The 115,343-nt window shown below is 29.4% G+C and carries 122 protein-coding genes, 1 tRNA gene, 1 other RNA gene, 1 pseudogene, 1 riboswitch and 2 other annotated features (2 of these 128 cut by a window edge); of the genes and pseudogenes, 93 read left to right on the top strand and 32 right to left on the bottom strand.

The annotated features are described in order from the left end of the window. The 6 genes from yqeK to rpmF form a co-directional block, all read left to right on the top strand. Positions 1-126: the 3' end of a bis(5'-nucleosyl)-tetraphosphatase (symmetrical) YqeK gene (gene yqeK / locus C7N44_RS00320; RefSeq protein ID WP_105955934.1), read on the top strand. It extends 486 nt beyond the left edge of the window; 126 of the gene's 612 nt are visible here — the last part of the coding sequence; its start codon lies off the left edge, out of view; the stop codon is at positions 124-126. A 17-nt stretch (positions 127-143) separates the two neighbouring features. Continuing rightward, positions 144-497, top strand: coding sequence for a ribosome silencing factor (gene rsfS / locus C7N44_RS00325; protein WP_105955935.1), 354 nt, complete (start codon positions 144-146; stop codon positions 495-497). Between the two features lies 1 nt (position 498). Further along, positions 499-1,230 (top strand): class I SAM-dependent DNA methyltransferase, encoded by a 732-nt coding sequence (locus tag C7N44_RS00330; protein ID WP_105955936.1) that lies wholly within the window; start codon positions 499-501, stop codon positions 1,228-1,230. Further along, positions 1,190-2,365 carry a nucleotidyltransferase gene (locus tag C7N44_RS00335; RefSeq protein ID WP_105955937.1) on the top strand — a complete coding sequence of 392 codons (1,176 nt, stop codon included), beginning with the start codon at positions 1,190-1,192 and terminating at the stop codon, positions 2,363-2,365. The genes C7N44_RS00330 and C7N44_RS00335 overlap by 41 nt, the downstream gene beginning before the upstream one ends. Positions 2,366-2,449: 84 nt before the next feature. Continuing rightward, positions 2,450-3,004: a DUF177 domain-containing protein gene (locus C7N44_RS00340; protein ID WP_105955938.1), complete on the top strand. Its 555-nt coding sequence runs from the start codon at positions 2,450-2,452 to the stop codon at positions 3,002-3,004. A 65-nt stretch (positions 3,005-3,069) separates the two neighbouring features. Continuing rightward, the gene (gene rpmF, locus C7N44_RS00345) at positions 3,070-3,249 is read left to right on the top strand and encodes a 50S ribosomal protein L32 (protein ID WP_105955939.1); all 180 of its coding nucleotides are present in this window, start codon (positions 3,070-3,072) and stop codon (positions 3,247-3,249) included. Between the two features lie 104 nt (positions 3,250-3,353). Here the strand turns inward: rpmF and adhP are convergent, their stop codons facing one another. Further along, the gene (gene adhP / locus C7N44_RS00350; RefSeq protein WP_105955940.1) at positions 3,354-4,370 is read right to left on the bottom strand and encodes an alcohol dehydrogenase AdhP; all 1,017 of its coding nucleotides are present in this window, start codon (positions 4,368-4,370) and stop codon (positions 3,354-3,356) included. Between the two features lie 226 nt (positions 4,371-4,596). Between adhP and C7N44_RS00355 the strand changes: the two genes are divergently transcribed. Both C7N44_RS00355 and C7N44_RS00360 read left to right on the top strand, forming a co-directional pair. Then, a complete protein-coding gene (locus C7N44_RS00355) occupies positions 4,597-5,283 on the top strand; it encodes a response regulator transcription factor (protein ID WP_105955941.1) in 687 nt (228 codons plus the stop codon). Then, positions 5,280-6,821: a HAMP domain-containing histidine kinase gene (locus C7N44_RS00360; RefSeq protein ID WP_105955942.1), complete on the top strand. Its 1,542-nt coding sequence runs from the start codon at positions 5,280-5,282 to the stop codon at positions 6,819-6,821. Before C7N44_RS00355 ends, C7N44_RS00360 begins: the two co-directional genes overlap by 4 nt. 46 nt (positions 6,822-6,867) lie before the next feature. Here C7N44_RS00360 and yidC read toward each other — a convergent pair whose 3' ends face one another. Together yidC and C7N44_RS00370 are read right to left on the bottom strand one after the other, a co-directional pair. Beyond that, on the bottom strand, positions 6,868-7,803 hold the full coding sequence (gene yidC / locus C7N44_RS00365) for a membrane protein insertase YidC (protein ID WP_105955943.1): 936 nt from the start codon (positions 7,801-7,803) through the stop codon (positions 6,868-6,870). 59 nt (positions 7,804-7,862) lie between these two features. Next, on the bottom strand, positions 7,863-8,132 hold the full coding sequence (locus C7N44_RS00370) for an acylphosphatase (RefSeq protein ID WP_157944999.1): 270 nt from the start codon (positions 8,130-8,132) through the stop codon (positions 7,863-7,865). Between the two features lie 96 nt (positions 8,133-8,228). On the opposite strand from C7N44_RS00370, the gene C7N44_RS00375 reads away from it, so the two are divergent. From C7N44_RS00375 to greA, 8 genes are all read left to right on the top strand, one after another. Next, positions 8,229-8,999, top strand: coding sequence for a TrmH family RNA methyltransferase (locus tag C7N44_RS00375; protein WP_105955945.1), 771 nt, complete (start codon positions 8,229-8,231; stop codon positions 8,997-8,999). Positions 9,000-9,022: 23 nt separating this feature from the next. Further along, entirely contained in the window at positions 9,023-9,514 is a 492-nt protein-coding gene (locus tag C7N44_RS00380) for an HD domain-containing protein (protein WP_105955946.1), read from the top strand. A 12-nt stretch (positions 9,515-9,526) separates the two neighbouring features. Continuing rightward, positions 9,527-9,868: a winged helix-turn-helix transcriptional regulator gene (locus C7N44_RS00385; RefSeq protein ID WP_167387273.1), complete on the top strand. Its 342-nt coding sequence runs from the start codon at positions 9,527-9,529 to the stop codon at positions 9,866-9,868. Between the two features lie 42 nt (positions 9,869-9,910). After that, positions 9,911-10,128 (top strand) — a binding site (T-box leader). Positions 10,129-10,164: 36 nt separating this feature from the next. Beyond that, positions 10,165-11,205 (top strand): phenylalanine--tRNA ligase subunit alpha, encoded by a 1,041-nt coding sequence (gene pheS / locus C7N44_RS00390; RefSeq protein WP_105955948.1) that lies wholly within the window; start codon positions 10,165-10,167, stop codon positions 11,203-11,205. 12 nt (positions 11,206-11,217) lie between these two features. Continuing rightward, a complete protein-coding gene (gene pheT / locus C7N44_RS00395) occupies positions 11,218-13,629 on the top strand; it encodes a phenylalanine--tRNA ligase subunit beta (RefSeq protein WP_105955949.1) in 2,412 nt (803 codons plus the stop codon). A 23-nt stretch (positions 13,630-13,652) separates the two neighbouring features. Beyond that, entirely contained in the window at positions 13,653-14,777 is a 1,125-nt protein-coding gene (mltG, locus tag C7N44_RS00400) for an endolytic transglycosylase MltG (RefSeq protein WP_157945000.1), read from the top strand. Between the two features lie 21 nt (positions 14,778-14,798). Beyond that, positions 14,799-15,473 carry a uridine kinase gene (udk, locus tag C7N44_RS00405; protein ID WP_105955951.1) on the top strand — a complete coding sequence of 225 codons (675 nt, stop codon included), beginning with the start codon at positions 14,799-14,801 and terminating at the stop codon, positions 15,471-15,473. A gap of 17 nt (positions 15,474-15,490) precedes the next feature. After that, positions 15,491-15,967, top strand: coding sequence for a transcription elongation factor GreA (gene greA, locus C7N44_RS00410; protein ID WP_105955952.1), 477 nt, complete (start codon positions 15,491-15,493; stop codon positions 15,965-15,967). 41 nt (positions 15,968-16,008) lie between these two features. On the opposite strand, the gene C7N44_RS00415 is transcribed toward greA, so the two are convergent. Beyond that, complete coding sequence (locus tag C7N44_RS00415) at positions 16,009-18,609, bottom strand: YfhO family protein (RefSeq protein ID WP_105955953.1); 2,601 nt, start codon at positions 18,607-18,609, stop codon at positions 16,009-16,011. Positions 18,610-18,698: 89 nt separating this feature from the next. Between C7N44_RS00415 and C7N44_RS00420 the strand changes: the two genes are divergently transcribed. From C7N44_RS00420 to C7N44_RS00450, 7 genes are all read left to right on the top strand, one after another. Beyond that, positions 18,699-20,738 (top strand): peptidoglycan D,D-transpeptidase FtsI family protein, encoded by a 2,040-nt coding sequence (locus C7N44_RS00420; protein WP_191983088.1) that lies wholly within the window; start codon positions 18,699-18,701, stop codon positions 20,736-20,738. A gap of 142 nt (positions 20,739-20,880) precedes the next feature. Beyond that, positions 20,881-21,030 (top strand): 50S ribosomal protein L33, encoded by a 150-nt coding sequence (gene rpmG / locus C7N44_RS00425; protein ID WP_034530852.1) that lies wholly within the window; start codon positions 20,881-20,883, stop codon positions 21,028-21,030. Positions 21,031-21,083: 53 nt separating this feature from the next. Next, positions 21,084-21,611, top strand: a complete 528-nt coding sequence (locus tag C7N44_RS00430; RefSeq protein ID WP_105955954.1) for a 5-formyltetrahydrofolate cyclo-ligase — start codon at positions 21,084-21,086, stop codon at positions 21,609-21,611. Continuing rightward, positions 21,580-22,287: a rhomboid family intramembrane serine protease gene (locus C7N44_RS00435; protein ID WP_225362912.1), complete on the top strand. Its 708-nt coding sequence runs from the start codon at positions 21,580-21,582 to the stop codon at positions 22,285-22,287. The genes C7N44_RS00430 and C7N44_RS00435 overlap by 32 nt, the downstream gene beginning before the upstream one ends. A gap of 26 nt (positions 22,288-22,313) precedes the next feature. After that, positions 22,314-22,529 (top strand): YqgQ family protein, encoded by a 216-nt coding sequence (locus C7N44_RS00440; RefSeq protein ID WP_105955955.1) that lies wholly within the window; start codon positions 22,314-22,316, stop codon positions 22,527-22,529. Positions 22,530-22,542: 13 nt separating this feature from the next. Beyond that, entirely contained in the window at positions 22,543-23,511 is a 969-nt protein-coding gene (locus C7N44_RS00445; protein WP_105955956.1) for an ROK family glucokinase, read from the top strand. Positions 23,512-23,536: 25 nt separating this feature from the next. Further along, entirely contained in the window at positions 23,537-23,917 is a 381-nt protein-coding gene (locus tag C7N44_RS00450) for a rhodanese-like domain-containing protein (protein WP_225362913.1), read from the top strand. Between the two features lie 69 nt (positions 23,918-23,986). On the opposite strand, the gene C7N44_RS00455 is transcribed toward C7N44_RS00450, so the two are convergent. Beyond that, on the bottom strand, positions 23,987-24,163 hold the full coding sequence (locus C7N44_RS00455; protein WP_105955957.1) for a DUF3042 family protein: 177 nt from the start codon (positions 24,161-24,163) through the stop codon (positions 23,987-23,989). A 149-nt stretch (positions 24,164-24,312) separates the two neighbouring features. Here C7N44_RS00455 and miaA point away from each other — a divergent pair, with 149 nt between their 5' ends. From miaA to C7N44_RS00595, 28 genes are all read left to right on the top strand, one after another. Then, positions 24,313-25,233 (top strand): tRNA (adenosine(37)-N6)-dimethylallyltransferase MiaA, encoded by a 921-nt coding sequence (gene miaA, locus C7N44_RS00460; protein ID WP_105955958.1) that lies wholly within the window; start codon positions 24,313-24,315, stop codon positions 25,231-25,233. 87 nt (positions 25,234-25,320) lie between these two features. Then, positions 25,321-25,695: a MerR family transcriptional regulator gene (locus C7N44_RS00465; protein WP_105955959.1), complete on the top strand. Its 375-nt coding sequence runs from the start codon at positions 25,321-25,323 to the stop codon at positions 25,693-25,695. A 34-nt stretch (positions 25,696-25,729) separates the two neighbouring features. Further along, entirely contained in the window at positions 25,730-27,073 is a 1,344-nt protein-coding gene (gene glnA, locus C7N44_RS00470) for a type I glutamate--ammonia ligase (RefSeq protein WP_105955960.1), read from the top strand. A gap of 107 nt (positions 27,074-27,180) precedes the next feature. Next, complete coding sequence (locus C7N44_RS00475) at positions 27,181-27,687, top strand: hypothetical protein (RefSeq protein ID WP_105955961.1); 507 nt, start codon at positions 27,181-27,183, stop codon at positions 27,685-27,687. 57 nt (positions 27,688-27,744) lie between these two features. Next, a tRNA-Arg gene (locus C7N44_RS00480) sits at positions 27,745-27,818 on the top strand. A 100-nt stretch (positions 27,819-27,918) separates the two neighbouring features. Next, positions 27,919-27,996 (top strand) — a sequence feature (ribosomal protein L21 leader region). A 19-nt stretch (positions 27,997-28,015) separates the two neighbouring features. Continuing rightward, entirely contained in the window at positions 28,016-28,324 is a 309-nt protein-coding gene (gene rplU / locus C7N44_RS00485; protein ID WP_105955962.1) for a 50S ribosomal protein L21, read from the top strand. A gap of 14 nt (positions 28,325-28,338) precedes the next feature. Then, positions 28,339-28,683, top strand: a complete 345-nt coding sequence (locus tag C7N44_RS00490; protein WP_105955963.1) for a ribosomal-processing cysteine protease Prp — start codon at positions 28,339-28,341, stop codon at positions 28,681-28,683. Positions 28,684-28,704: 21 nt separating this feature from the next. Further along, positions 28,705-29,001 carry a 50S ribosomal protein L27 gene (gene rpmA / locus C7N44_RS00495; protein ID WP_105955964.1) on the top strand — a complete coding sequence of 99 codons (297 nt, stop codon included), beginning with the start codon at positions 28,705-28,707 and terminating at the stop codon, positions 28,999-29,001. Positions 29,002-29,133: 132 nt separating this feature from the next. Further along, a complete protein-coding gene (gene efp / locus C7N44_RS00500) occupies positions 29,134-29,697 on the top strand; it encodes an elongation factor P (protein ID WP_105955965.1) in 564 nt (187 codons plus the stop codon). Positions 29,698-29,734: 37 nt separating this feature from the next. Beyond that, a complete protein-coding gene (locus tag C7N44_RS00505) occupies positions 29,735-30,175 on the top strand; it encodes an Asp23/Gls24 family envelope stress response protein (protein ID WP_105955966.1) in 441 nt (146 codons plus the stop codon). Next, a complete protein-coding gene (nusB, locus tag C7N44_RS00510) occupies positions 30,175-30,570 on the top strand; it encodes a transcription antitermination factor NusB (protein WP_105955967.1) in 396 nt (131 codons plus the stop codon). Before C7N44_RS00505 ends, nusB begins: the two co-directional genes overlap by 1 nt. Before the next feature lie 98 nt (positions 30,571-30,668). Beyond that, the gene (locus C7N44_RS00515; protein WP_105955968.1) at positions 30,669-31,523 is read left to right on the top strand and encodes a bifunctional 5,10-methylenetetrahydrofolate dehydrogenase/5,10-methenyltetrahydrofolate cyclohydrolase; all 855 of its coding nucleotides are present in this window, start codon (positions 30,669-30,671) and stop codon (positions 31,521-31,523) included. Further along, positions 31,520-32,863: an exodeoxyribonuclease VII large subunit gene (gene xseA, locus C7N44_RS00520; protein ID WP_318530494.1), complete on the top strand. Its 1,344-nt coding sequence runs from the start codon at positions 31,520-31,522 to the stop codon at positions 32,861-32,863. Before C7N44_RS00515 ends, xseA begins: the two co-directional genes overlap by 4 nt. Further along, positions 32,863-33,096 (top strand): exodeoxyribonuclease VII small subunit, encoded by a 234-nt coding sequence (locus C7N44_RS00525; RefSeq protein WP_105955970.1) that lies wholly within the window; start codon positions 32,863-32,865, stop codon positions 33,094-33,096. Before xseA ends, C7N44_RS00525 begins: the two co-directional genes overlap by 1 nt. Beyond that, positions 33,096-33,983 (top strand): polyprenyl synthetase family protein, encoded by an 888-nt coding sequence (locus tag C7N44_RS00530; RefSeq protein WP_105955971.1) that lies wholly within the window; start codon positions 33,096-33,098, stop codon positions 33,981-33,983. Before C7N44_RS00525 ends, C7N44_RS00530 begins: the two co-directional genes overlap by 1 nt. 16 nt (positions 33,984-33,999) lie before the next feature. After that, the gene (locus tag C7N44_RS00535; protein WP_105955972.1) at positions 34,000-34,806 is read left to right on the top strand and encodes a TlyA family RNA methyltransferase; all 807 of its coding nucleotides are present in this window, start codon (positions 34,000-34,002) and stop codon (positions 34,804-34,806) included. A 39-nt stretch (positions 34,807-34,845) separates the two neighbouring features. Next, positions 34,846-36,537 carry a DNA repair protein RecN gene (gene recN, locus C7N44_RS00540; protein ID WP_105955973.1) on the top strand — a complete coding sequence of 564 codons (1,692 nt, stop codon included), beginning with the start codon at positions 34,846-34,848 and terminating at the stop codon, positions 36,535-36,537. A 66-nt stretch (positions 36,538-36,603) separates the two neighbouring features. After that, the gene (gene gmk, locus C7N44_RS00545; RefSeq protein ID WP_105955974.1) at positions 36,604-37,221 is read left to right on the top strand and encodes a guanylate kinase; all 618 of its coding nucleotides are present in this window, start codon (positions 36,604-36,606) and stop codon (positions 37,219-37,221) included. After that, positions 37,221-37,424 carry a DNA-directed RNA polymerase subunit omega gene (rpoZ, locus tag C7N44_RS00550; protein WP_105955975.1) on the top strand — a complete coding sequence of 68 codons (204 nt, stop codon included), beginning with the start codon at positions 37,221-37,223 and terminating at the stop codon, positions 37,422-37,424. Before gmk ends, rpoZ begins: the two co-directional genes overlap by 1 nt. Positions 37,425-37,520: 96 nt before the next feature. Then, entirely contained in the window at positions 37,521-38,717 is a 1,197-nt protein-coding gene (gene coaBC, locus C7N44_RS00555) for a bifunctional phosphopantothenoylcysteine decarboxylase/phosphopantothenate--cysteine ligase CoaBC (protein WP_105955976.1), read from the top strand. Positions 38,718-38,726: 9 nt separating this feature from the next. Beyond that, entirely contained in the window at positions 38,727-41,141 is a 2,415-nt protein-coding gene (priA, locus tag C7N44_RS00560; protein WP_105955977.1) for a primosomal protein N', read from the top strand. 15 nt (positions 41,142-41,156) lie between these two features. Beyond that, positions 41,157-42,113: a methionyl-tRNA formyltransferase gene (gene fmt, locus C7N44_RS00565; RefSeq protein ID WP_105955978.1), complete on the top strand. Its 957-nt coding sequence runs from the start codon at positions 41,157-41,159 to the stop codon at positions 42,111-42,113. Continuing rightward, a complete protein-coding gene (rsmB, locus tag C7N44_RS00570) occupies positions 42,106-43,437 on the top strand; it encodes a 16S rRNA (cytosine(967)-C(5))-methyltransferase RsmB (RefSeq protein ID WP_105955979.1) in 1,332 nt (443 codons plus the stop codon). Before fmt ends, rsmB begins: the two co-directional genes overlap by 8 nt. 10 nt (positions 43,438-43,447) lie before the next feature. Continuing rightward, on the top strand, positions 43,448-44,194 hold the full coding sequence (locus C7N44_RS00575) for a Stp1/IreP family PP2C-type Ser/Thr phosphatase (protein ID WP_105955980.1): 747 nt from the start codon (positions 43,448-43,450) through the stop codon (positions 44,192-44,194). Next, positions 44,191-46,074, top strand: a complete 1,884-nt coding sequence (gene pknB / locus C7N44_RS00580) for a Stk1 family PASTA domain-containing Ser/Thr kinase (RefSeq protein ID WP_105955981.1) — start codon at positions 44,191-44,193, stop codon at positions 46,072-46,074. Before C7N44_RS00575 ends, pknB begins: the two co-directional genes overlap by 4 nt. 16 nt (positions 46,075-46,090) lie before the next feature. Next, entirely contained in the window at positions 46,091-46,987 is an 897-nt protein-coding gene (rsgA, locus tag C7N44_RS00585; RefSeq protein ID WP_105955982.1) for a ribosome small subunit-dependent GTPase A, read from the top strand. A 10-nt stretch (positions 46,988-46,997) separates the two neighbouring features. Further along, entirely contained in the window at positions 46,998-47,648 is a 651-nt protein-coding gene (gene rpe, locus C7N44_RS00590; RefSeq protein WP_105955983.1) for a ribulose-phosphate 3-epimerase, read from the top strand. A 2-nt stretch (positions 47,649-47,650) separates the two neighbouring features. Next, complete coding sequence (locus tag C7N44_RS00595) at positions 47,651-48,298, top strand: thiamine diphosphokinase (RefSeq protein WP_105955984.1); 648 nt, start codon at positions 47,651-47,653, stop codon at positions 48,296-48,298. A gap of 83 nt (positions 48,299-48,381) precedes the next feature. On the opposite strand, the gene rpmB is transcribed toward C7N44_RS00595, so the two are convergent. Continuing rightward, on the bottom strand, positions 48,382-48,567 hold the full coding sequence (gene rpmB / locus C7N44_RS00600) for a 50S ribosomal protein L28 (protein ID WP_105955985.1): 186 nt from the start codon (positions 48,565-48,567) through the stop codon (positions 48,382-48,384). Between the two features lie 225 nt (positions 48,568-48,792). Here rpmB and C7N44_RS00605 point away from each other — a divergent pair, with 225 nt between their 5' ends. The 18 genes from C7N44_RS00605 (at position 48,793) to rplS (ending at position 66,971) form a co-directional block, all read left to right on the top strand. Continuing rightward, positions 48,793-49,152, top strand: a complete 360-nt coding sequence (locus C7N44_RS00605) for an Asp23/Gls24 family envelope stress response protein (protein ID WP_105955986.1) — start codon at positions 48,793-48,795, stop codon at positions 49,150-49,152. Positions 49,153-49,193: 41 nt separating this feature from the next. Then, complete coding sequence (locus tag C7N44_RS00610; protein WP_105955987.1) at positions 49,194-50,864, top strand: DAK2 domain-containing protein; 1,671 nt, start codon at positions 49,194-49,196, stop codon at positions 50,862-50,864. A gap of 60 nt (positions 50,865-50,924) precedes the next feature. Next, positions 50,925-52,946: an ATP-dependent DNA helicase RecG gene (gene recG, locus C7N44_RS00615; RefSeq protein WP_105955988.1), complete on the top strand. Its 2,022-nt coding sequence runs from the start codon at positions 50,925-50,927 to the stop codon at positions 52,944-52,946. A 12-nt stretch (positions 52,947-52,958) separates the two neighbouring features. Continuing rightward, entirely contained in the window at positions 52,959-53,999 is a 1,041-nt protein-coding gene (gene plsX, locus C7N44_RS00620; protein ID WP_105955989.1) for a phosphate acyltransferase PlsX, read from the top strand. A 49-nt stretch (positions 54,000-54,048) separates the two neighbouring features. Continuing rightward, on the top strand, positions 54,049-54,297 hold the full coding sequence (acpP, locus tag C7N44_RS00625) for an acyl carrier protein (protein WP_105955990.1): 249 nt from the start codon (positions 54,049-54,051) through the stop codon (positions 54,295-54,297). Between the two features lie 73 nt (positions 54,298-54,370). Next, a complete protein-coding gene (gene rnc, locus C7N44_RS00630; RefSeq protein WP_105955991.1) occupies positions 54,371-55,063 on the top strand; it encodes a ribonuclease III in 693 nt (230 codons plus the stop codon). A gap of 27 nt (positions 55,064-55,090) precedes the next feature. Beyond that, positions 55,091-58,642 (top strand): chromosome segregation protein SMC, encoded by a 3,552-nt coding sequence (gene smc, locus C7N44_RS00635; RefSeq protein ID WP_105955992.1) that lies wholly within the window; start codon positions 55,091-55,093, stop codon positions 58,640-58,642. A 4-nt stretch (positions 58,643-58,646) separates the two neighbouring features. Continuing rightward, positions 58,647-59,885, top strand: coding sequence for a signal recognition particle-docking protein FtsY (gene ftsY, locus C7N44_RS00640; protein WP_105955993.1), 1,239 nt, complete (start codon positions 58,647-58,649; stop codon positions 59,883-59,885). A 21-nt stretch (positions 59,886-59,906) separates the two neighbouring features. After that, a complete protein-coding gene (locus C7N44_RS00645) occupies positions 59,907-60,248 on the top strand; it encodes a putative DNA-binding protein (RefSeq protein WP_105955994.1) in 342 nt (113 codons plus the stop codon). Between the two features lie 21 nt (positions 60,249-60,269). Then, positions 60,270-61,760 (top strand): signal recognition particle protein, encoded by a 1,491-nt coding sequence (gene ffh, locus C7N44_RS00650; protein WP_105955995.1) that lies wholly within the window; start codon positions 60,270-60,272, stop codon positions 61,758-61,760. 61 nt (positions 61,761-61,821) lie between these two features. Then, positions 61,822-62,979, top strand: coding sequence for a P-loop NTPase family protein (locus C7N44_RS00655; protein ID WP_225362914.1), 1,158 nt, complete (start codon positions 61,822-61,824; stop codon positions 62,977-62,979). Between the two features lie 5 nt (positions 62,980-62,984). Continuing rightward, positions 62,985-64,223, top strand: coding sequence for a VWA-like domain-containing protein (locus tag C7N44_RS00660; RefSeq protein ID WP_105955996.1), 1,239 nt, complete (start codon positions 62,985-62,987; stop codon positions 64,221-64,223). A 16-nt stretch (positions 64,224-64,239) separates the two neighbouring features. Further along, positions 64,240-64,536, top strand: coding sequence for a hypothetical protein (locus tag C7N44_RS00665; RefSeq protein ID WP_105955997.1), 297 nt, complete (start codon positions 64,240-64,242; stop codon positions 64,534-64,536). A 90-nt stretch (positions 64,537-64,626) separates the two neighbouring features. Further along, a complete protein-coding gene (rpsP, locus tag C7N44_RS00670; protein WP_105955998.1) occupies positions 64,627-64,902 on the top strand; it encodes a 30S ribosomal protein S16 in 276 nt (91 codons plus the stop codon). A 13-nt stretch (positions 64,903-64,915) separates the two neighbouring features. Beyond that, positions 64,916-65,173: a KH domain-containing protein gene (locus C7N44_RS00675; RefSeq protein ID WP_105955999.1), complete on the top strand. Its 258-nt coding sequence runs from the start codon at positions 64,916-64,918 to the stop codon at positions 65,171-65,173. A gap of 57 nt (positions 65,174-65,230) precedes the next feature. Continuing rightward, the gene (gene rimM, locus C7N44_RS00680; protein ID WP_105956000.1) at positions 65,231-65,755 is read left to right on the top strand and encodes a ribosome maturation factor RimM; all 525 of its coding nucleotides are present in this window, start codon (positions 65,231-65,233) and stop codon (positions 65,753-65,755) included. Further along, the gene (gene trmD / locus C7N44_RS00685) at positions 65,745-66,494 is read left to right on the top strand and encodes a tRNA (guanosine(37)-N1)-methyltransferase TrmD (protein ID WP_105956001.1); all 750 of its coding nucleotides are present in this window, start codon (positions 65,745-65,747) and stop codon (positions 66,492-66,494) included. Before rimM ends, trmD begins: the two co-directional genes overlap by 11 nt. 120 nt (positions 66,495-66,614) lie before the next feature. After that, the gene (gene rplS / locus C7N44_RS00690) at positions 66,615-66,971 is read left to right on the top strand and encodes a 50S ribosomal protein L19 (protein ID WP_105956002.1); all 357 of its coding nucleotides are present in this window, start codon (positions 66,615-66,617) and stop codon (positions 66,969-66,971) included. A 54-nt stretch (positions 66,972-67,025) separates the two neighbouring features. On the opposite strand, the gene C7N44_RS00695 is transcribed toward rplS, so the two are convergent. Then, positions 67,026-68,450: a C69 family dipeptidase gene (locus tag C7N44_RS00695; RefSeq protein ID WP_105956003.1), complete on the bottom strand. Its 1,425-nt coding sequence runs from the start codon at positions 68,448-68,450 to the stop codon at positions 67,026-67,028. A gap of 125 nt (positions 68,451-68,575) precedes the next feature. Here C7N44_RS00695 and C7N44_RS00700 point away from each other — a divergent pair, with 125 nt between their 5' ends. Together C7N44_RS00700 and glpK are read left to right on the top strand one after the other, a co-directional pair. Then, on the top strand, positions 68,576-68,764 hold the full coding sequence (locus C7N44_RS00700; protein WP_105956004.1) for a 2-hydroxymuconate tautomerase: 189 nt from the start codon (positions 68,576-68,578) through the stop codon (positions 68,762-68,764). Between the two features lie 17 nt (positions 68,765-68,781). Beyond that, the gene (glpK, locus tag C7N44_RS00705) at positions 68,782-70,293 is read left to right on the top strand and encodes a glycerol kinase GlpK (protein WP_105956005.1); all 1,512 of its coding nucleotides are present in this window, start codon (positions 68,782-68,784) and stop codon (positions 70,291-70,293) included. Positions 70,294-70,326: 33 nt separating this feature from the next. Here the strand turns inward: glpK and C7N44_RS00710 are convergent, their stop codons facing one another. Further along, entirely contained in the window at positions 70,327-71,133 is an 807-nt protein-coding gene (locus C7N44_RS00710; protein WP_105956006.1) for a Cof-type HAD-IIB family hydrolase, read from the bottom strand. 89 nt (positions 71,134-71,222) lie between these two features. Between C7N44_RS00710 and C7N44_RS00715 the strand changes: the two genes are divergently transcribed. Then, a complete protein-coding gene (locus tag C7N44_RS00715; RefSeq protein ID WP_105956007.1) occupies positions 71,223-72,566 on the top strand; it encodes an RsmF rRNA methyltransferase first C-terminal domain-containing protein in 1,344 nt (447 codons plus the stop codon). A gap of 87 nt (positions 72,567-72,653) precedes the next feature. On the opposite strand, the gene fni is transcribed toward C7N44_RS00715, so the two are convergent. Genes fni through mvk form a run of 4 tightly spaced genes read right to left on the bottom strand, consistent with a single transcriptional unit; the run spans position 72,654 to position 76,732 of the window. Then, positions 72,654-73,688 (bottom strand): type 2 isopentenyl-diphosphate Delta-isomerase, encoded by a 1,035-nt coding sequence (fni, locus tag C7N44_RS00720; protein WP_105956008.1) that lies wholly within the window; start codon positions 73,686-73,688, stop codon positions 72,654-72,656. 12 nt (positions 73,689-73,700) lie between these two features. Continuing rightward, a complete protein-coding gene (locus C7N44_RS00725; RefSeq protein WP_105956293.1) occupies positions 73,701-74,768 on the bottom strand; it encodes a phosphomevalonate kinase in 1,068 nt (355 codons plus the stop codon). Positions 74,769-74,799: 31 nt separating this feature from the next. Continuing rightward, positions 74,800-75,777, bottom strand: a complete 978-nt coding sequence (mvaD, locus tag C7N44_RS00730; protein ID WP_105956009.1) for a diphosphomevalonate decarboxylase — start codon at positions 75,775-75,777, stop codon at positions 74,800-74,802. 25 nt (positions 75,778-75,802) lie between these two features. Further along, the gene (gene mvk, locus C7N44_RS00735; RefSeq protein ID WP_225362915.1) at positions 75,803-76,732 is read right to left on the bottom strand and encodes a mevalonate kinase; all 930 of its coding nucleotides are present in this window, start codon (positions 76,730-76,732) and stop codon (positions 75,803-75,805) included. 160 nt (positions 76,733-76,892) lie between these two features. Here mvk and C7N44_RS00740 point away from each other — a divergent pair, with 160 nt between their 5' ends. Genes C7N44_RS00740 through C7N44_RS00750 form a run of 3 tightly spaced genes read left to right on the top strand, consistent with a single transcriptional unit; the run spans position 76,893 to position 80,797 of the window. Beyond that, positions 76,893-79,529 carry an exonuclease domain-containing protein gene (locus tag C7N44_RS00740; RefSeq protein ID WP_105956010.1) on the top strand — a complete coding sequence of 879 codons (2,637 nt, stop codon included), beginning with the start codon at positions 76,893-76,895 and terminating at the stop codon, positions 79,527-79,529. Positions 79,530-79,541: 12 nt separating this feature from the next. Next, positions 79,542-80,045: a PepSY domain-containing protein gene (locus C7N44_RS00745; protein WP_105956011.1), complete on the top strand. Its 504-nt coding sequence runs from the start codon at positions 79,542-79,544 to the stop codon at positions 80,043-80,045. Between the two features lie 23 nt (positions 80,046-80,068). Beyond that, positions 80,069-80,797: a DnaD domain-containing protein gene (locus tag C7N44_RS00750; RefSeq protein ID WP_105956012.1), complete on the top strand. Its 729-nt coding sequence runs from the start codon at positions 80,069-80,071 to the stop codon at positions 80,795-80,797. A 49-nt stretch (positions 80,798-80,846) separates the two neighbouring features. On the opposite strand, the gene C7N44_RS00755 is transcribed toward C7N44_RS00750, so the two are convergent. Together C7N44_RS00755 and recU are read right to left on the bottom strand one after the other, a co-directional pair. Beyond that, positions 80,847-82,919, bottom strand: coding sequence for a transglycosylase domain-containing protein (locus tag C7N44_RS00755; RefSeq protein WP_105956013.1), 2,073 nt, complete (start codon positions 82,917-82,919; stop codon positions 80,847-80,849). Continuing rightward, the gene (recU, locus tag C7N44_RS00760) at positions 82,894-83,556 is read right to left on the bottom strand and encodes a Holliday junction resolvase RecU (protein WP_105956014.1); all 663 of its coding nucleotides are present in this window, start codon (positions 83,554-83,556) and stop codon (positions 82,894-82,896) included. Before recU ends, C7N44_RS00755 begins: the two co-directional genes overlap by 26 nt. Positions 83,557-83,656: 100 nt before the next feature. Here recU and C7N44_RS00765 point away from each other — a divergent pair, with 100 nt between their 5' ends. The 5 genes from C7N44_RS00765 to C7N44_RS00785 all read left to right on the top strand — a co-directional run bounded on the left by C7N44_RS00765 (position 83,657) and on the right by C7N44_RS00785 (position 87,412). Next, a complete protein-coding gene (locus C7N44_RS00765; RefSeq protein ID WP_105956015.1) occupies positions 83,657-84,223 on the top strand; it encodes a DUF1273 domain-containing protein in 567 nt (188 codons plus the stop codon). 70 nt (positions 84,224-84,293) lie between these two features. Then, positions 84,294-84,647 carry a cell division regulator GpsB gene (gene gpsB, locus C7N44_RS00770; protein ID WP_105956016.1) on the top strand — a complete coding sequence of 118 codons (354 nt, stop codon included), beginning with the start codon at positions 84,294-84,296 and terminating at the stop codon, positions 84,645-84,647. Between the two features lie 31 nt (positions 84,648-84,678). Continuing rightward, positions 84,679-85,061: RNase P RNA component class B (rnpB, locus tag C7N44_RS00775), an RNA gene on the top strand. Between the two features lie 84 nt (positions 85,062-85,145). Further along, positions 85,146-86,279 carry a THUMP domain-containing class I SAM-dependent RNA methyltransferase gene (locus C7N44_RS00780; protein WP_105956017.1) on the top strand — a complete coding sequence of 378 codons (1,134 nt, stop codon included), beginning with the start codon at positions 85,146-85,148 and terminating at the stop codon, positions 86,277-86,279. A gap of 14 nt (positions 86,280-86,293) precedes the next feature. Beyond that, on the top strand, positions 86,294-87,412 hold the full coding sequence (locus tag C7N44_RS00785; RefSeq protein WP_105956018.1) for an NAD(P)/FAD-dependent oxidoreductase: 1,119 nt from the start codon (positions 86,294-86,296) through the stop codon (positions 87,410-87,412). 1 nt (position 87,413) lies between these two features. On the opposite strand, the gene C7N44_RS00790 is transcribed toward C7N44_RS00785, so the two are convergent. After that, complete coding sequence (locus tag C7N44_RS00790; RefSeq protein ID WP_105956019.1) at positions 87,414-87,803, bottom strand: ribonuclease HI family protein; 390 nt, start codon at positions 87,801-87,803, stop codon at positions 87,414-87,416. A gap of 37 nt (positions 87,804-87,840) precedes the next feature. Here C7N44_RS00790 and C7N44_RS00795 point away from each other — a divergent pair, with 37 nt between their 5' ends. Genes C7N44_RS00795 through C7N44_RS00825 form a run of 7 tightly spaced genes read left to right on the top strand, consistent with a single transcriptional unit; the run spans position 87,841 to position 95,414 of the window. Then, complete coding sequence (locus tag C7N44_RS00795) at positions 87,841-88,230, top strand: EbsA family protein (RefSeq protein WP_105956020.1); 390 nt, start codon at positions 87,841-87,843, stop codon at positions 88,228-88,230. 16 nt (positions 88,231-88,246) lie between these two features. Continuing rightward, positions 88,247-89,902: a formate--tetrahydrofolate ligase gene (locus tag C7N44_RS00800; protein WP_105956021.1), complete on the top strand. Its 1,656-nt coding sequence runs from the start codon at positions 88,247-88,249 to the stop codon at positions 89,900-89,902. 18 nt (positions 89,903-89,920) lie between these two features. Then, positions 89,921-90,367, top strand: a complete 447-nt coding sequence (gene lspA / locus C7N44_RS00805; protein ID WP_404799030.1) for a signal peptidase II — start codon at positions 89,921-89,923, stop codon at positions 90,365-90,367. Continuing rightward, positions 90,363-91,265 (top strand): RluA family pseudouridine synthase, encoded by a 903-nt coding sequence (locus C7N44_RS00810; protein WP_105956023.1) that lies wholly within the window; start codon positions 90,363-90,365, stop codon positions 91,263-91,265. Before lspA ends, C7N44_RS00810 begins: the two co-directional genes overlap by 5 nt. Before the next feature lie 13 nt (positions 91,266-91,278). Then, entirely contained in the window at positions 91,279-91,806 is a 528-nt protein-coding gene (gene pyrR, locus C7N44_RS00815) for a bifunctional pyr operon transcriptional regulator/uracil phosphoribosyltransferase PyrR (RefSeq protein WP_105956024.1), read from the top strand. A gap of 33 nt (positions 91,807-91,839) precedes the next feature. Then, entirely contained in the window at positions 91,840-92,913 is a 1,074-nt protein-coding gene (locus C7N44_RS00820) for a carbamoyl phosphate synthase small subunit (RefSeq protein ID WP_105956025.1), read from the top strand. A gap of 5 nt (positions 92,914-92,918) precedes the next feature. Next, positions 92,919-95,414: a carbamoyl phosphate synthase preATP-grasp domain-containing protein gene (locus C7N44_RS00825; protein WP_105956026.1), complete on the top strand. Its 2,496-nt coding sequence runs from the start codon at positions 92,919-92,921 to the stop codon at positions 95,412-95,414. 30 nt (positions 95,415-95,444) lie between these two features. Here the strand turns inward: C7N44_RS00825 and C7N44_RS00830 are convergent, their stop codons facing one another. Further along, the gene (locus C7N44_RS00830; protein ID WP_105956027.1) at positions 95,445-97,172 is read right to left on the bottom strand and encodes an NFACT RNA binding domain-containing protein; all 1,728 of its coding nucleotides are present in this window, start codon (positions 97,170-97,172) and stop codon (positions 95,445-95,447) included. A 176-nt stretch (positions 97,173-97,348) separates the two neighbouring features. Here C7N44_RS00830 and C7N44_RS00835 point away from each other — a divergent pair, with 176 nt between their 5' ends. The 5 genes from C7N44_RS00835 (at position 97,349) to C7N44_RS00855 (ending at position 101,793) form a co-directional block, all read left to right on the top strand. Further along, a complete protein-coding gene (locus tag C7N44_RS00835; RefSeq protein WP_105956028.1) occupies positions 97,349-98,212 on the top strand; it encodes a DegV family protein in 864 nt (287 codons plus the stop codon). A gap of 50 nt (positions 98,213-98,262) precedes the next feature. Beyond that, positions 98,263-98,355, top strand: a riboswitch (THF riboswitch). 64 nt (positions 98,356-98,419) lie between these two features. Next, positions 98,420-98,962 (top strand): folate family ECF transporter S component, encoded by a 543-nt coding sequence (locus C7N44_RS00840; protein WP_105956029.1) that lies wholly within the window; start codon positions 98,420-98,422, stop codon positions 98,960-98,962. 80 nt (positions 98,963-99,042) lie between these two features. After that, positions 99,043-99,519, top strand: coding sequence for a glutathione peroxidase (locus tag C7N44_RS00845; RefSeq protein ID WP_105956030.1), 477 nt, complete (start codon positions 99,043-99,045; stop codon positions 99,517-99,519). A gap of 24 nt (positions 99,520-99,543) precedes the next feature. After that, entirely contained in the window at positions 99,544-100,683 is a 1,140-nt protein-coding gene (locus tag C7N44_RS00850; protein WP_105956031.1) for a family 20 glycosylhydrolase, read from the top strand. A 384-nt stretch (positions 100,684-101,067) separates the two neighbouring features. After that, positions 101,068-101,793, top strand: a complete 726-nt coding sequence (locus C7N44_RS00855) for a hypothetical protein (RefSeq protein ID WP_105956032.1) — start codon at positions 101,068-101,070, stop codon at positions 101,791-101,793. Positions 101,794-101,904: 111 nt separating this feature from the next. On the opposite strand, the gene C7N44_RS00860 is transcribed toward C7N44_RS00855, so the two are convergent. The 9 genes and pseudogenes from C7N44_RS00860 to C7N44_RS00900 all read right to left on the bottom strand — a co-directional run bounded on the left by C7N44_RS00860 (position 101,905) and on the right by C7N44_RS00900 (position 107,678). Then, complete coding sequence (locus tag C7N44_RS00860; RefSeq protein ID WP_105956033.1) at positions 101,905-102,933, bottom strand: zinc-binding alcohol dehydrogenase family protein; 1,029 nt, start codon at positions 102,931-102,933, stop codon at positions 101,905-101,907. 98 nt (positions 102,934-103,031) lie between these two features. After that, complete coding sequence (locus tag C7N44_RS00865; RefSeq protein ID WP_105956034.1) at positions 103,032-103,394, bottom strand: winged helix-turn-helix transcriptional regulator; 363 nt, start codon at positions 103,392-103,394, stop codon at positions 103,032-103,034. 147 nt (positions 103,395-103,541) lie between these two features. Beyond that, on the bottom strand, positions 103,542-103,790 hold the full coding sequence (locus tag C7N44_RS00870) for a hypothetical protein (RefSeq protein ID WP_105956035.1): 249 nt from the start codon (positions 103,788-103,790) through the stop codon (positions 103,542-103,544). Between the two features lie 18 nt (positions 103,791-103,808). Then, a complete protein-coding gene (locus C7N44_RS00875; protein WP_105956036.1) occupies positions 103,809-104,027 on the bottom strand; it encodes a hypothetical protein in 219 nt (72 codons plus the stop codon). Between the two features lie 23 nt (positions 104,028-104,050). Beyond that, positions 104,051-104,296 (bottom strand): hypothetical protein, encoded by a 246-nt coding sequence (locus tag C7N44_RS00880; RefSeq protein ID WP_105956037.1) that lies wholly within the window; start codon positions 104,294-104,296, stop codon positions 104,051-104,053. Between the two features lie 17 nt (positions 104,297-104,313). Beyond that, on the bottom strand, positions 104,314-104,529 hold the full coding sequence (locus C7N44_RS00885; protein ID WP_105956038.1) for a hypothetical protein: 216 nt from the start codon (positions 104,527-104,529) through the stop codon (positions 104,314-104,316). Positions 104,530-104,817: 288 nt separating this feature from the next. Further along, the gene (gene hxlB, locus C7N44_RS00890) at positions 104,818-105,354 is read right to left on the bottom strand and encodes a 6-phospho-3-hexuloisomerase (protein WP_105956039.1); all 537 of its coding nucleotides are present in this window, start codon (positions 105,352-105,354) and stop codon (positions 104,818-104,820) included. Next, entirely contained in the window at positions 105,354-105,980 is a 627-nt protein-coding gene (hxlA, locus tag C7N44_RS00895) for a 3-hexulose-6-phosphate synthase (RefSeq protein WP_105956040.1), read from the bottom strand. Before hxlA ends, hxlB begins: the two co-directional genes overlap by 1 nt. Before the next feature lie 69 nt (positions 105,981-106,049). Beyond that, positions 106,050-107,678: pseudogene (locus tag C7N44_RS00900) on the bottom strand (peptide ABC transporter substrate-binding protein). Positions 107,679-108,063: 385 nt separating this feature from the next. On the opposite strand from C7N44_RS00900, the gene C7N44_RS00905 reads away from it, so the two are divergent. After that, the gene (locus tag C7N44_RS00905) at positions 108,064-108,429 is read left to right on the top strand and encodes a hypothetical protein (protein ID WP_157945001.1); all 366 of its coding nucleotides are present in this window, start codon (positions 108,064-108,066) and stop codon (positions 108,427-108,429) included. A gap of 7 nt (positions 108,430-108,436) precedes the next feature. On the opposite strand, the gene C7N44_RS07940 is transcribed toward C7N44_RS00905, so the two are convergent. From C7N44_RS07940 to purL, 7 genes are all read right to left on the bottom strand, one after another. Next, complete coding sequence (locus C7N44_RS07940; RefSeq protein ID WP_157945002.1) at positions 108,437-108,601, bottom strand: hypothetical protein; 165 nt, start codon at positions 108,599-108,601, stop codon at positions 108,437-108,439. A gap of 150 nt (positions 108,602-108,751) precedes the next feature. Further along, positions 108,752-110,002 carry a phosphoribosylamine--glycine ligase gene (gene purD / locus C7N44_RS00910; protein ID WP_105956042.1) on the bottom strand — a complete coding sequence of 417 codons (1,251 nt, stop codon included), beginning with the start codon at positions 110,000-110,002 and terminating at the stop codon, positions 108,752-108,754. 28 nt (positions 110,003-110,030) lie between these two features. Further along, complete coding sequence (gene purH, locus C7N44_RS00915; protein ID WP_105956043.1) at positions 110,031-111,563, bottom strand: bifunctional phosphoribosylaminoimidazolecarboxamide formyltransferase/IMP cyclohydrolase; 1,533 nt, start codon at positions 111,561-111,563, stop codon at positions 110,031-110,033. 1 nt (position 111,564) lies between these two features. After that, a complete protein-coding gene (gene purN / locus C7N44_RS00920; protein ID WP_105956044.1) occupies positions 111,565-112,158 on the bottom strand; it encodes a phosphoribosylglycinamide formyltransferase in 594 nt (197 codons plus the stop codon). Then, positions 112,133-113,167, bottom strand: a complete 1,035-nt coding sequence (gene purM / locus C7N44_RS00925) for a phosphoribosylformylglycinamidine cyclo-ligase (protein WP_167387275.1) — start codon at positions 113,165-113,167, stop codon at positions 112,133-112,135. The genes purN and purM overlap by 26 nt, the downstream gene beginning before the upstream one ends. Beyond that, positions 113,160-114,617 (bottom strand): amidophosphoribosyltransferase, encoded by a 1,458-nt coding sequence (gene purF, locus C7N44_RS00930; RefSeq protein ID WP_105956046.1) that lies wholly within the window; start codon positions 114,615-114,617, stop codon positions 113,160-113,162. Before purF ends, purM begins: the two co-directional genes overlap by 8 nt. Before the next feature lies 1 nt (position 114,618). Next, on the bottom strand, positions 114,619-115,343 hold the end of the coding sequence (purL, locus tag C7N44_RS00935; protein ID WP_105956047.1) for a phosphoribosylformylglycinamidine synthase subunit PurL. It continues 1,483 nt past the right edge of the window; 725 of the gene's 2,208 nt are visible here — the last part of the coding sequence; the start codon falls outside the window, past its right edge — the gene reads right to left on this strand; the stop codon is at positions 114,619-114,621.

The following is a 115,343-nucleotide window of genomic DNA, read 5'->3' on the forward strand; positions in this document are numbered from 1 at the left end:
TTAAAAAATGGGGTAGCATATCAAACTAAGCATACTCTTGAATATTTAATTTCGAATAATAAATCAGTTTATCCTAAAACTATTGATACTTATAACCAATGGGTTGTTAATTCAAACATAAAATAATAAGGAGTAATTTATAAATGAGTAGTAAAGATACTTTAGAAGTAGTAATAAAATCTGCAGATAGTAAGCGAGCAAATAATATTGTGGCTTTAAATGTACGTGAAATTAGTTTAATGTCAGATTACTTTGTAATTATGGATGTAAGTTCAAATCGTCAAGTTAAATCGATTGCTGATGAAATTGTAGATCAAGCAGAGGCATCAAATATTGAAGTTCAACAAGTTGAAGGTAAAAATACAGCAAAGTGGATTTTAGTTGATTTAGGTGACGTAATTGTGCATATATTTCAAAGTGATGAAAGAGAATATTATAATTTAGAAAAATTATGGTCAGATGCACCATCAGTAAATATTGATCAATGGGTAAAATAGGATGATTTATCAAGAATTCGCGGAATTATATGATGAATTATTTGATCCAACTATGTATGAAAAATGGTTGGATTTTGTTGAAAGTAATGTTAATAAAAATGATAATATTTTGGATGTTGCGTGTGGCACTGGTAGATTAATTTCATTAATGATAAATAAAAATTATAATGTTAGTGGACTTGATATGTCTTCGGATATGTTAACAATTGCTGATAATAATTTAAGAAAGAACAACCAGAATGCCAATTTAATTCAGGGCAATATGATGGATTTATCATCGTTTCCTGAATATCAAGTAATTACATGTTTTGATGATTCTCTTTGTTATTTAAATGATCTGCAAGAGTTAAAGCTTGCTTTTGAAAATGCATATCATCATCTTAGCAATAGTGGTAGATATTTATTTGATGTAATAACACCCTATCAGACTGATATTGTTTATCCTGGATATATGTATAATTTTCATGATGAAGATAGAGCCTTTATGTGGACCACTTATGTTGGGGATGAAGATCATTCTGTTGATCATGATTTATCATTCTTTAATTATAATAAAGAATTAGATGCTTATGATGAATTTAGTGAATTGCATCATGAACGTACGTATGATTTAGATAACTATATTGACCTATTAGAATCAGTTGGTTTTGCTAAAATTAGTGTTTCTAGTAATTTTGGCAAAGATAAAATAAATGAAACAACTACTAGATGGTTTTTTGTTTGTGAGAAGTGATGACATGTTAAAAGCAGTTGGAATAATTAGTGAGTACAATCCTTTTCACAATGGACATTTATATCAAATAAGAAAAGCAAAAGAAATTACTAATGCAGATTTATGTATTGTAGTAATGAGTGGTAATTGGGTTCAAAGAGGGCAACCATCAGCATTTGATAAGTGGAATCGTGCTAAAAGTGCCCTTGAAAATGGTGTTGACTTAGTTGTGGAGTTGCCGTTTCAATATTCTGTTCAACCTGCAAGCATATTTGCTAAAGCGGCTATTAATATATTAGGAGCCTTGAAATGTAGATGGCTATCATTTGGTAGTGAAAATCCAGAAATTAACTTTGATAAATTATCTACAATTAATTTAGATAATCCTGAATATTTTAAAAATTATAAAGAAACTTACACCGCTGCAATTCAAAAATTAATTTATGAAAATATTGGTATTTCAATAAACAAGCCTAATGATATTTTGTCTTTTAATTATGCTATTTATAATAAGCAACTATCTAATCCGATGAAATTAATCCCTATTAAACGTATACTCAGTAATCATAATGATTCGGAAATAATAAATTCTGATTTAAATATTTCTAGTGCAACATCTATTAGAAAAAATATTAATAACTTTTCTAAGCTTTCTAATGTAGTACCCAAGTCTACATTGGAAATGATTAGAACTAATTATTTTGTTGATTGGAATATTTTTTGGAAATATTTAAAATATAAAATATTGACTAATTCTGTTAAGGAATTAAGAAATATTTATCAAATGACAGAAGGACTAGAATATAGATTTAAAAAATACGCTAAAATGTCTACTAACTTTGATGATTTTTTAATAAAATTAAAAACTAAAAGATATACATTTGCAAGATTAAGAAGACTTTGTGTATATGTTTTAATTAATTTTAAATCTACTGATTTTGATGCTACTAACGAATATATTCGTGTATTAGGATTTAATAATTTAGGTAGGGCATATCTTAAACAGATAAAGAAAGTCATCGATATGATGATTATTTCTAAACCTAGCAAGAAATTGTTAGAAAAGGAACTTAAATTTGATTATTTATCAGGAAATATATATAGTATCGAAAGTGAAAAAAATGAAGATTTATATAAAGTTCCGTTAATATTTTAATAATTTTAGGTATCAAGGAAAACACCTTGACAAACTATCTTGTTAATATGTATAATTAACGTCGTTGCATTAGGAGGTAAACCTATGAAATGGGTATTAAGAGAATTATCAGATTATAAGAATAAACCACTTTCTGTTAGTGAAAAGATGGATTTATCTCAAGATATTATGAAAAGATATAGTAAATATGTCATTTCTGTTAACGATAAATTTACTGTGGATGCTTATGTATTCTATGACAATGGAAATGCCATTGTTAATGCTCATGTTCGTGGTAATATTGTGGTTCCTTCATCAAGATCATTAACTCCAGTTGACCTTCCTTTAGACTTCAAAATAGATGAAGTTTATGTGGACACAAGAGCTCAACTAAAGAAGTATGAAGAAGAAGATGAAGCTGCATTTTTGTTAGATGATGATGGGGTTATTGATTTTGACAAATCAGTGGCAGATAACGTCATTTTACAAATTCCAATGCATATTCTGTCTCCCGCTGAAAAAAATGGTAGTAAAATGCCTAAGGGTAACGATTGGGAAGTTATTTCTGAAGAAGAATATGACAATCAAAAGGCAGATAATAAAAAAGTAGATCCACGTCTTGCTAAATTAAAAGATCTATTTAACAATAGTGATAAGTAGTTGGTAAGGCTTAAAATTTTTCACTAGTGGATATTTTATTCTTAAAGAGTAAGGGGGTCTTTGCATTGGCTGTACCAAAGAGAAAAACTTCAAAAGCTAAAAAGGGTATGCGTCGTGGTCACATTAAGTTGGCTAACCCAGGTTTGAGTGCTTGCCCAAACTGTGGTGAATTACGTAAACCTCACATGGTTTGTCCTAGTTGTGGATACTATGATGGAAAACAAGTTGTTAAAACTAACGACTAATATTTTTTAAAGCTTTCAGATCACCATGGAATCTGATGGCTTTTTTATTTTATTCAATAAAAAAAGAGTCCTTTTTCAATTTTAAGAAAAAGGACTCTTTTTAACTATTTAGTAAAATCTACAACCATTCTACCAACAATCTTATTATTCTTCATATCATCAATCACTTTATTAACATCTTCTAATTTACATGTTTGAACAATAGGTTTAACTTTTCCTTCACTACCAAATTGGAAAGTTTCAGTTAAATCCTGTCTAGTTCCGACAAGTGAACCAGCAACTTGAATTCCATCAAGAACAGTTTTATCGATGTTTAAAGCCATGTCTCCTTTAGGCAATGCAACAGCTACTAATTTTCCGTCTGGTCTTAGAGCATTAATAGCAGTTGTAAATGCATCTTTGTTAACTGCGGTAACAACTGAACTATGAACACCGCCAACCTTTTCTTGAATGGTTTTTGATACATCTGAATCATGACGATTAATTAGTAATTCAGCACCGTTTTCTTTTGCTGCTTGTAATTTCTTTTCGTTTCCATCAACAGCAACTACATGTGCATTAAAAACATTATGAGCGAATTGAATTGCTAAATTACCTAATCCTCCAGCACCAACGACTTCACTCCATTGACCTGGTCTTAAATTACCCACTTTAAGTGCCTTATATGTAGTAACACCAGCACAAGTTAATGAGGTTGCTTCAACGGGGTCTAAATCTTCAGGAACTTTAACAGCGTAATCAGCATCAACAATAACTTGTTCTGCCATTGCACCGTCAACAGTAAAACCGGCATTTTTAACATTACGACATAAGGTTTCACGTCCAGTTAAACAATATTCACAGTGTCCACAACCTTTAAAGAACCAAGCAATTGATACACGATCACCAATTTTTAAATTAGTTACATCATCAGCAACTTGTGATACTCTACCAACACCTTCATGACCAATAATTCTACCCGGTTGTTCGCCAAAGTCTCCAGAAGCAACGTGTAAGTCTGTATGACAAAGTCCACAGTACTCTACGTCAACCAATGCTTCACCATTTTTGATAGGTCTTAAATTAACATCTTTGATATCTACATATCCATCTGAATTGTTTCTTACTACAGCAGCTTTCATAAAAAGTACCTCTATTCATTATTTTTAAACATTAGAAATTATAAAGAATTTTATTATTATAATCAACAAGAATTTATTTTTATAATATAAATGTTCATTTATATTATAAGATATTTTGATTAATTAAGTTAAAGTTTGTTTTTTAGTATCTACTATTAGATATTTTATTGTGATAAAATATATTAGTATATTAGAAATTTTAGAAAGTATTTAGGGGTGTACTCGTATGAGTCGAATCTTAATAGTAGAAGATGAAAAAAGTTTATCTAGATTTGTTGAACTAGAGCTTAAACATGAAGGTTATGAAACCAAGGTAGCAGTTAATGGTAGAGATGGATTAGATGATGCCATTAATGAAGATTTTGATATTATATTGCTTGATCTAATGTTACCTAAATTGAATGGAATGGAAGTAGCTAGAAGGTTAAGAGAAAAGAAAAATACTCCAATTATTATTATGACTGCCAGGGATTCAGTTATTGATAGAGTTTCTGGATTTGATCATGGTGCAGATGATTATATTGTAAAACCATTTGCTATTGAAGAATTATTAGCTCGCGTTCGTGCTTTATTACGTCGTATTAATATTGAAGGCGATGAAAAAACTGAAAATCAAAAAGTAGTTCATTTTAAAGATATTACTGTTGAAAAGGAAAGTCGTATTGTAAAACGTGGCGATGATATAATAGATTTGACTAAACGTGAATATGAACTTCTATTAACATTAATGGAAAATGTGAATGTGGTTTTAGCTAGAGATGTATTACTAAATCAAGTTTGGGGATATGATTCTAATGCTGAAACTAATGTAGTTGATGTATATGTTAGATACTTAAGAAACAAGATTGATCGTAGTGATCAAAAGAGCTATATTCAAACTGTTAGAGGTACTGGGTATGTGATGAGATCATGATTGTAAAAAAAGAAGATAAAGTTGATAACGTCAATGATAAAAATAAATGGATATCCCTTAAATGGAAATGGTCCATTGGTTCTGCCATCATAATTTTTTTGATTTTATCTATTTTTTCTTTCTTAATCTATAATCGATTCTCTGATGTCTTATTAAATCAAGAATCAATTCATACTAGTGAAACCTTAAGTGCATTGTCTGGTAAACTTACTGGTTTTAATAATAATCTTTCAGAAAAAGAAGTTATAAGTATACTCAGTCCTCGAAACGAAAATATTAATGAGTCTAAGAGTGAAGATGGTGTTCATTCTAATTCTCTATTTAGTAGTATTTCTAGAGATGATATAATAGTTAACGTTTTTGATAAAGATGCTAATCCTATCTTTTTTTCTAGACAGACTGAAAGAAAATTTATGAAAATTGGTCATATAAATACTAGAACTAATAATAATTCTAAGTATAATAATAGTTATTCATTAATTGAAGAATCACCAATTTATTCTAAAAGAACAGGTAAAAAAATTGGTTATTTAAGAGTTATTAATAATTTAACCGATTATCATGTTTATACTAAAAAACTAGTAATAATATTAATTGTAATACTTTTACTAGGAGTATTTTTTGCATCATTATTGTCATATATACTAGCTGCATATATGTTGAGACCTATTAAAATGATTTCTGATACAATAAGCAGTGTGAACGACTCACCAGAAACAGATGTTAGAGTACCTAGACTCAACCAAAACGATGAGTTAACAGACTTAGGGAACATTTTTAATGACATGCTGGATACCATGCAACGCTATATTGATCAACAACAACAATTTGTTGAGGATGTTTCTCACGAATTGAGAACTCCAGTGGCTGTTATTCAAGGCCATTTAAAAATGCTATCTAGATGGGGGAAAGATGATCCTGAAATCTTAGATGAATCTATTAAGTCTTCAATTGATGAAATTAATCGTATGAAGAGTTTAGTTCAAGAAATGTTGGACTTATCTAGAGCTGAACAAGTTGAAATTAATTATAACAATAAATTAACTGATGTTCAGGATATTGTTCATCAAGAGTTTAATGATTTTAAGATGATTCATCCAGACTATATTTTTAATTTAGATGATGATATTGATAAAGAAACTATTATTCAAATTTATCGTAATCACCTGGAACAAATTCTTATTATTTTGTTGGATAATGCGGTAAAGTACTCGAATAATCGCAAGGAAATTCATATTTCATTATCTAGAAAATATCGCTATGTTGACATTGCAGTTCAAGATTTTGGAGAAGGCATTAGTCAAGATAGTGTTAATAAAATTTTTAATCGATTTTATCGTGTAGATAAAGCTAGGAGTCGTAATCAAGGAGGTAATGGATTAGGATTATCTATTGCTAAAAGGTTGGTTGAAGTTTATCACGGTAAAATTTCAGTGGAAAGTTCTGCTGGATATGGTTCAATATTTACAATTTCGTTTCCTTTATTAAGTAAAGAAAAAATTGAACATATTAAAAATCTGGATGATAAAAAAGAATAGTAAAAAAAGGACCATCACTAATGTAATTAGTGATGGTCCTTTTTTATTAATGTTTATTATTTTGTTTTCCAGAATTTCTTCTTCTCAAATTATCTTCTTTTTTATTGTCAATTTTTGTTTCTTTAGAAGTATCTTTTACTGATGTGGATTCTTCTTCGGTAATATCATGAATTTCTTGTTTCTCTTGATTAGCTTGCTCTTTAGCTTGTGCGGCAACTTCTTTTTTAATTTTTGGACGATATAAATTAATTATTAAAGTTTGAATACATGCAAATATACCACTTACGAAGAAGTAAAATCCCAATCCTGCAGGAGCACTAAAAGTAACTAAAGCAATCATAACAGGAGTGATATAGGACATCATTTTCATTTGTTTCTTTTGATCTTCTGGTAGACCTAATGTCATTAGATATCCTTGAATAATATAAGCGATGAATGAAAGTGCAACTAATATTAAGCTTTTATCTCCTAATTTAATACCTAAAAACATTGTATGTGATACTTCTGGTGAAAAACGAATACCATTATATAATGCAATATAAATTGGCATCTGAATTAACAATGGTAAACATCCAATGCCTCCTGTCATGCTAATATTATTATTTCTGTACAGTTGCATCATTTCTTGTTGAATTTGCATCTGCTCTTCTTTAGTTTTAGCATTTCTTTGACGTTCTTGGATTTTTTTCATTTGTGGCCTAACAAAGCTCATTTTTTCTTGCATCATGGTAGACTTTTTCATCTGACTAATCATTGCAGGTAATAAAATCATTCTAACGATTATTGTTAGGAGAATAATTGCCCATCCATATCCGCCAACAAATTTTGCCATGAAATCTAAAATATGTTGCGCAGGCAAGGCCAAATATTCATATGTTAGTCCGTATGGCTTACCAGAACTATCTTGTCTGACACAACCAGTCAATGTTAAAGCTGCAAGACCAACAAATGACAGAACACTATATTTCTTCAAATTCTTCATTTATAAAAACCTTTCTTATTTTTTTCATTTACTAATAATACCAGAAAAATGTTACTAAATTAAATCTTAATTGAAAAAGTTTTATATTCTCTATAATTTAATAAAGTATAATTTATTTTTTTTATTCTAATAAAGGGATTATTTAAGGAATTTATTTCTTTTATGAATTCTTTTATATCTGTAATGTTAGCAATAATTTTTACAGACCCATCTGATAAGTTTTGAACATATCCTTTTATATTATTTTTCTCTGCCCAATTTTTTGTTGACCATCTAAACCCCACACCTTGAACTTTACCTTTTATTATAAATTTAATAGTTCTTTTCATTTTTATCTCCTTTTTTGCAATCATTTATATATTATTATAATATTGTGATAAAATAATATGAATAAGTTAGTATATTAAAAGGGGTTAGTCCTTACTATGGATAAAATAACTTCTGTTAAAAATGACAGAATAAAAACTTGGAAAAAATTAAGTAGTAAAAAGGGCAGAGAAAAGCAATCTGCTTACATTCTTGAAAGCTGGCATTTAGTAAATGAAGCATTAAATGCCAATCAAAATGTAAAAGTAATATTAACAACAAAAAAGCAATTTGATATTCATAAAAATGAACTTGTTAACTATATTGGTGAATTAATAGAAATTAATGATGAAATTGCTAAACATTTAGGCTCAACTATCACTCCTCAGGGTATTTTTGCAGTTGTAGATATTCCTAATAAGGATATTATTAATAAAGATAATTTAAATGGAGCTTGGTTATTGCTGGATAATATACAAGATCCGGGTAATATTGGAACGATGGTTAGAACTGCAGATGCTGCTGGGATGAATGGGGTTATTTTTGGTAATGGTACTTCTAATCAATTCAATCCTAAAGTTTTAAGAGCTATGCAAGGGAGTCAATTTCATTTAAAAATAATTGAAGGTAATTTACAATATTGGATAGATATACTAAAAAATAAAAATTATCCGGTATATGGTAGTGAGTTAAATGAAAATGCTGTCACTTATAGTAGCGTTGCTCCTACTGATAATTTTGCATTAATTATGGGAAATGAAGGAAATGGAATGCAAAATGAATTACTAAAAATAACTGATAAAAACTTATATATTCCTATTAAAGGAAATGCAGAATCATTAAATGTTGCAATTGCATCTGGAATTTTAATGTTTCATTTAAAAAAATAATTTTAATTAAGGAGATACTTTGCATGCATACAAAATCATGGAAAAACGATAAAGTTTATATGTCCTATGTTTCTGACTTATTAGATTCGTCAATGGTAAAAGAGTTATCTAATTATACTCAACATCATTCGTCTACTAGATTGAAACATTGTATTGATGTTTCTTATGAAAGCTATCAAATTGCAAAAAGTTTTAATTTAGATGCTAAGTCGACTGCTAGAGCTGGATTGTTACATGATTTATTTTATTATAATTGGAGAACCGATAAATTTAACCTAGGTTCACATGCATATATGCATCCAAGAATTGCTTTACGTAATGCGGAAAAAATAACTAAACTGAATGCTAAAGAAAAGGATATCATTATTAAGCATATGTGGGGACTTACATTAAGTAAGCCTAAGTATGCGGAAAGTGTTATTGTTTCTTTAGTTGATGATTATGATGCTATTAGGGAATATTTTGCACCTAAATATAGAAATATTAAGCAAATATTTAGTACTAAGAGTTTATAAGGAGTAATAATATTGGAATCAAAAGAAAAATTTCAATCAGAACTTGATTGTAATTTATGTCCAAAATTTGAAAAAACCTTTTCAATTTTAGGAAAAAAATGGAATGGATTAATTATAGAGACACTATTAGTTAATGGACCACAAAGATTTAAAACGATTGCTAAAACCATTGATAAATGTAGTGATCGTGTTTTGGTTGAAAGACTTAGAGAATTAGAGGAAGATAATATTATATCTAGAAATACTTTTGAAAATTCTTCTTTAATTCAATATGCATTAACAAAAAGAGGTAAAGAATTAGAACCCATTATGATAGAAATTCATAAATGGTCAGATAAATGGTATAATTTGTAAAACTCATCTTGACCAGAGATTTAAATTGCATTATTATTTTAAATAAGAGTGATGAAGAAAAATTAGTAGGCTAATATTAACAGGAAGATTGTTTATACTGAGATCAATCAATAGGTTAGTTGAATTCATTTTCTGAGCTGATATTGGGAGTTATTATTAACAAAAATTATCCGGTTAATTGCCGTTATGAAAATTGAGTGTGTGAAATTATTTTGTCAATTTCATAAACTAGGGTGGTACCGCGAAGCTTCGTCCCTTATGGGATGGAGCTTTTTTATGTATGAAGGGAGAAACTTATGAGTCTAAAAGACGATTTGACCAAATTACGTGATGATGGTCTAAAAAACATTGCAAATGCAACTGATGTTAAGAAAATGAACGATGAAATAAAAGTTCATTTATTGGGTAAAAAAGGCCTTATTACTAAGGCATTAAGAGGAATCAAAGACTTACCAGTTGAAGAACGTCCAAAAGTGGGTAGTTATTCTAATAAAATTCGTGATGATATTCAAACGGCTTTAGATAAAAAACAAGAAGAGTTAGAAACTATTGCTTTGAATAAAAAATTAGCATCAGAAAAGATTGATGTTACACTTCCAGGTGATTCTGTGGCTAAAGGACATCCACATGTTATTCAATCGATTATTGATGAGATCTCTGATATGTTTATGGGAATGGGCTACGAAGTGTTAAGTGGTCCAGAAGTTGAAGAAGATAAGTATAACTTTGAGATGATGAACTTACCTAAGAATCATCCCGCTAGAGATATGCAAGATACTTTCTATATTACTAAGGATATTTTGATGAGAACGCAAACATCTCCAATGCAAGCAAGAACTTTAGAAAAACACGATTTTTCTAAGGGACCTTTAAAAATGATTTCTCCTGGAGTGGTTTATCGTCGTGATACTGATGATCCTACTCATTCTCATCAATTCCATCAAGTTGAGGGAATTGTAATTGATAAGCATGTTACAATGGCAGATTTAAAGGGAACTTTAGAATACCTATTACATCAATTGTTTGGTGATAAATATGATATTAGACTAAGACCTAGTTATTTCCCATTTACTGAACCATCAGTTGAAGCTGATGTTACATGTTTTAAATGTAATGGTAAGGGTTGTGAAGTATGTAAACATACTGGATGGATTGAAGTGTTAGGAGCTGGGATGGTTCATCCTAATGTCCTAAAAATGGCTGGTGTTGATGCTGAATCTTATGGTGGCTTTGCATTTGGTTTAGGCCCAGATCGTTTCGCAATGTTGAAATACGGTGTTGATGATATCCGTGATTTCTATTTAAATGATGTACGTTTCCTATCACAATTTAATTAAGGAGAATTTTATATGCGAGTATCTTATAAATGGCTTAAGGAATATATTGATTTAGATATTCCGGTTGATGAATTAGCTGAAAAAATTGAACGTTCTTCTGTGGAAGTTGATTCAGTTATTAAACCTAGCGAAGGACTTAAAAAAATCATTGTCGGACAAATTTTGCAATTAGAAGACCATCCTGATTCTGATCATTTACACATTTGTCAAGTTGATGTAGGGGAAGATGAACCAATTCAAATTGTTTGTGGTGCGCCCAATGTTGCAAAAGACAAGAAGGTAATTGTTGCACTATCAGGTGCTCGTATTGCAGACAATATTAAAATTAAGAAGTCTAAGATGCGTGGTATTCAATCAAATGGAATGTTATGTGCATTGGATGAAATTGGATATCCAAAAGATGTTGTCCCTAAAGAATGGGCGGATGGAATTTACTTTTTACCTGAAGATGCCGAAGTGGGTGATGATGTTTATAAATATATTGGGATGGATGATGAATTAATAGATTTGGATGTTACACCTAATCGTGGTGACATGTTAAGTATATATGGTACCATACATGATTTATCAGCTATTTATAATAAGCCAGCTAATTTTGACAATGTTAAAGTTCAAAAAACTTCTGGTAAAAAGACTGCAAGTCAAATAACCAGTGATATTGATGATGAAATTGCTTTAACATATAAAAATCGTATTGTTAACAATGTTGAAATCAAGCCAAGTCCATTATGGTTACAAATTCGTTTATGGAATGCTGGCATCAAGCCAATCAATAATATTATTGATATTACTAATTATTTAATGCTTAAATTTGGACAACCTATGCATGCATATGATTTAGATAAATTACATGGCAATAATATTTCTGTTAGAAATGCTAAAAAAGGTGAAAAAATTACTACTTTAGCTGAAGATGAAGTTGACTTAGATGAAAATGATATTGTAGTTGCTGATGACCGCCCAGTTGCATTAGCTGGTGTTATTGGTGGAATGGATACTTCAATTACTAGTGATACGAAAAATGTATTATTTGAATGTGCAGTTTTTGATCCGATTAAAGTCAGAAAGATGGCTCGCAAACATGTCATTCACACTGAAGCTTCACAAAGATTTGAACGCGGCATTAATCGCGGTGGATTAGATGAAGTTATGGAAAATGCTTGTCAAATGAGTTATGAATTGGCTAATGGTGAAGTATGTGATGATACTTTAAATGGTAGTGAATTTAATGCTAAACCAGTTGTAGTAAATATTACTTTAGCCAAAATAAACCATGTTTTAGGAACAAATCTTTCAAATGAACAAGTAAAAGATATATTCGAAAGACTAGGCTTTGGCACTGAAACTGATAGTGATAATTTTGAAGTTACTGTCCCAACGCGTCGTTGGGACATTCATATTGATGCTGATTTAATTGAAGAAGTTGCTAGAATATATGGATATGATAATCTTCCTTCAACATTACCAACAACTACAATGACAACTGGGAAATTACAACCAAAACAACAATTAATTCGTAATAGTAGAAGTATATTAGAGGGTCTAGGATTAACTCATGCTATTTCTTATGCTTTAACTAGCCAAGACAAAGCTAAGATGTTTATGATGCAAAAATCATTTGAAACAAATTTAAGTTATCCTATGACTAATGATCATGAAACTTTAAGAATGAATTTAGTTACTGGATTATTAGACGATATTGCATATAATAAAGCTAGAAATGTTCATGATGTTGCCTTGTATGAACAAGGACGAGTATTTTATAAAGAAAGCAAAGATGAAGTTAGACCTTCAGAAATAGAACATATCTCTGGAGCAATTACTGGTTCATTGTTACGTGATACTTGGAATGAAAAGGAAAAAGAAGTTGATTTCTATCAAATTAAAGGGATTGTTGATAAATATTTAGAAACAATTGGTTTTTCTAAGCAAGTGGAATATATTGCAGACTCATCTTATCCAGAAATGCATCCTGGTAGAACTGCTAATATTATGATTCATGGACATTATATTGGGTTTATTGGTGAAGTTCATCCTAATATTTCTAAGAAATTTAAAATCGATACTACTTATGTATTTGATTTAAACTTACAATTATTAAATGATCTTCCTAAGACTGATCAAAGTTATGAAGCTATTTCTAAATATCCTTCCATTTCTAGAGATATTGCAATTTTGATTGATTATAATATTACTAATGATGATATTTTGAAGGTTATTAATAAACGTGGTGGAGCTTTCTTAAAAGATGTAAATCTATTTGATGTATATAATGGTAAACATGTTCCAAGTGGTAAAAAGTCAATGGCTTATAATTTAGTATTCCAAAATAAACGAGACACTTTAGTCGATGATGATGTAAATAAGGCAATGGATAAAATTCAAAGAAATCTTGAAAAAGAATTTGAGATTGAAGTTCGTTAATTTAAAAATATGGAGGAATAAAATTGGCTAATAAATTAAAATCCAATGATTCTCCCAAGAAGCATAAGAACTTAGGAAGAAAAATTAGTTTTACTATTATTGGAATTTTGATAATATTAGGATGTTTCATATTTTTCTTAGGTCATCAGTATTTGAATAGATCATTGCAACCACTTAACTCTCGTGACAAAAGTGTAGTACAGATTAATATTCCAATGGGTGCTTCTGATAAGAAAATTGGATCTATTTTACAAGATAAAAATATTGTCAAAAGTGGGATGGTTTTTGATTATTTTGTTAATAGTCATCATTATTCTAATTTAAAAGCAGGTTATTATGAATTTTCACCATCTATGAGCTTAAATTTAATTGCCAAAAAATTAGAAAAAGGTGGTTCAGCTCAACCTTTACAAGGTAATTACGGTCGCTTTCTTATCAGAGAAGGCGATAATGTAAATCAAATAGCTAAAAATATTAATAGTAATAGTAAATATTCCAGTTTAGAATTTATGAGATTGATGAATGATAAAAATTATTTATCGCAGATCAAAAATAAGTATCCAGAAATGCTTAAATCATCATTTAACTCTAAAAATACAAAATATAAATTAGAAGGATATCTTTATCCAGCTACTTATAATTCTCAAAATGATGTTTCTCTAAAAGATTTAATAGGGCAGATGCTGGATAAAACTAATAATGAACTAAAGCCTTATTATAGAAAAATAGCTAAAAAAGGTTTTTCAGTGCAACAAGTATTAAGTTTAGCTTCAATGGTTGAGTTGGAAAGATATAGTGAGAGTGATAGGCAACAAATTGCTGGAGTATTATTAAACCGTCTAAATAATGGATTACCACTTGAAATGAAGTCTTCTATTTTGTATGCTAGTGGGAAAAGTTTTAATCAAAAAATTGATAAAAAAGATTATAAGATTAAATCTCCTTATAATTTATTTAAACATACTGGATATGGACCTGGACCTATTAGTAATCCAAGTGTAAGTTCTGTTAAAGCAGTTTTGAATCCTAAAAATATGAATAAAAATTATTTACATTTTTATATTGATTCTAAAAAAAATAAAGTTGTATTTTCTAGTAATTTGGTGAACACTAGTTCAGTGGTTAAAAACAATAATTATATGAGATAAAATGGATTTGGAGAGATTACTATGGTAGAAAACAAAAAACGTCCTGTTGTTATTGGAGTAACTGGCGGTTCTGGTAGTGGAAAAACTACTGTAAGTCGTGCAATTTTTAATCAACTATTAGGGCATTCAATAATGATACTTCAACAAGATTCTTACTATAAAGATCAGTCTCATAAGACCTGGGCTGAAAGAGAAGAAACTAATTATGATCACCCATTAGCATTTGATACTGATTTGCTAATAGATGATATACACAAATTATTGAATTATGAATCCATTGAGAAGCCAGTGTATGACTATACAAAACTAAATCGTAGTGATAAAACTATTACTCAAGAACCTAGGGATGTTATTATCCTTGAAGGAATTTTGATTTTAGATGATAAGCGATTAAGAGATTTAATGGATATTAAAGTCTTTGTTGATACTGATGATGACATACGTATTTTGAGAAGAATTCAACGTGATACAAAAGAAAGAGGACGTACATTGGATGAAGTGGTTCAACAATATTTAGAAACTGTTAGACCAATGTATAATCAATTTGTAGAACCAAGTAAACGCTATGCTGATATAATTGTTCCAGAAGGTGGTAAAAATCAAGTTGCTATTGATTTATTAACTACAAAGATTCAATCAATTTTATTAAAGCATGGTAATAATAAAGTATTAAATAATATAGATACAACAATTTAATTTAAAGGAGATTTAGTATGGCGGAAGATAAAACATACCCAATGACTCTTGAAGGCAAAAAGAAACTTGAAGATGAATTGGAAGATTTAAGATTAAATCAAAGACCAAAAATTATTGAAAGAATTAAAATTGCTAGAAGTTATGGTGACTTATCTGAAAATTCTGAATATGAATCAGCTAAGAATGAACAAAGCATGCTAGAAAGTAGAATTACTACTGTAGAGCATATGTTGCAATATTCCCAAGTTGTTGATAATGAAGATGTTGATAAAGATCTTGTAAATGTTGGTAAAACAGTTACTTTTAAAGAGCTACCAGATGAAGATCCTGAAACATATCAAATTGTTGGTGCTGCCGAAGCTGATCCAATGTCTGGTAAAATTTCTAATGATTCACCAATTGCTAAGGGATTATTAGGTCATAAGACTAATGAAGAAGTTACCATTGAAATTCCTGCTGGTGATATGCAAGTTAAAATTATTGAAGTTAAATAATTCTTAAGATAAAAAGGATTAGGTCATTGGCCTAATCCTTTTTATTTTCTTTTTTTATGAACAATAGTTTTAATAAAAAAGAAAGCTATTGTTAAAAAGGTAATTATTATACCTAAATTAAGTCCCTTTGGATAATAATATAACTCAACATGGTGTTTGCCTTTCTTTATGTTTTTAATGCTTATAAATTCTCTTAACCAGGTTGACTTATTATATTCTTTATTATCAATTTTTACATGCCATCCATCTGAATATGGAATTGATGTTAATAAGTTTTTTCTTCTCTTTAAATTAATGTTTGTAGATATTATATTTTGATTATTAAATTTTATATTTTGATTCTTTATTTTTGAAATATCATGTTTAAATTTTCTGTAATTTAGATTGTATATGCCAAAATTGCTTGTAAAGATACTTTGTTTTTTGAATTTAATGTCTATGTTCCCATTCTTTTTGGGTAAACTATATACCAATGAATTTTGAAAATTCTTAGGTGATATTATTTTTTCTCCATCAACAAATACAGAGCAAATATTAGGTCCTAAATTATTTGGTAATACTATATAGGGAATATGTCCATTACTATAATGATACTTTATTTCTATTGATGCATTTTTTAAAGGATCTATTTTTTTTAAAATAGCTTGATTTAAGGAAGATGTATTATAAACATTATTAAAATTGACCTTGTAATTATTGTCTGCATTAAATATATTTTTATTTGATGATGATATCTGTTTTACTACTTCATTTTGGTATTCAATTGGATTTGTTGTTTTTATTGTATTTTTCACGTCCTTATTGGTGCTGAAAATTAAAGGTAATACAAGATTGTTCTTTTTTATATCGAAAGATTTACCTTTTTTTCTATTGTCTAATATGTCATATCTATTTTCTGATTTTTGAATCATTGGGTATTTTTTATAATTATTATTAAATGACAAAAAATATTTAAATCTCAATAATGAATCTGTAACTAAAGTCCCATTAGAATAATTTATAGAGCCAGTATTGTAAGGGTTACCAATCTTTGAATTAAAGTTTGCGTTATTTTTATTCATAGTTGATGAGAATATAGAACCACCACTAAATCCTAATTCCATTGGATCATCTTGAGTTCTGTAAAAGTTCTTATTAATTCTATAGAATGTTTTATCATTTCGCTTAATTTTATTTATGTTTTCATTTAAAACTTTATTATAAGAAATATAATCACTGTTATTTACATACGATATGCTATTTAAAGAATTAAAAGCATTAATTCCCATATCGCAACAAGTAATTATGAAAATACTAATTATATACCACTTAGGATTATTTATTTTTGAAGAAATTACTATTACAAACATTACAGCTATTATTAAAACTGAAATAACATATTTAGTTGATGATAAAAACGTAAAACTATTTATCCTTATTCCGACAATTAATAACATAATTATTACAATGATTGATATCTTTATTGTTATTTTGTTATCAATTTTATTAGGTAAGTTATTAAATCCAATGACACCTAAATAGGTAATTAAAAAGCAAAAAATAAATGAAAAACGATATGGATACCAAATAGGAAATTGAAATGCGTGCCAAATTAAATCTAATGGTTCAAAACACATAGATACTAGAAGTATAAAAGTAAGAGATAAATATAATAATCTGACTTTTAATTTAATTCTATGATTAAAGAAGAAAGTTAAAACTGATATTAACACAAGGCTACCTACAAAAATATTAGGATACCCACTTGGCATTTGTTCAAAGTTAAATGCTCCATTCATTAATTTTGATACCATATTTATGGGATTGTATTCTAATCTCCAATTAATTATATTATTAGTATACGATGCTTTACCATTTCTGAGTTCTATTATATTTGGAATTATGATCCATGCTGAAAGTAAGAGTGCTGTTAAACTAGCTCCAATATATTTTATTATAATTTTGTATTTACTTTTTATTTTACTTTTATAATAGACAACATAATTTGTAATAAAATATAGTAATGAGAAAATGCAAATCATATATGCCATATAGTAATTAACGATTATCATAATTGACAGTGATAATATATACAATTTATATTTATCGTTATTAATTATATTGTCTATTCCTAAAATAATAATTGGTAATAATATCATTGCATCTAGCCAAATTATATTTAACTGATTTGCAATAATCCATCCATTTAATGAATAAGCAGTTGCAAATGCTGTCATTACTAAATTTTTCTTGAAGCCTTTTTTATTTAGCATATAACCAAAACTTAGTCCTGATAGTCCATATTTTAATAAAGTTATTAATAGTAGACTGCCATTCATAAAACCCTTTGGTAAAATTGCAATTATCAAGTTTAGAGGACTCATTAAATAATATGACCAAATTCCAATCATTTCGCCGCCGTATCCATTAGAAAATGAGTAAAAAAAGTTATGTATATTTAAATTAAGAATGGTTCTTCTGTAAAATGCAAAAAAATCCACATATTGTTGTCCTAAATCTACTGTTAAAATGCTTCCATTACCAAAAGGAAACATATTGCGATAAGCAAAATAACATGCCATAATGATAAATGGAGTAAAAAAACTTAAGATTAACGGGAAGTTGTGTTTTGCAAGCTTTGTCATACGCTTGATTTTTATCATTCCTTTCACTAACTATGTTTATTTATATATATATTATATAATAACATTTAAAGACATTAAAAATTTTATAGTAAGGAGCTTTGAGAACCTTGAATAGTTTTCTTAAAAAAATATTTCATCATCAAAATAGAAATATAAATTCGAGAGTTCCTTTCCGATTAAATATTATTTTGTTTATCGTAGGAGCTTTATTTATTATTTTGGTGATTCAGTTAGCATATTTACAAGTTGTTAATGGAAATCAATATAAAGCAGAGGTTAATAGATCTGATAACTCTATTAAATATGGGAATGTGCAAAGAGGGATGATTTATGATTCATCCGGAAGAGTTTTAGTTGGTAACAAAGCTCATCAAGCCATTCAATATACCAAAGAACTAGGAGTTAAGAGTAATGATCTTTATAACATTGCAAATAAATTAAGTAAATATTTGCATGTTGATTCAAGTGCCTTAACTTCTAGACAGGCATCAGAATATTATTTAGCTAGCATTGATAATTTAAAATCAGTTGAAAGTCAGTTGAAGTTACCTGCTAATTCAACTCCAGATACTCAATACAATGCAGCCCTTGATAAAGTACAAGCTGATAAAATGTACAATACTATTAAAGATTACAAAAATGCAGCTACTATTTTTCAAAAAATGAGTGGAGCATATCAACTGTCCACCACTTACATTAAAACTACAGGAGTTACAAATAAAGAGTTATCTGAGGTTGGAGAACACCTAACAGATATGCCAGGTATTCAAATTGGTAACAGTTGGACCAGAGAATATCCTAATGGGAATGCTATTCAAAGTGTTGTAGGAACAGTTTCCTCTGAAAAAACTGGATTACCCGTTGATCGTATTAATACTTTGTTATCTGAAGGTTATTCAAGAAATGATAGCGTTGGCCAAAGTTACTTAGAACAAAAATACGAACCAGCATTAAGAGGCTCAAAATCTCAAACTTTGATTAAAAGTGGTAGTTTAGACAAAGCTGTTCAACAATATGGTGGACAAAAAGGAGATAATCTTCAATTAACGATTAATTCTCAATTTGAAAAGAAACTTCAATCAATAGTAGAAAATGCCCAAATGTCAGGTAATTCAACTGGTGCATATGCTGTTGTTATGAATCCTCAAAATGGATCAATCATAGGATTAGGAGGGGTTAATAGAAACCCTAAAACTGGTAAATTAACTCCTAATACGCTAGGTACAATTAATAGTGCTATTACAATGGGTTCTGTAGTTAAGGGTGCAACAGTTTCAGGCGCATTGATGGATAATGTGATTACTCCAACTAACTCAACATTAACAGATAAGCCTATTTTGACTGGTGGAATTAAGAAAAGTTCATGGTTTAACCATAATGGTACAGCTAATTTACCGGTTGATGCTTCAACTGCACTTGAAGTTTCATCTAACTCCTATATGATGCAGTTAGCTATGAAAGAAGCTAACTTCCATTACTTTTCTGGAGCACCATTGACTATGAATCCTAATGTCTTTGATATTGAAAGAGGTTACTTTAATCAATTTGGATTAGGAGTAAAGACAGGAATTGATTTACCAGGTGAAACTAAGGGTATACAAGGCCCTGGTGGATTTTCTAATATTGGGAAAGCACTGGATTTATCTTATGGTAACTATGATGGTTATACAACAATGCAAGTTGCCCAATATATTTCTACTATCGCTAATGGTGGATATCGAATAAAACCACATGTGGTACAAAATATTAGAGCTTCTAATAAAGATGGTAAATTAGGCAGAGTAAAATATTCAGTTACTCCTGACATTTTAAACAAGGTAGATATGACTCCAGCACAAAGAAAAGTTGTTACAGATGGTTTTTATAAGGTTGTTCATGGGACTAGTCAATATAGAACAGGAATTACCTTAAATCAATTGAAACCAGAAGTTTCTGCTAAAACTGGTACAGCTCAAACTTTTTATGATAAACAAAGTACAGTTACTTTAAGCTTAGGTTCCTTTGCTCCATCAAAAGATCCACAAGTTGTAGTTGCATTGGCTATTCCTAATTTGCCAGATGATGCGGAAAGTAATAATATTAATTTAGCTAAACAAATATATGCTGCTTATTGGAAATATGTCCAATCAGATAAAGGTTTAGAATAAAAGTATAACTGTTAAGTAATTTTCCTTAACAATATTTATATAAACTCTGGTCAAATCGTTAAAAAAATGATAATATATTAAAAGTTGACAGTTGTTTATATCTATAAATTATAAATAAAGTAAATTTGGAGGTGTAACACTAATGAGAGTACACATTACACTAGAATGTACAGAATGTCACGAACGTAATTACCTATCTACTAAGAGCCGTCGTAACAATCCTGACCGTTTGGAATTAAAGAAATATTGTCCACGTGAAAGAAAAGTTACATTACATCGTGAAACAAAATAAGGATTCGGGTTTAAAGGCCCAATCCTTTTTTTATATCTTGAGGTATTATATAAATGATTAAATCTGATATTAGAGAATCGATTATTAATAAATTAAAAAATAATAATCATAATAATTTAAAGCAAATATATGATAGATTATTTAGTACATCTGAATGGAAAAATAGTAATTCTATAGCTGTAACTATGAGTTTACCATTTGAATTTAATACAAAACCAATTATAAAAAGAGCGTTGAAAGAGCATAAGAATATTTTTATTCCTAAAGTCATTTCTAAAAATGTTATGATACTCATTGAATGTAATGAGAATACTGTTTTTACAAAAAGTGCTTTTGGTATATATGAACCTGTTGATGGAGAAGGTGTTTCTATAAATAGTATAGGATTAATTATTGTTCCAGGAATAGCTTTTTCAATTGAAACCGGAGATCGATTAGGATTTGGTGGAGGTTTCTATGATCGAATTTTAAAAGACTATGATGGTGCTACTATTTCTATAGGATTTCCTGAACAGATATATCGTCAACCAATTTGGAAAGTAGATGATTTTGATCAGAAAGTTAAAACAATTATATATTGAAATGAAGAATTCAAATGCTTATAAAAGTATTGATGAAAGACCTTTTTTTACTGAACTTATATTAATTATCTTGGCTTTTGTTTACCTGTTTGGTATTTTAACTAATACTAGTAAATTAATCATTATTAATGGTTCTATGTATAAACCGTTTATTTTATACGGTGGTGAATGGTGGAGGTTTATTACGCCAATCTTTATTCATCTTAGTCCCTTACACATAATTATGAATTGCATTAGTTTGTATTATATTGGTATTCAAATTGAAAAAATATTTGGTCATATAAGATTTTTAACTATTTTTATGTTTTCAGGTATAATAGGTAATATTGTAAGTTTTGCATTTTCTAGTAATTCAAGTGCTGGTGCAAGTACTGCTATCTTTGGATTATTTGGTGTATTTTTAATGTTAGGTGAAACTTTTCATGATAACTTTGCAGTTAGACAAATGTCACAAAGTTTTTTATTATTAATAGTTATAAATATTGCTTTTGATTTATTTAGTCCAGGAATTGATTTGGCTGGTCATTTAGGAGGCTTAATCGGTGGATTCTTTATACCATACTTTATAGGTGTTCCCAATTCTAAAATTAATAAATCCAAAAAAGCATTATCTTTTATAATATTAATAATAATATTAATTTTTTGTCTAAAGACTGGATATATGTCAAATAATTAGTGCATTTTTTTTTAGGATGTGGGACAATGAATACGTTGTATGATGTGCAGCAATTATTAAAAAGATTTGGTATCTATGTTTATGTAGGTAAAAGACTATGGGATATTGAAGTAATGGCATTAGAATTGGACCATTTACATGAATCAAAAGTAATAACTAAAGAAGAATTTATACAAGCTAAATTAGTCTTAAAACATGAACATAGAATCGAAGAGAATAAAACTAAGAACAACAATATTTAGGAGGAATCTACAAATGGTACGTAAGTTGATTGGAATTGATTTAGGAGGAACTACTACAAAGTTGGCTTTTTTAACTGATAGCGGTGAAATTTTAGATAAGTGGGCTATTACTACAGATGTAAGCGCTAACGGAAGTAAAATTGTTCCCAATATTATTAAATCTATTACTCAAAAAATGGAAAACTCTGATCATAAAATCGATGACTTTGTAGGAATTGGTATGGGAACTCCAGGTTCAGTAGATCTTGCAAATGGAACCGTTGTTGGTGCCTATAACTTAAATTGGAAGACTACTCAAAATATTAAAGATCAAATTGAACAAGCATTAGGACTTCCTTTCTCAGTAGATAATGATGCTAATGTTGCTTCTCTTGGTGAATATTGGCAAGGTGCTGGTAGCAAAGATTCTGACGTTGTATTTGTTACCTTAGGAACTGGTGTTGGTGGTGGTGTTATCATCAATGGAGAACTAGCACACGGAGTTAATGGTGGTGCTGGCGAAATTGGTCATATTACTGTTGAACCAGGAGGATTTATGTGTACTTGTGGTAAACGAGGTTGTTTAGAACAATATGCATCTGCTACTGGAGTTGTTAATGTTGCTAAAAGTTTATCAACCGAATTTACCGGTAACTCTAGACTTAAAGAAATGATTGTTAATGGGGAAGAAATTACTTCTAAGATTGTTTTCTTCTTAGCTGATAATGGTGATATTTTTGCAAATCAAGTTGTAGATCGTGTATGTTACTTCTTAGGTTTAGCATTGGCCAATGTTGGTAATACATTAAATCCAGGTAATATTGTTATTGGTGGTGGTGTATCAAATGCGGGTAATACATTATTACAACCAACCACTAAATATTTCCAAGAAAATGCATTTAGACCAGTACGTGATTCTACCAAAATTCGTTTAGCTCAATTAGGTAACGATGCTGGAGTAATTGGTGCTGGATCATTAGCTTTAAGAAACGCTAAAAACTAAAATAATTTAATTAGGGGGAAGCATAATGATTGCTCCACTTATGATAGCTTTATTAATTATTGTAGTGTTTTTTGCTATTAATCTTTCAACTAGGTTAAGAGCAAAAAATGCTGCTAAAATAGTTAGTGAAGATGAATTTCAAAAGGGTAGTCATCGTGGACAGATAATTGATCTTAGAGAGACAAGAGATTTTGATGCTGGACATGTTTTAGGTGCAAGAAGTATGCCATATTCAACGCTTAAAACTTTTTACAGAAATATTAGACCGGATTTGCCTGTGTATCTATACGATCAAGGAATGACTATTAGTATGCGAGCCGCTATTTTATTAAATAAAAAAGGTTATAAAAAACTTTATATTCTAAAAAGTGGTTATCGTAATTGGAATGGTAAGACTAAGAAATAAAATAAACCTATTTAAAGCTAATTAATATCTTTGCTTTAAATAGGTTTATTTTTTATCTTAAATTATTTATTAGTTTAAGTGAGCAGAACGTTGTTTACGCAAAACTCTTTTTCTATTTTCATCAAGCTTTTGTTCATGATTTTCAACAGGCTCAACAACTGTTTTCTTGAAAGAGAATAATGCACCTACAACAGCACTTAATGTTGCTAATACCCCAAGAAAGAATCCGTTTCCAAATTTTTTCATCATAATACCCTCCTTATTTGTATATGTATAAGTTCTATACAGTTCTATTATGCAAGATTTATGGTAATATATCCAGTTTTGTGTTTATTTTTATTCAATAATTTATTATGATTAATGTATTGATTAATTAAACGAAATGAAGTGATTTTATGTACAAAGTTCTAATAATAGCTGGACCAACGGCTGTTGGAAAAACTGATCTCTCCATTAAATTGGCTAAAAAATTTAATGGAGAGATTATTTCTGGAGATTCAATGCAAGTATATCGAGGACTAAATATAGGGACTGCTAAAGTAACTGAAAATGAAATGCAAGGAATTAAGCACCATCTTATTAATACTAAAAATGTTGATGATTCATATTCTGCATCTAATTTTGTATCAGATGCTAAGCATTTAATAAAAAGTATATATGATAAAGGTAAATTGCCAATTATAGTTGGTGGTACTGGATTTTATTTGCAATCACTTGTTGATGGGTTTAATTTTGGAAATAATTCTTCAATTGATTCTTCTTTTAGAAGTAGCATGCATAAAAAAGCCGTTGAAAAGGGAAAATATAATTTATGGAAAGATCTGGATGTAATTGATCATGCAGCTGCAATTAATATTCCTGTTAATAATGAAAGACGTATAATCAGAGCCTTAGAATTTTATAAAGAAAATGGTAAAAAGTTTTCTGATCAGTCTGATAGTCATAATAATAATATTGATAGTTATGTTATTGCTTTAAATACAAATCGTGCAGTTTTATATGATCGAATTAATAAACGAGTTGACATTATGTTTGATAATGGTCTTTTGCAAGAGAACAAGTGGCTCTATCAAAAAGGTGGTTTAGAATTACCAGCATGTAAAGGTATTGGTTATAAAGAATTTAATGGATATTTTAATGGTGATATGCAGCTTTCTGATGTAAAAGATTTGATTAAAAAGAATTCAAGACATTATGCTAAAAGACAACTTACTTGGTTTAGAAATAAAATGGATGTTACATGGTATGACATTTTATCTGATAAAAATCAAATAGATGCAATCATAAGAGATATTTTTAAATGGAAAAACAGTTAATTTTTAATCATATGTCATATTATATTACATATTAGCTTGACATGTTTAATTATAATGTTATTATAAAATTATTAGAGGGAGTTATTTATGAAAGAAAAAGACTTAAGACGTTCACTATCAGTTTTGCCAATAGGCACTGTTATGAAGCTTACTAATTTAACTGCTAGACAAATTAGATATTATGAAGAGCAAGGTTTGGTTTCTCCTGAAAGAAATGAAGGAAATCGTAGGATGTATTCTTTAAATGATATTGATCTAATCTTGGAAATTAAAGACTACATATCTGATGGTATGAATATTTCTAAGATTAAAAGTGTTTATGAGCAGAGAGAAAAAGAAGCTTTTAGCCGTGGATCTAACAATAAATTATCAGATCAAGAGGCAAGAAGATTGCTATCTGATGAATTGTTGAATGTTGGTGGACTAAACTCAAAAGACGTTAAGAGCAATAATTCTTTTTAATTAAATCTAATCAAAACGTTAGGGGTAGAGTTAAATGGCTACAAAACATGATTATTCAAAAGACGATATTCGTCGAATTGTAAAAGAAGAAGACGTTAAATTCCTAAGATTAATGTTTACGGATGTTTTAGGTACATTGAAAAATGTTGAAGTCCCAATTAGTCAATTAGATGATTTACTCGATAATAAATTAATGTTTGATGGTTCATCTATTGAAGGTTTCGTTCGAATTGAAGAAAGTGATATGTACTTGCATCCAGATCTTTCAACTTGGATGATTTTCCCATGGAGCTCAGAAAGAGGTAAAATTGCCAGAGTTATTTGTGAGGTCTACAAAACTAATGGTGAACCATTTGAGGGAGATCCTCGTAATAATTTGATTCGTGTTCTAAAAGACATGAAAGATGCTGGTTATACTTCATTTAATATTGGACCTGAACCAGAATTTTTCTTATTTAAAATGGATGAAAATGGTAAACCCACAACAAAGTTGAATGATCATGGAAGTTATTTTGATATGGCTCCGTTAGATTTAGGTGGAAATTGTCGTCGAGATATTGTTCTAACTCTTGAAGAGATGGGCTTTGATGTTGAAGCAGCTCATCATGAAGTAGCTCCTGGACAACATGAAATTGACTTTAAATACGCAGATGCTTTGAATGCTGCTGATAATATCCAAACTTTTAAGTTAGTTGTTAAAACAGTTGCTAGAAAGCATGGACTTTATGCTACATTTATGCCAAAACCTCTAAGTGGTATTAATGGATCTGGTATGCATTTGAATATGTCATTATTTAATAATGACGGTGATGCTTTTTATGATAAAAATGGTGAATTGCAATTATCTGAAACTGCTTATCATTTCTTAGGTGGATTAATGAAACATGCTAAGAGTTATACAGCTGTTTGCAATCCAATTGTTAATTCATATAAACGTTTAGTTCCTGGTTATGAAGCACCAGTTTATGTTGCTTGGTCTGGATCAAATCGTTCACCATTAATTAGAGTACCTAATGCTCGTGGATTAGCAACTAGATTGGAATTAAGGAGTGCTGATCCAACAGCTAACCCATATATGGCAATTGCTTCTGTATTGGAAGCTGGATTAGATGGATTAAGAAATGAAATTGTTCCACCAAAGAGTGTTGATAGAAATATTTACCACATGAATGCTCAAGAAAGAAAAGATAACCAAATTGTTAACTTGCCAGATGATTTATTGGATGGACTTAAAGAATTAGCTTCTGATAAGACTATGAAGCATGCATTGGGTGAGAAAATTTTCAATAGTTTCTTGGCAGCTAAGCATTTAGAATATGACGCATATCGTGCACAAGTTTCTGAATGGGAAAGAGACCAATACATGGAACAATACTAAAATATTGATTTTCTAAAGAGATTATATTAGCTTATAGTCTCTTTTTTTCTTGAAAATATTTTTATTAATGTTAGAATTTTAAATTGTCTTATAAGGAAGTGAGTAATTTGTTTAATTATGAAAAAATGTTAAAAAAGTCCATAGATAATTTTAGATTGTCTGAGCAAAATAGTAATTTTACAGTTAACAAAAATAATCGATTACAAAAAGCATACATTAATTTAGATGTTAGTTTAGCTCAATTTGCTAAAGACTCTAAAAGGTTTAATCTATTATCTGATTCTAATATGAATATTGATATTATTGATTATAAAAATATCATGATAAAAGACTTTACTGAAAGTATGAAACTTTTCTTTTTAGTAGCCAATTTAAAGAATTGGAATCATCTTATTATTATTTCTGAGGATGAACAGAAAAAAATATTTAAAAATAACGCTGATAATGAATTTAGTAATGTTTATTTAGTTATTAAAAAAATGTTAATCAATAGTCTATTCAATCATAGTGAAAAAGATTTTACATATGCTTGGAAGATCTTTAATAAATTTGGAATTGTTGATATGAACTTGAATATTAGGGATGTATCTAAAGATTTTTTTAATAAAAATTAAAAAAGTATTGACACTTATCTATATTTTTAATATAATTATTTTTGTTGGTTATTTGTTGTCGCAGTAGCTCAGCAGGATAGAGCAACGGTCTTCTAAACCGTAGGTCAAGAGTTCGAATCTCTTCTGCGACATTTATTTTTATTTTAAAACACATTACAATTTTGTAATGTGTTTTTTTGTTGACTAATTACTATAATGTGTGTATACTTATGTCGTTGTATTTGTGGACTTTCACAGCTACAACCGCACGGAATGAGTATTAAGATTCATATTAATGAACGCTTATTTTCGGCGAGTCTAAGCATATTATTTCAAGGAGGTGCACATTATGTACGCAATTATTTTAACAGGCGGAAAGCAATATAAGGTTGCTGAAGGTGAATCAATTTACGTTGAAAAATTAAACGCAAATGAAGGTGACAAGGTTAAATTTGACCAAGTTGTTTTCGTTGGTGGAGACTCAGCTAAAGTTGGTACTCCTCTAGTAAACGGTGCTTCAGTTGAAGGTACTGTTGAAAAGCACGGTCGTGGTAAGAAGATTACTATTCTTCGTTACAAACCTAAGAAGGGTGCTCGTTCAAAGAAGGGTCATAGACAACCATATACTAAGGTTACTATTGACTCAATCAATGCATAATTAAAGAGGATAAAATGATTAAAGTTACTATTTATCATAATAAATTAAATGATTTTGTAAATTCATTTAAAATAACTGGTCATGCTGATTCGGGAGATTATGGTAAGGACATAGTTTGTGCTGCAGCTTCAGTTTTGTCCATTTCGACTGTAAATGGATTGAATGAAGTTGCTAAGCTAGATCCTAAAGTAAAAAGCAATGATATTGATGGTGGCTTTATGGAAGTAACTATTCCTAACACTGAAAATCATGATAATATGATTGCTTCTCAAGCTATTTTACATAGCTTTGAGAATGGGATGATTGATATTTCTAAAAGTTATGCAAAATATATTAAATTAAATATAATAAACGATTAAATTGTACGGAGGTGTAATTCAATGTTAAAAATGAATCTACAATTCTTCTCTCACCATAAAGGGGGAGGTTCAACTGCTAACGGACGTGATTCTGCAGGTCGTCGTTTAGGTACTAAGGCTGCTGATGGATCAACTGTTACAACTGGTTCAATTATTTACCGTCAACGTGGTACACATATTTACCCTGGTAAAAATGTTAAACGTGCCGGTGACGATACTTTATTTGCTTTAGTTGACGGTGTTGTACGTTTTGAACGCATGGGCCGCAAAAAGCGCCAAGTTTCAGTATACCCTGTTTCTGAAGCAGTTGCTAAATAATTAAGTAAATAATGTATTAAAAGCCTGATTATCAGGCTTTTTTTATTATAAAATATAATGTTATAATATTAGTAAGTAATGGTGCTACAAATAACTATTTAATTAGTTAATATTAGGAGGATTATTTTAATTATGGCAGTAATTTCAACAGCTAAATTTAAAACTGGATTAACAATCAAGGTTGATAATGCTATCTGGCGTATTATTAGTTTTCAACACGTAAAGCCTGGTAAGGGTGGAGCATTTGTTCGCTCTAAGTTAAAGAACTTAAGAACTGGTGCTGTTCAAGATAAAACATTCCGTTCTGGTGCTAAAATGGAACAAGCACAAATTGATTCAAGAACTATGCAATACTTATATGAAGATGGCTCTGGTTATGTTTTCATGGATATGGAAACTTATGATCAACTTACTGTTCCTGGTGACAAAATTAAGGATGCTTTAAACTATTTACAAGAAAATATGGAAGTAAGTATTGTTCAATATGAAAATGAAGTGATTGGTATTGAAGTTCCAAATACTGTTACTCTTCAAGTTGCAGAAACTGAACCAAGTATTAAAGGTAATACTGCTTCTGGTGGAAGCAAGCCAGCTAAAATGACTACTGGATTAATTGTTCAAGTTCCATTCTTTGTTAATTCTGATGATAAATTAATTATTAACACTACTGATGGAAGCTATATTTCAAGAGCTTAATTTTTGAAACTTAATTACTCGATTGGGGGTAATCTTTATGGCAGAAGAAAATAACATTGCTTTAAAAAACTCAAGTGATCAAAATGGAGATGTTCAAATATCTCCAAGGGTATTAGAAATAATTGCCAGTATTGCTGCTGTTCAAGTGAAAGGTGTGAACAGCATGCGTGGTTCTTTAGCCACTAGTGTAAATGAACTGTTTGGTAGAAAAGAATTTGGTAAGGGAATTAAATTAAATTTTGACAATGATAAATTAATTGTTGATGTTTATGTTTACTTAAATTATGGTGTTTCCGTGCCTAAAGTGGCTTTAAATATCCAAGAACAAGTAAAACAACAACTCTTATTCATGACTGAATTAAACTTAGGTGAAGTTAATGTTCATGTAGAGGGAATTGTTCCTGAAAAAACGGACGATAAATTTGATTCAAATAATTTATTTGATGATAACGATAGTAATAATAAGGGTGAACAATAGTGAATTTTACAAGACACAAAATAAGAGAGTTTGCATTTCAAACTTTATTTGCGATAAATGCAAATGATACTACGGATAAAGAACTTTTCTTTCATGCTATTTCTAAAACACAAGACGAAATTCCATCATATTATCTTGAATTAGTTAATGGGGTTTTAGAACATAAAGAAGATTTAGATAATAAAATTAGTGAATATCTTATTTCCGGATGGTCAATTAATAGAATTGCTAAAACTGATTTAGCTGTCCTTAGAATGGCTTTTTTTGAAATTTATTATGTAGGTGATATTCCAAATAAGGTTGCGATTAATGAGGCCTTAGAGTTAACAAAAAAATATAGTGATGATCATTCACGTAAATTTGTAAATGGTGTTTTATCTAATGCTATTTCATAATTAAACAATAGGTTTGCTTAACTGCAAATCTATTTTTTTAATGCATAAATTAATTTTAATGTGCTAAAATAAGTATAAAATGAATGGGGTGTTTCTATATGGCAACTATTATTGATGGAAAATTATTGGCAAAAAAACTTAATGAAGATACTAAAACAAATGTAAATAAAATGAAAAAACAAGGAGTTATACCTTGTTTAGCGGTGATTATTGTAGGAAATGATCAAGCTAGTAAAAGATATGTCAGAAGTAAGCATAAAAAAGCTGAACAATTAGGTATAAAATCAATAGTAAAAGAATTGCCAGAAGAAACTACAGAAACAGAATTACTTAAAGTTTTAAACGAATATAATCATAATAATGATATAAATGCAATTTTAATTCAATCTCCACTTCCTAAACATATTAATGAAAAATATATTATGGGGCAAATTAACCCTAAGAAAGACGTTGATGGATTTCAAATTATTAATTCTGGTAAGTTATTTTTAAATGAAGCTGAAAACTATCCAGTTGCTTGTACTCCAAAAGGTATCATGAAAATGCTAAATGAATACAATATTGAGCTTGTAGGTAAAAAAGCAGTTGTAATTGGTAGAAGTACAATTGTTGGAAGACCAATGGCAGCGTTATTAATTAATGCTGGTGCTGAAGTTAGTGTAATAAATCATTATGCTAATGTTAGTGACTATACTAAAAATGCTGATATCATAGTTTCAGCAACTGGTAAATTACATACGGTTACTAAAAATGATGTGAAGCAAGGTGCCACAATTATTGATGTTGGCCAAAATTTAGATGAAACTGGTAAATTAGTTGGAGATGTAGACTACCAAGAAGTTTATGAAATTGCCGGCTATATTACTCCAGTACCAGGAGGAGTTGGACCTATGACAATTAGCACATTAATGACTCAAACCGTTGAACTTACAAAATGGAGTGACTCTTTATAATGAGTAATGATTATTTATCAGTTAGTGATTTAACTAGCTATATTAAGAAAAAATTTGATCGTGATCCTTATTTAGGAAAAATATATTTAACGGGTGAAATATCTAATTTTAGATTGAGACCAGTTCACCAATATTTTAGTCTTAAAGACGATAATTCAAAAATAAGTGCAATTATGTTTAAATCAGCATTTAATAAAGTTAAATTCACTCCTGAAGAGGGCATGAAGGTCTTAGTTACTGGTAGAGTGTCTTTGTATGAAAAGACTGGTAATTATCAAATATATATTGATCATATGGAACCAGATGGTGTTGGAGAACTTTATCAAGCATATGAACAATTAAAGAATAAACTTTCAAAAGAGGGCTTGTTTTCTGCTCCTAAAAAATCAATAACCAAGTTTCCTAAAAGAATTGCTGTTGTTACTTCACCTAGTGGTGCAGTTATTAGAGATATTATTACTACTACTAGAAGAAGATATCCAATTGCTCAAATTGTACTGTTTCCAGCTGTAGTTCAAGGAAGTGAAGCAGCTGCAGATATTTCTAATCAAATCAAAAAAGTAAATCAAATGGGAACATTCGACACTTTAATTATTGGACGTGGTGGAGGATCTATTGAAGATTTATGGCCATTTAATGAGGAAATCGTTGCTAGAGCTATTTTTGATAGTGATATTCCAGTTATTTCTTCTGTTGGGCATGAAACTGACACCACAATTGCTGATTTAGTGGCTGATGTAAGAGCTGCTACTCCAACCGCAGCTGCAGAGTTATCTGTACCTGTGTTAACAGATGTATTATCAGAATTGCAAAAATATGAGATTAGAATATTTAATGCATTTAAGAATATATTAAATGTGCTTGATCAAAGATTAAATAAAGCTAAGGAATCATATATATTTAAACAACCAGAAAGACTATATGATTCATATCTACAAAGCTTAGATACTTTACGTGAAAAGTTATTTAATAATATGAAGAATAAATTTAATTATTTTGATAAACAATTTAGTCAATTAAGTAATGGATTAAAACTTAATTCTCCAAAACAACAAGTTGAATCTAATATTCAATTGTTAAAAATTAAACAACAACAATTACAAAGAAACATTGAATTGATTATTAAAAATAAACAAAATAATTTAAGCAACATTATTGAATCATTAGATCATTTAAGTCCACTTAAAACAATGTCTAGAGGATTTAGTTATACAACTGATGAACAAAATAATGTAATTAAAAGTGTTAATGACTTAAAGCAAGATTCAACAATAAACCTTAACCTAATAGATGGATCTGCAAAAGCAACTGTTAATTCGATAGAAAGGAAGCAAAAATAATGGCTGAAAAAGTTACCTTTGAAGAAAATATGCAAAAACTAGAACAAATTGTAAATGAATTAGAGCAAGGAGATATTCCATTAGAAAAAGCTTTATCTGAGTTTCAAAATGGAGTTAGTTTGACAAAAGATCTTCAATCTACTTTAAAAAATGCTGAAAATACACTTGCTAAAGAAATGACAAGTGATGATGAAGAAGTTCCTTTTGAAAAAACAGAAAGTGATAAAAAATAATGTTAGAAAAAATGCTAAATGATTTTGAACATGAAAATGTACCTAAAATTAATAATTATTTAGAATCTAATTTAACAAAAGATATTAATCAAAATACTTTAGCCAATTCAATGTACTATTCATTGATGGCAGGTGGTAAGAGATTAAGGCCTCTATTGACATTAGCAACTATGAAAACTTTAAACCAAAATGTAAATGATGATAATTTAAGAGCTGTTTGTGCGATTGAATTATTGCATACATATTCATTAATTCATGATGACTTACCAGCTATGGATAATGATGATTTACGTCGAGGGATGCCTACTAATCATGTTAAATTTGGTGCTGGAATGGCCACTTTAGCTGGAGATGGGTTACTTTCATTGGCTTTCCAATGGGTTGCTGATAATAATTTATCTATTGATATTAAATCACAACTTATTTTAATGCTTTCAAAAGCAAGTGGTCCTAGTGGAATGGTTGCTGGCCAAGCATCAGATATTGAATTTGAAAATAAAACTTTAAGCTTAGCGTCTTTACAGAGGCTACATCGTGGTAAGACCGGTGCCTTAATTAATTATGCTGTTTCTGCTGGTGCGATTATGTCTAATGCTGATAAAAATTTACAAACTCTTTTATCTACTTATGCTGACGACTATGGTTTAGCTTTTCAGATATATGATGATATTTTAGATGTTATTGCAACTTCTAAGCAGCTTGGTAAGCCAGTGCATCAGGATAATAAAAAGAATACTTATCCTAATTTAATAGGGCTGAAGAATTCATATTTAGAACTAGAGAAAGTTTTAGATCATAGTCATAAGACGCTTAATCAAATAAAAGAAAATTATGGAATTGATACTGATTTATTAGCAGCATTTCTAACTTATTTTAAAATTAGTTAATAGGAGCAATTTATTAATGAAAAAGCAAAGAGTTGATGTACTTTTAGTTCAACAAGGACTTTTTGATACTAGGGAAAAAGCAAAAAGAGCTGTAATGGCCGGCGAAATTTTGGGAAAAAATGAAGAAAGGTTAGATAAGCCAGGAACTAAAATTTCTGATGAAACTAAACTTCATTTAAAAGGAAAACCGATGCCATATGTTAGTCGTGGAGGACTAAAATTAGCTAAGGCTTTAAAAGCTTTTAATATAGACGTTAACAACAAAGTTGTTTTAGATATAGGATCTTCAACTGGAGGATTTACTGATGTTATGTTGCAAAATGGGGCTAAATTAAGCTATGCACTTGATGTTGGAAGTAATCAATTAGTTTGGAAATTAAGGGAAAATCCACGTGTTAAGGTAATGGAGCATACTAATTTTAGATATAGTAAACTGGATGATTTTGATAATGGCCAGCCAGAATTTTCTTCAATTGATGTCTCTTTCATATCTTTACATTTAATTTTGCCACCATTGAAAAATATTCTTAAAAAAGGTGGACAGGTTGTTGCTTTAGTAAAACCACAATTTGAAGCTGGTAGAGATAAAATTGGTAAACATGGAATTATTAGAGATCATAAAGTTCATGCTGAAGTTTTAGATGATATCATTAATTTCTCAATTAAGGCTGGTTATTCAGTTGAAGGACTTGATTATTCTCCAATTAAAGGAGGAGAAGGAAATATTGAATTCTTATTACATCTAAGATCTGATGATAATCCATCAATTGATTCTAGTGTTTCAATTAGCAATACAATTGAAAGATCCGATAATTTAGGATGATTTGTTTTATTTAATAATTTTTGAAAGGAAGTTATTTAATTGCTAGAAAATTTATTAATAAGTAATTTAGCAATCATCGATAAATTAGAGATAGATTTTTCATCTGGCATGACGGTGCTTACTGGAGAAACAGGTGCTGGTAAATCTATTATTATTGATGCTGTCGGACTATTAGCTGGTAATCGTGGCTCACAAAAGTTTATTAGAAATGGTAGTAATAAACTGCTAATTCAAGGATTGTTTGTTTTTCCACAAGAAGGACTAACTTACAAGATCTTGGATGATCTTGGTATTGATCATAGTGATGGTAGTGTTATTTTGCAAAGAGAAATTTATCGCAATGGTAAAAATATTTGTCGTGTAAATGGTATTTTGGTGAATACTGCTACTTTAAAAAAGATTGGATCCACTGTTGTAGATATTCAAGGACAGAATGATAGCCAAGACTTAATGCAGCCAGATAAACATGTTCAATTATTAGATGAATTTGGACAGAATGATTTGAAACCACTTCTAAAAGAATATAATTATTATTATGAAAAATATAATCATCTAAATAAACTAATTAAAGAGAAGCGTAATAATGAAAAGGAATGGTCTCAAAGATTAGATATGTTACAATTCCAAGAAAATGAAATTGGCAATGCTAATTTAGCAAATGGAGAAGAAGAAAGATTATCTCAGGAACGTGATCATTTACAAAACTATCAAAAAATTGTAGATGCATTAAACCTATCATTTAGCTCAATTAATGGTGATGATGCAATTAGTCCCTTAGACATGATTGGTCAAGCGATGAATGCCATGCAATCAATCGAAGATGTTGATTCTAAATTTGATGAAATATCAGATAGTGTAAAAGATGCTTTTTATTTATTACAAGATGCATCCGATAATATTTCTGATCAAGTTGATCTACAAGAATTTGATGATAATCGATTAGAAGAAATTGAGGAAAGATTGAATGTTATTTATGAACTAAAACGTAAGTATGGTGATTCAATCGAACAAATATTACAACACTATGATAGTGTTAAAAATGAGTTATCCTCTATGCAATCTGATAAGGAAACCGGTGAGAATCTTACCGAAAAATATAATCATAATTATGATAAATTAGAGAACGCAGCACAAAAAATCAGTTCTATTAGACATAAAGTTTCTGTGGAATTAGAGAATGCAATTCATAAACAGTTATCTGATCTATATATGTCAAAAACTGAGTTTAAAGTAATTTTTAATAAATTACCTAATAAAACATTTAATCAGTTTGGCAATGAACATGTGGAATTTTATATGCGGACCAATCCAGGTGAAAGTCTATTACCGTTGAGTAAAGTAGCATCTGGTGGTGAAATTTCTAGGATTTTATTAGCCCTAAAAACAGTTTTTGCTAGTTCTCAAGGAATTACTTCTATTGTATTTGATGAAGTCGATACCGGTGTTTCTGGTAGAGTGGCACAAGCCATCGCTGATAAGATTTCTTCTATTTCTAGAAGATCACAAGTTTTATGTATTACTCACCTACCACAGGTAGCTGCAATGGCTGATCATCATTACTTCATTAAAAAAGAAGTTTCTAATAATCGAACTAATACTAATTTAGTTAAATTAAACAGCAACGATCGAGTAGAAGAACTCGCTAGGATGCTTTCCGGTTCTACCGTTACTAAACTGACGATTGAACATGCCAATGAGTTGCTTAATTTAGCATATGACGAGAAAAAATAAATTTGAAAATTTTACTTAAATAGACCATAATAGTAATAATATTATTTAATTGTAAGGGGTTTTATAATGGCAAAACGAGGAATGTTAATTGTCCTTTCTGGTCCTTCTGGTGTTGGTAAAGGTACTGTTAGAAAAGCGCTTTTTAATCAGCCCAATGTAGATTTTAAATATTCAATTTCAATGACTACTAGAAAGCCTCGTGAAGGCGAAGTTAATGGAAAAGATTATTTTTTTGTTTCTAAGGAACAATTTGAAAATCATATTAAGAATGGTGAAGTACTTGAATATGCTAAGTATGTTGACAATTATTATGGTACACCATTAAAATATGTAAATGAGACTTTAGATGCTGGTCATGACGTTTTCTTAGAAATTGAAGTTAATGGTGCAATGCAAGTTAGAGCTAATTGTCCTGAAGCGATATTTGTGTTCTTAACTCCACCTGACCTAGTAGTTTTAAAAAACCGTCTAATTGGTCGCGGTACTGATGATATGGAAGTTATTAATAAGCGAATCAAGAAGGCTGTTTTGGAAATTAAAATGATGCGTAACTACGATTATGCTGTTTTAAATGATAAAGTTGAAAATGCTGTTAATAGAATTCAAACAATTATTAGTAGTGAAAGACTTAAAGTAAATCGTGTTATGCCAGATTATTTATCATCGTTAGGAGACGAAGCTTAATGTTATTATACCCATCTGTAGATAAATTACTTGAAAGAGTCGATTCTAGATATTCATTAATTATGTTAGCTAGTAAAAGAGCTCATGAAATTGAATCCGGTTCTCCATTATTATTAGATAATTATAAGTCAAGAAAACCTGTTGGAAAAGCTTTTGAAGAAATTGCTGCTGGTAAGGTTGAACTTACAAGAATCGAAAAATAATTTTAAAAACCTTTGCATTGATTGCAAAGGTTTTTATTTTTAATTTGTTAACTAATTTTTGATACAATATTATTAAATAATGATCGGGGTGTAAAAATGTTTAAAAATCTAAACGTTGCATTATATGTATCTGGAAGTATTGCTGCTTATAAATCACTAACTTTGGCTAGAAACTTAATTAAGAAGGGTGCAAATGTAAGAGTTATAATGACTGATAGTGCACAACTATTTGTTACTCCGCTTGCATTTCAGACGCTTACTAAAAATAAAGTATTCACTAATATTAGTGAAGAACCAGATGAAAAGGAAATAACCCATATTAATATTGCAAAATGGGCTGATGTATCGCTTATTGCGCCAGCAACTGCTAATTTTATTGCTAAAATAGCTAACGGAAATGCTGATGATGCTGCTAGTACCACTTTATTAGCAACTAATGGCAAAAAAATTGTAGTACCAGCAATGAATGATAATATGTGGAATAATCCGGCTACTATAAGGAATATCAATACATTAAAGAATGATGGTATAACTATCTTTTCACCTACAAAAGGTTATCTAGCTGAAGGTTATTCCGGAAATGGTAGAATGATTGAGCCAGAACTAATTATAAAAAAGCTTGAAAATAAGTTAAGCAATAGTAATTTATTAAAAGGAAGAAGATTAATCGTTACTGCTGGTGGTACTAGAGAAGCTATTGATCCAGTTAGGTATATAAGTAATAAGTCATCTGGTAAAATGGGATATGCAATTGCAGATGCAGCTATTGATGCTGGTGCAGATGTTACATTAATTAGCGCTCCTTCTAAATTGTCTGCTAATAATAAAACAAAATTAATTTCTGTTAATTCTGCTGCAGATATGGAAAAAGCAGTTAGAAACAACTTTAATAAATCGGATATTCTTATAATGGCAGCTGCAGTTTCTGATTATAGGCCGCTTATTTATTCTAACCAAAAAATAAAGAAAAATGATGATAACTTGATTCTTAACCTATCCAAGACTAATGATATTTTAAAGGAAATCACAAAAACCAAATCTAATCAATTTGTAGTAGGGTTTGCTGCAGAAACGCAAAATCTGATTGAAAACGCTAAAAATAAATTAAAGCATAAAAATCTTGACATGTTAGTTGCCAATGATGTTACTGGAAATAATACTGGATTTAATAGTGATAATAATAAAGTTTATTTTATTGATCATACTGGGATAATTAGTGAGACTGATATTGAAAGCAAGAAAAACATTTCAAAAAAATTAATAAAACTTATTAGTGAAAGAATTGATAAATAGGGAAGAGATATATTGAATTTAGCAAAAATAATTGTTGATGTACCAACTATGCAGACTAATGAACCTTATACTTATCAAATTCCTAAATTCTTAAATGAACAATTAGAAACGGGAATGCGAGTGATTGTACCCTTTGGAAATGGTAGTCGTAAAGTTCAAGGAATTGTTTGGGAAATAATTCCTAATGGTAGTTTCAATGGTAATTTAAAAAATATTGACAGTGTTATGGATTTTGAGCCAGTCTTAAATGATGAACTATTATTGATGTCAAAATGGATGGCTAATAAAACTTTTTCTTTTCAAATTAGTTGTATTTTAACTATGTTACCTAGTGTGATGCGTGCTAAATATCAAAAGCAATTAAAATTAGTTGATGATGTTAATGATGAACAGATTGCTAAAATATTTAGTAAATCAAAAATTGTAGATTTTAATCCAGAGGAGTTTGATAAAGACATATTAAGGAAAATTTTAAATTTAAAGAAGAAAAATAAGATTGAAATTAAATATAATGTTAAAAATAAAGCGCATTCTAAAAAAATATTAGGCTTAAAGCCTAATATTTCAAATGAAGAAATTAATAAAAAAATTTCAGAATTACGTTCTAATGCTACTAAGCAAAAAAATATTTTGTATTATATTCGAGATTATCCTAATAATACGATTTCACAAAGAAAATTATGTAAAAATTATGATATATCTGAATCTGCTATTAAAACTGCTGTAAAAAAAGGATGGTTTAACCAGTTTCAAATGGAAGCTTATCGTAATCCATATAAACAACCAGTTAAAAAAAATTATCCTTTAAAACTTAATGTTGACCAAAAAAATGCAGTAGATCAAGTAGGAATCTCGATTAATGATAATAATAGTCAAGTCTTTCTATTAGAAGGCGTTACAGGTTCAGGCAAAACAGAAGTATATTTGCAGGCTATGCAAAAAGCATTAGCTATAGGTAAAACTGCATTGATGTTAGTCCCAGAAATAGCTTTAACTCCACAAATGGCTAATCGAGTGAAAGGTCGATTTGGTGATAGAGTTGCAATGTTTCATAGTGGGTTATCTAATGGAGAAAAATATGATGAATGGCGCCGAATAAATAATGGTAAAGCAGATGTTGTCGTTGGTGCACGATCTGCAATATTTGCACCATTAAAAAATATTGGATTAATTATTATGGATGAAGAACACGATTCTAGTTATAAACAGGATGATGTCCCGCGTTACCATACTAGGGATGTTGCTAAATGGCGTGCTAAATATTACAAATGTCCAGTGATTTTAGGTAGTGCAACACCTTCTTTAGAATCAAGAGCAAGAGCTACTAAAGGAGTTTATTCGCTAATAAGATTACCACATCGAATTAATAATCAATCACTACCAAATGTGAAAATTATTGATATGAAAAATGAATTAATTAACAATGGTGATGAGGACTTTTCTTCAGAATTACTAAATGCAATCAAAAATCGTATTAATAAAAGTGAACAAACGGTTTTAATGCTGAATCGCAGAGGGTATTCTTCATTTATAATGTGTAGAAATTGTGGCTTTGTATTAAAATGTCCTAATTGTGATATTTCATTAACTTTGCATATGGATACTAAAACAATGAAGTGCCATTACTGTGGCCATGAGGAACCTATACCATACCGCTGTCCTAATTGTCATGATAAAAAAATTAGGTATTATGGAACAGGAACACAAAAAGTACAAAAAAAATTACAAGAATTAATTCCTAATGCTCGTATCATTAGGATGGATGTTGACACTACCAGAAGAAAAGGTGCTCACGAGCAACTTTTACAAAAATTTGGGCATGGCAATGCTGATGTACTATTGGGTACACAAATGATTGCTAAAGGTTTAGATTTTCCTAATGTGACTTTGGTCGGGGTTTTAAATGCTGACACATCATTAGATTTACCCGACTTTCGTTCTAGTGAAAAAACATTTGAATTATTAACTCAAGTTAGTGGTCGTGCAGGTCGTGCAGAAAAAGAGGGATTAGTTTATATTCAAACATTTAATCCAGATAATTATGCTATTCAGTTGTCTAAACAACAAGACTACGAAAAGTTTTATCGAACTGAAATGAACATTAGGCATATAACTAACTATCCACCATATTATTTTACTGTTAAAATAACTGCTAGCGATATAAATGAATCCAAGGCTGCTGCAAAGATGTTTGAAATATCCAAAATATTAAAAGCTAAATTAAGTGATCAAACAATTATGCTAGGACCATCACCTAGTTCTATTTTGAGAATAAAGAATAAATATTATTATCAGATTATTCTTAAATATAAAAATGAGCCTAATTTACATGCTTGTTTAGATTATATTTTGCAGCATTATCAAAAAGATGCACAAAAAGGTCTGTATGTAAATATTGATCCTAATCCATTAAACTTTATGTAAGGAAGTATATAAAATATGAAAAAAATTGTTTTTATGGGAACACCTTCTTTTGCTGTTCCAATCTTAAAAGACTTATTAAATTCAGAAAGTTATGATGTTATAGCTGTTGTTACCCAACCTGATCGTCCATTTGGTCGTAAACGAGTTTTAAAAGCATCACCTGTTAAATTATTTGCTAAAGAAGCAAATATTGATGTATTTCAACCAGAAAAAATTAGTGGTAGTGAAGAAATGCAAAACATTATTAATTTACATCCAGACTTTATTATTACTGCTGCATTTGGTCAATTTTTACCTACAAAGCTATTAAATGCTGCCAAAATAGCTGCAGTAAACGTTCATGGTTCTTTATTGCCTAAGTATCGTGGTGGTGCTCCTGTTCAATACTCCATTATGAACGGTGATGATAAAACTGGCGTTTCTATTATGTATATGGTTAAAAAAATGGATGCAGGTGATATTTTATCTCAAGCATCTATTAAAATTGGAGAACAAGATGATACGGCTTCAATGTTTGATAAATTAAGTGTTTTGGGTAGTAAGTTATTATTAGAAACTTTACCTAAGATAGCTGATGGGACTGTTAAACCGGTAGCTCAAGATGAAAGCAAAGTTGTATTTTCACCTAACATTAAACGTTCTGAAGAAAAACTTGATTTTACTAAAACTGCATTTTTAGTTGATCGTAAAGTTAGAGCTCTAAGACCAGACCCTAGCGCATTTACTTTTCTTAAAGGTAAACGTACAAAAATTTGGAAAACTAAAATTATTAATGATGAAAAGACTGATTTAGAACCAGGTAAAGTAGTTGCTAAAACTAAAAAATCTTTAAAAATTGCTTGTGGTGGTGGTACCATAATTGAAATTTTAGAATTGCAGCCAGCTGGTAAACCTAAACAAAATATTAAAGCATATTTAAATGGAGCTGGTCAAAGTATTAAAGAAAAGGAACAGGTAATTACTAATGAGTAAAGATAACCCCAGACTTTTAGCAGTAAAAACACTTAATAAAATATCTAATGGATCATATTCTAATTTACAGTTAAATCAGGTAATTGAACATAGCGATTTAGATAGCCGTGATATAAGTTTATTAACTAATATTGTCTATGGTGTAATTCAACATCGATTAACTTTAGAATATTATCTAAGTTCATTTGTAAAAAATCCTAAAAAAACTGATGCTTGGGTAAAGGAATTATTGTATAGTGCCATTTATCAAATGTATTATTTAGATAAGATTCCTGAACGTGCTATCTTTAATGAATCTATAAAAATTGCGAAAAAACTAGGCCATGATGGAATAAGAAGAATGGTGACTGGAACATTACACCAAATAAAAAGAAATGGGTTACCATCTTTTAATGATATTCAGGATCCAATAAAAAAGTTATCAATTGAATATAGCGTTGCACCATGGATTATTCAGGAGCTAAATCAACAAGTTGGAAATAAAAAAGCTATTTCTATTTTAGAAAGTATTAATAAACCTTCTAAACAATCAGTAAGATTTAATTCAAAACTAATTGATAAATTAACTTTATCAGAAGCATTAAAATCTGAAGGCTATGGTGTAAAAAATAGCTCATTAGTAAAATCTGGTTTGATTCTAACTGATAAATCTGCTAGTTATAGTGATTTGTTTAAGACAGGTAAAATGACTATTCAAGATGAAAGCGCTATGTTACCTGTTGAGTCAATGGATATTAAACCTAATTATCAGATTTTAGATGCTTGTTCTGCTCCGGGAGGAAAAACTACTCAAATTGCTGAAAAACTAGATTATAATCAAGGTGGTCATGTCTTTGCGCTTGATTTACATGAAAAACGTTTAAAACAAGTCGAAAAAAATGCACAACGTTTAAGGGTATCTGATGTACTAAGTACTGAAACTTGTGATGCTAGGAAAATAGACTCATTATATAAAGATGAACAATTTGATCAAATATTGATTGACGCACCATGTTCTGGAATTGGTCTAATTAGAAGAAAACCTGAAATAAGATATGAAAAACGATTATCTGATGTTAATCATCTATCAGATATACAACTTGATATATTGAATTCTGTCGCTTCAAAATTAAAGAGTGGTGGCAAACTTGTTTATAGTACTTGCACTATTTTAAATCAGGAAAATAGTGATGTTATTGATAAATTCCTAGCTTTAAATGAAAATTTTGAACTAGTACCTACAAAAACATTATTAAATTTAAAAAAAAATAATAAATATTTAAAAATTTATCCTGATGATTATGAATCAGATGGATTCTTTGTATGTAATTTGATTAAAAAATAATGGAGATATTATGCAAATAATTGCTAAATCATCAATTGGTAAAGTTAGAGATAAAAATGAAGATTGTGTAGGCTATTTTTATAACCATCAGGGTGCTTTACTTACGGTTTTAGCTGATGGAATTGGAGGAAATCGTGGTGGTGATGTAGCATCAAAAATGGCTGTTGATTTATTAGGAAATGCGTTTAAAAAATATACTATTAGTTCAATCAAAGCTGTTGAAAATTGGATTCAAAAACAATTTAAAATTATTAATAATCAGATAATGATCAAATCAGAAGAACATTTTTCTTTAGATAAAATGGGAACAACAATCGTAATTGCATTATTTTTTGGTAATCAATACTTGGTTGCTCATTTAGGCGATAGTAGGTGTTATGTTCTTCATAATAATGAGCTTAATCAAGTTACTGTAGACCATTCTTACGTCAATATTTTAATTAAAAATGGTGAATTATCTAAAAAAGATGCTAATGATTCTGCTTTAAAAAACATTATTGTTAAAGGCCTAGGAGTATCCAGTGATGCTGATACCAATATTTCTAAAATAAATTTATCAACAAACGATATTGTTCTATTATGCAGTGATGGTCTTACTAATATGGTTAATGATTTAGATATTTATTATAAGCTTAATCAAAATTCATCTGTTAATAAAATAGCCAATGATTTAATAAAAGAAGCCAATGATAATGGTGGTAATGATAATATATCTGTAGTCATTATTAAAAACACCCTAGGAAGTGATAATCTATGAAAAACGGTACTGTGCTAAATAATCGTTATAAGATTATCAACAAAATTGGTGAAGGTGGTATGGTTAACGTTTATTTAGCTAATGATAATAAGGCTAAACGTTTGGTTACCATTAAAATTATAAGACTTGATTTTCAACACAGTAAAAAAGCTCAACGACATTTTAAATATGAAAGATTAGCTATTAATAAATTGAACAGTAAATATATTGTTAAATTTTACGATGTTGGTAAATATAATGATATGCAGTATTTGGTTATGGAATATGTTTCAGGATCTGATTTAAAAAAATATATTCAAAATAATTATCCAATTGATTTAAAAACTGTTATTTATATTATGTGTCAAGTGCTTGATGCAGTTAATATAGCACATGATCATGGTATTATTCATCGTGATTTAAAACCGCAGAATATTTTAATTAATAAAAATAAAAATATTAAAATAACTGATTTCGGAATTGCTGTTATTACTGATTTATTGCCATTAACTCGAACCAGCTCTATTGTTGGTTCGATTCATTATATCTCACCTGAACAAACACTAGGGAAGTCAATTACTAGGCAATCAGACATTTATTCTTTAGGAATCATTTTATATGAATTATTGGTAGGAAAAGTTCCTTTTAGTGGCGATTCTCCGGTTAACATTGCTATGCAACATTCTCGTAATAACATTCCCTCAATAATTGATAAAAATACTAAAGTTCCCCAATCATTAGAAAATGTTGTATTAAAGGCTACAGCAAAAAGGCCTGAAGACCGTTATAGTAGTGTGCTAGAAATGAAAAAAGATTTAGAGACCTCCTTGGATCCTAATAGAAAATATGAAGCCAAATTATTTTTTAAAGCTAATAATAAAAAATTAATCGATGATGATGAAACCAAAATATTAAATTTTGAAGCCTTAAAAAAAGATAGTTCTAAAATGAATGCTTTGAATAATAATAAAAATACAAAGCTATTCTTTTTGATTACAGTTTTTTTGTTATTTATTATTACGATTATAATTATATTGCACTTAACTTTGTTTTCTAGAGTGACTGTACCAAATGTTGTTAACATGCAAGTTGAAAATGCAAAACGAAATATTAAAAAATCGAAATTACTTTCAACAAAAATTATTTATCAAAATAACTACAAAGTCCCTTATAATCATGTTATTAAAACAGAGCCTAACGCTAAAACCAAATTATTAAATCATTCTGGTATTAAATTAATTGTTAGTAATGGCACAGGGGTAGTTAAAATGGACAATTATGTTGGTAAGAAATATGACAAAATTTATATAAAACTATCAAAGATGGGTTTTAAAGTAAAAAGCATTTATAATTACAATGATTATTTCATGCCTAATCATGTTTTAAATCAAAGCATTTTACCTAATACTAAGGTTAATCCTAAAAACAAAGTATTGAATTTAGTTGTATCAAAATATGGTGAATCATTTACAATGAAAAACTTAATAGGAATGAATGAAGAACAAGCCAAAAAATATGTAAATGATAAACATTTAAATGCTAAATTTCATTATGAGAATACTACAGATGATCCAGTTGGAGTTGTTTATCAACAAAATCCTATTGATGGTTTAAAAATTAAAAGTGGTTATAATGTTGAAATTTGGGTTTCAAAGGGAAACACAAGTGGTGTAAACTTAAATCATGGTTTTAAATTGTCATTAAGGATTCCATATAAAAGAACTAATAACTTAAATGGCAACAAAATTACTGTTTATTCTAATATTAACGGTAATGGACTTTCATTCTATGAAAGCATATATATTCATAAAGATACTAATATATATATCCCATATAATTTAAAATCAAATGAAAAATCAAGATATGAAATATATCGGGATGGTAAACTAATTATGAAATAAAAATTGAGGTGATTAATTGACAAAAGGAAAGATATTTCAATCCCTTAGTGGATTCTATGATATTATAAGTGATAATAAAATATATAGAACTCGTGCCCGCGGTAATTTTAGAAAACGTAAAATTACCCCATTAGTAGGTGATGAGGTAGAGTTTCAATCAGATTCTGCAACAGAGGGATATTTACTTAAGGTTTTTGAAAGAAAGAATTCATTGGTAAGACCGCCAATAGCTAATATCGATCAAGCTGTTGTAGTAACCTCGACTGTTAACCCAGAATTTTCTAGTAATTTATTGGATCGTCAATTAGTTGCTTTGGAAATTAGCAATATTAAACCAATCATTTATTTTACTAAGGTAGATTTATTAGATAATGATAGTTTAAATTACTTTAATAATATTAAGTTAACTTATCACAATATTGGTTATAATGTTATTATGTCTGACGGTGAAAATGACGGTGAAGCTTTAAATGACTTAAATAATTATTTCAAAAATAAAGTTAGCGTAATTATGGGACAGACAGGTTCTGGTAAATCTACATTGTTGAATAAGATTTCTCCCAGTTTAAGATTGCCAACTGGTAAAATATCTGCAGCTTTGAATCGTGGGAAACATACGACTAGGAAGGTTAGCTTTCTTAAAATTAATGGTGGTTTAGTGGCTGATACTCCTGGATTTTCATCTTATGATACGTTTGATATTAGATCTAATGAACTTAGAAATTATTTTCCTGAATTTAAAAGAAATGCTGATAAATGTAAATTTAGGGGATGCGTTCATATAAATGAACCTAATTGTGAAATAAAAAAATTATTAAATGATAATAAATTGTCTCACGAACGTTATAATAATTATTTACAGTTATATGGAATGTTAAAAAATAAAAAACCAGTTTATAATAAAAAGAAATGAGGAAATATTTATGATTAAAGTAGCTCCATCAATTTTAAGTGCTGACTATTTAAATTTAGAAAGAGATATTAATAAAGTTGAACAAAATTCTGAATATTTACATATTGATGTAATGGACGGGGACTTTGTACCTTCAATTTCATATGGACCAGGTTGGGTTAAACAAATTAGAAAAATTTCAAATTTGTTTTTAGATGTTCATATGATGGTAAGAAATCCTGAAAGATATGTAGATGAATTTGCTGACAATGGTGCAGATTTAATTGGTGTTCATGTGGAAGCTACTCCACATATTCATAGAGCTTTACAAATGATTAAAAATAAAGGTGTAAAAGCTGAAGTTGTTATTAATCCTGGAACACCAGTAGAAGCTATTAAGCCAGTACTATATATGGTTGATCAAGTATTAGTGATGACTGTTAATCCTGGATTTGGTGGCCAAAAATTTTTACCTGAAACTGTTAAAAAAATTAAGCAATTAAATGACTTGAAGAAGAGTGAAGGATACTCATTTGATATCGAAATTGATGGTGGAGTTAATAACGAAACTGTTAAAACTGCTTACGATGCTGGTGCCACTGTTGCCGTTGCTGGTTCATATGTATTTAATGATGAAAAACCTTCATCAAAAGTTCAGGCTATTAAGGATGCTACTAAATAATTATGAAAGTTGTTAATTTACTAGTAGGTGGTCCCACTTATTTATGGCCTAATAATTTAAAAGTAGGGAACATTAAAGAAAACTGGATTGGCGTAGACCGTGGGAGCTTTAGATTAATTGAAATGGGAATTAATCCAATTGTGTCTATTGGTGATTATGATTCAATGAATGATGCAGAGTTATCAATTGTTAAGAAAAATGTTAAGGATTTAAGAACCTTTAATCCAATCAAAGATGATACAGATACCCAATTAGCTCTGAAAATAGCTAATGAAGAGTTAAATGCTGATATAATTAACATATATGGAGCAACTGGTGGAAGACTAGATCATTTTTTATCTAACTTTTTAATGATTACTGAACCAAGATATAAAAATATTGTTGAAAAAATTAGAATTATAGATAATCAAAATACTATTTCTTATTTTTTACCGGGTAATCATACAATAAAAAAAGAATTAGACAAAAAATATTTAGCTTATTTACCATTAAATGAAATGAATCTAACTTTAAATGATGTTAAGTATACTTTGGATAATTATCATGTTTCTAGACCTATATCTTTTGCTAGTAATGAATTCATTGAATCAAGCGCAACTTTCTCTTTTGATAAGGGTATTTTAAGCGTTATTCAAAGTAAAGATTTATAAAATATAAAAAACGATGTCTATAATAAATAGACATCGTTTTTTTATATTAAAAAAGCTTGGCCAATGAGCCAAGCTGAATATAATTAGGCACGAGTAACTTTACCTGATTTTAATGTACGGGTACTAACCCAAACCTTTTTAGGTTTGCCATCTACAAGAATATTAACCTTTTGTAGGTTTGGCTTCCAGCTACGACGTGAAGAATTCAAAGCATGGGAACGTTTGTTACCATAATGAGTTCTTTTACCATTAATAAAATCTTTAGCCATTGGTAAATTCCTCCTTTTAATGATTTCTCAAAAGCGTTGCTTTTATTACATCTCACTCTAATAATTTAGCATATTAATCGCGTATTTGCAATGTTTTTCTTTCAAGGAATTATACTTGACAGTTTAAACCCTTTTATAATAACAACCCTTTAGCTTTTTTTAAACTTGTGGTAATATTATATATCGAATATATTAGAAAATTTATCTTCTAAGGAGGCTATGGTTATGGCCGTAAAAATTAAAACAAAACATGGATTAATTGATATTGATAATAATGTCATTGCTACTGTTGTTGGTGGAGCTGCTACTGATAACTTCGGAGTTGTTGGAATGGCTAGCAAAAATCAAATTAGAGATAATGTTAATGATATTTTAAAAAAAGATAATTATGCAAGAGGTGTTGTTGTTCGTCAAGATGATAATGGTATCTCTGTTGATGTAAATATAATTGTAAGTTTTGGAACAAAAATTTCAGAAGTTTGTAAAAATGTTCAGTCAAAAGTTAAGTACAATTTAGAAACTATGCTTGGCATTTCTGCCAATGCAGTCAATGTTATTGTTCAAGGGGTTCGAGTCTTAGACTAATAATTAATTGATTATGATTAATCGGAGGAGGTTTATTGTAGTTGTCTGTTTCAAATATAACAAGTGAAAAATTTAATCAGATGGTACAAGCAGCATCTATAACTTTAAATAATAATGCTAAATTTATTAATTCCTTAAATGTATTTCCGGTACCTGATGGTGATACTGGGACAAATATGAGTATGTCTTTTGCTAGTGGTGCCAAATATGTTAATCAAGATAATAGTGAATCTGTTGGTGATTTATCAAAGTCATTAGCTAAAGGATTATTAATGGGTGCTAGGGGTAACTCTGGAGTTATTCTTTCACAAATTTTTAGGGGATTTTCTAAATCTGTTGAAAATAAGAAAGAATTAAATGCTGATGATATTGTTAGTGCATTTATTAATAGTGCTAAAATTGCTTATGGCTCTGTAATGAAACCTACTGAAGGAACAATTTTGACTGTTATTAAAGGCGTTGCTCAAGCTGGAAAAGATTCTAATAAAAAAGATTTAGCAGAATTATTCGATGATTTAACTAATGGAGCCGATGTTGCTTTAAAATCAACTCCTGATTTATTAGATGTCTTAAAGCAGGTAGGCGTAGTTGATTCTGGTGGTCAAGGATTATTTTTTGTAATTAAAGCTTTTAGTGATGTATTGAATAACAGAAAAATAGAGGAAAGTCACCAACCTAATTCTGCTGAAATGAGTCAAATGATATATGCTAATCATGAACAAAGCGATGAAAGTGCACAGGGTAAGTTGAACCCTGAAGATATTAAGTATGGTTATTGTACACAAATAATGGTTAGAATTGGACGTGGGAAACAAGTTAAATATAATTTTGATTATGATAAATTTTATGAATATTTAGCTAAATTAGGTGATTCTTTATTAGTTATTAATGATGATGAAATTGTTAAGGTTCATGTTCATACAGAACATCCCGGTAAGGTGCTTGCTTGGGGGCAATTATTTGGAGATTTAGCTAATGTTAAAGTTGATAATATGCGTCTACAACAAGAAGATATTATTGAAAAAGATGAGAAAAAATCTGAAGATAATACACCTAAAGACACAGCAATTATTTCAATTGTTTCTGGAAATGGATTAGGAGAGCTATTCCGTAGCTTAGGTGTTACTAATATTATTAAGGGTGGACAGACAATGAATCCTAGTACTAAGGATATTGTTGATGCTATTAATAATAGTAACGCTAAAAAAGCTATTATATTGCCTAACAATGGGAATATATTTATGGCAGCTGAACAAGCAACCGAGGTGGCAGATATACCAACTAAAATTGTGCATACTAAGACTCTACAACAAGGCCTTACTTCTGTTTTGTCATTTAACCCCAATGCTTCATTAGATGAAAATATTGATGCAATGGAAGATATGCTAGATACAGTTAAAAGTGGAGAAGTTACTTATGCTGTTAGAGATACTAATATAAATGGTGTTGATATTAAAAAAGGTCATTTTATGGGGATTGTTGACGGTGATATTAAAATCACCGGGAAACATTCTGTTGATACTGCCGTCCAAATGGTTCAAAAAATGTTAGATGAAGATAGTGAAGTTATTACCATTATTTATGGTAATGATTCTAATGAAAAAGAAGCCAACAAAGTAAAGTCTGAGTTAGAAAAAATCGATTCTGATCTTGAAATTGAAGTTCATGAAGGAGATCAACCGGTTTATCCATTCTTAGTTTCAGTAGAATAAATCAATCGGAGTTTACTCCGGTTTTTTTATTTATTAATTTCTTGACTTGGAGTTGATTTTTTGAAAAGTTTAAAAGATAATGTTTCAGTGCTTAAGGGTGTTGGCCCTAAAAAACAAGCATCGTTATCGGAACTTAATATTAATAGTGTTTTTGATTTATTATCATACTATCCATTTAGATATGATGATTTTGAGGTTAAAAACATTAATAATATCGTTGATCAAGAAAAAGTAACTTTAAAAGGAACGATTGCATCTGAGCCAACAATTGTTCATTATGGTCGTAGAAGAAATATATTAAACATTAGATTTTTAATTGATAATGATATAGTAAAAATAACTTTTTTTAATCAGCCGTGGCTAAAAAAACAGCTATCTGTTGGTAGAGAAGTTTTAATATATGGTAGATTTGATAAAAATCGTTCATCGATGGCGGGGATTAAAATTTTGCAGTCCAATGATAGTAATCAAATGAGTTCTATTTACCCCACTAATAAGCATGTAAGGCAGAGTACAATTAAAGAAGTAGTGAAATTAGCATATGATGAATATAAAAATTATATTGTGGATATTATCCCCGATTCAATAAGATTGAAATATAGATTAGAAGATTTTAAAACAGTCATTCATGATATGCATTTTCCTAAAACAAAAAAAGAAGCTATTTTAGCTCGTCGAACTGCTAAATTTAATGAATTCTTTTTATTTCAGATGCGTTTACAAAACTTAAAGTCTATTAGTCAAAATAAAGGGCTATCGATTAAATTTAATCAAAACAAAGTTGATGAATTTATTAAAACATTACCATTTAAACTGACTGATGCACAAAAAAGAGTTATTAATGAAATTTTTATTGATTTGAAATCCAATCGTCAAATGAATCGATTATTACAAGGAGATGTTGGTTCCGGAAAAACTATTGTTGCCGTATTAGGAATATATGCCTGTATTGATGCTGGTTATCAAGCTGCATTGATGGCACCAACTGAAATTTTGGCTGAACAACACGCTAATAAATTAGCTAAATTGTTTGAAAATACTAGTGTTAATGTGTCATTATTAACCGGTAACACTAAATTATCTGCGCGCAAAGAGTTGTTACCTAGGATAAAAGATGGAGAAGTTAATTTGATAATAGGTACGCATGCATTAATTCAAGACAATATTGAATATAATAATCTAGGATTAGCTATTATTGATGAACAACACCGTTTTGGTGTAAATCAAAGAAAAAAATTACGCCAAAAGGGCAAGGGTACTAACATATTAGCGATGACAGCTACTCCAATTCCTAGAACCTTAGCAATTACTTCTTACGGTGAAATGGATGTATCAATAATTGATAAATTACCATCAGGAAGGCAACCAGTCAAAACCTCTTGGATAAGAGAAAATCAGTTTAAATCTGTTTTGCCCTTTATCAATGATAGATTATCATCTGGAGAACAAATTTACGTTGTTACTCCTTTGGTAGAAGAATCAGAAGCAGTTGATATGAAAAATGCAGTTAATATTTATGAAAACTTTAAGGATATTTTTGAACCTAAATATCAAGTAGGCCTGTTACACGGACAAATGAATGATGATGAGAAAAATAATGTTATGGGTGAATTTCAAAATAATAATTTGCAAATTTTAGTTTCAACAACTGTTATCGAGGTTGGTGTTGATGTAAGTAATGCAACAATGATGATTGTATTTAATTCTGATCATTTTGGCCTTGCTCAACTACATCAACTACGAGGAAGAGTTGGTCGTGGAAATCACCAATCATATTGTCTATTAGTAGCAGATCCTAAAACTGAGGTTGGTACTAAAAGAATGAATGTAATGGTGGATAGTAATAACGGATTTATTATTTCACAAAAAGACCTTGAACTTAGAGGTCCTGGTGATGTAATGGGCAAAGCTCAATCTGGAGTTCCAGACTTTAAGGTTGGCGATCCGATTGCTGATTTAACAATGCTGAATATTGCACAACAAGAAGCTATTCAAATTGTTAGCCAAAAAGATTGGAAAAATCAATATAATGAATTATTTAATTATGTTAGTGAAAATAATAAAAAATTTTTGATTAATTAAAGGAGAAACAAGATGAAAATTGCAATTGATGCTATGGGTGGAGACTATGCACCAACAGAAGTGGTTAAGGGTGTTGAATTAGCCAGAAATGAATATCCAGATATTGAGTTTAAGCTATTTGGACAAACTGATAAAATTAAACCACTAATCGAAAGTGAAGAAAGAATAGAATTAGTTCAGTCTGATGAAGTAATTGAAATGGCTGAAGAACCAGTTAAAGCAGTAATGAAGAAGAAAAATTCTAGTTTAGATATGGCTGCACAATCAGTAAAAGATCATGAAGCTGATGCTTTCTTTTCTGCTGGTAATACTGGAGCCATTTTAGCTGCTGGCTTATTTATTATAGGTAGAATTAAAGGTATTGATAGACCGGGACTAGCTACTACTTTACCAATCGTTAATGATCCAGAACATGATAATTTTGTGATGCTAGATGTTGGTGCTAATGCTGAATCTAAATTATTTAATTTATATCAATACGCATTTATGGGTAAGTATTATGCCGAAAATGTTAGAAAAATTAAAAATCCAAGAATTGGACTATTAAATAATGGTACAGAAGCTGATAAAGGTGATAGTTTGCATAAAGCAGCTAATGAGTTATTATCTAAAGATGATAACTTGAACTTTATTGGTAATGTTGAATCTAGAGAATTGTTAAATGGTGCTGCTGATGTGGTTATTACTGATGGCTTTACTGGTAATGCTGCATTAAAGGCAATTGAAGGAACTGCTTTATCATTATTAACCCTAATTAAGGGAGACATTATGTCTGCTGGTTTAAGATCAAAATTTGGGGCATTAATGTTAAAACCTACATTTAAGAAAATTGGTAAACAAATGGATTATTCTCAATATGGTGGTGCTGTTTTAATGGGAACTAAAGCACCTGTTGTTAAAGCACATGGAAGTAGTAGAGCTAATACCATTAAAAATACAATCTTTCAAATTAAATCAATGATTGATTCTAAAACCATTGATAATGTTGTTTCATATTTTGATGAACATTCAGATAAGATGTCAGAAATTAAACAAAATGCTAAAAATAAATAAATCTGGTATAATTTAATTACTAATTTAATATAGATTTGAGGAAAGCCAAATGAACAAAGAAGAAGTATTGAATAAAATTTCCGATATGGTTGCAGATCAATTTAGTGTTGATCGTGATTCAATTAAAGGTAGTTTAAACTTTCAAAAAGATTTAGATGCCGATTCAATTGATTTTGTTGAATTTGTTTTAGATCTTGAAAACACTTTTAATACTGAAATTTCAGATGAAGATGCTGAAAAGATTCAAACCATTGACGAAGCTGTAGACTATGTAATGTCCAATTCAGACAATAAATAGATAATTTTTAAGGCGATTACTCAAGGGTAATCGCTTTTTATTGTTTTTAATAATTAGTATGGAGGAAATTTAAATGATAGCAGAATTCGATCATTTGTTGGAAAAAAAATTTGGAATTAAATTTCATGATGAATCTTTATTAGATGAAGCTTTTACTCAAGCATCATATGTAAATGAACATCCTGGCAAAAATTTAAAATTTTATGAAAGAATTGAGTTTTTAGGTGACGCTGTTTATGAGCTGGTAGTATCAGATTATATTTTTAAAAGATACCCTAAATTACCACAGGGAAGATTAACAAGACTAAGAGCAGCTATGGTTAATGAGCATAGTTTTAGTAGCTTTGCTAGAGAATGTCATTTTGATAAGTATATTCGATTAGGTAAGGGTGAAGAAAAGGCACATGCTAGACAACGAGATTCTCTATTATGTGATATTTTTGAATCATTTATTGGAGCAGTTTATTTAGATCAAGGAATGGATCCAGTAGTTAAGTTTTGTCATCAAGTAATTTTCCCTAAATTAGATGAAGGCTGGTTTGATGAATTTTTTGATCACAAAACTGAATTACAGGAGTTGGCTCAACAAAATGGACCTGTTGAAATTGAATATCATTTGTTAGATGAAAATGGTCCAGATAATGACCGTAGGTTTAAAGTTTCAGTTACTATTGATGATAAAGAAGAGGGTGTTGGAGAAGGCCATTCTAAGAAAAATGCTGAGCAAGGTGCAGCTAAAAAAGCTTTAAAACAATACTTAGAATAATCTAAGATTTAGAACGGGGAATTAAATTTGAAGTTAAAATCATTAGAAATTATTGGCTTTAAATCTTTTGCTAATAAGACAAAAATTAATTTTAATAATGGTTTAACCGAAATAGTCGGTCCAAATGGTAGCGGTAAAAGTAATATCATTGAAGCCATTAGATGGGTTTTAGGTGAGCAGTCAGCTAAGACTCTTCGTGGAACTAAAATGCCAGATATTATTTTTTCAGGTTCTAGTACACATAAAGCTGTAAATCGAGCTGAAGTAAAGTTAACACTTGATAATACAGATCAATATATTAATAGTTCTTATTCTGAAATAATAATTGCTAGAAAACTCTTTAGAAACGGTGAAAGTCAATATTCAATCAATAATCAAGAATGTAGATTGAAGGATATTAATAATTTGTTTATGGATACTGGAATGGGCCTTGGTTCCTTTTCTATTATTTCACAAGGCAATATTGAAAAAATATTTAATAGTAAGCCGGAAGAAAGGCGTTCTATTATTGAAACCGCTGCTGGAGTGTTTAAATATAAACATCAAAAACATGATGCTAACTTAAAACTTAATCAAACAAAAGAAAACTTAGATCGTGTTGAAGATATTATTTATGAGTTGAAAGATAGAAATGATTCTTTAAAAGAACAAAGTATAAATGCTAATGAATATTTAAAAAATAAACATAAATTAGAAGGCCTTGAATTACAAAGATTAGTTTTAGAATTGAAAAATTATTTGGATAAAGATAATAACAACACAATTAGTTTAGATAAAGTTAGAGCTGGAAAAAACAGTCTAAATATTTCAATAGACGAATTGTCTAATGAGATTGATATGTATAAAAAAGAACTGGAAAATAAACTAAATTTTAAAGAAAGTTTACAAGGTCAATTACTAGTTAATTCTCAAAAGTTAGAAAAAATTTCTGGAGAAAAAAATTTATCTGAACAAGATTTAAAATTTAAAAAACGAGATTTAAATGAAAAACAAAAATATTTAAATTCTCTAAAAGAAGAAAAGGCTGATTTACAGTCTAGGCAGAATAATCATAAATTAGAAATTGAAAATTTATTAAAGCATTCTCGAAAAATTGAAGATGATATAAGTCATAACAGCTTGAATGATATCAATAAAGAAATTGATGATAAAAATAAAACACAAGATGATTTAAAATCTGAATATTTAAACATAATGCAAAAGATATCAGATTTAAATAATAAAAAAAGATATTTAGAAAAATCAAGACAACAAAATGATGTTCAAAATATTAATCAAAAGCGCCGCCTGAACGATGCTAAAGCTGATTTAACTGAAATTAATAAAAGAATGAAGAGTAATAATTCAAGTATCAATTTATTAAAATCTGAATATTACAATTTAAAAAGTGAATATGATAATAGTAAAAAAACATTAATTTTAATTGATAATAAACTAAAGCAAAGCAAATCTCATTGGTATCAATGTTTAGAAAAATATCAAAATTTAAAGATTCAATTTAATAGTTTAAAAAATTTACAGAGTAATCACTCTAATTTTTATCGTGGATCTCAAAGTGTACTTAATGCAAAAAGTCAATTAAATGGTATATACGGAGCAGTTTCAGATTATTTAGTTGTTGATAAAGCTAACTCTTTAGCTATTGAAACAGCATTAGGTAGTCAATTACAACAAATTATTGTTAAAAATAATACTGATGCTAAGTCTGCTGTAAATTATCTTAATAAAAATCATCTAGGCAGGGCAACGTTTTTGCCAATAGATAGTTTATCCAGAAGGTTTATTAATTCAAATAAATTAGATTTATGTAAAAAAAATCCTGGATTTATAGGTATTGGCTCTGATTTAGTATCTATTGATAATAATTTAGGTGTTATTAAAGAGCATTTATTGGGAAATGTTATCATTGCAAAGGATCTAAATTCGGCAACTGATATAAGTAATTCTATTCATCACACTAATCGTATTATTACGTTGAATGGTGAAATCATTAATGCTGGTGGCTCAATAACTGGTGGAAAAAATAAACAACATTATGATGGAATATTAGCTCAAAAAAATAAATTATCTAGTTTAAAAAATAAATTATCTGCTTCTAAAAATGATATACAAGTTATTGAAAAAAGCATTCCAAAACAAGAAAAAGAACAAAGTATCATTAAGAATAAAATAGATACATTAGATAACAAAATAAACGATTTATCTAATGAAATTAAGAATTATAAAAATGATAATTCTTTTAATGAAAAGTTATTAGTGCAAAAGAATAGAGATATTCAATCTATAGAGTTGTTGATGTCTAATAATGAAAACGATGATTATGAAAGTCAAAAATTGAATAGTAAGAATATAAAATCTGATTTAGATAAAAAATTGTTAATTAATCAAAGATCATCTAATGATATTAAAGAAAGAATTAACACCTTATCTTCTTTAAAAAATGATTTAAATAATAAAATTAATAATGACAAAGCAAAATTGGCTGTTTATAAAGAAAAAATTAATAATTTTCGTGATAAGCAAGCTGATAATATTGAAAAATTAGATCAAATTACTGATAATATTAATAAAACAAAAGATTTAATAATCAACTTGCAAGATGAAATTAATATTGGCATGAGTGAAAAAGATAATTCACATGAAATAAGAAATTTAAAGTTATTAATTTCCTCAAATAAAGAAGATTTATCTCAGTGTAATAATGACATCGATAATATTCAGTCAAAAATTAATATTAATGATCAAAAATTGGATAGTAATAGGAAATCTTACATTGATATAAATAGTCGATATAATAAATTATCTAATAGTCATTTACAATTGAATGAACATATTAATAAACTAAGAAATCAACTGATAGATAAATATAAGATGAATTCCAATAAAATTAAGCAATTACAAATATTGAAATCTTATCAACAAATTATAAATGACATCAAAGTCATTAATAAAAAAATCAGTAAATTAGGAAACGTTAATATATCTTCAATCGAAGAATACAAAGAAGTATCTGAACGCTATAAATTTTTGGTTAATCAATCAGATGATCTGAAGAATTCGAGCAAGCAGTTAACAGAAACTATGCATAAAATAGATGATACTGTTAAACTTAAATTTAAAGATACTTTTGATAAAGTTGCTGATCAATTTAGTATTGTTTATACTGAAATATTCGGTGGTGGAAAAGCAAAATTAATATTGACCGATCCAAAAGATTTGCTAACTACTGGAATTGAAATCATGGCGCAACCACCTGGTAAAAAGTATCGACATATGTCTCTACTTTCAGGCGGTGAGAAAGCTTTAACTGCTATTTCTTTATTATTTGCTGTTTTAAAGGTAAAGCCAGTTCCATTCTGTATTTTAGATGAGGCTGAATCAGCTCTTGATGCAGAGAACGTTGATAGATATGCTAATTATATGAGCAAATTAGATTTAATTACTCAGTTTATAGTTATTACTCATCGTAAAGAAACTATGATGTATGCAGATACATTATATGGTGTTACAATGCAAAATTCAGGTGTTTCAGAAATTGTATCAGCTAATTTAAATAAATTTAGTTCAATGGAGGATTAAAGTTATGGGTTTATTTGATATATTTAAGCGCAGATCTAAAAAAGATAAAGAAAAAAGAGAACAACAAGAACAAAATGAAGAGCAAACAAATGAGTTACAAACATCTTCTTCAGAAAATGATAGTCAAGAATCAAATAATGATAATGAGTCTAAATATGATGTAAGAACTAATGAATATCAATCAAAACATAATGAAGAAAAAGATTCAGATATAAATAATGATTTAGATAATATCGACAAAGCAAGCTCTGAAGGGGTTGACAATTTAGCCTCTAAAAATCATTCTGAAGAACAAGAACAAGAACAAGAACAAGAGTCTGATAAATTTGAAGAAGGACTATCAAAATCTAGATCTACCTTTGGTGAAAAATTAAATCGTTTATTTGCTAATTTTAGATCAGTTGATGAAGATTTCTTTGATGATTTAGAAGATACTTTAATTGAATCTGATGTTGGTTTTGATATGGCGGTTAACTTAACAGATCAATTAAGGGATGAAGTTAAACTACAAAATGCCAAAAATAGATCAGATGTTCAAAATGTTATTATTCAAAAAATGATTGATATTTATGACCAAGCTGGTAATAATGAGTCAACTGAAATTAATATGGCTGAAAATGGTCCTACTGTAATTCTATTTGTTGGTGTTAATGGTGTTGGAAAGACTACTACTATTGGAAAAATGGCAGATAAATATAAGAAGGATGGTAAAAAAGTCCTTCTAGCTGCAGCCGATACTTTTAGAGCAGGTGCAATTGAACAATTAGATGAATGGGCAAAAAGAGATCAAGTTGATATTGTTAAAAAGCCTGAAAAAAGTGACCCATCAGCGGTTGTTTATGAAGCTGTTCATAAAGCAAAAGAAGAAGATTACGATGTTTTATTTGTTGATACAGCAGGGCGTTTACAAAATAAAGTCAACTTAATGAATGAATTGTCTAAGATGAAGAAAGTATTGACTAGAGAAATTCCCGAAGCTCCACATGAAGTCTTACTAGTATTAGATGCAACTACTGGACAAAATGCTTTAAACCAAGCTAAATTATTTAAAGAAACAACAGATGTTACAGGAATTATTCTAACTAAGCTAGATGGAACTGCTAAAGGTGGGATTGTTTTAGCTATTAGAAATGAATTACATTTACCTGTTAAATATGTGGGATTAGGTGAAAAAGTAAGTGACTTAAGTAAATTTGACGCAAATGATTATGTATATGGATTATTTAAGGGCTTAATAAAATAATTAATTTAGGAGGTATTTCGATTGGAAATTGAAAAGAATTACCGAATAAATTCTTTATTTGAATTTTATCGTCCTTTACTTACTGATAAGCAAACTAATTATGTACAGTTATATTATGCTGATGATTATTCTTTAGGAGAAATATCTGAAGAATTTAATGTAAGTCGACAGGCAGTGTATGATAACATTAAAAGGACAGAAGTAATTTTAGAAAATTATGAACAGCAATTGCATTTGTATAAAGACTTTATGACTAGAAATGACGAAGCTGATGCAATTAAAAATTATGTGATGGCTAATTATCCTAAAGATACTAAGCTAAAACAATTAGTTGATAGATTAGAACATACAGAAGAAAAGTAAAATTGAGAGTGGTGGAATTAAATGGCATTTGAAGGATTAACCGAAAGATTGCAAAAAGCAATGCGTAATCTGCGTGGTAAAGGTAAAGTTTCAGAATCTGATTTAAGAAAAACAATGCGAGAAATTCGTCTTGCTTTATTGGAAGCCGATGTTAATTTCTCGGTTGTTAGAAAGTTTGTAAAAACTGTTCAAGAACGTGCTAAAGGTTCTGATGTTCTTGAAGGATTGAACCCTGCTCAACAGATTGTAAAAATTGTTGATGAGGAACTAACCAAGACAATGGGAGAAGAAGCAACTCCATTAAATAAATCCGAAAAAATACCAACAGTTATTATGATGGCTGGTTTACAAGGTGCTGGTAAAACTACTACTGCTGGTAAACTATCTTTAAAATTAAAAAATGAAAAAGATGCTCGTCCACTATTAATTGCTGCTGATATTTATCGTCCAGCTGCAATTGATCAGTTGGAACAAGTTGGTAAAGAAATTGATGTGCCTGTATTTCAAAAGGGAACGGATGTCGATCCTGTTGAGATAGTAAAACAAGGTATGCAAGTAGCTAAAGAAAATCATAATGATTATGTTTTAATTGATACTGCCGGTCGTTTGCAAATTGATGAAAAATTAATGGATGAGTTAAAAAACATTAAAGAATTAACTCACCCTGATGAGATTTTATTAGTTGTTGATGCCATGACTGGACAAAATGCTGTTAATACTGCGGAAGGATTTAATGATGCTTTAGATATTACCGGGGTTGTATTGACTAAATTAGATGGTGATACTCGTGGTGGTGCTGCTCTATCTATTAGAGAAGTTACCCAAAAGCCTATTAAGTTCATTGGTCAAGGTGAAAAGATGGATGCATTAGATGTATTCCATCCTGATCGAATGGCATCTCGTATTCTTGGAATGGGAGATATTCTTTCACTAATTGAAAAGACACAAAAGGATTATGATGAAAAGGAAGCTCAAAAGCTTACTGAAAAAATGCAAAATAATACTTTTGGTTTTGAAGATTTCTTAGATCAATTGAATCAAATTCAAAAGATGGGTCCATTAGAGGATATTATGAAGATGATTCCAGGAATGGCTAATAATCCAGCTTTGAAAAATATTAATATGGACCCTAAAGATTTAGAACATATTAAGGCGATTATTTATTCTATGACTAGAGAAGAAAAAGATAACCCTGATTTATTAAATCCTTCTAGAAGACGCCGTATTTCAAGAGGTTGTGGTCGTCCAATCCAGGAAGTTAATCGAATGATTAAGCAATTTAATCAAATGAAAACAATGATGAATAAAATGTCTAATGGTAACATGTCCGGCATGGAAAAAATGCTTGGTAATATGGGCGGAAATGGTGCTTCTGGTATGCCTAATATGCCTGGCATGGGTGGTTCCGGATTATCGGGTAAACTATCACAAATGGCAATGAAACGTATGAGTAGAAAAATGAGTAAAAAAATTAATAAAAATAGAAAACGTCGTAATAAAAAACGTCATTAAAAAATAGGCATAGTTACTGATTATTCAGTAGTTATGTCTATTTTAATAAGGAGGTAATGTTATGGCACTAGGTTATCAAGATACTTTATCAGCTGTTAATATAATATTGAATAGTAATAATGTACCTAGCATTGTTGGTGAAGCTGGTGTTGGAAAATCAGCTTTAGTAGAAAATTTGGCTAATATAAATAAAGCAAAATTATTCACTACTGTAGTTAGTCTATCTGAAAAGGGTGACTTAAGTATACCAGTACCACCATTAACAGATAAATCATTTATTAACACTAAAGACTATGGGACTTTAGCTGATGTTCAATATGGTTATTCCCATACTTTAATTGAAATCATAAAATATGCTGAAAATAATCCACAAACTAGTATTTACTGGTTCTTAGATGAATTCAATCGTGGTTCTAATGGTGTTCAAAGTGAATTGATGAATTTGGTTTTACAAAGGAAAATTAATTCATTAAAATTACCTAAGCAAGTTAAAATTATTATTGCTGAAAATCCTGATTCAACTATGGATGGATTCGAAAATAGTGAATATAGTGTTTTCTCAAGTGATTCAGCTATCAAGGATCGTACTACTAGGATTGTAATGAATGTGAATGTTTCTGACTGGCTATTGTGGGCTAAAAGTAAAAACAAACAAGGATATCAAAATATTAGTTCAGTTGTAATAACATATATTGAGAATAATCAAAATATGTTAATTATAAATAACAATGATAATGATATAAATCCAACTCCTAGAGCTTGGCAACGTGTATCTGATATTATTGAAAATTCTGAATATAAAAATGTGGGTTATGATATTAAATTTGATTTAATTGCGGGTAATGTTGGCAGTGAAGTTGCTTCTAACTTCTTGAATTTCACTAAAAACTACTTTAATTCCTTATCTGTTAGTCAATTATTTAGCGATAATTTATCAAAGGTTATAAATAGATTTAAACAATTGGATGAATTTACTAAGAATAAGTTATTAAAACAAATGATTAATAAAGTAGTTGAATGGAAACCAGTGATCGCTAAAAGATTTAATTTATTGCTAGATGAATTAAGTCCTGATGGTCAATATGGAATTTCTATATATATCGCTAATAATACAGAAGTATTACAAGAGATATATTCAAAGATTGATGATTCATCTAATAATGATTTAAAGCTTCTTTATACCCATTTTCAAAATATTATTTTATCTATCTATAGGTGATATTTATGAATATAAATAATCTTATATCTAATATTTATAATGCTAGTTCGAGTAAAAAGTCTGAATTAATTAAAAAAGTTATTAGCCAAAATATAATTAACGGTCTATCTAATGGAGAAATATATGGATATTTATTAATTAATTTAAATCGTGTTTGTAATTATAATATAAATTCTGCATTTGCTCTGAAATGGGAACAAGATAATCTGCTACTTGCTTATAATCCTAATAAATTTGTAAACAACATTAAGTCAAATAATGATTTGACAGCTAATTTAGAACATTTGTCTATGCATATAATATGGTTACATCCAATTAGGTATAATAATCCTAATAAATTGGAAAGTATTGCTACTGACATATCAGTTAACCAATATGTAAAACATTTACCGCATAATGCTTTTACTATTGATAAATTATCATATCTTTATAATATAAAACTTCCTAATTTTAAAGATTCAAATGAATATATAAAGCTACTATCCCAATTTTTTGCAAAGAATAATGATGATAAAAATTTTAACGATAGTAATATGCAATTAATGGATGATCATAAAGCTTTTAAAAAAGCAACTAGTAAAAGTGACTCTAAATATTCTAAACTAAGAAATCTCATTAAGCACACTGTAGATAATATGGGAAATAAAAATAGGGGTAGATTGCCTAATTCTGTTAATCAACAATTAGATAGAATCATTAATAAACAAATTAATTGGCGTAAATATATTCAAAAAGGTATTAGTAAGATTCCTTTTAGTAAAAGTCATTCCATTAAAAGATTTAACAGAAGACAGTCTTATCGAATGGAACTACCAGGGAAAATATCTAGTACCTTAAGGTCAATTATTATTTTTGTTGATAATTCTGGATCTGTTAGTAATAACGATTTGACTTCAGCAATTAGACAAATATCTAACATTTTTAGAGCTTATCCATTAGATATAATTATTTATCCATTTGATTCTAAGGTACATGAACGGGATGCATATCGAGTAAATTCTGCTCAAAACCTAAGATATAAAAGAGTAGCTAATGGTGGAACTAGTTATCAAGCTATTTTTGAATTTATTCATAACAATCATTTGGGAAATAATTTTTGTATTATATTTACTGATGGATTAGGTGAAAAGATCGTTAATAATCATGGGTTTAATAATGTCCTATGGGTATTAGAAAAGGATTCCGATAATTTATCTATTAATAAAAAAATCGGGAATGTTATAAAAATTTCAAATATTAATTAGGAAAAGATGGATTACTATGAACAATATTTTAGAGCCTAACATTTTAATTGCAGCTGTTAATAATGACTTAGATGTTAAAAATGCATTTGCAGTATTGAAAGATAAGGTTAGTGATGAGTATGATGAAAATCCGCTTTATGTCAATAAAATTTCTGCCAATGCGATTGTTATAGCAAAAAAAATAATTAATGCAAAACTTGCTAATTCAAAAATAGATTTTGATGATTATAAATCAATTCATAACTTCATTGTTAAAAATGATTTGTACTTAAAAAGTGATGCAAAAGAAGAATTATTAGCTAATTTTAAATAAAATTAATGGTGTAAAGAAAAAAACCTTTACAAGCATCTAAATAACTGTTATATTTAATATCGTTAAAAGAAAAGCAGGAGGTGTTTATTAATGTCTGTTAAAATTCGTTTGAAGAGAATGGGATCAAAGAGACGTCCTTTCTACCGTGTGGTTGTTGCTGATTCACGCAGCCCTCGTGATGGTCGTTTCATCCAAAAGGTTGGTACTTACAACCCAGTTACCCAACCAAGCACTGTTGAACTACAAGAAGATGATATCTTTGAATGGTTAAACAAGGGTGCTCAACCATCAGATACTGTTCGTAATTTACTATCTGATGCTGGTGTTATGAAAAAATATCACGAAGCTAAATATGCTAAGAAATAAGTGATAAGTAATTATGACTAATTTCGATAAGCTTATTAAAAAAATTGTAAAACCACTGGTGGAATATCCAGAGGATATTGTTATTACACATAGTGAATCGGATCGTTTTTATGAGTATCATTTATCTACTAATACTAATGATATTGGTAGGATAATTGGTAAAAAAGGACATGTAGCACAAACAATTAGAACAATTGTTTATAGTGCTCGCGTTTCTAGTAAAAAGCGTGTTCGTTTAATTATTGAAGATGGCAAAAATAAAAACTCTTAAATGAAACCTTTGCGTTTTATTTAAGAGTTTTTTTAATATACAAAATGAGGTATATATATGAAATATTATAATATTGGTAAAATTGTTAATACCCAGGGAATCAAAGGTGAAGTTAGAGTAACTTCAATTACTGATTTTCCTAAAAAACGTTTTAAAGTTGGCAATGTGGTTTATGCATTTCTTAATAATGGAGATAAAGAAAAACTTATTATAGATGGTGCTAGAAAACATAAAAATTTTATTTTACTTCATTTTGAAGGCAAACCTACAATTAATGATGTTGAATACTTAAAACCTTCAGATTTAAAGATATCTGAAAATCAACAAGATAATAATGATTTAAAACCCGGTGAATATTTTTATCATCAGATTATAGGGTTAGATGTTATTGATATTAATGATGAATATATTGGTAAGATTAAAGATATTATGTCACTTGGGCCTAACGATGTATGGGTAGTTGAACGTAATGATAAAGAGGACTTGCTTTTGCCTAAAATTGATCAAGTAATTAAAAATGTTGATCTTGAAAATTCTAGTATAATTGTTGAAGTTCCTGGAGGACTAGATGATGAAAATTGATATTTTGAGCCTTTTTCCTGATATGTTTAATGGACCAATGGGTGAATCAATTATTGGTAAAGCAAAAGAAAACGATTTACTAGATATTAATGTGACTGATTTTAGGAAATTTACTACTGATAAACATAATCACGTAGATGATTATCCATTTGGTGGTGGTGCTGGGATGTTATTACAAGCACAACCTATTTTTGATGCACTTGCTTATACTCAAAGTAAAGCTAAAGAACAAAATATCCCTAAAGGTAAAATTATTTTAATGGATCCTGCTGGTAAGAAATTTGATCAAAAAGCTGCCGAAAATTTGTCTAAAGAAGAACATTTAACTTTTATTTGCGGTCATTATGAAGGCTATGATGAAAGAATCAAGTCTTTAATAACAGATGAATATTCATTAGGCGATTTTGTTTTAACAGGTGGAGAATTGCCAGCAATGGTTATGATTGATTCAACTGTTAGACTATTACCTGAAGTATTAGGTAACCAAGAATCAGCTCCTGGTGATTCTTTTTCGACTGGATTGTTAGAATATCCTCAATATACTAGACCTGCTGAATTTAGGGGAATGAAAGTTCCAGAAGTTTTAACCAGTGGTAATCATCAAAAAATTTCACTTTGGAAACAAAAAGAAGCTTTAAGGAAAACTTATTTAAGAAGACCAGATTTAATTGATCATAATAAGCTAACAGCTACTCAGAAAAAATTATTAGCTGATGTTAGAATTGAAGAAGAAAAATAGCTTTACAATATTTTCTTGTTATGCTAGTATTTTATTTGGCTATTTAACTAGTCAAAATAAAACAGTATTCCGCTGTCGTAACAATTGACATGAATGCTAGTTGGAAGGATGTTATTATTTATGCGTCAAAACGAATTAATTTCAAAAATTAACAAGGAACAACTTAAGAGTGATGTTCCAGAATTTAGAGCTGGAGACAACGTAAAAGTTTCAGTTAAAGTTGTTGAAGGTACTAATGAACGTATCCAAGTATTCGAAGGTGTTGTTATCAAACGTCACGGAACAGGTATTCAAGCTACATACACTGTTCGTAAGATTACTTCAGGTGTTGGTGTTGAACGTATTTTCCCATTACATTCACCACGTGTTGCTAAGTTAGAAGTTACACGTCGCGGTGCTGTACGTCGTTCTAAGCTATATTACCTACGTGATCGTCATGGTAAATCAGCTCGTATTAAAGAAGCACGTCGTCGTTAATATTAATTTTCGACAAATAAAAAGGCCTACAATCATTTGATTGTAGGCCTTTTTCTATAGATTTAAATCTTGTTTATAATTTAATTTGGAGAAGTCAGTGGACATTGATATTAATTGGTATGCTAATTTCTGATATTCTTTCAGTACATATTCGGCATTTTTATTACACATTATTGTTAGGTATTTTGATAAATCTTTTTGACTGCTATATTCATGATCCACCTTTAATACAAATTGCCTCATATTTATATTTAGTTTTTCTTGAGTATTTTCTAAAAGATTATTGAATTGTAAATAATGAGGGTCTACTAGCACTCCAACAATTTTAAATATCCAGTATGCTGACTTAGGGCTATATTCCATTTTTCCTTTTTTATATTCAGCTAAAGTATCACTAATTCCGGCAAAAAAAGGCACAAAAACACTTTGTGCAGCGACACCCATCGCAAGCCAATGGATTCCTGATATTTCATTAGGCATATTTGGTCTTATTTGTAGCACATGAGCTTCTTGAGTTTTAGCCAGGCTAATAGGTCGATACTTAGTTTTATCTTCTTTAGACCCATTACCAATAGGATCATATGGTGTACCTTGATAATGTGATGATAAAAACGACTTAGCATCATCAACTGATAATAAATGTGAAGCTTTTCTAATGAATGGTAATTCATGGCTTTCTGGATATTGTTTAATTTCTGGATTAAATATTTTTTGTCCATACCATACTCTTGGATTATTATAATAAATATCTGTTAAGTTATGAGTGCCAAATATATGTCTAAAATTAAATTCTCCATTCAAATCTGGGTTTAGATGATTGTCTTTTACAAAATCTTGAATACCTTTGGACCACATAAAATTATTTTTATCATTAAAATTAATTTTTCTGATAGATATTTGGTTAGAGACAACTGCATAGCAATTATCAGGAATTCTCATTGCAACCCAGTAATGACCAGATCCGGTTTCTAAATACCATACTTCTTTATTGTCAGAAAATAAAACCCCGTTAGACTCACATGTACCATATTTACTAATAATTTTTCCTAAACGTGTTACACCTTGTCTAGCAGATTTAATGTATGGCAAAACAACTGATACCATTGCTTCCTCTCCAATACCATCTTTTACTAATGGATCGTATCCCAATACATGACTATTAGCATATGCACTTTCAGTTGCACTCATTGCTACACCATATTCGTTAATGCCATCTTCCTCAAATTTTCCATATTTGTCTGTCCATTCAGGAGTAGCGGTGTATTTATATTGAATTTTAGGTAGTTTAATTTTAAACTTATTATCATTAGATTTAAATTCTTGTACATTTTGATATTCTTTATGTTGATGGACGATAAAGTGTTTAGGCCATGTAGCCTTACAATCTTCATTTCTACCAATAATAGTGGAACCATCAATAGAAGCATTTTTACCAATTAATATACTAGTACAAGCAGAGTAATTTTGATATTGTGACAACTATATCGCTTCCTTTCAAATAATTATGATTATTGTATCATTAATTATTATATATATTCCAAAATTGAACTGGTTATATTTTTCAAGTATAATTTAATTATTACTAAATTTTAGGAGCGATAAATATGCCAATTGTACATATTGATTTGATTGAAGGAAGAAATGAAGAACAAATAAAAGGATTAGTTTCAGATGTAACAAAAGCAATTGTAAAAAACACAGGAGCACCTGCTGAACATGTGCATATTGTTTTAAATGAAATGCAAAAGAATAGATATAGTGTTGGCGGAAATCTAAAAAGTGATGAAAAGTAAATTAATGGAGTAATATTATGAACGATAAACAATATTTAATGGCAATTGATGAAGGGACTACTAGTGCTCGTGCCATCTTGTTTAATCATGAAGGTGATATTGTAAACAAGTCACAAAAAGAATTTAAACAATATTTTCCTAAATCAGGATGGGTAGAGCATGATCCCAATGAAATATGGAGTGCTGTACAATCTGTTATTTCTGAAACCCTTATTAAATCAGAAATTCCGCCTTACAAGATTCGCGGAATTGGAATTACTAATCAGCGTGAAACTACTGTTGTATGGAATAGAATTACAGGAGAACCTATTTATAATGCAATTGTTTGGCAATCCAAGCAAACTAGTGGCATTGCTGATGCTTTAAAAAGTAATGGTTATTCAGATATGATTCATCAAAAGACAGGGTTGGTTATAGACTCATATTTTTCTGCTACTAAAATAAAATGGATTTTAGACAATGTTCAAGGTGCTAGAAAGTTAGCTAATCAGGGTGATTTACTTTTTGGAACAATTGATACGTGGATATTGTGGAAATTAACAAGTGGACATGTACATGCTACTGATTATTCCAATGCAAGTAGAACGATGCTATTTAATATTAATTCTCTAAAATGGGATAAAGAAATATTAAGCTTATTAGATATTCCTGAACAAATGTTACCTAAAGTTAAGTCTTCTTCAGAAATTTATGGATATACATCTGGCTATAATTTTCTTGGAGTTCAAGTTCCAATAGCTGGAATAGCAGGTGATCAACAAGCTGCATTATTTGGGCAATTAGCTTTAGATCCTGGTAATATTAAAAATACTTATGGTACTGGTGCTTTCATTGTTATGAACACTGGTAATAAGCCTACTTTATCAGATTGTGGTTTATTAACTACAATTGCTTATGGTTTAAATGGTAAGATTAATTATGCGTTAGAGGGCAGCATTTTTGTTGCGGGTTCAGCAATTCAATGGTTAAGGGATGGTATGCGTATTATTAGCGATGCTGCTGAAACCGAAAAAATGGCAAAAAACACTAATGATGATCATGATATTTACGTAGTTCCTGCTTTTACTGGATTAGGTGCTCCATATTGGGATCAAGATAGTAGAGGTTCCGTTTTTGGATTAACTAGAGGTACAACTAGAGAAGAATTTGTTAAAGCAACTTTAGATTCCTTAGCCTATCAAACTAAAGATGTGGTTGATACTATGTCTAAAGAAACTGGCTTATCATTAAACAAACTTAAAGTAGATGGTGGAGCAGCACAGAACGATTATCTTATGCAATTTCAATCAGATATTTTAAATGTTGAAATTGAAAGATCTAGTATTGCTGAAACTACAGCTCTTGGTGTGACTTATTTAACTGGATTGGCAGTTGGGTATTGGTCTAATATTGATGAAATAAAAGAAAACCATAAGTCTTCTGATGATTTTAAACCGCAAATGAATATAGATAAAATTAATAATTATTATGAAGGATGGCAGGCTGCTGTTAAAGCAACTCAAGATTTTAGAAAAATTAAAAATAGATAATAAAAAAGCTTTCATAATTTTTATGAAAGCTTTCTAAATTTTGAAATATTCTGTTAAATATTCAGCTAGGCCGTTATTATTATTATCAAATTTAGTAACATCGTCTGCAATTGCTTTTATTTTAGGTTGACCGTTTTTCATTGCAACACCTAAGCCAGCATACTTAATCATGGACTTATCATTAAACTCATCACCAAAAGCAATTACATCTTTTTGTTTAATGTTATAGTAATCAGCTAATTTTTTAATTCCTGTTAATTTGCTAACACCTTTGGCGGCTACTTCAATTATTGGATCTTTACCACCCCAGGGAGATACTTCTAATAGATTACCATAATTTTGTTTAACGTAACTGATGAAAGTTTCTTTCTTTTGTTTATCTACATGAAGAGTTAAGCAAATTGGATTTTCTGTTAATGTATTTTTAGATATGATTTCATTTTTTGACAAATTAGTGGGAAAGAATCCAACAGATTCATCTGCAGATTTATTTGCTAAAAATAAGTCTTTTCCCTCAACAGTCATAAGGTTAATACCAATTTCTTTACTCTTGTTTAATAACTCAAATACTATATTTTTGTCTATATTGTATTGATAAGCTTCAGACCAAACAGCTGTTGGATTATAACCTAAACTACCATTAAATGTAATCATTGGGTTATTAAAACCTAATTGTTTGTATAGATGTTCTACTAGTCTAGGGGGACGACCAGTTACAATATTGACCATATTTCCCTTAGACATAACTTTTTGAATTGAATTTATTGTTTCTTGAGAAATTTCTGAGTTATCATTTAATGTCGTACCATCTAAATCAATTGCAATTAATTTTTCATTCATTACACTTAATCACCTCTACTTTTACAGTAATATTTATTATGTTAACCAAAAAACTTTTACTAGTCAATAAATTATAAAGGAGTTTTATTTTGCAATTACCTTCAGATTTTATAAAAAAGTATAAAAAATTATTAGGAGAAGATGCTGAATCTTTTTTTAAAAGTCTAAATGCATCACCAACTCCTGGTTTTAGAATCAATCCATTGAAAGATCATTTGCCAGAGAATGAAAATCTAAATAATCCAATTGAGTATTGTCAATATGGTTATTATGGAGAGATCAATGGAAAGAGTATTGATCATCAAAGTGGAGCTATATACTCTCAAGAACCAAGTGCAATGTATGTTGGAGAAGTTGCAGATGTTCATCCTGGAGATAAAGTTTTAGATTTATGTGCATCACCTGGGGGCAAAACTACCCATATTGCTAGTTATATGAAAAATGAAGGAATTTTAGTAACTAATGAAATAGATTATAAAAGGGCTAAAGTTTTAACTGAAAATGTAGAACGTTTTGGTATTCAAAACGCTATTATTTTAAATGAAAATCCTAATAATCTTGCTAAGCATTTCCCCCAATTTTTTGATACTATTCTTATAGATGCACCATGTTCAGGTGAGGGGATGTTCAGAAAAAATCCTGATGCTACTAAATATTGGACCTTAGAATATCCATTAGATTGTGCAAAAAGACAAAAAGATATATTAAAACAAGCAGTTAAGATGCTTAAGCCTGGTGGTAAAATAGTATATTCAACTTGTACTTTTGCTCCTGAAGAAGATGAACAAATTATTTCGTGGATAGTTAATAATTTTAACTTCGAAATTGAAAACATAAAAAAATATTCTGGAATGTCATATGGGCACCCCGAATGGTCTGATGGTAATGAAAAATTAAAAAATACTGTTAGATTATTTCCCAATAAATTTAAAGGTGAAGGTCATTTTATTGCTAAATTAGTAAATTTAGACAAAGATAATCCTAAAAAAATAAAAAAAACGTTAAAAAATAATTTAAGCTCAGAACAAAATAAATTATGGCAAGAATTTGTTAACCAAAATATATCAAACTTTAATTCTAAAAATTTAATTACTTTTGGTGAACAATTATATTCTTTTGAAAAAGGGCTTCCTGAATTAAAAGGCTTAAAAGTTATGCGACCAGGATTACATTTAGGGACTTTTAAAAAGAAAAGATTTGAACCTAGTTATGCTTTAGCTTTATCAATTAGCAGAAATCAATTTAATAAAGTTTTGTATATCTCAAAAGATGAATGGGCAGATTATGTTCATGGAGATACAATCGCTTGTGATAAGGTATTAACAAAAGGATGGTATCTCTTGATCTGTGATCAGCAGAATTTTGCTTTTGGAAGGGTTGTTAATGGAACAATTAAGAACTTTATGCCTAAAGGATTAAGATTTAAAATTTAAAAAAATAATAATCTCATTTTTATTTTTTATTCAACCATACAAGTATAAAGTTACTTTAACTTAAATAAAAAAAACAAAAAAACAAAATCAAAATGATATATCTCTTTGTTTTAAATAAGAAATTAATTCTCCATCTAAAATAAGTTTCTTTTGTTGTAATTGATCAATAGTTTTACAGGAAAGTAAGGCCATTATAGTCTTTAATCCATTTTTAAATTCATTAATTAGATTTATTGTTTGTTCAATGCCATCTTTGATTACACTATTTAATATAAGACCGGACATTCCGACAGCATTAGCTCCCATAGCAATAGATTTAGCTATATCTAATGGATTCCTTATTCCTCCAGAAGAAATTATAGAAAGCTCATTTGAAAATTTATTAGCCTCAAGTAAAGATTCTACGGTGGTTTGCCCCCAAGTAGATAAGTATTCTAATTCTTTATTATGTCTTCTGAAATTTTCGATTGTAGCGAAATTAGTACCACCGCGTCCGCTAATATTTATATTTTTCACACCAATATCTTTTAATTTTTGAATTGTTTCTTTTGACATACCAAAGCCAACTTCTTTAACTATGACAGGGATATCAATATTATTAACAATATTTTGGATATTATTTAACCAATAAAAACTACGTTCGCCTTCAGGCATAATCAATTCTTGAGCAACATTAATATGAATTTCTAAACAATCTGCATTAATCATTTCAATGACTTTTTTTGCATCAAATAGATCATGAGATGCTCCAATATTTGCAAAAATTGGGCCAGCATAGTTTTCTCTTACAATTGAAAATGATTCAATTGTGCTACTATCTTTTAATGCTATACTTTGAGAACCGGTAGCCATTGCAATATTAGTAGCTTTAGCAACCTTAGACAATTTATCATTTAATTTTTTTGTATAATCACTTCCGCCAGTCATAGCTTCAATATAAAAAGGGAATTCTAATTTTAAATTTTGAATTTTAGTTGACAAATCAACTTCATTTATATCAATCTCAGGCAAACTTTGATGTATAAACCTAACACGATCAAAACCTGATTTACTATCATAATCAAAAAATTTTTCTGCTAAAGAAACATGTTCGTTTTTTCTTTGAGAATGTTTACTAGTCATAAGACACCTTCTTTATAAATTCTTGTGAATTTTTAGATTTAAACGTTTTATATCATTATTTTTCCACTCATCTATTATTTTATCTTTAGACAAGTTCTTATCAATAATTGCAATACCACAGTCACCACCACCAGCACCTGATGACTTAGCTGCTCCATTATTTTTAATAGCTATCTTGCATAATTTATTTAACTTAGGAGTTTCAATATTAATACCTGTAAATTTACCTAATTTAGTTAAAAGTATTCGATTTACTAGGATTTCTTTTTGAATCAATTTAAGACTCTTTTTGTGAAAACCATTTATCATTCGATTAATGCATTTCTTACTATCAGACAAGAATTTATTATAATCATTTTTATCATAATTATTTTCAACTTTATTAACTAATGAAGATGTTGAAGCAGGTGTTCCAGTCCAACCAATTAATAATTCTAAATTATTTGGTGGGGTAAGTGGCTCAACTTTTAGTTCTGGCCAATCAGATTCAACTAAATTTTTTATTTTCATGTTTCGATTATATTTTAACCAATCGCGATCAAAGGAACTATAAGCTATCCATCCACCATATACACTAGCAGCAATATCTCCTAAAGAACCATTACCTTGTACATCTAAATGTGCAATGGATGATAGTTTAAAAACCTTCTCTAAACTAATGTTCAAGTTATAATATTTTAATATGGCTTTAACAATACCAGCAGTGACTGCTGCAGATGAACCTAAACCATATTTTTTCCCATCTGAACTATTTAAAGAACTATCAATATTAATATCAAAAATATTAAGTTTATAACCTAAAGAACTTAAATAATTCAATGTAACTTTCATTGCAGAAATAACATATTCGAAATCATGATTATTATATTTTACTACCTTAAACTGATTATCAATAATTTTCCATTGAACTAAATTGTTTTGATATTGTGTTGAATTAATATTGCCATTAATACCATTAGTGTCTTCTATATTAACAGTTATGAATTGATTAAGTGCTACAACAATAGAGGGCATTCCTTTTTCAACAACTGCATATTCTCCAGCAATATACAACTTACCAGGAGATTTAACAGAAATCACAGCAATCATTTCCTTTCTAACATAAATTAAATTATAAGTATTTAATACTTCCACCTGGTTTAGATATTTTTATATTTTCTTCATCAAATGACTGAAGTAGATAAAGTTTAATTTTTTCAATATTTTTACTTTGACAAATGACTTTAACGTTAGGGCCAGCATCCATAGTATAATAACACTCAATGCCTTTTTCTCTTAGACTTTTAACGTAATCTATAACTAAAAGACTATCTTTATTTAGATAAAGATAAGAAGGATCTGAACTAAGAGTTAATGCATGCATACGCATAGAGTTTAACTCTGCTGTTTTCCCTAATGTAGTAAAATCATTATTATAAATTGCATTTTTAACACTTTTTAAATCCCTTGTAGTTTGTTGTTCCCAAGCCTTGTAATAGGGGGAAGTATTAACAGACATTTTCATTCCTTTTCTACTACTGATCTTTTTAGGCTGATTATTCAAGATAATTGCAATCATATTTATATCCATTTTAACAGGATCTTGGATACTTACAGCATATGAAGTATCGTTATCTGTGCCATGTTTCCATTCAGAAAACCCTCCATATACTGATCTAGTAGCTGAACCAGAGCCACGTCTTGCTAGCTTAGAAAGTTCTATATTATTTAAGTTAAGTCCGGCGGCTTTACTAGCAGCTGCTGATAAAGCTGCAAAGCCAGATGCGGAAGATGCAAGTCCAGCTGAAGTGGGGACATGATTATAAGAATTAATTTTAGCAAATTTATTTGTATCGGATAATTTTCTAACTATGTTCATAAAGTTAGAAATAGGTTGCATGTTATCAATTTTTGTATTATCTAAGTACATAACATCCTCATACAAATTATCATCAAACTTAACGGTCGTTTCAGTATAAAACTCATCTAAGGTCAACGAAATACTACTATTATTGGGAATAATTAACTTTTCATCTTTTTTGCCCCAGTATTTTACTAAAGCGATATTAGTGTGCGCTCTTGCAGTAATAGATTTATTATCTAATGACATATTTAAATTTCTCCGTAGACATAATTTATTTAAAAGGTTGAATCCAAGTATCCAAAGCACCAGCTTTAGTTAAAGCATCTGCTATTAATTCCGCCTCATGATTATTTCTAGCCAGAGCTATAATACACCCACCAAGGCCACTACCAGTTAACTTTGTTCCTAATGAACCATTTATGTTAGCAATTTCAACTAATTCATCTATTTTAGAGTTGCTAATTTTTAAGTTGTTTAATTCTTTTTGATTTTCAGACATCAATATGCCCAATTCTTCAGGATTATTATTTTCAATATCTTTTCTTGCTTTTGTTACCAATCTTCCTATCTTATTAATTGATGCTTGTGTTTTCTTGTTATCATTTATGAGTTGTTGCTTAACATAATTAATTGCAATGTCTGTACGGCCCTTAATCCCTGAATCTGCAATTACTAATGTTGCATTTAAATTGAAATTAATTTCTTCCAATGTATTATTTCTAATAAACCATACTGGATTATCAGAACCAGTGGTAGCACTGTCTAATCCTGAAGGGTTACCATGAGTTATAGTTTCCTCAACATCGCTTAACTTTAGTAATTCTTCTTTACTGATGCTAGTATCAAAGTAATTATATAAAGCTCTTATAATTGCAATTGATGTTGCTGCAGATGATCCCATTCCTCTTTCAGAAGGAATATCACTACTAATTTTCATTTCAAAAGCTGCATCAGTTTTGTTAATTTTTTTTAAAATAGTATTAACTAAATTTTTAATTCCTAATAAATCATTTGGAACTTTTTGTATAGGACCAATATAATATTTACTATTTAATATTTGATCTTTATCTATTTCTTTAATCTTTATTTTTAGTTCTATTTTAGGAATAGGAAGAGCAATTGCGGGCTGATTATAAACCACACTATGTTCACCCATTAAAATTATTTTGGCATGACTTTTACCAAAAGCTTGTTTTGTCAATGTTATCGCTCACTTTCTCTCAATAATAATATTATCATATAATTAATATAATAAAAATAACTTAAATTATTTATTTGAGTTGCTTAAAAAATATATAATATTTGATAAAATGTAGTATCATTAATATTGATGATTAAAGTAAAGATTGGTGGATACAATAATGAGTAGTACAATTTTTTCAGTAGTAGATATTGAAACTACTGGAACTAGTCAATCCAATGAAAATCGTATAATCCAATTTAGTTGTACGTTTGTTAAAAATAAAAATATTATTGGGTCATTTAATTCATTTATAAATCCAAAAATGGATATACCTAGTGATATAACTACATTAACTGGTATTACAAATGAATTGGTAAAAAATGCTCCTACTTTTGATGAGTTTGCAAGTAAAATTTCTTCATTATTGGCAAATACGGTTTTTGTTGCACATAATGTTAACTTTGATTTTCCGTTTATTAATAAAGAATTAGCCAGAGTAGGAAAAAGACAGCTTAATAATATGGCAATTGACACTGTTACTTTAAGTCAATTATTATTACCAACAGAAAAAAGTTATAGATTAGTTGATTTAAGTCAAAGTTTAAACATTATACATCAGCATCCTCATTCTTCAAGCAGCGATGCTTTTGCAACAGCAAAATTATTAATAACTTTATTTAACCAAATTGAAAAGATGCCTAAAAAGACCATTAAACAATTAATATCAATAAATCCAATATTACCTAAAAATACAATTAATGTTTTTAAATATGCATATAAAAACAATATCGATAAAGATAACACTAAATTATTAGATATTAATCGACTAAAAATTAGAAAAATTCAATATAAAGAAAGACTAAAAATTAGGAAAATAGATTACCCTGAAACCAAGGGTAAACAAAAGAATATTTTTAGCGGAGTATATAAATGGAATTCTGAGGAAAGCAAACTTATGAATTCTATTTATGATAATTACAAAAATAACGATAGCTCTAAAAATTTATTAGTAGAGCAGAATAATGAATTAGACTATGATTTAGGCTTTTTGTTTCCATTAGTACACTTATTAAACAATGAAAAGAAAATAGTAGTTGCTGTTCATACTCACTCACTTCATGGTGATTTATCCAAAACAATTAATAAAATAAATAAAATAACAAAAAGTAATTTTAAAAAGTTAGTCTTACATTCAATAGATGATTATATAGATTTAAATAAGTTTAGAGATGCTTTAAATATTAAAAGTAGTTCTAAAAGAACTGAATTTTTAAAATGTAAAATTTTAATCTGGCTCACATTCACTAAAACTGGTGATTTACATGAATTAAATTTAGATATGCGTAATGATCAAAATATTTTTTTAAAAACTATTGGTAATAGCAATAATAAAGGTTATTACATGAACAAATTAAAAAATGATTTTAATAACTCTAATATAATAGTAGTTTCGCACGAATATTTATACAATAACCGTCATATGTTATCAAAATATAAACCTTATTTGGTTATTAAAGATGCTGTTAACTTTAATAACCAAATACTAAAGCATTATCGTGTAGATTTTAAGATTAATCAAAATAGTATTTTAATTAATCATGCACAATATCTTTTATATCAAACACATAATCAAAACTTATATGACATTTTTAGAAATGATAAATATTCAACTAAGATTATTGAGAAAATAGACTTTTTAATTAAAGAATATGAACGATATACATTAAAATTACAGAAGGGCTTTGAAAAATCATTTATAAATAAGAAAACCCTCATTCCTCTAAACAAAGGTTTTAAAAATCCTATAAACAATATTGAACTTTTAAAATTTATTAAAAGCAATAATAATTATATTGAAGAGCAATCATCATTAATTAAACAGATAAAATCATTATCTAAAAAAATAAGTAGAAATAGTGATAATCTAAAAAGTAGCGAAAAAGCTATAATAAGTACTTTCAATGATCGTATACTTTTACTTAATAAATTTTTCAATGATAATATTCTATTAATTAAGAATCTTGTTAATATGGATAAAGATATTATTTTCCAAAATCATTTAAACGTTGATAAAAATGCTGATAATAGTACCTTTATAGGTGGACTAGTAAGAAATGATGACTTATTAAAGTCTAAAATTTATACTTTATTTAAACATATTTTATTTATGGATACTGCAATTTATTCATCAGAAAAATCTGAATTTATTTTAGATAAGCTTGAATTAAATAATACAAATGCAAAAATGATTGAGAACTCATATCAAACTAATTTAAATAAGGATTATAGAATATTTTATAATGATGATAAACAAAAATTAGATTTAAATAATTTAAACTTAGAAAACAACAATACTTTTATTATGGTTAATACTCAAGACAAAATAGATGAAATCTATGAAAATATAAATATGAAGGATAGCTCATTAATATTATGTCAAAATATTAATAGTAATAAAGATAAAATAATTAAAAAATTCACTAATGCTCATAGTGCAACAATTATTGGAAACTATGATTTATTCATGGCCATAGATAATATAAATAAACCAATAAATAGATTAATAATTGAGAGCATAAATATAAATGATATGTATAATGAAAAAGAAACTACAATTGGCTCATATAATTTGATCATTAAGAATTCTATTAAACAACTAATTAAATTATCAAATAAAAAGGGTGTTACTTTAATAAATGATTTTTCACTAGTGAATGACAATAATATTAAGTCTCTTAGATATATGATTCCTAATCATATAAAAATAATCAAGCTAAGTAGTAAAAATGAAATAAAAACATTTAATAACTTCTAGGGGGGAAAATAATTGAAAATATCATCTATAAATTTTAAGTATATTAAGAAAACGTACAAATGGATTATATTTTTAATCTTCATTATTATTTTAATAATAATAGGATTATTTTTATGGGCTCGCCAACCTTTGGCAAATGCCAAAAATCAAGCAAAAGATATTGCTGAACAAAAGGGCAAAATAGTTAAATTTGATAAGTTCTTCATGTCTGATTTAAATAGAACGTATTATACTGTTCAAGGTAAAGATAAAAACAAAAATGAAAACTATGTAATTATTGATAAAAAAACAGGAAACATAAACATTGTTCCATTAAAAGGTACCATTTCTCAAAATTCAGCAATGAAAACTGCTAACAGTAAAACTAAAATCAATAAACTTATTAGTACCGCACCAACTATGTTTAATAATAAGCCTGCATGGGTAGTAAGTTATTTTGATTACAAAAATAAATTATGTTACGTAACTGTTGATTTAAGAAATGGAAAAGTTATACAATCAATTTCTAATGTATAATTATAAAGTAGGGTGATACATTTATGAATCAATTTGCAAAATTGTTATTACAATCAGGACAGACTAGCATTTCTAACTATTTATTGAAGAATTATACAAAATTAGGGATGAATAGTGATGAACTAGTTATGTATTTGCAAATTAAAAGAAATATCGACATGGGAAATTATCTACCAGATATACAAATTATCATTAATTCTACCGGTTTTTCTAAAAATAAAGCATATGAAATATTGCATGAACTAATTCAAAAGAAAATTATGAGGATTAAAACATTAAAGAACAAAAATGGTCACTCATTTGATGTATATGATTTTGAACTGATGTATGAAAAGTTAAGTCAATTAAACAATTCATCTGATGATCTAATTCATAAAGATAAAGTTGCAGAAAATGTTAACAAAGAAAATAATATGACTGCTACTGAAAGAAAAAATGTGTTTAAACAGATAGAATCTGAATTTGGTAGACCATTGTCTCCAATGGAGTTAGAAGAAATAAGTGATTGGATAGACAAAGATAAATATAATACTAAACTAATTTCACTAGCTTTAAGAGAGGCAGTTTTAAACCAAGTATATAGCTTGAAATATATTGACAGAATATTAATAAATTGGAATAAATCGAATATTAGAACACCTGCTGATGTTGAAAATATGAGAAATAAAAGAGAAAATCAAAATAAATCAAAAAACAAAAAATCGAATAATAATAAAGATTTTAAAATTCCAATAATAAAATTAGATAAATAAAATAACCCGTAATTATTAACTAATAATTACGGGTTATTTTATTTATGATTTATTTTGATGAGGTATTAAATTTACTATTAGTGGTTGAATCATTTTGAATGGCTGAATGACCATTTTTAAAGTATTCATTTAGTCCATTAGATTTAACAGATGTAACATCATTAGGTTTTACCCAATCCTCATTAGATTTATTTTGGGAAATATATTGCATTTCATATTTATATATTCTTTGAGCAATTGCTGTTTGTGCAGCAGTAATATAATTGCCTGTTTGAAATTGATGATCATATCCAGTCCAGACAGATAGGGAATAGTTTGGAGTATAACCAGTAAACCATGAATCCATAGCTGCGTAAGAAGGCAAATAACCTTGATATGAGCCTTCAGGATATTGAGTAGTACCAGTTTTACCAGCTTCATATAGGCCTGGGACCTTAGCTTCAGTTCCTGAACCATAAGGTAAATTCATAACACCTTTAAGCATATAATTCATCATAAATGCTGTAGAAGGTGACATAGCTTGGACTCCATTTGATGAAATCTCATGAGAAACATTATCAGGAGTTACTACTTTATTAATCAAATAAGGCTTATGATATTCTCCATTATTGGCAAAAGCAGCATAAGCAGCAGCTTCTTGCTCTGGAGAAACATAAAGACCAATACCATTTTGTAAATTAAGAGTACTATTGAAATTCATCCCCAATGAAGATAAAAATCTAGTAGCATTATTAATTCCAACATTTTGTAAGGTTCTAATAGCCGGAATATTCCTAGATTCAGCTAAAGCTTTACGCATAGTAATAGTTCCCTGATAACGATAGTCAAAGTCTTTTAATTGAACGTTAGTTCCTGGATAAGTGTATGGAGTATCATGAACCAATTGATAGGTTGGATAATTTAAATATTCAAGAGCTGGTCCATAATCCATAAGTGGTTTTGCAGTTGAACCACTGGATCTATCTGTTTGAACTGCTCGGTTTAATCCAAATTGAATATCCGTTTTACGGCTACCAATCATAGCGTTAACAGCACCAGTTCTAGGATCAACTAAAGTAGCGCCAACTTGCATAGTATCATTAGGGAAACCTACACGAGAGTCATTGTTAGCTAAATCATACAATTTCTTTTGTGCAGACAAGTCCAAGTTTGTATGGACACTTAATCCAGAATTAGGATTATAACCACGAGATCTTAGTTCTTGTAAAACTTTACCAATATATGAATCAACATATTTTTCATTAACGTTAGTTAAATCATTAGTCTTATGGTTGTTAGTTAAACCGTTCTTAATGCTTTCATTTTTAGCGGCAGTAGCTTGTTTAGCTGTAATAGTATTATTACTTTCCATTGCATCTAAAACTGTATTTCTTCTTTCTTTAGCTAATTTTGGATAGTTATATGGATTATAACCTAAAGGTGACTGAGGCATACCTGCTAACATAGCAGTTTGAGCTAATGAAAGCTTATTTAGTTTTTTACCATAATAATACTCAGAAGCAGTCTGCATCCCATAAACACTAGTATTATTTCCACCCATATAGACTTTATTAATATAAAATTCTAATATTTTTTGCTTAGAATATTTTTTTTCAACTTGTAATGCTAGCCAAGCATCTTGAGCTTTTCTCTTCATAGTACGATCTTTAGTATTAGTAGAAAATACAGATAATTTAACTAATTGTTGAGTTAAAGTAGAACCACCTTGTCCTTCGTTTCCAGAAATTACATTAGATAGAGCAGCTCCAACAATTCTAATAGGATCAACACCATGATGCTTATAAAAACGTCTGTCTTCAATAGAGACTACAGCATCTTTTAATTTTTTAGGAATATCTTTAGATTGAACATAATCTCTATTTTGAGCTCCTAGTCTATAAATTACACGATTAGAATTATCATAAATTTTAGTCGAGTTATCACTAGACAAAGAACTATAAGATATCTTAGGAGCACTGGATGCATAGTATGCAAACAATCCAGTTCCAATAATAATCATTAAAGAGACAAATGCTAAAATTCCTAAGATTGTTCGTTTAATTATTTTACCAACACGACTTTTTTTATATTTACCTTGATTACGCTGTACACGCGTACTATCTTTTGAATCCCTTTGTGACATTATGATTCTCCTTTATATTTAATAACTTGTCTACTGCTCTTAAATAGGGAATGGTAGGATTTAATGAATATGGAATATTGATCCCTAGTTTTTCAATTATATCCTTTTTTATTGATTTTTTTCCACCTTTAAATTGATCGTCCCAATATGTAAATAAATCAGTGGCCTTAAATAAAAATAGCTCATCCATTTGAACGAATTTAATAAGTGCAAAACAAAGGCCACCTTGTTGTACACATTGTCGCATATGTTCAACTTGATGTTTATGAAAATTAGCCAATGGAAAAGAAGTTTTGTTTTTGGTTTCTTTCGCATCAAAATCAATATATCTTCCATGGTAAACCCCATTATAATCGGTAGTAGAAGCTTTTCTAAAGTAAGCTTCTTTAATCACAGCAGCACTACGTTTAGGATAATCAACTTTAACAATTTGAACAGGAGTGGGTTTTTTATGAATCACAGCTATACCTTTATGAAGATAATAGCTATTGCTGTCATTGATTTCCTGTTCAAGAGTCATTCCACGATCACCATAAATAGTTAATTTATGATTAGAGTGTTGATCATTATGATTCTTCTTTAAATATTTTTTAGCTGAAAACTTATAAGAAGAACCATTAGGATAATGAATTGCCATTATTACCACCTTTCATTTAATATATAATTATAATTCAAATTTTAATTAACAACATTATACCATTAGTGCAAAAATGTTAATAACCTTAGGAAGTGAAAAAATGAGCAGACTATGGATAACTGGATATCGCAGTTATGAACTAGGAATTTTCAAAAATAATGATCCTAAGAAAATAGTAATTGATAAAGTTCTTAATGACAATCTATCACAAGAAATCATGAATGGCGTTGATTGGATAATTACTGGTGGTCAACTGGGGATAGAACAATGGAGCTTGGAAACAGCGAATACACTAAAAAAAGAATATCCAAATGAGTTTAAAACATCAGTTATGCTACCATTTAAACATTTTGGTGAGCAATGGAACGATGAAAATAAAATGTCATTAAATAAATGTATTCAACATTCCGACTTCTCAGCAAGTGTTTCAAATGAAAAGTATAAATCACCTATGCAATTAAGAGCATATCAACAATTTATGTTAACACATACCGATAAGGCATTATTAATATATGATTTGGACCATGAAGGTAAAACTAAATATGATTATAACCAAATCAAAAAATATTCTGAACATAATGACTATGATTTAAGATTAATTGATTTTGATGACTTACAGGAAGCAGCAACCGAATATGAAAATAGTAGAAAAAACTTTGAAGAATAGATTTAAAATAATTGAAGAATGTGTTAAGATAATATTTGTTCGTGATTATTTCAGATATGAGGTGTGAAATATGAATAATATTCAATATACCCCTAAAGATATTTTGCAAAAAGAATTTAAGCAAAAAATGCGTGGGTATGATCCTAATGATGTCGATACTTTTTTAGATAGTGTAATTAAAGATTATCAAAGCTTTGATAAAAATTTTAATGATCTAAAAGAAGAAAATGAGAAATTAAAAGCAGAGATTAAAAATATAAAAGACCAAATTGATAACTCGAATAGTTACCAATTTAATCAAAGGTCAGCTGAATTTACTGCTAATAATCCACAACCATCTAATCATGAGCAGGTTAATAGTATTGAAGCCGATTTATTAAAGCGAGTTTCTAATTTAGAAATGAGAGTTTTCGGATCCAACTAATTAATCGTTAAAATTATATAGAATTGGTGTATATCCTGAGTAATCGCGGCCAACTTTAGTTGGCTGAGGAAAGTCCACTCTCGCACAAGCTGCGATGCTTGTAGTGTTCGTGCTCGGTGAAAAAATAAGCCGGGGGACTACTTAATGTAGTAATGGCGAAGGAAAAAAGCTAAGGATTTATCTATGCTTTTAGTACTTCTGAAGGTGCCACAGTGACGATACAATATTGAAAACAATATTGGTGGAACGCGGTAAACCCCTCGAGCGGGAAACCCAAACTTTGGTAGGGGAGCTTCACACACGGAAATTGAACCAAGTGTGGGGGAGAAACTTATGTTTCTGAGATAGATGATTACTACTTCAAAATTTTAAAGGCCTGACTTAATTTTGAAGCACAAAACATGGCTTACAGGGATGTACACCATTCAGGACGAGTGGAAGTTTTCTTCCACTCTTTTTTTATATTTGAAATGATATTTTTAATAAGAGGTAATATAAATGAAAAAATTTAAATTAATGGCAACGTGTGCAGCAGGAATTGAAGCTTTAGTTGGCAGAGAACTACGTGATTTAGGCTATGAAACTCAAGTTGAAAATGGTCGTGTAAGATTTGAAGGATCAATTGAAGATATTATAAAAACTAATCTATGGCTCAGAACTGCAGATCGTATTGAAATTATTGTAGGTGAATTTAATGCCAAAACATTTGAAGATCTTTTTCAAAACATTAAACAATTGCCATGGGACAAATTACTACCAATGGACGCTCAATTTCCAATGAATGGCCGTTCACATAATTCTACATTACATAGTGTTCCTGATGTACAATCTATTGCTAAAAAAGCAGTTGTAAACAAGTTAAGTGAAACTTATCACCGTCGTACAAAACTTCCAGAAACTGGTGCATTTTACAGTTTAGAGACTAGAATTAATAAGAATCATGTTATTGTAACTCTAGATACTACTGGAGAAAGCCTATTTAAGCGTGGATATCGTGTTGCTAAAGGACCTGCTCCACTAAAGGAAAATATGGCTGCAGCATTAATTTTATTAACTAATTGGTATCCAGATATGCCTTTCTTAGACCCTATGTGTGGTTCTGGAACTATTCCAATTGAAGCTGCGTTGATGGCTAGAAATATTGCTCCCGGATTTAATCGTGATTTCTCATGTGAAAAATGGGAATGGGTAGATAATGATATGGTAAATAAAATTCGTGATGAAGCTGACAGTAAAGCTGATTATGATAAAAAGATTGATATTATGGCATCTGATGTAGATGGTAATTTAATTGATGCTGCTAAAGTGAACGCACAAGAGGTTGGTCTATTACATGATATTCAATTCAAACAATTAGCCGTTCAGGACTTTAAAACTGATAAAATCAATGGAGTAGTTGTTTCTAATCCTCCATATGGTGAAAGACTAAGCGATAAAGCTAATGTAATAAAGCTATATAAAGATTTAGGTAAAGTATTTAGACCTATGGATAGTTGGTCCAAATATTTCTTAACTAGTGATTTAGAATTCGATAAGTCATACGGACAAAAGGCAACCAAAACTAGAAAACTCTACAACGGATCATTAAGAACCGATTATTTCCAATTTTGGGGACATAAGATTAGAAAGTAAAAGGTGAAGAATACTTGAAGAAAAGTGTTGCAATTATCGGCGGTGGCATTGTTGGAGCTACTGTTGCATATTATTTGAATAAGTTAGATGATAATCATCAACTTAATGTAACTATGTATGATGATGGGGAAGGTCAAGCAACAAAAGCTGCTGCTGGTATTATATCTCCCTGGCTATCAAAACGCAGAAATAAGAAATGGTATAATCTTGCCCGTGATGGTGCTACTTTATTATCTAATATTGCAATAGAAACTAATATGGATAATGATATATATAATCAATGTGGAACTATTATCACTAGAGCAAGCCATGAAAAATTAAACGAGTTATATAAAAAGGCATTAAAAAGAACCAGCGAAACTAAAACTATTGGTGAGGCTTATAAATTAAATGCTAATGAAGTTAAAAATAAAATCCCCTTACTGACAAGTTCTTTGCCGGGAGTTTTAGTAACTGGCGGAGCAAGAATCGACGGGGGAAAGTTTGCTAAACATTTAAAGCATCTTGCCCAGCTAAATAATTTAAATATTGTAAATAAAAATGTTTCCATCAATGATGAAGGAAAAATTCAATTAGACAAAGAAATCATTGAATATGACTATATCATCGTGGCGACTGGAGCATGGATGAAGAAAACTTTATCTAACTTACCATTAGATGTTGACGTAAGAGCACAAAAGGGGCAACTAATTGAATTATCAATAACTAATACGAATTCAGGTTTTGATATGCCAGTCCTAATGCCTGAAGGTGAAAAAGACTTCATTCCATTCAATGATGGGAAATTAATTGTAGGCGCAACTCACGAAAATGATAAAGGCTTTGATTTACAACCAACAAATGAAGTGATTGATGATTTATTAGCTAGTGCAAATCGACTAGTAGATGGTTTAAATCAAGAAAATCTAATTAAAATAAAAGTAGGTACTAGAGCATATACATCTGACTTTGCACCTTTTTTTGGAAGCATCCCGCAATATCCAAATATATTGGTCGGTGGAGGACTTGGATCATCCGGATTAACTACTGGTCCATTGATTGGTAAACTATTAGCTCATAGTATTATAAATAAAAACGGTATTGATTTAGATCAATACCGCAAGCCAATTGAAAATTACATTACATTAAAATAAATCAATAAAAAGAATGAAGAGCTTGCTGCGCTAAATTGTGAGCACCTTCATTTTTTTTATCAGAAATCCAATTATTTATAACTAGTGAAAATGAGTCTTGTAGTGATAAAATTTTATTTAATTGTAACTGATAGTGCTTAGCATATCGTTTTTCCAAACTGTCATAAACTATCTTACTATCGGTATAATAAATAATCGTTTCATTTTTTTCGGCAATTTCTTTAACTTTCTTAAATCCCATTAGACATGCTTCAAACTCAGCATCGTGATTGTTATTCGCCTTTAATTTAACTTTAATTTGAATCTGTCTTTTATTGTGAATTATAAGAATTCCGCCAGAACTATAACCCAATTTGTTCATAGTGGCTGCATCAGTGTATAATTTAAACATAATATAATTTTCTCCTAAATAAGAAGGTGCTTTTTTTATGATAACTCAAAAACGAACATTTTTATATCAGCCAGGAATATTTTCATTTATAATTACATGGAGCTGGACATTTGCTTTACTTTTTGTAGGTATTATTTTTTGGCTTGAGGTAACCCATTTTCAACAAATAACATTATTTTTCTTTATAATCTTTTTATTATTTTCTATCTTTCAATTATTGTTTCGCAAAATAATAATTGAAGATAATCAAATTACAATTGGTAGATTGCTTAATCCCAAATGGATATCAGTTAATATTAGTGACATTGATAATTATAGGTTCACAAAGCATCGGGCTATTTTAAAAATTAATGGTAAAAATCATGAATTTTTATTACCAGTTAACTCAATCATTGAATTAAATAGTATAATTAGCAAAAAAGGATAAAGGAGTTGCACAATTCATGAAAACAGATATTGAAATTTCACAATCAACCAAATTAGAGAAAATCAACTCAATTGCCAAAAAGATAGGTTTATCTGAAGAAAAAATTGAAAACTATGGGAATTATAAAGCTAAAATTAATTTACCAATAAAAAAACAAAAAGATGGGAAATTAATATTGGTTACATCTATTAACCCAACTGCTGCTGGAGAAGGTAAAACTACTCTGACTATTGGCTTAGGGGATGCTTTCAATCAAATTAATAAGAACTGTGCAATTGCTTTAAGAGAACCATCTTTAGGACCAGTTATGGGGATCAAAGGTGGCGCTACTGGTGGTGGATATGCTCAAGTGGCACCAATGGAAGATATCAATCTATTTTTCACTGGTGATTTTCCAGCAATAACAGAAGCTCATGATACTTTATCCGCATTAATTGATAACCACATTCATCATGGTAATAAATTAAATATAGATCCTAGACAAGTTGAATGGAAACGAGTTGTAGATATTAATGACCGTGAATTACGCCACACAATTGTTGGTTTAGGTGGGCGTACTTCTGGTGTGCCACGAGAAGATGGCTTTGACATTACTGTCGCTAGTGAAATCATGGCTGTTCTATGTCTAAGTAGTAATTTACAAGATCTAAAAGATAAATTAGGCAAAATGTTAGTTGCATATACTTATGATAAAGAGCCTATTACGGTAAATGATTTAGGGGTAACAGGAGCATTGGCTTTGTTATTAAAAGATGCAATTAAACCAAACTTAGTACAAACATTAGAACATACACCTGCATTTATTCATGGAGGACCATTTGCTAACATTGCTCATGGTTGTAATAGTATCTTAGCTACAAAAGCTGCAATTAATTCTGCAGACTATGCAATAACAGAAGCTGGATTTGGGGCTGATTTAGGTGGAGAAAAATTCTTAGATATAACTGCACCTAAATTGGGTAAGAATCCTGATGCAATTGTTATTGTTGCTACTATTCGCGCTTTAAAATTAAATGGTGGCGTTAACAAGAAGAATCTTAACGAAGAAAATGTTGAAGCTTTACTAAATGGTGCTGATAATTTAGGACGTCATATTAAGAATATGAAACAATATGGAAAACCAGTTGTTGTCGCAATTAATAAATTCACTAGCGACACTATTAATGAAACTAAGGCTTTAGATAAATATATTCAAGAACAAGGTGTCAAAGCAATTAATACAGATGTATGGTCTAAGGGTGGACGTGGTGCTACTGAACTAGCAAATGAATTAGTAACAGCTTGTGAAGAACAGCATGACTTTAAGTCTTTATACAATAACAATGACGATGTTATAACCAAAATCAATAAAATAGTTAAAAAAATATATGGCGGTTCAAACATTGAATTAAGTGCAAAGGCAAAGAACCAGCTTAAGGCTATTGAAAAACGTGGATGGGATAAAATGCCAGTTTGTATAGCAAAAACGCAATACTCGTTTACTGACAATGCCAAAGAACTTGGTGCTCCCAATGATTTCACTATTCATGTAAGAGAATTACAACCTCGATTAGGTGCCGGATTTATAGTTGCTTTAACTGGTAAGGTACTTACTATGCCAGGCCTACCTACTCATCCCGCTGCTTTAGACATGGATATTGATAATCATGGTAAAATTACAGGACTTTTTTAAAGGAGAATTACAATGCCGATATTTTATGCTATCTTTAGCATGGTAATTTTAATTGGTGCTGATCAAATTATTAAATATATAATTGCAACTCATATTTCTGAAAATGCAGTTATTAATTTAGTTCCAGGATTAATATCAATCACTAATTTGCATAATGATGGAGCTGCTTGGAGTATTTTACAAGGTCAACAATGGTTATTTAGTTTAATTAGTATTTTTGCAATATTCATAATTGGATACTTTATGTACAGATTAAGAAAACATAGGCTTTATGAAATAAGTTTAGTGATTTTATTATCAGGAATAATTGGTAATTTTGTTGATAGGTTGATGCAAGGTTATGTAGTTGATATGTTTCAATTGGACTTTATTAACTTTCCAGTTTTCAACATTGCCGATTCGTGCATTACAATTGGAATTATAATTTTATTCATAGCAATATTAAGAGACGGTGATCTAAATTAAAAACAGACTCGAGTTTTGTGCAACTTCAAAAGATAAAAGGCTTGATAAATCAATCTCTAACCATTTTTACGATATTAGTCGTTCAAGAGCAAAAAATTTAATTGAAGAAAAAATGGTAAAAGTTAATCATGATTTTAAAAAACCTAAATATGATTTAAAACAGGGAGATAATGTTGTTATTAACATCCCAGAACCTAAAACTTTGGATTTAGAGCCAGAAAATATTCCTTTGGATATTGTATATGAAGATAATGATGTCTTAGTCGTTAACAAGCCACAAGGGATGGTGGTACATCCATCACCTGGTCATCCAAATCATACTTTAGTAAATGCCTTATTATTTCATACACCATTATCCAATATTAACGGAACTTTTAGGCCTGGTATTGTACACCGAATTGACAAAGATACTTCGGGTCTATTAATGATTGCTAAAAATAATGATGCTCATAAATCATTATCTAAACAATTAAAAGATAAAAGTAATGTTCGAGAATATATCGCTTTAGTGCATGGAAATATTAAAGAAGATAAGGGAAAAATTGATGCGCCAATTGGTAGGTCTAAAAAGGATCGAAAAAAACAAGCTATTATAGATGATGGTAAGAATGCAGTAACTCATTTTAAAGTTTTGGAAAGATTAGGAGAATATACATTAGTATCATGTGTTCTTGAAACGGGACGAACTCATCAAATTAGAGTTCATATGAAATATATTGGTCATCCATTAGTTGGCGACCCATTATATGGACCTAGAAAAACAATCAAAGGGAACGGACAATTCTTGCATGCTGCTAAATTAGGCTTTAATCATCCTAAAACAGGTAAATTAATGATATTTGATGCACCATTACCTGAAATTTTTAAAGAAACAATTCATAACTTAAGAAATAATTAGGAGGATATATTCAATGTCAAAAGTAGTAGTTGACAAAATGGCAATGCAACGTGCATTGACTAGAATTACTTATGAAATTATTGAAAAAAATAAAGGTGTAAACAATCTAGTAATCTTAGGAATTAAAACGCGTGGAGTTTATTTAGCCAAACGTATTGCTAATCGTTTACAAAAATTAGAAAATCAAGAAATCCCAGTTGTCCAAATTGATGTAACTAAATATCGTGATGATGTTAAACATACATCTAAGGATCCTGAGGTTGCTGATGGAGATAAAATTTCATTAGACAATAAGAATGTAATCTTAGTAGATGATGTTTTATTTACCGGTAGAACTATCAAATCCGCTTTTTCTGCAATTTCAGAATTAGGTCGTCCCGATAATATTCGCTTGGCAGTATTAATTGATCGTGGACATCGTGAGCTACCAATTAGAGCTGACTTTGTAGGTAAAAACATCCCAACATCTAGAACTGAAAAAATTAAAGTTCAAGTTAATGAAATTGATGATAAAGATTCAGTAGAAATCATCGATAAGTAATTAATTCTTAAATATATATTTAAGGAGTACATTATGGCCACACGTTATTTAATATTAGAAGATGGTACATCTTACAAGGGCAAAGCATTTGGCTCAGAATCAACTACAACGGGTGAAATTATAGTTAATTCAAATATGTTAGGTTACCAAGAAATTATCACTAATCAAATCTATCATAATCAAATTATTACTTTTACCCAGCCATCAATTGGTAATACCGGTATTAATCATAAAAGCTTTGAATCCATTATTACTAATGCAAAAGGAATCATTGTCCGTGAGTATTCTAATATTTCTACAAATCGGTTGGGTAACTTGACCCTAGATCGCTTTTTAAAGCAACATAATATTCCCGGAATTGCTGGCATTGACACTAGAGAACTAACTCATCGTATTAGAAGAAATAGTTCAATGAAAGCTAGTATCGTAGATGTAAATGACGAGCATGCTTTTGACCAATTAAATGCATCGGTATTAACTAACCAGCAAGTCAAACAAGTTTCTACTAAAGCTCCCTTTCCTAATACAGGGGATGGATATAATATTATATTAATTGATTTTGGCTTAAAATATGGTATTTTACGCCGTTTAGCTGAATTAGATTGTAATGTTATTGTGATGCCATGGAATACAAGTAATAAGGAAATTATGGATTTGGACCCTGATGGTGTAATCTTGTCTACTGGTCCTGGATCACCAAAGGATTTGCCTGAATCAGTTTTAAATATGATAAGGGAAACTCAAGAAAAAATTCCAATGTTTTCCATGGGACTAGGACATGAACTTTTTGCGTTAGCCAATGGCGCCGAAACTTATAAATTAAATGTTGAACATCATGGTAGTAATCATCCCATTAGACAAATTATTACTAACCAAATTATATATGCATCACAAAGCCAAGGGTATGCAGTTGATCCTAAATCAATAAAACATGATCAATTATTAATAACTTTTGTTGATTTAGTCAATGGAACTGTTCAGGGTATTAGGCATCGTGATTTTCCTTCTTTTTCAGTTCAATTTTCACCAGATGGTGGACCAGGTCCTGAAGATACCGTTGACTTATTTGAAGAATTTTTAGAAAACGTTAGCTCGCAAAGGAGATAACTTAAATGTTTAAACACGAAATAAAAAAAGTCTTAATACTTGGAAGCGGTCCATCCTCAATTGGAAATGAAACTGAACTAGATTCAGCTGCTTTTCAAATGATGGTTGCTCTTAAGAAGAATGGGATTAAAACCCTTATTATTGATAATAATCCATTTTCATTAACTATGACTGAAGTTCAAGCTGCTAATACTTTTGTTAAAGAAATTAATTTAAAGAATGTATTAGAAGTACTTAAAAAAGCTAAGCCAGATGCAATTATTCCTACTGTAGGTGGATTAAGAGCAATTCATATTACTCAGGAATTACTAAACCAAGGTATTTTAAAAGAGCTAAATGTTAAAATAATAGGGATATCAGAAGCTGCATTAAAGACCGTTAATGATTCTAATCGAATGAAAACGGTTATTAATCAATCAAATGAACCTTGTATACCATCTAAGATTGTTAATAATGAATCAGAAGCATTTGATGTAGTTAGACAAATTGGTTTCCCAATAATAGTAAAACCAATTAATCAAAAAGATTCAGCTAAAAGAAGAGTATGTAAAAATACTGATGAATTATCTTATTTTTTGGATAACTCATTTAATGATCAAAACAAAAAATTTATAGTGGAAAAAAGTGTTGTCGGATTTAAACAAATTGAAATGGTTGGTATCAGGGATGAAAACGGCACTAAAATTTTAATTAATGGATTAGAAAATGTTGACGCAGTAGGTGTACATTCTGGTGATTCAATTGTTGTATCACCAATCCAAACATTAACTGATATTGAATACCAAAATCTGAGAACCGCAACTTTTAAGATTATGGAAAACTTGGAAATTGTAGGTGTGTGTCATTTACAATTCGCTTTAAGTACAAAAGATAATTTATATTTTATAACTAAAATTAATCCATTAGTAAATCAAAGTACTGCATTTTCTGCAAGGGCAACTGGCTATCCGTTAGTTTATACTTGTACTAATCTAATGCTTGGTAAACAATTAAATGAGATTCAATTGCCTGAAAAGTATAATCATTTAACTCCAATTATGGAACCATCATTAGATCATGTAGTTATTAAGATTCCTATTTGGCCATTTGAAAATATACCACAAGCCAGTCAAAGGCTTAACACAGTAATGAAATCTGTTGGATCCACAGTTGGTGTTGGTAGAACTGTAGAAGAAGCATTATTAAAGGCGTTGAGAAGTTCTCAATTTAGTCCTAGAGATATACTACCAAGTATGAAGAATTTGGATAATGATGAATTAATTAATAGACTAATTCATCCCCAATCAAATCGATTATTGGTACTAATTGAATCGATTAGAAGAGGATATCAGGTTGATGATTTAGAAGAATTAACTAAAATAAATAAATTTTATTTTTATAAACTAAAAAAATTGTTAGAAATTGAAGAATTAATCATTAATCATCCAATGGAATTAAATACTATTGAGCATGCTCATAAATTTGGCTTTGGTGATGGAATGATGGCTGAAACTTGGCATATTCCTATTCAAAAAGTACGCGAAATATATCATCAATACAATGAATATCCGACTTATAAGTCAATTGAATCTTCAGCTGGTGAATTAAAGCAAAATATAGAATCATTTTATAGCAGTTTTGAAAAAGAAAATGAGTCATATAAAGAATCTCAAAAAACAGCATTGGTTATTGGACGTGGTGGTAATAAATTAGGTCCTAATACAGCAGCTGATTATTATACAGCGGAGGTCCTAATTCAATTGCATAAATTGGGATACAAAACAGTTGTAATGAATAATAATCCCAATGCTGTATCATTATCGCCACAAATTAGCGATAAACAGTATATTGAGCCCATACAATTAGGTGATATTTTAAACATTATTGAGTTAGAAGAACCAGTTAGAGTATTTGTACCCGGTAATAGGCATTTTTTGATGAAACAACTAAAGAAATATAAAGAATTAAATGTCCAAATATTACCTCCCGATCAAGATACAGGGGTTATCTTACCTAAAAACGTTAGCTATGCGCTAAACTTTTTTGTTACAAATGAAAATAATTATTTTATATCATCTGAAAAATTAATTAGTAATTTAAATAATGACTTAGATCACGTTACTAATTATGAGATGCCTTATGGGGACATTGATGATAATCAACTAATCCAAAATATTAAGGAATCATATACACATATTGATAAATCAAATTGGATTGGCCTAGTACAAATCCTATTTAACGAAAAGAATAATGGTGAGTCTGAGTATGTAGGAATCAGACCATTAAGATTAACCGAAACAATCTTTTTAAGTAAAGCTACGGGGATTAATTGGATTCGTGAGCTGGTTAAATTTTATACTAAAAGATTTGACAGTAAAATTATTGATGAATTAAATACTAATCAAGATAGGATTGCTAGTATGCGCGCCACCTTTCCGTTTAAACAATTAAACTTGTACATTGATCATGGCAATAGTTCACAAGAAATTGGTGCTAAGTTAAAATTCAGATTAAAAGACTAAAAAAGGATGCTATTTAGCATCCCTTTTTAGTTAATTATTATTTTCTTTTAAATGTTTAATATCTGATTCTTTCGGCGTAACAAAAACAGTTTTTTGTCCTTCATAAATGACTAAACCTGGTTTTGCACCATTTGGTTTTCTAACATGTTTAACTTTTACATAGTCCACTGGAACAGTAGCTGAGTCACGAGCCTTAGAAAAATATGCAGCTAACTCAGCAGCTTGTTGAATTGTTTTTGTATCAGGATCAAAAGACTTAATAATCACATGAGACCCGTGGATGTTTTGAGTATGCAACCAGGTATCTCTTTTATCTGCATCTTTTAATGTTAATTTATCATTTTGCAAATTGTTTTTACCAACTAGAATTTTAATTCCATTATCAGAAGTAAAGCTTTCAGGTTGGCTAATTTTTTGTCGTTTATTTCTTTTTGAAGAATTTTGATTATGATTTTTATTCAAATATCCTTCATTCTTAAATTCTGTTTTAATATCAACTAAATCAGCAGGATTAGCTAATTCAATCTGGGATAAGACATTATCAAAATATTCAATTTCATCATTGGTTTTCTTTAATTGTTCATTAACATATATAACAGCATTTTTAGATTTTTGATAACGTTTAAAATACTTCTGAGCATTTTCAGAGGGAGACAATTGATTAGATAATTTAATCTTAACCAATTTATTTTTATCGTAAAAGTTTGGTAGTTCAACTGATTTCATGCCACGTTCAATTTTGTATAAATAAGTAGTTAAGATTTCACCCTTAGTACGATATTCATCAGCTTTTTTAGTGTTATCTAGTGTTTTTTGTAGTTTTTTCTTCTTATTGCGATTTTTCTTTAGCTCATTTTTAGCAATATGAATTAAAGTACCACCTTGTTCTTTAACTCTATCTCTTTGAGCTCGACTAGCATAATATTTGTCTAAGAGTTCACTAAGGCTATTAAAATAGATATTTTTTTCATTGTTAGTAAATGGGTAGACACTAAAAGATTCCTTATTTTTGTCATTAAATATAATAGTGGGCTTAGGTTGGTTAAATTTTTCAAAGAACTTATTAAATAAGAATTTAATATCACCATCTTGATGTAAATAATTTGCTAGATATAAAGATGTATCTTTACTAAGTCCCTGCGTAATATACTGAATATTATTCGCTAGCATTTCTTGATTAGGATATTTACTTTCTAGGTCTTTAATATTATTAATATCTTCATCGCTAGCTTCAAACGGATTAAACATCTCTTGTTTAGGAGGAGTGATATATTGATCACCAGGTAGTAAAGTACGATATCTATTTTTATCTGCACCAATACGTTTAATTGCGTCTATAATGCGCATATCGTCTTGTTTATCAACTAGAATAATATTACTATGCCTAGCCATAATTTCTACGATTAAAAGCATTTCTTTTAAATCACCAATTTCATTTCTAGTTATGAAATGAAACGTCATGACTCTGTCATTATTATATTGTGAAACTTTACTTAATATAGAACCGCTTAAATGTTTTCTTAAAGTCATTGTAAAGTTAGTAGGTACACTAGGGTTATTGTAAGGCACTCTAGTTACTTGAACTCTTGCATAATTAGGGTTAGCAGACATTAACAAGGGATAATTGTTATGATTAGCTCTAATTGTCATGATAACCTCATTATCATATGGTTGATTAATTTTTGATACTCTACCATTTGATAAAGTTTTATTTAGTTCTTTTGTCATTGCATGAGTGAATGATCCATCAAATGACATAATATCATCTCACTTTCGTTACTTTTGTCGACACATAATATAAGTATACATATTATATATGTCATTATCAAAAAACCAATCTTACTTACTGTAATATATATTTTAATGTTATAATTTATAGATAAATATAATTTTTAAGTAATTATTAATTTTAATTAAAGGGTGAAAAGCTAATAATGAAAGTCGCAATCGTTACAGATAGTACTTCATACCTATCTAAAGAAGAACAAGAAAAATATAATATAAATGTAGTACCAATACCCGTAATTATCGATGGAAAAAGCTATAATGAGGGTGTAGATATTTCAACAGAAGAGTTCTATGATAAATTACGTAATTCAGAATCTTTTCCTAGCACTTCGCAACCACCTATGGGTGAAATGATTAATACATATAATAATTTAGCTGATAAAGGTTATGATGCAGTTATTAGTATTCATTTGGCAAGTACTATCTCTGGATTCTACAATTCCTTAGTATCTTTGGCACCCACAATTGAAAACATAAAGGTGATTCCTTATAATTCTAAATTAACTGTTAAATTAATGGGCAATTTAGCAATTGAAGCCGCAAAAATGGCTCAAAATAATCAGAGTATTGATGAAATCTTATCTAAAATGGATGAAATTAGAGCTACTATTAATGAAGTCTTTGTAGTTGATGACTTACAAAATTTGGTAAGAGGTGGTCGCTTATCTAACGCATCTGCTTTTCTAGGCAGTTTATTGAAAATAAAGCCGCTTCTTACATTTGATGACAAGACTAATGAAATTGTTGCATTTGAAAAAGTTCGATCTCGTAAAAAAGCATTAAAACGCACTGAAGAAATATTTAAAGAAGCTGTAAGTGATGCTGATTACCCAATTAAAGCAATTGTTATAAATGCTAATGATCCTGAATCAGGGGATGTTTGGACTAAAAAAATTCAAGCTATGTATCCAGATATGACTGTAGAGCAAAGTTATTTTGGTCCAGTTATTGGAACTCATCTCGGTGAAAAAGCTTTAGCTTTGGGATGGATGATTGATTCAAACAAATAGATTGTAAGTATTTGTTTTTAATGATATATTTAAAATATTAAATAAAAATATTAGGAGTAGGACTTTATGCGTTAAGTGCTAACGGAACGGAATGTGAACGTTAGACGAAAATTCAATTTGCGATATATTGTCCGCATTCGCCACCAATAGTTATATTATTTACTAACTTTATAATTTGTACGTGGCAGCTCCATTAGGAGATGTCTTATGAGTATCAAAAATAAGTTTTTTAGTTTGCCTAAGCTTAAAGTATCTGATGTTACTATTATTGCTATAATGATAGCTTTAAGCTTTATACTGAATAAAGTTGGCATACACACTCAATATCTTGTAATTACGCCAACCTTTATCGTTACTGTGTTGTTATGTTATCTGTATGGATCTATATGGATGGCAATTGTTTTAGGGATGACGGATATATTATTTACTTTTATAGGTGGAGGCGGAGTATATATTCCTGGATTCACCATTTCTGCTATATTAACAGGATTTATATACGGAGCATTCACATTTAAAGATTATGAATTTAAAGCTATAAATTTAATATTTGCTCAAATTATAATCAGTGTATTTGTTCATTTGTTCTTAAATACTCTTTGGTTAGCGCTATATAATGGAATTGACTGGAAAATTATAATTGTTTCTAGATTAGTTAAAGAAGTAATCTTAGTTCCAATACAACTAGTTGTATTAGTTGGAATGTTTCATATTCCAATAGTTCAAAAATTAATTAAAGATCATTGGAACTAATTAAAAATTATTTAAAAAATAATAAAAAAGATTATGATAAGCTTTCATAATCTTTTTTATTTAGAAAGGAATATTATTTAATGGCTAAAAACATATATGATTTTGAATTAACTGAAATGAATGGTCAAATAATTAACTTTGATCATTTTAGAGACAGGGTTATCTTAATTGTTAATACTGCTAGTAAATGTGGATTAGCAGGGCAATTGAAAGAATTAGAATATTTGTATCAAAAATATAGTGACGATGGACTTATTATTATAGGTGTTCCATCTAATCAATTTCATATGGAACTAAAATCTAACCAAAAAACTAGTGAATATTGTCAATTACACTTTGGTGTTACTTTCCCAATGTCTAGACAAGCAAAAGTAAATGGTAAAGATGAACTGCCTTTGTTTAAGTATTTGAAGGATATATCAAATCATGGGAGGATAAAGTTTAATTATACTAAATTTTTGATTGGCCGTGAAGGAAACTTAGTCAAACGATATTCCCCTTTAAAAACTCCTAAAAAATTTGAGCAAGATATCATTAATGAACTAAATAATGGTTGATTAAACAGCAAAGGGGACAAATATATGAAATTTAATAGAAATTATTATATAGCGGTCTTTTTATTTATCATTGTTCTATTAGCTGTGTTTTTATCAATGATTTTTTACCATCCAGGAACAACTGTAAATGCTGGTAGTAAGAGAACTGGTATTAGCATTGATTGTGCACGTTCTTTTAAAAACGTAAACTTTATTAAAAAGTATATTAATGAAATTCATAAAAATAAGGGTAATTATTTAACACTGCATTTAACTGATAATGAAAACTTTGCTGTGGAGAACGAAAGTTTACATCAAACAATTAGTAATGCTTATTATAAATCTGGGATATACTATAACAAGAAGACTAAATTACCATTTTTGAGTAAAAATCAGTTAAAGAATATTATTCACTATGGAAATAGTAAACATGTTGAGGTTATTCCTGAAATAGATGTTCCAGGTCATGCTCAAGGCATATTTAGTTTGTTAAAAGCAAACGGCGAATATAATTTATATAAACAAGTCGTTAGAAGCGATGGATATAATGAAATGGACTATGCTAAGGAGAAAACATTATCATTATCTAAAAGAATCATTGGCGAATATATTCCATTGATAAAAGCTGGTGATTATATATCTATTGGCGGGGATGAAATCACTGTTAACAATGATAAACAAGAAGATCAAATTGTTAAATATATCAACTCTATGGATAGTTATATTAATCAACATTCTATAAAGATGACTATGTGGAATGATGCTTTTCATAAAAAAGTTATTAATAAATATAACAAAAACATTTTAATAGATTATTGGAGCTATAGTGGTCAAAGAGCAAGCCAAGAACAAAGTAATCAGAATATGGCATTAAGAGCAACCATGCCAGAATTGAATAAAGCAGGTTTTAAAACCATCAATTGCAATTTTTATTATTTATATTTAATTGCTAACGAAAAGATATTTAATAAACATAATGTGCAATTTTGGAAAAATGATCTAATGAAATGGAATCCTAAAATTTGGAACAACAATGATAATACAAGTTTAGATAAAAGTAAAAATAATATTGGAATGCAATTATCAATTTGGAATGATGGCAGTTATAAAATTAACAATTTAGATTTATATAATAATCTAAAAACTTATATAAAAAGTTATTTAAATTATTCAAATAGTTTTTAAAAGCCAAAGATAAAATCTTTGACTTTTTTATTTATATAACTAATAGGGAGAAGCAAAAAGTGTTTTGTATTTTTATTTATTTTTCTACTTTACATAATATATATTATACGAAGTATACATAAAAAATATATTTTTTAATTTAGCAACTAAATTCAACACACAATTTAATTTCATAGATTTATTATAATATTTTTTTATTATCAATAACGTTTTTTAATTTCGTTTTTTAACTTAGAAAAATGTTATTTATATTTTATACAATTTTTAAATTGTATAATTAAACTTAATCTAGTTATGAATCGTTCACCAATTAATATAACTTTATCTTATTATATTTAAGCTTATAATTATCATTGAAAGTTGAATTTAAGGAAGCGAAAAATAATGTTTAAAAAGTTAAATACATTTTTATTAATATTAGTATTATTACTAACGTTAGTGAATTTTAAGGACCCTATTAAAACATCAGCCAATAACTTATCACTAAAAACAGTTGCAAAAACCACGCCTGCTATAAAAATAAAAAGTTATAAAGATGCTTATGCAATAGTAATGAAATATCATAATACAAACACAAAAAATTCTAGTTATAAAAATGCTGGAAAAGTTAAAAATGGCTATGCGATTGCATACTATAATGATGTAGATCAATTAACAGTTTATCGAGTTACTTTAGATAAAGATAATATTGTAAAAATTCAGAAAAATCATTCTAAAAAAATCGTCAATTTAAATAATAAAAAGTTGTATTCCTCTAAAGATGCAATTAATGCTTTGAATTACGCACTACCTTATAGAAATACTCATTTTAAAGTAATAAAAGAAAAGCCAAACATGTATGTTGTAAAAGTATTTAAGAACAACAAATATTTAGGAATATATTCACTAAAGTCAACAACAAAGAAATATAATAAGATAGTTGAAGATGATAGTAGATTTCAACTATCCGCTGGTTCACATGAGAAAATTTTAAATAATAAGGAAAGCAAAAAACTATCGAATGCTGTTAAAATTATTAGAAAATATATAAATAAAAAATTAAAATATTCCGAAAGTAAGCAATTTAATAAGGCCAAGAAACTTATCACATATTATAATAGTCCATATTAATCCATATTAATATCGACTATATCTGTAAAGATTAATTAATAATATAAATATTAATAAAGATTACCAATTAACATATCTGAGAAAGAATTAATTACTTTTTTTAGAAAGTAATTAATTCTTAACAACAACTTTTCCAATCATGCTATTACTTTCTACTAGTTTAGTAGCTGCTCGCAAGTTTTCAGCATTAATTGGTGCAAAAGTTTTAGTTAAAGTACTCTTTAGTTTACCATCATCTAATAACTGCCCCACCTGGTCTAAAATCTTATGTTGAGTAATCATATTATCAGTTTGGTACCAAGATTTTGCATACATCCATTCCCAGCCAAAGCTGACCATTCTAGCTTTCATTGGTTGAAAGTCCAGGTCCTTGCCTGAACCAGTAGTAGATGCAATATGACCTAATGGTGCAATTAGTTTAGTAATGGCTTGCCAATAATAATCTAAATTGCTTAACTCTAAAACATTATCAACATATTTATAACCTAGTTCATGGACTTGATCAACAATATCTTCGTGATGATTGATTACATGATCAACACCATGCTTAAGTTCCCAATCCGCTGTGGCTTGTTTACCTGCAGTAGAGATTACGGTTAAGCCTGCCAAATGTGCTAATTGTGTGGCGATTGAACCAACACCACCTGCACCATTAATGATTAAAATGGTTTTACCTTGGTTGCCCTCATGATCATTAAAGTCAATTTTCATTTGTTCAAATAATGACTCCCAGGCAGTTAAACTAGTTAATGGCATGGCTGCAATTTCTGCACTATTCAAATTAGCTGGTGCATGACCAACTATTCTTTCATCAACTGCTTGATATTCACTATTACTACCAGGTCTATCATATGCACCTGCATAAAATACTTTATCTCCATTGTGAAATAAGCTAACTTTAGTACCTGTATTGACAACAGTCCCATAAGCATCGTAACCGATTACCTTAGGTTCTTTTAGTTCCTTTCGTTGTCCTCTTCTTGTGAACATGTCTACTGGATTAACAGATACTGCATCTACCTTAACTATTAAATCATGTTCCTTGGGTGTAGGAATTTCCGTCTTGAAATCAAACAAACTATTTGAATCGTCAATGGATAAATACTCTCTAAATCCAATTGCATTCATACTTTCATTCATAGTATTCCTCCTAAATATTTAATCAACAACTACATAATAAAGCTATGAATTTTGAATACAATCGTGTAATTTTTGTTCCCTAGTTACAAAAAATTCCCCTATTGCTTATTACTATAAACTGAATTATACATTTCTCCCCATTTCTCCATTTCCTTAATAACTGGAGATAATGTTTGTCCAAAATTGGTTAATCTATATTCAGTTTTAGGAGGGATCACTGGATATATCTTTTTAGTGATTACATTATCCTCTTCTAATTCTTTTAACTGTAAAGAAAGCATCCTTTTTGAACAACCACTGATTCTTTTAGTAAAATCATTAAATCTCATAACATCATTCTTCAATAAATGATATAAAATGACACTCTTCCACTTACCAGCTATTATCTGTAATGTACTTTCAACTGGACAACCGTCTTGACAATTATAAATATGTTTAATACTAATACTATCAGCTCCCATGTATTATTGTTTAATACTATTATACTTTATTGATCCTTAAGGAAACAAAAATTACAATCTTGATAGGATTGGATATCTCAAAAATATAAAATAAAAATCATCCCTTATGTAATAAAAAAAGTACTATGGGATGATTTTTATTTGAACTTAAAATTTATGTTTTAAAATATAAGTATTAGCATCTTTTACTTCAACGTTAGTATTCCAAAGCGGTTGAAATTCAATATTTTTCTTAGAAATATCAACTACAATATTTGCTCCATCATAAGCATTAATACCATTTTCATCTGTACCAATTATTGATACAAATAGGATTTGTTGTTTCCTTTCATCGTAAAAATGCACCATATTATCCTTATAATAAAAGGTATATCCAGAGATAGTTACTTTATTCATATTATTTCCCCATGCTATTTAAAAGAATGATTCAATTCGATAAACATCATTGCTAATTTCATATATATTAACGCTATTATCTGGATGAAAAGTTAATTTATCATTCACTATATCAATTACTAATTGAATTTCTTCACTTTGAATAAACGCAATACGATTATTTTGTTGATCAGCAAAACAGTTCATTTCTTCTTTATCATATTGAAAATAAAATTCAGAAATTTTCACTTCTTCCATTAGTTATCACTCCTTTATCTAATCTATTCTTCTGCCACATAGATTGTGTATTCTAATTCGTTTATTTTATTAAGTTGCACATCGTCTTCTTCCATACTTTCAGTAGGCGTGATCGACAATTTATTTTGAGCTAATTCTACTTTCATTAACACTTCTGCGTAATCTTCATCTAAGAAAACTAAAATAGTTTTATCTTCGTTGGTAACTACGGGCGTATTTTCTTCATCGTAGTTAAAGATATATTTACCAATCATAATTTTGTTTTTCATATTATTATCCTCTAGTTCTATTCGTTTGCTAGTATTTTATAGCTTTTATCTGCTAATTTTTGAATTGTAACACCATAACGTGGTCTTAATAGTAGTTTACCTTCAACAATACTAATATGAATTCTAACCTCTGTATCAGATGCAAAGAAAGTTAGACTATCTTCATTAATTAAATATCTAGACTGTTTATTATAATAATAAAATTGGAACCCTTTAAAATCTATATTTTTCATAATATTAATAACTCCTTATTTTGAGAACATTTTTCCTATGTTCTATTCAAAAATATATCTAATCAAATAAATGTTTTAATAATATTCTTATTATTAGATTGCTGTGCAGGCCTTTTATATAAATACAAAAACATATAGGGAAAATGTAAATATATTTTCTAGTTTCTTTGAAATTGTATTATATATTAATGGGCTTAATAAAAAATGTTGTTTATTTCAATATAAAAATGCATTCCTAGAATAACTATAAAAATATAGTAGTCATTTCAGGAATGCATTAAAAATTCTTTATTCTAAGTTTGCATGATTCTTCATCATGTCAGATTCATTTATATTTTCATCATTCATTAACTGTAAAACCATTGAATCTAGATATAACATTAAAGTTTGTTCAAATAATGATCCCATTGGTTGAATAGTTATAGATTTATTATGATCATATTTAGATTTACTATAAATATTAACAACATGATCAGCTATTTTACCAATCTCAGAATCATCATTTGATGTAATTAAGATTATATTAGCACCGACTTTTTTAGCTTCTTGAGCAACAATCTTTACTTGGGCTGTATTGCCTGAGCCAGATGCTAAAATCAATAAGTCATCTTTATGAATAGATTTAGTTGTAGTTTCACCAACAACATTACTATTATGACCTAATTGAGCTAGTCTCATTGCAAACATCTTCAAAACAAGGCCTGACCTTCCTAGCCCATGTGTGAATACTTGTTTGCTTTTAATAATTTCACTAGAGATATTTTGATTATCTAAACTTTTAGAAGAACTATTAAGTTCTTCTAAAATGTTTTCTAAATATTTCATTATTTCATCATTGCCTTAATCTCTTTGGCAGCTTTTGCAGGATCATCTACAGTAGCAATTCCACCACCAACAATTAACAAGTCTGGTTTTTCATCAATTATTTTTTCAGCAGTATCAACTTTAATACCACCTGCAACAGCAGTTTTAGTATTCTTAACATTTGCTTTAATAGTATTTAAATCTTCAAATGGAGTCTTACCAAGTGCTTGTAAATCATATCCAGTATGTGTACCAATGTAATCAGCACCAAATGCATCAAGTTCTTGAGCACGTTTGGCAATATCTTGAACTCCAATCATATCTACTAAAAGTTCTTTGCCAGCATCATGAGCTGTTTTAACAGCATCCTTAATAGATTGATCTTCAGCTACCCCTAAAATAGTAGTAATATCAGCACCATATTTAAATGCTTGACCTACTTCATATGAAGCAACATCCATAATTTTTAAATCTGCCAATAATGTGATATCAGGAAATCTTTCTCTAATTTTCTTAAGCCCTTCTAAGCCGAAATTAATCACCAAAGGAGTTCCATATTCAAAAACATCTACGCTATCCTTAGTTTTGTCTATTAAATTAATTGCACCATCAATATCTTCTAAGTCAATTGCTAATTGTAATTTCATAAATCATTCTCCTTTAATATTTATATGAAAGATAATTATTACATATTAATGCAATTAATGTAAAACATTTTATCTTATAGATGCATATTTATAGTTCCATTGGGTCCCAGCTGTATTATGGATAACCCCTTTCACTGATGGCTTTTGTAGATAATAAGTGTCATCTTGGAATAATGGTGATACTCCTTGAGTTATATTTAAACGTTTACTAGCATTAATTAAATCATCCCAACGCTTATTGGCATTATTAGCATCCCTATTTTCAGCTTTATTTAGCCAATCATTGTATTCAGCATCATGATAATTACCATAGTTATATGCAGTTCCAATTTGGGGAATTTGTAAGAAAGTAATTGGATCATTAAAATCTCCACCCCATGTATCTAGACTAATATCAAAGTTGCTTTGTTGTTCACGCTGCATTTTTATTTTTGATGGCACACTGGTAAGACCTACATTCAATCCTGGAAGAGTTGACTCTAGTTGTTCTTTTAAATACTGATTGGCTACATTAGAATTAGCATCATCGTTGCTACTTAATAGTCCTAATGAAACATTTTTTTGGGCAATCTCTTTTAGTCCTTTGGCCCACAGTTTCTTAGCTAGCTTTGGATTATAGTCGAGAGTGCCTTTAACATTTTGTTGATTAGCAAAGTCTACTCCTTTAGGACTATTAGCTAATCCATGAAGTATAAATCCTGTTACTTGACGATCTGATTTTAAGTATAAAACTTTTTTGGATAATAAAGAGCGATTGATTGATAGCGAAATAGCTTTTCTAATATTTTGATTTTGCAATGCTTTATTTCCATTTTTAAAATTGTATCTTAGATAGGAAATCATTGAATATGAATAGTTCTTTAGGTTAGCATCATTTTGATAATTCTTTAATTGATCCGTAGAAAGTGGTGTTATATCAAGTGAACCCTGGTTATATAAGTTTAAACTAGTAGAAGGATCACTAAACATAGCTATAGTTTATTCGGTTTAATTTAACTACCTTTTTGTCCCAATACTGGTTATTCTTTACATATGACCACTTATCTCCAACTCCAGTCCAATTGACAATCTTAAATGGTCCTGAATAAACCATGTATTTAGAATTAGTTCCATATTTATCACCATACTTTTTCACCGCTTTTTCACTTTGCGGTCCAAACAATGGATATGCCATTAAAGTTTTAAAGTATGCTACCGGTTTATTTAAATGGATCTTAACTGTTTGATTATTAACGGCTTCTATACCTAATTTTTGTGGGCTTAATTTACCTTCGTTAATTGCTTTCCCATTTTTTACAGCATTAAATAAATAAGCATATTGGGCTTTAGTGCTAGGTGTAACACTTCGTTGCCATGAATAAACAAAGTCATTGGCAGTAATCTGACTACCGTCGCTAAATTTAGCTTTTCTAAGTTTAAAGGTCCATGTTTTACCATCCTTACTACTAAAACCTTTTCAGCCAATCCTGGAGTAATACTTCCTTTTTTGCCTAGTCGATAAAAACTTTCAAATACATTTACAGTTGAACCATACCCCCCAGACTTAGAAATATCAATGGTATCTAGTCTACTACTAGCAGCTAAGTTTAACGTTTGTGGTTTATTATCTTTACTGGCGTTATTACTACCACAAGCAGTCAATATTCCCCCTGTTGCGATTAATAATATGGTTAAAACTATTAATTTATGTTTCTTCATACAATGTTCACTCCTTCATAAAGTTTATCAATAAAAAAAGAGTCCCTGCGCTAGACATAACAAAAAATGTTAGTCCAGTACAGAGACTCTTTTATTTACACTTAAGCCTACACAACATTAAATAGACCTATATGTATTTAAAAGGTTACTATACACGTGACTAACATTTTGAATACAACAACATAGCATTTGTTTATTTAATAAGTTATTCATAGTATAGTAACCTCCTTAATATAAATTTATTATTTTTAATAATACTTTAATATAATTTTAATGTCAAACTATATTATTGATTTTAGTCTCATATTTGGAATGATATACTAAAATTGGAACTATTTTAATAGTTTTAATCATAATTTTAATGATTTTAGGTTTATATAGTTTAATGAGTAAAAGTAATAGTCAAGGTTCAAATATTGCCACTAATCAACAGCTTATTAATCAGTCTAATAATAACTATACTTGGAAAGTTAAATCAACTGCATTCAAAAATTCCGACAATGATGGTGGCAAAAAACATTTATATTTTGACACTAAAAACAATAAGTTAATCGAAATTGACGCGGATTATGGGTTCAAAAAGCAAGATGTACTATCTTTATCTTCAGATAAATCAATGGCCTCTAACTATAAATTAGATGGAAAACATAAGATAAACATAACAACAAATGAAGGCGAGATGATTTTTGAAAATTTATCAAAAAGTAAAAAATCATCATTAACATTAATTTTAGGTAAAAAGTTACAATGAATATAAATTATTTTGGACGCTTTTTACAACGGATAGATAAAACAATTTCATCGCCTGGCACCCAAGGCTGAGTTTGTTGTACATTTTTAACAGTATATTCACTGCGATGTTCATTAAGCCATTTATTAACCATATTTTCCACTTCAATAATGTCTAAATTATTATTGTTCATAATATTAATCTCCCATTTAAAAAATATATCTATATATAAATGTTAATCCATGAAAGATATAAATAGTATCAAAGTTATTTTAAATTTAGTTTAATTAGTTTTGAAATAAAAAAGAAACTTTTTTTTAATACAAGTTTCCTTTTATATATATTAATTTTTAATAGCTTTATTGCCAATATCAGTACGATATAAATAATTTTTATTAATTAAATCAGTATTTAACGATAAATTTATTTGGCTTTGAGCTAACTTAAGGTTGTCACTACTGTTTACGACCATAAGAACTCTTCCGCCATGACTATAAATTTCATCTTTGTCTTTTTGAATTCCAGCATATATTACTTGAACTTTGTTATTAAAAACGGGAATTGGAAGATGGTCAATTGGATTTTTAGGATAGCCTTTAGCAGCCAAAACGGTCCCTAAGTAGTATTTATCTTTTTTCCAAGATGTAATTGTTTTTTCATTGTTCAGTAATTTGATTATGGTATTACCTAAATCACTTTGCAATTGTGGCAGGATAACTTGAGCTTCTGGGTCACCCATTCGAACATTAAATTCAATCACTTTAATACCATCTTCAGTATTAATTAGTCCAGCATATAAAAAGCCGACAAAGGGATGGTTACTATCATTCATTTCTTTTAGCACTGGTTTAATTATTGTATTAGTAGCCTCTTTTAAAATATTACTAGAAAATTGAGGTAATGGACTATAAGCACCCATTCCACCAGTATTAGGCCCCTTATCTGCATTTAGTAGTCTTTTATGATCCTGTGCCAATGGCATTGGAATGATTTTTTCGCCATTTACCATCAACATATAAGAAAATTCTTCACCTGTTAAGAAATCTTCAATTAAAATTTCATTTTGATGTGGTAATTTAAATAATTCTTTAATTGCATTTTTAGCATCATATTCATTCTTGGCAATAATAACTCCTTTACCACCTGCTAAGCCATTCGCTTTGATTACAACAGGCATTGAATGACCATTAACATAGCTTAGTGCATCATTAATATTATGAAATTCCTGATATGCCGCGGTCGGAACATTAGCTGTTTGCATAATTTGCTTAGCAAAAGCTTTTGAGCTTTCCAGTTTAGCTGCATATCTATTAGGACCAAATATTCTCAAACCACTTTTTTGAAAATAGTCTACGATCCCATCTGATAATGGCTCTTCGGGACCTACTACTGTACATAAAATGTCATTATCTTGAGCAAAGGTAACTAAAGATTTAAAATTCATTTCGTCAATATCAATACAACTAACACCGTTAATTTGGTTCATCATAACATTACCTGGCGCTACATAAACGTGATGATTATCACTCTTTGCTAAGCATTGTGCAATTGCATATTCACGGCCCCCAGAACCGACTACCAACCAATTATCCATTTTTAGCACTCCTATTTATTCATACAAATTAATGTTTAAAATGACGTTTACCACTAAATACTAATGCGATGCCTAATTCGTCGACCTTCTTAATGGAATCTTTATCTTTAATACTGCCTCCTGGTTCAACAATGGCTTTAATTCCATGGGTAGCAGCAAATTCAACACAATCATCCATTGGGAAAAACGCATCTGAAGCTAAAATTGCTTTGTCATAATCATCTTTATCTTGAGCCTTATTAATTGCAATTTTAGTTGAATCAATTCGATTCATTTGACCAGCACCAACGCCCAGAGTTTTAATTGCAGTGTTTACAACGATTGCATTACTCTTAACATGTTTCACCACATTTTGACCAAATGCTAATGCTTTTAATTGTTCTTCACTAGGTTGTACTTTTGATACAACTTTAAAGTTGCTTGGTTCTTCATGTAGCAAATCACGATTTTGGACTAACATTCCACCTAGAACACTTACTTCATCATGGCCATTTTTATCAATAGGACCAAATGGCAATTTAATTAGACGAATGTTCTTTTTCTTTGCTAAAACGTCATATGCTTCATCAGTAAATGCTGGTGCAATTACAATTTCTAGGAAAATAGAGTGCATTTTTTTAGAAGTTTCTAAATCAACTTCTCGATTTAAGACAATAATGCCCCCAAAAATTGAAATGGAATCAGCATCAAATGCTTCCTGCCATGCATCGACTAAAGTATCAGCAGTTCCAATTCCACATGGATTCATATGTTTTAAAGCTACAACTGCTGGCTTTTCAGGGAATTCTGCAATGATTCTTAAAGCAGCATCAGCATCCCTAATGTTATTGTATGATAATTGTTTTCCATGCAATTGTTTAGCATTAGCTAACGAATAACTTTCTGGAATGGCTTGTTTATAATATGCAGCTTGTTGATGACTATTTTCACCATAACGCATATCTTGAACTTTCTCATAAGTTAAAGTTAATTTATCAGGAAATTCTTCGCTAGTTAAGTATTTAGCAATCAATGCATCATATGCGGCAGTTTGACGAAAAACTTTAGCTGCTAAATGACGACGATATTTTGTATCTAATTGATCTTCATCATATCTTTCAAGATAGTCATTATAATCATTTTTATCTGTTATAACGATGACATCTTGACTATTTTTAGCGGCAGCTCTTAGCATTGATGGTCCACCAATATCTATGTTTTCAATTGCTTTTGCATCAGATACATTGGGCTGTTCAATAGTTTCTTTAAAGGGGTAAAGATTAACACAAACTAGATCAATTGGATTAATGTTTTCCTCAGATAGTTGTTTCATATGTACTTGATTATCACGTTTAGCAAGGATTCCAGCATGAATTTTAGGATGTAGTGTTTTAACCCTGCCATCTAGCATCTCTTTAAAATTCGTAATGTTTTCTACCGCAGTTGCTTGAATACCATTATCAAGCAACTTATTAAGGGTACCTCCAGTAGAAACGACTTGGAAATCTCTTTCTTCTAGTTGTTTAGCAAATTCAACAATTCCTGTTTTATCATAAACACTTAATAATGCTAATTTTTTCAATTTATAGAACCCCTTTATTAATTAATTCATGAATGGTTTTTGGATATAATTGATGTTCAACTTTATGAATCCTTGTTTCTAAATCTTCTAAACTATCTTCTGGATATCTGTCAACTGATTGTTGAGCAATTATTTTTCCGGTATCAACTCCAGCATCAACATAATGAATTGTTACTCCTGTAGTTTTTACATTAGCATTGTATGCATCTATGATTCCTTGTTTACCCGGAAAATTTGGTAATAATGCGGGATGAATATTTAAAATTCTTTTAGGAAAAGCATTTAATAAAGTATCACCTAGAATACGCATATAACCGGCTAAAAAAATTGTGGATATATTATCGACTTTAAGTCTTTGTAAAATTTTATCTTCTCTTGTAGCCCTAGGCATACCTTTCTGTACTTCAGCAATTAAAACAGGAACATTATGTTCTTTAGCTCTTTTAATTACATAGGCATCATGATGATCACAAACTAATAGTTTAATTTTAATTGGTAAATTTGCATTCATAATCGCTTCAAAATTTGTACCATTTCCCGACGCAAAAACAGCTGCGTTACTTTTATGCTTAGATGAACTTAACTGCTTGTTCATCTCTATTCACCACCTTACCAATTTCATAGAATGCTTCATTTTTCAATTTCAAATCATTAATCACCCTCTTTAATTTATCTGGACTGACTATCAAGACCATCCCAATACCTTGATTAAATACTTCATCCATATCACTTTGATCTAATTTTCCATGTAGTTTTAAGAAATTAAATATAGCAGGAACTGGCCAACTATTACGTTTAACATCAGCAGTTAGCTTATTAGGAATACTGCGTGCAAGATTATCAACAATGCCACCACCAGTAATATGAGCAGCTGCATTAATCAAGTTGGATTCTATCAAAGGATACACGCTCTTATAGTATAATTTAGTAGGTTTTAATAAATTATCAATCAATGTGCCATCTAGTCCAGAATATTTTGCATTTAAGTCAAGTTCGTTATCATTAACTATTTTTCTAACCAACGAATATCCATTTGAATGGATTCCAGAAGAAGGTAATCCTAATAAAACATCTCCTTCTTGGACTCGATTCGGACCCAATAACTTATCATGATTAGCAATACCTACTGCAAATCCACTAAGATCATAGTCATCTGACTTGTAAATACCAGGCATTTCAGCCATTTCACCACCAATTAACGAAAGACCAGCTTGCTCACAACCACTAGCAATCCCAGAAATGATTTGCTTTACCTTCTCTGGTTTTAAATCACCAATGCCCAAATAGTCTAAGAAAAATAAGGGTTTGGCTCCTTGCGCTAAAATATCATTAGCACACATGGCTACTAAATCAATTCCAATGGTTGTATGCTTATTTGTTTCAATTGCTAGCATAAGTTTTGTACCAACACCATCAGTTCCTGATATTAAAACTGGATTTTTTATTTCGCTTACTTCGTTTTTTAAACTATATTCCGCTCCAAAGCCGCCCACTCCAGCTAAGACATTTGCATCTTGAGTATTTTGCACCATTTGGCCAATACTTTTAACTGCTTTTTGCCCATTAGAAATATTTACTCCGGAAGATTGATATTGATTAGACAAGTTGGTCAGCTCCTTTACTTTGAGCAATTTTTTTAGTTTCATCATCATATATTTGCTGATAGTCATATAACTCAGTAGGATATTTTCCATCAAAGTAAGCGGTACATAGACCATGATATTTATTAGTATTATTTAAGTTGATTGATTTGATTAAACCATCAATGCTTAAATAAGCCAGTGAATCAGCTCCGATAGTGGATCTAATTTCTTCAACTGTTTTATTAGCTCCAATAAGTTCATTTTTACTTTGAATATCGACTCCATAAAAACAAGGATATTTAATTACGGGGGATGCAATTCTTACGTGAACTGATTTGGCACCAGCTGATTTCAGCAATTTAACAATATACTTACTAGTAGTTCCTCGTACAATTGAATCATCCACTAACACAATAGCTTTACCTTTGACTACTGATTTTACTGCTGATAGTTTCATTGAAACACCACGTTCTCTTTTATCTTGCGTGGGCTCGATAAAAGTTCTGGCAACATATTGATTTTTAATCATCCCCATATCAAATGGAATTCCACTAGCTTGAGAATAACCAATTGCTGCATCTAAAGAAGAATTAGGAACACCCACAACAAGATTGGCTTTAACAGGATGTTCTTTTGCAACTTTAGCACCCATCTTTTTTCTGGCTTCATGAACACTCACACCATGAATTACAGAATCGGATCGAGCAAAATAAATGTATTCTAATGAGCAAACGGTTAGTCCTTGCGAAGACATGAAATGATCAATGTGATAACCATGATTATCTACTCGCACTAACTCTCCAGGTTCTACATCCCTGATATATTTATATTCAATTTGATCTAATGCACATGTTTCACTACATAATACATAACTATCATCGTGCCCCTTTCCTAAAACAATGGGTCTTAATCCGTGCGGGTCAGATATACCAATCATTTCATAAGGGGTCATAACTGTAAAAGCAAAACCTCCGCGCAATTTTTTGAGGGATGCTTTTAGTCGATCAATAAATTTAGGATGTTCATCAAGCATAATTAGCGAGCCTAATAATTCACTGTCTGAATCAGCTTGAAAATGTGTTCCACGTTTAATTAATTTTTTTCTTAAAGTAACTGCATTGGTTAAATTACCATTATGGGAAATGGCAAAAGGCATTCTTGGATCATTAAAGAAGAATGGTTGAATATTTTGAATACCATGACTACCTGCTGTAGCATATCGAATATGACCAATTGCTGCTGTTCCAGTTAATTTTTTAAGGTTAGATTTATCAGCAAAAATTCTTGATAGTAATCCTTGCCCTTTATGCATATAAACACTATTACCATCAAAAGTAACGATGCCAGCGCCTTCTTGTCCACGATGTTGTAGGCTATGCATTCCTAAATATGCTTTTTCTGCTGCATTTTTAGAATTCCAGATTCCAAAAATGCCACATTCTTCATTTAAACTCTTGATTTCTTGTAGCATGTTAGTCTAAACCTTCCTTCCATGCCTTTTTTAATTTAGCCATATCACCTGATAATATTCCATTATTTAGTTGCATCTTGATTTGATTGTTATTTGTAGTGTAGCCAATTAATTCAGCGTTATCTTTTATTAATTTTTCAAAATTTTCTTGATTTGTCTCACTTACAGTAACCACAAATCTCGATTGAGTTTCTGAAAATAATTGTTCTTTAGATATCTTTGTTTTTCCAGAAAATCCTAGATTATTAGTGAATAAACTCTCCACTAAAGCCACTCCTAAACCACCTTCGCTAATATCATGAACACTTTTAACTAATTGATTCTTAATTACGTGATGAATTATGTTTTGATTTTTATATTCTTCTTTTAAACTAAAATGATTAATGCGCCCTGAAATTTTATGTTTTAACATTTTCTGAATTTGTGAACCATTGAAATCATCATAAGTATTACCAATCAAATAAACTAAGTCATCAGCATCTTTTGCATCTTGCGTAGTTATGTTTTTATTGTTTTCAATCAATCCGACCATACCAACCATCGGAGTTGGATAAATTGCATTGCCATCAGTTTCATTATATAGAGAAACATTTCCTCCAATAACTGGAGCATCAAACAATTTACATGCTTCTGACATACCAGCAACTGATTGATCCATCGAATAATAACTGTCTGCATCATCAGGGTTACCAAAGTTTAAACAATCAGTAATGCCAATTGGCTTAC

The organism is Apilactobacillus quenuiae (assembly GCF_002994005.1).
GTDB lineage: Bacteria > Bacillota > Bacilli > Lactobacillales > Lactobacillaceae > Apilactobacillus > Apilactobacillus quenuiae.

Bases quoted from the DNA above. Each gene is read 5' to 3' on its own strand.
- mvaD (WP_105956009.1), bottom strand. From the start codon at position 75,777: ATGTCATTAGATAATAAATCTATTACTGCAAGAGCGCACACTAATATC.
- purD (WP_105956042.1), bottom strand. From the start codon at position 110,002: ATGGATAATTGGTTGGTAGTCGGTTCTGGGGGCCGTGAATATGCAATT.
- C7N44_RS00605 (WP_105955986.1), top strand. From the start codon at position 48,793: ATGGCCGTAAAAATTAAAACAAAACATGGATTAATTGATATTGATAAT.
- C7N44_RS00800 (WP_105956021.1), top strand. From the start codon at position 88,247: ATGAAAACAGATATTGAAATTTCACAATCAACCAAATTAGAGAAAATC.
- C7N44_RS00505 (WP_105955966.1), top strand. From the start codon at position 29,735: ATGGCAGAAGAAAATAACATTGCTTTAAAAAACTCAAGTGATCAAAAT.
- pknB (WP_105955981.1), top strand. From the start codon at position 44,191: ATGAAAAACGGTACTGTGCTAAATAATCGTTATAAGATTATCAACAAA.
- C7N44_RS00465 (WP_105955959.1), top strand. From the start codon at position 25,321: ATGAAAGAAAAAGACTTAAGACGTTCACTATCAGTTTTGCCAATAGGC.
- C7N44_RS00710 (WP_105956006.1), bottom strand. From the start codon at position 71,133: ATGAATGAAAAATTAATTGCAATTGATTTAGATGGTACGACATTAAAT.
- C7N44_RS00375 (WP_105955945.1), top strand. From the start codon at position 8,229: ATGGATAAAATAACTTCTGTTAAAAATGACAGAATAAAAACTTGGAAA.
- C7N44_RS00845 (WP_105956030.1), top strand. From the start codon at position 99,043: ATGGCTAAAAACATATATGATTTTGAATTAACTGAAATGAATGGTCAA.
- rnc (WP_105955991.1), top strand. From the start codon at position 54,371: ATGATAGCAGAATTCGATCATTTGTTGGAAAAAAAATTTGGAATTAAA.
- rsmB (WP_105955979.1), top strand. From the start codon at position 42,106: ATGAGTAAAGATAACCCCAGACTTTTAGCAGTAAAAACACTTAATAAA.
- C7N44_RS07940 (WP_157945002.1), bottom strand. From the start codon at position 108,601: ATGAACAATAATAATTTAGACATTATTGAAGTGGAAAATATGGTTAAT.
- yidC (WP_105955943.1), bottom strand. From the start codon at position 7,803: ATGAAGAATTTGAAGAAATATAGTGTTCTGTCATTTGTTGGTCTTGCA.
- gmk (WP_105955974.1), top strand. From the start codon at position 36,604: ATGGCAAAACGAGGAATGTTAATTGTCCTTTCTGGTCCTTCTGGTGTT.
- C7N44_RS00335 (WP_105955937.1), top strand. From the start codon at position 1,190: ATGAAACAACTACTAGATGGTTTTTTGTTTGTGAGAAGTGATGACATG.
- C7N44_RS00840 (WP_105956029.1), top strand. From the start codon at position 98,420: ATGAGTATCAAAAATAAGTTTTTTAGTTTGCCTAAGCTTAAAGTATCT.
- rpsP (WP_105955998.1), top strand. From the start codon at position 64,627: ATGTCTGTTAAAATTCGTTTGAAGAGAATGGGATCAAAGAGACGTCCT.
- C7N44_RS00595 (WP_105955984.1), top strand. From the start codon at position 47,651: ATGAAAGTTGTTAATTTACTAGTAGGTGGTCCCACTTATTTATGGCCT.
- rpe (WP_105955983.1), top strand. From the start codon at position 46,998: ATGATTAAAGTAGCTCCATCAATTTTAAGTGCTGACTATTTAAATTTA.
- C7N44_RS00490 (WP_105955963.1), top strand. From the start codon at position 28,339: ATGATTAAAGTTACTATTTATCATAATAAATTAAATGATTTTGTAAAT.
- C7N44_RS00430 (WP_105955954.1), top strand. From the start codon at position 21,084: ATGATTAAATCTGATATTAGAGAATCGATTATTAATAAATTAAAAAAT.
- C7N44_RS00380 (WP_105955946.1), top strand. From the start codon at position 9,023: ATGCATACAAAATCATGGAAAAACGATAAAGTTTATATGTCCTATGTT.
- C7N44_RS00835 (WP_105956028.1), top strand. From the start codon at position 97,349: ATGAAAGTCGCAATCGTTACAGATAGTACTTCATACCTATCTAAAGAA.
- C7N44_RS00665 (WP_105955997.1), top strand. From the start codon at position 64,240: ATGAACAATATTTTAGAGCCTAACATTTTAATTGCAGCTGTTAATAAT.
- acpP (WP_105955990.1), top strand. From the start codon at position 54,049: ATGAACAAAGAAGAAGTATTGAATAAAATTTCCGATATGGTTGCAGAT.
- C7N44_RS00515 (WP_105955968.1), top strand. From the start codon at position 30,669: ATGGCAACTATTATTGATGGAAAATTATTGGCAAAAAAACTTAATGAA.
- C7N44_RS00525 (WP_105955970.1), top strand. From the start codon at position 32,863: ATGGCTGAAAAAGTTACCTTTGAAGAAAATATGCAAAAACTAGAACAA.
- C7N44_RS00455 (WP_105955957.1), bottom strand. From the start codon at position 24,163: ATGAAAAAATTTGGAAACGGATTCTTTCTTGGGGTATTAGCAACATTA.
- glpK (WP_105956005.1), top strand. From the start codon at position 68,782: ATGAACGATAAACAATATTTAATGGCAATTGATGAAGGGACTACTAGT.
- C7N44_RS00660 (WP_105955996.1), top strand. From the start codon at position 62,985: ATGAATATAAATAATCTTATATCTAATATTTATAATGCTAGTTCGAGT.
- C7N44_RS00765 (WP_105956015.1), top strand. From the start codon at position 83,657: ATGAGCAGACTATGGATAACTGGATATCGCAGTTATGAACTAGGAATT.
- coaBC (WP_105955976.1), top strand. From the start codon at position 37,521: ATGTTTAAAAATCTAAACGTTGCATTATATGTATCTGGAAGTATTGCT.
- C7N44_RS00850 (WP_105956031.1), top strand. From the start codon at position 99,544: ATGAAATTTAATAGAAATTATTATATAGCGGTCTTTTTATTTATCATT.
- C7N44_RS00750 (WP_105956012.1), top strand. From the start codon at position 80,069: ATGAATCAATTTGCAAAATTGTTATTACAATCAGGACAGACTAGCATT.
- C7N44_RS00355 (WP_105955941.1), top strand. From the start codon at position 4,597: ATGAGTCGAATCTTAATAGTAGAAGATGAAAAAAGTTTATCTAGATTT.
- gpsB (WP_105956016.1), top strand. From the start codon at position 84,294: ATGAATAATATTCAATATACCCCTAAAGATATTTTGCAAAAAGAATTT.
- purF (WP_105956046.1), bottom strand. From the start codon at position 114,617: ATGCTACAAGAAATCAAGAGTTTAAATGAAGAATGTGGCATTTTTGGA.
- C7N44_RS00885 (WP_105956038.1), bottom strand. From the start codon at position 104,529: ATGAAAAATATAGATTTTAAAGGGTTCCAATTTTATTATTATAATAAA.
- rpmA (WP_105955964.1), top strand. From the start codon at position 28,705: ATGTTAAAAATGAATCTACAATTCTTCTCTCACCATAAAGGGGGAGGT.
- C7N44_RS00855 (WP_105956032.1), top strand. From the start codon at position 101,068: ATGTTTAAAAAGTTAAATACATTTTTATTAATATTAGTATTATTACTA.
- C7N44_RS00415 (WP_105955953.1), bottom strand. From the start codon at position 18,609: ATGATAAAAATCAAGCGTATGACAAAGCTTGCAAAACACAACTTCCCG.
- C7N44_RS00790 (WP_105956019.1), bottom strand. From the start codon at position 87,803: ATGTTTAAATTATACACTGATGCAGCCACTATGAACAAATTGGGTTAT.
- C7N44_RS00740 (WP_105956010.1), top strand. From the start codon at position 76,893: ATGAGTAGTACAATTTTTTCAGTAGTAGATATTGAAACTACTGGAACT.
- hxlB (WP_105956039.1), bottom strand. From the start codon at position 105,354: ATGAAATATTTAGAAAACATTTTAGAAGAACTTAATAGTTCTTCTAAA.
- trmD (WP_105956001.1), top strand. From the start codon at position 65,745: ATGAAAATTGATATTTTGAGCCTTTTTCCTGATATGTTTAATGGACCA.
- C7N44_RS00860 (WP_105956033.1), bottom strand. From the start codon at position 102,933: ATGAATGAAAGTATGAATGCAATTGGATTTAGAGAGTATTTATCCATT.
- ffh (WP_105955995.1), top strand. From the start codon at position 60,270: ATGGCATTTGAAGGATTAACCGAAAGATTGCAAAAAGCAATGCGTAAT.
- rplS (WP_105956002.1), top strand. From the start codon at position 66,615: ATGCGTCAAAACGAATTAATTTCAAAAATTAACAAGGAACAACTTAAG.
- C7N44_RS00370 (WP_157944999.1), bottom strand. From the start codon at position 8,132: ATGAAAAGAACTATTAAATTTATAATAAAAGGTAAAGTTCAAGGTGTG.
- udk (WP_105955951.1), top strand. From the start codon at position 14,799: ATGGTAGAAAACAAAAAACGTCCTGTTGTTATTGGAGTAACTGGCGGT.
- C7N44_RS00360 (WP_105955942.1), top strand. From the start codon at position 5,280: ATGATTGTAAAAAAAGAAGATAAAGTTGATAACGTCAATGATAAAAAT.
- purN (WP_105956044.1), bottom strand. From the start codon at position 112,158: ATGAACAAGCAGTTAAGTTCATCTAAGCATAAAAGTAACGCAGCTGTT.
- hxlA (WP_105956040.1), bottom strand. From the start codon at position 105,980: ATGAAATTACAATTAGCAATTGACTTAGAAGATATTGATGGTGCAATT.
- pyrR (WP_105956024.1), top strand. From the start codon at position 91,279: ATGTCAAAAGTAGTAGTTGACAAAATGGCAATGCAACGTGCATTGACT.
- plsX (WP_105955989.1), top strand. From the start codon at position 52,959: ATGAAAATTGCAATTGATGCTATGGGTGGAGACTATGCACCAACAGAA.
- glnA (WP_105955960.1), top strand. From the start codon at position 25,730: ATGGCTACAAAACATGATTATTCAAAAGACGATATTCGTCGAATTGTA.
- C7N44_RS00780 (WP_105956017.1), top strand. From the start codon at position 85,146: ATGAAAAAATTTAAATTAATGGCAACGTGTGCAGCAGGAATTGAAGCT.
- greA (WP_105955952.1), top strand. From the start codon at position 15,491: ATGGCGGAAGATAAAACATACCCAATGACTCTTGAAGGCAAAAAGAAA.
- fmt (WP_105955978.1), top strand. From the start codon at position 41,157: ATGAAAAAAATTGTTTTTATGGGAACACCTTCTTTTGCTGTTCCAATC.
- pheS (WP_105955948.1), top strand. From the start codon at position 10,165: ATGAGTCTAAAAGACGATTTGACCAAATTACGTGATGATGGTCTAAAA.
- C7N44_RS00340 (WP_105955938.1), top strand. From the start codon at position 2,450: ATGAAATGGGTATTAAGAGAATTATCAGATTATAAGAATAAACCACTT.
- C7N44_RS00575 (WP_105955980.1), top strand. From the start codon at position 43,448: ATGCAAATAATTGCTAAATCATCAATTGGTAAAGTTAGAGATAAAAAT.
- C7N44_RS00440 (WP_105955955.1), top strand. From the start codon at position 22,314: ATGAATACGTTGTATGATGTGCAGCAATTATTAAAAAGATTTGGTATC.
- rpoZ (WP_105955975.1), top strand. From the start codon at position 37,221: ATGTTATTATACCCATCTGTAGATAAATTACTTGAAAGAGTCGATTCT.
- rpmB (WP_105955985.1), bottom strand. From the start codon at position 48,567: ATGGCTAAAGATTTTATTAATGGTAAAAGAACTCATTATGGTAACAAA.
- C7N44_RS00825 (WP_105956026.1), top strand. From the start codon at position 92,919: ATGTTTAAACACGAAATAAAAAAAGTCTTAATACTTGGAAGCGGTCCA.
- C7N44_RS00655 (WP_225362914.1), top strand. From the start codon at position 61,822: ATGGCACTAGGTTATCAAGATACTTTATCAGCTGTTAATATAATATTG.
- C7N44_RS00700 (WP_105956004.1), top strand. From the start codon at position 68,576: ATGCCAATTGTACATATTGATTTGATTGAAGGAAGAAATGAAGAACAA.
- rimM (WP_105956000.1), top strand. From the start codon at position 65,231: ATGAAATATTATAATATTGGTAAAATTGTTAATACCCAGGGAATCAAA.
- ftsY (WP_105955993.1), top strand. From the start codon at position 58,647: ATGGGTTTATTTGATATATTTAAGCGCAGATCTAAAAAAGATAAAGAA.
- recU (WP_105956014.1), bottom strand. From the start codon at position 83,556: ATGGCAATTCATTATCCTAATGGTTCTTCTTATAAGTTTTCAGCTAAA.
- rpmG (WP_034530852.1), top strand. From the start codon at position 20,881: ATGAGAGTACACATTACACTAGAATGTACAGAATGTCACGAACGTAAT.
- C7N44_RS00450 (WP_225362913.1), top strand. From the start codon at position 23,537: ATGATTGCTCCACTTATGATAGCTTTATTAATTATTGTAGTGTTTTTT.
- C7N44_RS00755 (WP_105956013.1), bottom strand. From the start codon at position 82,919: ATGTCACAAAGGGATTCAAAAGATAGTACGCGTGTACAGCGTAATCAA.
- C7N44_RS00865 (WP_105956034.1), bottom strand. From the start codon at position 103,394: ATGGGAGCTGATAGTATTAGTATTAAACATATTTATAATTGTCAAGAC.
- fni (WP_105956008.1), bottom strand. From the start codon at position 73,688: ATGACTAGTAAACATTCTCAAAGAAAAAACGAACATGTTTCTTTAGCA.
- C7N44_RS00875 (WP_105956036.1), bottom strand. From the start codon at position 104,027: ATGGAAGAAGTGAAAATTTCTGAATTTTATTTTCAATATGATAAAGAA.
- C7N44_RS00445 (WP_105955956.1), top strand. From the start codon at position 22,543: ATGGTACGTAAGTTGATTGGAATTGATTTAGGAGGAACTACTACAAAG.
- C7N44_RS00830 (WP_105956027.1), bottom strand. From the start codon at position 97,172: ATGTCATTTGATGGATCATTCACTCATGCAATGACAAAAGAACTAAAT.
- C7N44_RS00330 (WP_105955936.1), top strand. From the start codon at position 499: ATGATTTATCAAGAATTCGCGGAATTATATGATGAATTATTTGATCCA.
- C7N44_RS00535 (WP_105955972.1), top strand. From the start codon at position 34,000: ATGAAAAAGCAAAGAGTTGATGTACTTTTAGTTCAACAAGGACTTTTT.
- C7N44_RS00675 (WP_105955999.1), top strand. From the start codon at position 64,916: ATGACTAATTTCGATAAGCTTATTAAAAAAATTGTAAAACCACTGGTG.
- C7N44_RS00905 (WP_157945001.1), top strand. From the start codon at position 108,064: ATGAGTAAAAGTAATAGTCAAGGTTCAAATATTGCCACTAATCAACAG.
- C7N44_RS00795 (WP_105956020.1), top strand. From the start codon at position 87,841: ATGATAACTCAAAAACGAACATTTTTATATCAGCCAGGAATATTTTCA.
- C7N44_RS00870 (WP_105956035.1), bottom strand. From the start codon at position 103,790: ATGAATAAAGTAACTATCTCTGGATATACCTTTTATTATAAGGATAAT.
- efp (WP_105955965.1), top strand. From the start codon at position 29,134: ATGGCAGTAATTTCAACAGCTAAATTTAAAACTGGATTAACAATCAAG.
- C7N44_RS00530 (WP_105955971.1), top strand. From the start codon at position 33,096: ATGTTAGAAAAAATGCTAAATGATTTTGAACATGAAAATGTACCTAAA.
- C7N44_RS00880 (WP_105956037.1), bottom strand. From the start codon at position 104,296: ATGAAAAACAAAATTATGATTGGTAAATATATCTTTAACTACGATGAA.
- rsfS (WP_105955935.1), top strand. From the start codon at position 144: ATGAGTAGTAAAGATACTTTAGAAGTAGTAATAAAATCTGCAGATAGT.
- rplU (WP_105955962.1), top strand. From the start codon at position 28,016: ATGTACGCAATTATTTTAACAGGCGGAAAGCAATATAAGGTTGCTGAA.
- pheT (WP_105955949.1), top strand. From the start codon at position 11,218: ATGCGAGTATCTTATAAATGGCTTAAGGAATATATTGATTTAGATATT.
- C7N44_RS00820 (WP_105956025.1), top strand. From the start codon at position 91,840: ATGGCCACACGTTATTTAATATTAGAAGATGGTACATCTTACAAGGGC.
- miaA (WP_105955958.1), top strand. From the start codon at position 24,313: ATGTACAAAGTTCTAATAATAGCTGGACCAACGGCTGTTGGAAAAACT.
- adhP (WP_105955940.1), bottom strand. From the start codon at position 4,370: ATGAAAGCTGCTGTAGTAAGAAACAATTCAGATGGATATGTAGATATC.